Here is a 110918-nt window from a genome sequence, read left to right as displayed (position 1 = left end):
GTGCGGCAGTGGTTGAACGCGGTGGTCGACGCCGTGGCCGGCAAGCTCGAAGGTGGCGGGCAGCCGCAGGAGCCGGCCGAGGATCCGCGTTTCGCGGCGGCCGAGGCGGCGCTCGAGCAGGGTGACCTGGCCGGCGCCGAGGCGGCCTACCAAGCGATCCTCGACGCCGAGCCCGCGAACGAGGAGGCCAAGGGCGCGTTGCGCCAGCTCCGCTTCCTCGCTCGGGCCCAGGACCTGCCGGAGTCGGCCGTCGCGGATGCCGACGCCGACCCGTCGAATGTCGACGCCGCGATCCGCGCCGCCGATCTGGAGCTGTTCCAGCAGCGTCCGGAGGCGGCCTTCGATCGGCTGATCGGCGTGGTCAAGCGCACGTCCGGCGACGACCGCACCAAGGCGCGGACCCGTCTGCTGGAGCTGTTCGAGCTGTTCGACCAGGCGGAGCCGTTCGTCGTGGCGGCGCGCCGCAAACTGGCCGCAGCACTGTACTGAGTCCGGGGCCGCGGGCGGCGTGCGGCTCGCTAAGTGTGGCGCAGCCAGACCGCCGCGTGCGGCGCCAGGGCCACGGCGGCCGACGCGGGACGGTCGTGCCACGGCTCGTCGGTCGCCAGCACCTCGCCGAGATTGCCGAGGCCGGAGCCGCCGTAGTCCACGGCGTCGGTGTTGAGGACTTCGAGCCAGCGTCCCCCGTGTGGCAGGCCGACCCGGTAGGCGTCATGGGTCGAGCCGGAGAAGTTGTAGACGCAGGCCACCACGGAGCCGTCGGAGCCGTAGCGCAGGAACGCCAGCACATTGTTCGCGCGGTCGTCGGCCTCGATCCAGGCGTAGCCGCCCGGGGTGGTGTCCTGGCTCCACAGGGCGGGGTGGGCGCGGTAGACCGCGTTCATGTCCCGCACCAGCGTCGTGATGCCCCGGTGCAGGGGGTTGTCCCGCTCCTGCCAGTCCAGGCCGCGATCGTGCGACCACTCCCGGAACTGGCCGAAATCCTGGCCCATGAACAGCAGTTGTTTGCCCGGGTGGGCCCACATGTAGGCCAGCAGTGCCCGCACGCCCGCGGCTTTGGCGAAGTCGTCGCCCGGCATCCTGGTCCACAGCGTGCCTTTGCCGTGCACGACCTCGTCATGACTGATCGGCAGCACGTAGTTCTCGCTCCAGGCGTACACCAGCGAGAAGGTGATCTCGTTGTGGTGCCAGGAGCGGTGCACCGGATCGCGGCCGAGGAACCCGAGGGTGTCGTGCATCCAGCCCATGTTCCATTTCATGGTGAAGCCGAGACCGCCGACATCGGTGCCGCGGGTGACGCCGGGCCAAGTGGTGGATTCCTCGGCGACCGTCACGACGCCGGGGTGCTGCCGGTGCAGGGTCTCGTTGAGTTCCTGCAGGAAGTCGACGGCCTCCAGATTCTCCCGTCCGCCGTGCACGTTGGGCTCCCACTGGCCTTCGCCGCGGGAGTAGTCGAGGTACAGCATGGAGGCGACCGCGTCGACGCGCAGGCCGTCGATGTGGAATTCCTCGATCCAGTAGCGGGCGTTGGCGATCAGGAAGTTGCGCACCTCGTGCCTGCCGAAATCGAACACGTAGGTGCCCCAGTCGAGCTGCTCGCCCCGGCGCGGGTCGGCGTGCTCGTAGAGCGGGGTGCCGTCGAACCGGGCCAGCGCCCACTCGTCGCGCGGGAAGTGGGCGGGCACCCAGTCCAGCAGTACGCCGATGCCCGCCGCGTGCATGCGGTCGACGAATGCGCGGAAGTCGTCGGGGGAGCCGAAGCGCGCCGTCGGCGCGTAGTAGGAGGTGACCTGGTAACCCCACGAGCCGCCGAACGGGTGTTCGGCGATCGGGAGCAACTCGATGTGGGTGTATCCGGTTGCCTCCACGTACTCGGCGAGCTGGTCGGCCAGCTCCCGGTAGCCGAGTCCGGGCCGCCACGACCCGAGATGCACCTCGTAGACGCTCATCGGCGCGCGGGTGGGATCGGTGGCGGCGCGCTGCTCGAGCCAGGCGTGGTCGTGCCACGCGTAATGGCTCTCGGCGACCACCGAGGCGGTCGCCGGAGGCTGTTCGGTGGCGAAGGCCAGCGGGTCGGCGTGGTCGACGGTCCGTCCGTCGGCGCCGTGCACGCGGTATTTGTACTTGGTCCCCGGCCCGACACCCGGGACGAAGACTTCCCAGATCCCGGAGGATCCCAAGGTGCGCATCGGCGCGGTGGTGCCGCTCCAGCCGTCGAAATCACCGATCACGGTGACGCCGCGTGCGTTCGGCGCCCACACCGCGAACGACGTGCCCGTCACCTCGCCGTCGAGGGTGGTGTAGCGGCGCGGGTGGGCGCCGAGCACCTCCCACAGGCGTTCGTGGCGGCCTTCGCCGATCAGGTGCAGATCGAGTTCGCCGAGTGTGGGCAGGAAGCGGTAGCCGTCGGCGCTGACGATCGTCTGGCCGCCGGGATAGGTCGTGACGACGCGGTAGTCCATGACCTCCGGGTACGGCAGCACCGCCGCGAACACGCCGTGGCCCAGGGACTTCAGCGCATGGTCGACGCCGCCGACGCGCGCCGACACGGTTTCGGCGTGCGGGCGCATCACCCGCACGGCTGTGCCGTCGGGATGAGGATGCGCCCCGAGCACGGTGTGCGGGTCGGTGTGGGTGCCCGCCGCGAGCAGCATGAGGTCGCGACGTTTCATCGCAGCGTCCTGCGGTAGGCCAGCTCGGTGCGCGCCTGCTGCGACACGGGAGGCAGCGCGATGATGTGCGCGACGGCGCGGGCGGGGTCCAAGCGCACGTAATTGGTCTGGGCCCAATGGTATTCCTCGCCGCTGACCTCGTCGTACACCACCGGATGGTCGTGCCACTCGCGGCCGATCGCGGGCAGGTCGAGCGAGAGCATCCCCCACTCGGCGCCGTAGGGGTTGAGGTTCACGATGACCAGTACCGCGTCGCCGCTGCCCGGGTCGATCTTGGAGTAGGCGAGCAGCGCGTCGTTGTCCACGTGGTGGAAATGCAGGCAGCGCAGCTGTTGCAGGGCGGGGTGCGCCCGGCGGATCTCGTTGAGCCGGGTCAGCCACGGCTCCAGCGATTCGCCGCGCGCGAGCGACTCGGCGAACGGGCGCGGGCGCAGCTCGTACTTCTCCGAGTCGAGGTATTCCTCGCTGTCGGGGCGCACCGCCTGATGCTCGAACAGCTCGAAGCCGGAGTAGACGCCCCAGGTCGGCGCGAGGGTGGCGGCCAGCAGGGCGCGGATGGCGAACATCCCCGGCCCGCCGTGCTGCAGACTTTCGTGCAGGATGTCCGGGGTGTTCACGAACAGGTTCGGGCGGGCTTCGTCGGCCTTCGCGGCCAGTTCGTTGCCGAACTCGGTCAGCTCCCATTTGGCCACGCGCCAGGTGAAATACGTATAGGACTGGCTGAATCCGCGCCGGGCGAGCCCGTAGAGCCGGGCGGGCCGGGTGAACGCCTCGGACAGGAAGATGACCTCCGGGTCGGTGCGCCACACGTTCGCGATCAGCCATTCCCAGAAGTCGGCGGGCTTGGTGTGCGGGTTGTCGACGCGGAAGATGGTGACGCCCATTCCGATCCAGTGCCGGACCACCCGCAGGACTTCGGCGTACAGGCCGTCGGGATCGTTGTCGAAGTTGACCGGATAGATGTCCTGATACTTCTTCGGCGGGTTCTCCGCGAAGGCGATGGTGCCGTCGGGCAGGGTGGTGAACCACTCGGGATGCGCCTGCACCCACGGGTGATCGGGCGCGCACTGCAAGGCGAGGTCGAGTGCCACCTCCAGGCCGAGTTCCCGTGCCGCCCGGACGAATTCGCCGAAATCGGCTTCGGTGCCCAGGTCCGGATGCACGGCGTCGTGACCGCCGTGCCTCGAGCCGATGGCCCACGGCGAACCGACGTCGCCCGGCTCGGCGGTGAGCGCGTTGTTGCGGCCCTTGCGGTTGATCTCGCCGATCGGGTGGATCGGCGGCAGATAGACCACGTCGAAGCCCATGGCCGCGATGCGCGGGAGTTCCTTGGCCGCCGTGGCGAAGGTGCCGTGGACGGGCTTGCCCGCGGCGTCGCGTCCGCCGGTCGAGCGCGGGAAGAACTCGTACCAGGAGCCGTAGAGCGCACGGTGCCGCTCGACCTGGACGGTGTGCTGCGGACCGCGCGTGACCAGGTCGCGCAGCGGTGTGGCGCGCAGGATCTCGGCCACTTCCTCGGTGAAGGCCGGGGCAACCCGCGCGGGCAGTTGTTCGTCGCTGCGCAGCGCCGCCGCGACCGCGCGCAGACGCTGGAACTGCTTCTTCGGGACCGCTTGCGCCGCCCGCTCGAACAGGCGGGCACCCAGCTCCAGGTCGTTGGCCAGATCGGCGGCGCTCTGCCCGACGGCCAGCTTCGCTTCGACAGCCGAGCGCCAGGTCGCGACGGGGTCGCTCCAGCCTTCGATCCGGTAGGTCCACGCGCCCGGAGTGTTCGGGGTGAAGGTCGCGTTGAAGACGTCGGGTTCGTAGTCCGGCGTCATGCGGATGCGGGTGACCCGCGAGGCGCCGGGAGCGCGCAGGACGAGCGTGGCGGCGACGGCGTCGTGCCCCTCACGCCACACGACGGTGCGCACCGGGAATACCTCGCCGACCACCGCCTTGGCGGGCCGGCCGCCTGGGATGGACGGGGCAGTGTCATCGATAGCGATGCGGCCGGTCACGGGACCAACCTACCGGTAACCGGCCTTTCGGACCCGATCTGCGGGTTTTTCGGGCCCGCTTCCGGCCTCCCGTAGTAGCGGCTGAGCTGGGCAGTTCGGTCAGCGCGCGTCCGCGGCGAGGCCGAGGCCGAGTGCGACAAGGACGGCGCCGAGGGCGCGCTCCACCCGCTGCCGGACGCCGGTGCGGCGCAGCCAGGCGCCCGCGCGGTCGGCGGCCAGGACGACGCCGACGCACCACGCGGTGTCGATCACCAACTGGATGAGTGCCAGGATCACGACGGTCGCCGCTACCGGACCGTCGGACGGCAGGAATTGGGGAAGGATCGTCAGCCCGAAGACCGCCGCCTTGGGATTGGCCGCGATGGAGATCAGTGAGGCGCGGAATGCGGCGGCGGGCGTGCGGCCCGCCGGGAGCATCTTCGTCATCGCCGTGCCGAACTCGCCGTCGTCGCGAGCCCCGCGCCACGCCTGCACACCGAGCCAGATGAGCACCAGCGCGCCGACGACGTGCACGGCCGTGTGCATGGCCCGGTTCGCGACCAGCAGGACGGACAGCCCCGCCCCGCCTGCCAAAGTCCAGCCGAGCACGCCGATCTCGTTCCCGGCTACGGCCGCCAGCCCCGCGGCACGGCCGTCCCGCACGGCGCGCTGCAAGAACAGCGCGGTCGCCGGACCCGGCAGCGCGGCGAGGAACAGGCAGGCCAACAGGAATTGCGGTAGGACGTGGACCCAGTGCGGCATCAGCCGATGCTGTCATCTCGTGCCTGCTCAGGCCACCGATTTCCGAGCAGGTGGGCCGGGGTGCCCGGACGGCAACGCCGTATCAGACGGTGCGCTCGTGGCCGCCCGGGCGTCGACCCGAACTGCCGCTTACGGCATGACCACGCACGCGAAGCCGAGGTTCATCCCGTTGCCCACCGTCATCACCGGTGAGGTCCAGGCGGGACCGGTGCCTTGCGTCGCGGAGATGGTGTGCTGCCCGGTCGCGTCCGGGATCCAGACGGTGGTGGCCTGGTTGCCGACGACCGTCGCGGGATTCGGCGAGAAGCTGCCTCCCGCGCTATCGGCGAACTGAACGGGATCGGACGAAGGATTGTTGTCCACCGTCGCCGTCACCCGGTACTGGCAATTGGTGCCGTAGTTCCCGAAACCGAAACTCATGCCTTGAGCCGGGCTCGCGGTCGCCGTGGTTACCGCCGCGCCGGCGGTGGGGGCGACGAGAACGAATGCCGCCGCGAAAGCTCCGAACCCCGTGATCGCTGCTCCAGCGCGCGACCAGCGCCGATCGCGGGCGCGATTTGGGTGTGCTGTCATCCACATCTCGATCACTCCCGTACTGATTCGGTTGGTGCGGCCGGTTGGTCCGCACAGCTTGTGGGTTTGCCCGGCGTCCCGGAGTTCACAAGCGAGCGCGGGTCTCGATCGGGTCGCGGGAACGCCGGCGCGGGGTGCCTCACGTAGCCGATCCGTGACGGTAGAGAGCGTTACGCACGGTCGGGTGAGCTGCTTCCGCGGACGCGCCCGGTGCGAAAACATGCTGGTCGGAGAGTTGTTCGGGGCATGGTCGCGCAGGGCGCGAGGGCCGGGCGCCGTGTAGGTTCTACCCAATGAAGGCATTGCGTCGTTTCACCGTCCGTGCCCATCTGCCCGAGCGCCTGGCGGCCCTGGGTGAGCTCGCCACGAATCTGCGCTGGTCGTGGCATCCGCCGACGCAGGACCTGTTCGCCGCGCTCGATCCGCGGCGGTGGCAGGAGATGGGGCACGACCCGGTCCGGATCCTGGGCGAGGTGCCCGCGGCGCGGCTGGACGAGCTGGCCGCCGACGCCGGCTACGTCGCGCGGGTCGATGCCGCGGCGGCGGATCTGCGCGAGTACCTGGCGGCGCCGGGCTGGTTCCAGCGCCGGGCGGGGGAGGAGGGCGTGCGGGGGATCGCCTATTTCTCGATGGAGTTCGGGGTCACCGAAGTGCTGCCGAACTACTCGGGCGGTCTGGGCATCCTGGCCGGTGACCATCTGAAGGCAGCCTCCGATCTGGGCCTGCCGCTGATCGGCGTGGGATTGCTGTACCGCTCGGGGTATTTCCGGCAGTCCCTGACGACGGACGGCTGGCAAGCCGAGCACTATCCGGCGCTGGATCCGCAGGGTCTGCCGTTGCGGGCGCTCACCTCCGGCGGTTCGCCGGTGCTGATCCACGTGGCGATGCCCGACCGCAGGGTGCTGCGTGCGCGGGTGTGGATCGCGCAGGTCGGCCGGGTTCCGCTGTTGCTGCTCGACTCGGACATCGCCGAGAACGACCCGGAACTGCGCGCGGTCACCGATCGGCTCTACGGCGGTGACCAGGAACATCGCATCCGTCAGGAGATTCTGGCCGGCATCGGCGGTGTGCGGGCGGTGCGCGCGTTCACCGCGTCCGCGGGGCTGCCCGATCCCGACGTGTTCCACATGAACGAAGGTCACGCGGGTTTCCTCGGCGTCGAGCGCATTCGCGAGTTCGTCGCCGGCGGACAGGATTTCGATTCCGCACTGGCCGCCGTGCGGGCGGGCACGGTGTTCACCACGCATACCCCGGTCCCGGCGGGCATCGACCGGTTCCCCATGCCGATGGTGCGGCGCTACTTCGGCGGTGCGCACGGCGAATCCGAATCCGCTCTGCTGCCCGGTCTTTCCGTGGACCGGATCGTGGCGCTCGGCCGCGAAGCCGATCCGTCGGTCTTCAATATGGCGCACATGGGGCTGCGGCTCGCGCAGCGCGCCAACGGCGTCTCGCGGTTGCACGGCGCGGTGAGCCGGTCGATGTTCGCTTCGCTGTGGCCGGGTTTCGACCCGGCGGAGGTGCCGATCGGCTCGGTCACCAACGGCGTGCACGCCACGACCTGGGCGGCGCGGGAGTGGGTGGACAAGGCGCGTGAGCACATCGGCGCGGAACTGGTGGAGGAGGGGCGTGGCTGGGAACGGCTGCGCGACGTCGATCTCACCGAACTGTGGTCGACCCGCAATACGCTGCGCGGCATCCTCGTCGACGAGGTGCGCCGCAGACTGCGCGCGTCCTGGCTGGAGCGCGGCGCCGCGGAGGCCGAACTCGGCTGGGTGAACGGTGTCTTCGATCCGAACGTGCTGACCGTCGGATTCGCGCGCCGGGTGCCGACCTACAAGCGCCTCACCCTCATGCTGCGCGACCCGCAGCGGCTGCGTGCCCTGCTGCTGGACCCGCGGCGGCCGATGCAGCTGGTCGTCGCGGGCAAGAGCCACCCGGCCGACGACGGCGGCAAGGCGCTCATCCAGCAGGTGGTGCGCTTCGCCGACGACCCCGAGGTGCGGCATCGGATCGTCTTCCTGCCCGACTACGACATGTCGATGGCCAGGTACCTGTACTGGGGCTGCGACGTCTGGCTGAACAACCCGCTGCGGCCGCTGGAGGCATGCGGCACCTCCGGCATGAAGTCCGCGCTGAACGGCGGACTCAACCTGTCCATCCGGGACGGCTGGTGGGACGAGATGTACGACGGCGAGAACGGGTGGTCCATTCCGACCGCCGAAGGCGTGCGGGACGAACACCGCCGCGACGACCTGGAGGCCGCCGCGCTCTACGACCTGTTCGAGCGCGCCGTGGCGCCGCGCTTCTACGAGCGCGACGCGTCCGGGATGCCGGTGCGCTGGGTCGAGATGGTTCGCCACACGCTGCAAACCCTCGGACCGAAGGTGCTGGCTTCCCGGATGGTCCGGGACTACGCGGTGGAGTACTACGCTCCCGCCGCGGCGGCCTATCAGCGGGCGATGGCCGGCGATTTCGCCGTCGCGCGGGCCATCGCCGAATACCGCCACCGGGTCGAGTCGGCATGGCCCTCGGTCAAGGTGATCCAGGTGGACAGCGCGGGGCTGCCGGATACGCCGGTGATCGGTGCGCGGCTGTCGCTGACCGCGCGGGTCGAGCTGGGCGGATTGAGCGTGCCGGACGTGGTGGTGCAGGCGGTGCTCGGCCGGGTGTCGGCGACCGACGATCTGTCCGACACCACGACGGTCCCGATGACGCACAGCGGGTCCGATGCCGGCGCCGAGATGTTCACCGTCGACACCGCGCTGCCGCTGTCCGGCGCGGTCGGCTACACCGTGCGTGTGCTGCCGCACAACGATCTGCTGGCCTCCGACGCCGAGTTCGGGTTGGTCTCCGCGCCGAGCGCGTAGCCCGGGTGGCGCCGGTCACGGTGGCGCCACCGCGGGTTGTCCCTGGCAGTGAACCGTCGGTTACCGTGCCCTTGGCCCGCCCCGCATCGTTCTCGACTGGAGTCACCCATGGTCACCGACGTTCTGCACCGGACCCGAGGACGCCTCGACGGGCACTTCGGGGTTCGCTCGACCGGCTCGACCGTCAAGCGGGAAGTCATGGCGGGAACTGTCACGTTCCTGGCCATGTCGTACGTCCTGGCGGTGAACCCCGCGGTGCTCGGCGACCAGGGAGCGCTGGGTGACAGGGGCATTCCGATGCAGGCGGTGTTCACCGCTACCGCCGTCGCCGCGGTGTTCGGCACGCTGGTCATGGGGCTGTGGGCGCGGTATCCGATCGCGCTCGCGCCGGGCATGGGTCTCAACGCGTTCTTCGCCTACACCGTGGTGCTCGGCATGGGGATTCCCTGGCAGGTAGCACTGTCGGGCACGTTCCTGTCCGGCCTCATCTTCTTCGTCCTCGCTGTGACGCGGATTCGTGAACGCATCCTCAACGCGATCCCGATGCAGTTGAAACTCGCCGTGGGCGCGGGCATCGGGCTGTTCGTGGCTTTTCTCGGGCTGAAGAATGCCGGGATCGTGGTGAACAGCGAGGCGACGCTGGTCACCCTCGGGGACTTCACCGAAGGTACGACGCTGCTCGCGCTGTTCGGGTTGCTGGTGACCGTGGTGTTCCTGGTGCGGGGCTGGCACGGGGCGGTGCTCTACGGCATCGTGCTGACCACGATCGTCGGCATCGTCAGCGGCTTGGTCGATCTGCCCAAGGGCGTGTTCGCCGCCCCGAAGGGGCTCGAGCACACCTTCGGCCAGGCGATCATCCATCTGCCCGACGCGTTCACCGGCCAGATGGCCGTGGTGGTGCTGACCATGCTGTTCGTCGATTTCTTCGACGCTTCCGGCACCCTCATCGGCGTCGCGAACCAGGCCGGGCTGCTGGACGAGAACGGCAAGTTGCCGCGCGCCGCGAGCGCGCTGGCGGCGGACTCGGTGGGCACCATGGCGGGCGCGGTCATCGGTACCTCGACCACCACCGCCTATGTGGAATCCACCGCGGGCGTCTCGGCGGGTGGACGAACCGGGCTTACCGCCGTCACCACGGCGGGCTGGTTCCTGCTCGCGATGTTCTGCTATCCGATCTTCGCGGTGGTGGCCGGTTCGAGTGAGGTGACCGCGCCCGCGCTGATCGTGGTCGGCATCCTGATGGCCCGCGCGCTGGGCCAGATCGATTGGAACCGTCTGGAGTATTCGGTTCCCGCGTTCGTCACCATCGTGATGATGCCGCTGACGTATTCCATCGCCAACGGCCTCGCCATGGGCATGCTGCTGTACCCGGTGGTGATGGCGGCCAAGGGCCGGGTCAGGGAGGTGCACCCGGCGATGTGGGCGCTGATGCTGGTGTTCCTCGGCTATTTCTTCTTCCTCGCGGAGTAGCTCCGCGCGTTCTCGCGCTGAACCATCTCCGCTCTCGGCCCGTGGAATAGACCGAGAGGGCAGGCAGTTGCCCCTCGTGAATACGGACCGCAGTCCGTTTATTCGTCGAAGTAACGATCGTGCCCGCAACGACAGCGCAGGGATGAGGACCAGCATGACCATCAAATCCGTACTCGACAGAACCGGCACCGACACGGAACTGGACGGCGTCGCCACCGACATCGGCCTGCTGATCGTGCGCGTGGTCTTCGGCGGCCTGCTCGCGGCACACGGCGCGCAGAAACTCTTCGGCTGGTGGGGCGGACCGGGTCTGCAGGCCAACGCCGACGGCTTCGAGCAGATGGGTTACAACCCGGGCAAGGTGTTCGGGACGCTGGCGGGCCTGACCGAATTGGGTGGCGGTCTGCTCCTGCTGCTCGGCCTGCTGACGCCGCTGGCCGGGGCGATCGTGCTGGGCACGATGATCAACGCAGTGAACGTCACCTGGGCCATGGGCTTGTTCGGCGGGTACGAGACGGGGCTGCTGTTCGCGGTGGTCGGCGCGGCGCTGCCCTTCACCGGGCCCGGCAAGTTCTCGTTGGACGCCCAGCGTCCGTGGGGCCGTCACGGATTCGTGTGGGGTGTGGGTGCATTGATCCTCGCTGTTGTAACGGGCGTGCTCACGCTGATCCTCAAGTGGGTGCTTTGACCCTCCGCTGCGATCGGCTTCGCGGCGCGGTGACCTCGGTCGCCGCGCCGCGGTCGTACGCGGGCCCGCCATGTCACACCGCAGGCGGCGGGATCGTCGTCGTGATGCAACTTTCGAACAAACGAGGAGCAGTGATGGCCGTCGACATCAGCAATCCCGAGGGTTTGCACGATCCGACCGGGTTCGGCTAGAGCCACGTGGCGGTGGCGCGCGGCGAACTGGTGTTCATCGCCGGGCAGTACGACTCGGACGCCGAAGGACACACCACCAGTACGGATTTCGCGGTTCAGGTGGACAACGCGTTCGCCAACCTCGGCAGGGCCTTGCGTTCGGCGGGAGTGGGCTTCACCGATGTGGCGCAGTTGCGAACGCACATCGTCGACCACGACCTGGACAAGCTCGCGGTGCTCGGGAAGAAGATCGCCGAGCTCTGGGGTGACCGACCGCCCGCGCAGACGCTGACCGGTGTGGCGGCGCTCGCGCTGCCCGGCATGCTGTTCGAGGTCGACGCGGTGGCCGTGCGCGGCTGAGATCCGGTCTCACACCTTCGCCGCGGCGGCCAGGCGGCGCAAAGCTTTCACCACGACCTCCGGATCGGCCGTTTCCCAATACGGCGGCAGCGACGCGCGCAGGTATCCGCCGTAGCGGGCGGTGGCGAGGCGGGAATCGAGGATGGCGACCACACCGCGATCATCGACGCTGCGCAGCAGCCGCCCGGTGCCCTGCGCGAGCAACAGAGCTGCGTGACTGGCGGCCACGGTCATGAATCCGTTCCCGCCGCGCATCTCCACGGCGCGCTGACGCGCCGCCAGCAGCGGATCGTCCGGGCGGGGGAAGGGGATGCGGTCGAGAATCACCAGGCTCAGCGATGGTCCGGGCACGTCGACGCCCTGCCACAGCGACAGCGTGCCGAACAGGGATGTCTCCGGGTCGTCGGCGAACTTGCGGACCAGCGCGCCCGTCGCGTCCTCGCCCTGGCACAACACCGGGGTCGGTAGCCGGTCGCGCAGCGCGTCGGTGGCCGCGCGCGCCGCGCGCATCGAGGAGAACAAGCCGAGGGTGCGCCCGCCCGCGGCCGTGATCAGCCGCTCGATCTCGTCCAGGTAGACCGGCGCGAGCCCGTCGCGGCCCGGGGCGGGCAGGTGTTTGGCGACGTAGAGGATTCCGGATTTGGCGTGGTCGAACGGCGAGCCGACGTCGAGCGAACTCCACCGCACGGTCTCGGCGTCCGACGGCGCCTGCGCGCCGTTCGCGGTGGCCGGGTCGGTCCGATTGCCCGCCTGGGACGGCAGACCCCAGGTGACCGCGAGCCCGTCGAACGAGCCGCCGATCTGCAATGTGGCGGAGGTCAGTACGACGGTCGCGGTGCCGAAGAGCCTGCTGCGCAGCAGCCCGCCCACCGAGAGCGGCGCCATGCGCAGCGAGCGGCGCTGCACCCCGCGGATCTCGTCGGCCGCCAGCCAGACGACGTCCCGGCGCGCGGCTGGATCGGGCTCGTCGAACGCCGTGAGCGCGCGGACCGCGCTGTCGTGCACCTCGTCGAGCGCGGCCAGTGCCATGGTGCGGGCCGCGGAACTCTCCGGATCGCCCTGCGCGGTGGTGCTGCCCGGCGGCGCGAGCGCGGTGCGCGCGTTCCACGCGGCGTCGCGGATCAAAGCCAGCACCGGGGCGACGCCGTCGGGCAAGGTGTCCCATCGGGCGGCGGGCAGCTCGTCCAGCACGGTGTGCCATGCCTCGGCGGCGCCCTCGAGCCGGTCCACCTCCTGCTCGTCGATGAGCTTGGCGCAGCGGCGGGCCGCCGCGCTGATCGCGGAAGCCGCCAGTTCGGCGGTGGCCACGCCGGTGACCCGGTCGACCAGCTCGTGTGCTTCGTCGATGACCACCACGTCGTGTTCGGGCAGCACCTGGATGCCGCTGATCGCATCGATGGCAAGCAGGGCGTGGTTGGTCACCACCACGTCGGCCTGCGCCGACTCGGTCCTGGCGCGCTCGGCGAAGCAATCCTGGCCGAAGGAGCAGCGGGATTTGCCGAGGCACTCCCGCGACGACACGCTGACCTGCCGCCAGGCGCGATCGCTGACCCCGGGGGCGAGCTCGTCGCGGTCGCCGGTCTCGGTGTCGGAGGCCCACTCGTTGAGCCGTTGCACTTCGCGGCCGAGGCGGGAGATCGCGAACGCGTCGAACAGCTCCGCCTCGGCGGGCTCGTCCGGAACAGCGCTGTTGATCTTGTTCAAGCACAGATAGTTGTTGCGTCCCTTCAGGATCGCGAACTGGGGCGTGCGTCCCAGCGGGGCGCTCAACGCCTCGGCCAGACGGGGGAGATCACGGTCGACCAGCTGCCGCTGCAGCGCGATCGTCGCCGTGGAGACCACCACCGTGCGACCGGTGCGCACGGCGTGGCGCAGGCTCGGCACCAGATACGCCAGCGACTTACCGGTGCCCGTGCCCGCCTGCACCGCGAGATGCTCCTTGGTGTCGATCGCGTGGTCCACCGCCGCGGCCATCGTCACCTGCCCGGCGCGCTCCTTGCCGCCGAGCGCCTGCACGGCGGTGGCCAAAAGGGTGGAAGCGGGCGGGAGTTCGGGCACGCGAGCAGCCTACTCGGCGTCTCCGACACAACCGGCCGCTCGCCGAGACGGGACGGTCTACCGGCTGATGCCGCCCTCGATGTCTACGCCCGCTCCACGCATGCGATCCAGCGCCGCCGTGACCGTCTCCGGGGCGACGCCGGCGGTGAGGTCGAGCAGGACGCGGGTATCGAAACCCTCGATCCGCGCGTCCAGGGCGGTCGCGCGCACGCAGTGGTCGGTCGCGATGCCGACCACGTCGACGGCGTCGACGCCGCGGTGGCGCAACCAATCGGCCAGCCCGGTGCCGTCCTCGGTCGTGCCTTCGAACCCGGAGTAGGCCGCCGAATACAAACCCTTGGAGAAGATCGCCTGGACCGGGCCGATGTCCAGGGACGGGTGGAAATCGGCTCCCGGCGTGCCGACCCGGCAGTGCGGCGGCCAGCTATCGATGTAATCGGGATCGTCGGAGAAGTGCGCGCCGGGATCGATGTGGTGGTCCCTGGTCGCCACGACCGCCCCGTAAGCCGTCGCCGCGAGGTGCTCGCTGATCCGGGCCGCCACGGCGGCGCCACCGGTGACCGCGAGCGCGCCGCCTTCGCAGAAATCGTTCTGGACGTCGACGATGATCAGTGCCCGAGTCATGGCGACCTCCCGCGGTCCGGCTGGATGACTGTTTCGATTCTGCCGCTCGGCCGGACGCTCGGGATGTAAACGCGGCCAGCGCCCACGGTGATTACCGGATGCCCCTTTCACCGGCGGCCGGTTCGCCGCCCTCTCCCATGGAGATCGTCATGAGCCCTGCGAAACTGTTCCGCAGCGTAACCATCGGCACCACCGTCTTCCTGGCGGTCTTCTACTTGCTGGGCTCCCGCCCCGCCGAGCCGTCGGCCTGGGTGTGGTTCGGCGTCACCGGCGTGGTGTTCGCGCTGCTGTTCACCGCCGGACTGCTGCTGGTGTCCCGCGTCGACCGGCGCAGGCCCTGACCTCACACGAACGTGGTCACCACGGCGGGCTCGCCCGCCGACAGTTTGAGGCCCTCCCACGGCAGGCTGATCAACCCGCGGGCGACCAGGTCGCGGCTCTCGGCGAGGGTGGGCAGGTCATCGACCTGCTTGCCCTCGCGGATCAGCGGAACAAGCAGCTCACGGGCTTGGAAGCCGTTGTTCGGCGGCATCGGCCCCGATGCCGGGTAGACGATCTCCTCGACGATCGTGCCGGTGTCGCGGGCCAATCGGACGGCCTTCTTCGTCCCACCCCGGGACTGCTTGTGACTGCTGCGTTTGGCCACCGGCACCCCCTCGACCTCGACCAGCTTGTACACCATTCCGGCGGTCGGCGCGCCGGAGCCGGTGACCAGCGCGGTGCCGACGCCGTAGACGTCGACCGGCTCGGCGCGCAGCGCGGCGATGGCGTACTCGTCGAGATCGCCGGAGACCACGATGCGGGTCTTGGTCGCGCCGAGGGCGTCGAGCTGGTCGCGCACTTGCCTGGCCAGGACGCCGAGATCGCCGGAGTCGATCCGCACGCCGCCCAGCTCCGTGCCCGCCACCTCGATGGCCGTCGCGACGCCCCGGGTGATGTCGAAGGTGTCCACCAGCAGTGTCGTCCCCCGCCCGAGCGTCTGCACCTGACTGCGGAACGCTTCGGCCTCGTGCGCCCCGTCGGGGCCGCTGTGCAGCAGGACGAAGGCGTGCGCGCTGGTGCCCGCGCCGGGAATGCCGTAGCGACGCACCGCTTCCAGGTTGGAGGTGGCGTCGAAACCGGCCAGATACGCGGCGCGCGCGCAGTCCGCGGCGGCCAGCTCATGAGCGCGCCGCGAACCCATCTCGATCATCCGGCGGCCGCCCGCGGCGCTGACCATCCGGGCGCCCGCGGCCGCGATCGCGCTGTCGTGATTGAGGATCGACAGGATCAGCGTCTCCAGCACGACGCATTCGGCGAAACTGCCCCGCACCGAGAGGACCGGGGAGCCGGGGAAGTACAGCTCGCCTTCGGCATAGCCGTCGATGTCGCCGGTGAACCGGTACTCGCGCAGCCAGTCGAGGGTTCGCCGATCCGAGAACGGGGCGGCGACGGCCAGCTCCGCCTCGCCGAACCGGAACTGCCGCAGCGCGTCGAGCACCCGGCCGGTACCCCCGACGACGCCGTAGCGACGACCGTTTGGCAAACGTCTGGCAAACACCTCGAACGTGCACTGCCGATGCGCCGAGCCATCGGCCAGCGCCGCGGCGAGCATGGTCAGTTCGTACTGGTCGGTCAGCAACGCCGTGCTGGCGACGCCGTCTCGCGGGTCCACGCTGTCACTGTAGACAGAACGGTCGGCTCATGGTGTCCGGCATCGGCTCGGTGAACCGGCGAAACGGCGAATCGGGGCAGCGTGGGTGTTGTTTATCCGGAGCCGAGTCGTACCCTTGACCCTATGGCCTTGTGCAACACAGTCCGGGGTGACGTCGTTGTGGACGCCGCGAACGCGACACTGTCGGCGGCACAGGCGACGCCCGAAGCGGTCGAATACACCGAGATCCTGGAGGCGGAAGACCGCCCATGGGTCACCGTGGTCTGGGACGACCCGGTCAATCTGATGCACTACGTCACCTACATCTTCCAGAAGCTGTTCGGCTACAGCAAAGCGAAGGCGACCGAGCTGATGCTGAAAGTGCACAACGAGGGCAAGGCGGTGGTCTCGTCGGGTTCCCGGGACAAGATGGAACACGACGTGCAGCGGCTGCACGCCGCGGGCCTCTGGGCCACCATGCAACGAGACGACTAGACCGCGACGACTACCCTGACGCCGTGCGCAAGTGGAGCAGGAAGAACTCGCTGAGCGGTCTCAAACTGCGATCCGAGATGGACGCACGAGAGGCCAACGTGCTTCGGTCCCTGGTCGGAGCGGTCTCCGGGCTGCTCACCGAACGCGCCGGGTCGGCCCCTGAGGACGACCTCGCCGCCCTCACCGGACTGCGATCGGGCAACACCGCCCCGCCGGAGGACCCGAGGCTGCGCAGACTCCTCCCGGACTTCCACCGCAGCGAGCCCGGCTCGCCCGACGCGGAACGCGCCGACCTCAACAGCGCGCTGCGCGGCCTGCACGAGCCGGACATCATCGACGCCAAACTGGCGGCGGGGTCGGTCGTACTGGACACCGTGCCCAGCGCGGGCGGCAAGATCACCCTCACCCCCGAGCAAGCCGACGCGTGGTTGACCGCGCTCACCGACGTGCGGCTCGCGCTCGGCACGGTGCTGAACATCGATGCCGACACGCCCGAGCAACTCGATCCCGACGATCCGCGTGCTCCGCACCTGGACGTGTACCACTGGCTGACCTGGATGCAGGACTCGCTGCTGCAGGCGCTGGCTCCCTGACCGCCGCGATGATCGGCGCGACCGGCCCGCGGTTTCCGCGCCCCGAGGAGTAGACATGGTCGATGCCGTACCCGGTGAGCGCAATTCGATCACCGATGTGCCCGGTGTACTGGTCGGGCACCACCATGTCCTCGATCCGGATGCCACGCTCGGCTCCAGGGCGGCGACGGGATGCACAGTGGTGCGCGTGCCCGGCGGCGCGGTGGCGTCGGTCGACGTGCGCGGCGGCGGGCCGGGGACCCGCGAGACGGATCTGCTCGATCCGATGAACACCGTCCGCCAGATCGACGCGATTCTGCTCACCGGCGGCAGCGCGTTCGGCCTCGCCGCGGCCGACGGGGTGATGCGCTGGCTGGAGGAGAACGGCGCAGGCATCGTGATGGACCCCGCCGACCCGAGCCGGGTGGTGCCCATCGTCCCCGGTGCGGTGATCTTCGATCTCCCGGTCGGCGCGTGGGACATCCGTCCGACCGCCGAGTTCGGCTACCGGGCCGCCGCGGCGGCGGGCGTCGACTTCGCCCGCGGATCGGTCGGCGCGGGCGTCGGCGCACGTGCCGGATCGCTCAAAGGCGGGGTGGGCACCGCGAGTATCGCGCTGGGGGAAGGCGCCGCCGCCGGCATCACCGTCGCGGCGCTGATCGTGGCCAATCCCGTCGGCTCGGTGTTCGATCCCCGCACCGGGTTGCCGTGGGGATGTGGCACCGACGGGCCCGGCTTCTTCGATCTGCGGCCGCCGACCGCGCAGCAACTGGCGGCGGCGAACGCGCTGCCGGTGAAGGGCACCGTGCTCAACACCACGATCGGCGTCGTCGCCACGGATGCCCCACTCGATCCGGCGGGTTGCAGGCGGGTCGCGGTCACCGCGCACGACGGGCTGGCCCGGGCGATTCGCCCCGCGCACTCGCCGCTGGACGGGGATACCCTCTTCGCGCTCGCCACCGGGACCGCGGAAGAGGGCACGGACCTGCCGCTGCCGCCCGCCTTCCCCGCCGATCTGCTTGTCCTGGACGAGATCTGCACGGCCGCCGCGGTCTGCGTCGAGCGCGCCGTGGTCGACGCGATCCGCTCGGCCCACACTGTGGCGGGCATCCCGGCCTACCACGACTTGTTCGGTGTTTGATTTCCAGCGCCTGCGGAGCTGGGTGTTCGCGGCCCCTTTGTGGCTCGGTCTCGCTCCGCTCGGAACCGGGAGCTGAGGTGGGCTGGGCGCGTTGTGATTGCAGGTGTGGGCTGAGGGTGCGGTTGTAGTGGCTGGTTGCTTCTTCGTCGCTTATGTGGTGGTCGGGTGCTTGTGAGGCGGGCCGGGAGGCGTGGATGTTCGTTTTCGCTTCGCTCGAAAGCGGGAGTCGGGCCGGTGGGATCGCGGTGCTTGTGACCGGTGTCGAAGTGCGCCGTTGTCGTGTGCCGTGGGTATCGGTCGGGTGCCCGGGCCAGGGAAGCGGGGACCGGGCGACGTCGTCGGGGGAATAGCCGAATATCCTGGCTCGTTGTCGACTGCGATGGGTCGGCGATTGCAGGAAAGGTGTGCGACTCGTGCTGGTGATCAGGGCCGACCTCGTCGAGGCGATGGTGGCGCACGCGCGCGCCGATCACCCCGACGAGGCCTGCGGTGTCATCGCGGGGCCGGAGGGCTCGGATCGTCCGGAGCGCTTCATCGCCATGGTCAACGCCGAGCGTTCGCCCACGTTCTACCGCTTCGACTCCGGCGAGCAGTTGAAAGTGTGGCGCGCGATGGACGACGCCGACGAGACGCCGGTGGTCATCTATCACTCGCACACCGCCACCGAGGCCTATCCGAGCCGGACCGACGTGTCGTACGCCTCCGAGCCGTTCGCGCACTACGTGCTGATCTCCACCCGGGATCCCGAGCGCCACGAGCTGCGCAGCTACCGGATCGTCGACGGCGAGGTCACCGAGGAGCCGGTGCGGGTCGTCGACGCGTACGAGAACTAGACCGATGCCTGTTCGCGAAACCGAGGAGTACCCATGCCGGTAACCGTGTCCATCCCCACCATCATGCGCGGCCTCACCGGAGGTGAGAAGCGCGTGCAGGCCGAAGGCACCACCCTGTCGGCGCTGATCGACGACCTCGAAGCCAACCACCCCGGGCTCGCCGAGCGCCTGCTGAAGGACGGCAAGCTGAACCGCTACGTCAACATCTACGTCGACGACGAGGACGTGCGTTTCGCGGGCGGGCTCGCCGCCGAGGTGCCCCAGGACGCCAGCGTCACGATCCTCCCCGCCGTGGCCGGAGGCTGACCGGTCCCGTGGCGCGTTACGAATCGCTGATCGCGACCCTCGGCAACACCCCGCTGGTCGGCCTGCGCACGCTGTCCCCGCGGTGGGACGGCGACGACCACGTGCGGCTGTGGGCGAAGCTGGAGGATCGCAACCCCACCGGCTCGATCAAGGATCGGCCCGCCCTGCGGATGATCGAGCAGGCCGAGGCCGACGGGCTGCTGCGGCCCGGTTGCACGATTCTGGAACCCACCAGCGGCAACACCGGCATCTCGCTGGCCATGGCCGCGAAGCTGAAGGGCTATCAGCTGATCTGTGTGATGCCGGAGAACACCTCCGTGGAGCGGCGGCAGTTGCTCACCATGTTCGGGGCGCAGATCATCGATTCCCCGGCGGCGGGCGGCTCCAACCAGGCTGTCGCCCTGGCCAAGCAGATCGCGGCGGAGCACCCGGACTGGGTGATGCTCTACCAGTACGGGAATCCGGCGAACGCGTCGGCGCACTACGAGACCACCGGCCCGGAGATCCTGGCCGACCTGCCCGAGATCACCCATTTCGTCGCGGGTCTCGGCACCACGGGCACGCTGATGGGGACCGGCCGTTTCCTGCGCGAGAAGGTGCCGGGCATCGAGATCGTGGCCGCTGAGCCGCGGTACGGCGAGCTGGTCTACGGCCTGCGCAACATCGACGAGGGATTCATCCCCGAGTTGTACGACGAGACCGTGCTGACCACGCGCTTCTCGGTCGGCCCCTATGACGCGGTCAAGCGCACCCGCGAACTGGTGCTCGAGGAAGGCATCTTCGCCGGGATCTCCACCGGCGCGATTCTGCACGCCGCGCTGGGCGTCGCCCGCAAGGCGGCGAAGGCCGGCACGCGCGCCGACATCGCGTTCGTGGTCGCCGACGGCGGGTGGAAGTACCTGTCGACCGGGGCCTATGACGGCACCCTCGAAGAGGCGGAGGAACGGCTCGACGGTCAGCTCTGGGCCTGACCTCCTGGCCGCGCCGGTACCCTCGGTGAGGCGGGGCCACGACCCCGCCGCGGCGAGGAGGTGGCCATGGCAGGCGCAGGGATCGGGCCGTCGTTCGACCCGGACCGGATCGCGGCGATTCGTGCGCAGCTGGGCAAGCCCGTCGGTGCGCCGCGACCGTCCCCGGCCGGGGGCGTCTCCGCGATCAAGCAGCTGTGGCTGCGCGCCGGTGTACTGATCGCCGGATTCGTCGGGGTGCTCTACGGCGTCGAAGGGGTCGACACCGCCGTTCACGGAGATCTGGAGAGCGCGGGTATCGAGCCTCGCCGGGCCGACGGACTGTCCGGCGTCCTGTTCGCACCGTTGCTGCACGGCAACTGGGGCCATCTGATCGGCAACACGCTTCCGGTGCTGGTGCTCGGTTTCCTGGTCTTGGTGACCGGTATCGGACGCGGTCTTGCCGCGACCGCGATCATCTGGCTGCTGGCCGGGGTCGGAGTCTGGCTCACCGGGGCGACTGGCAGCGTCCACATCGGTGCGTCGTCGCTGGTGTTCGGCTGGTTGACCTTCCTCATCTGCCGGGGGTGGTTCGCCAGGAATGCCGGGCAGATCCTGCTCGGCCTCGCGGTGCTGGCCGTCTACGGGTCGCTGCTGTGGGGCGTCTTGCCCGGACAGCCCGGAATCTCTTGGCAGGGACATCTATTCGGCGCGTTGAGTGGATTGCTGGCCGGGTGGGTACTCTCTGGAGATGCACGACGAAACCGCCGCGGGGACCGAGCCGGAACCGGCGCGTCGCCGCGGTGAGCGGACGGCCCGCCGGAAATGTGGGGGATCCTTTCTTGAGTGAGAATTCCGCGTGGCAGCATGGGGGAATGCGCCTTACCGTCCTCGGGTGCTCGGGCAGTGTGTCCGGCCCGGACTCTCCCGCGTCGGGGTACCTGTTGACCGGCCCGGACATGCGGCCGACGGTCATCGATTTCGGTCCCGGAGTGCTCGGCGCGTTGCAGCGGCACGCCGATCCCGGTGAGGTCGACATCTTCCTGACCCATCTGCACGCCGACCACTGCCTGGACCTGCCCGGTCTGCTGGTGTGGCGCCGCTACCACCCGACGCCGCCGGAGGGGAAGGCGATCGTGCGCGGCCCGTCGGACACCTCGGTGCGCATCGGCAACGCCTCCGCCGAGGTCGGCGGCGAATGCGACGACTGGTCCGACGTGATCGACATGCGGCCCTGGACCGAGGGCGAGGCCGTCTCCTTCGGCCCGGGCCACACCGTCACCGCGCGCCGGATGTACCACCCCCCGGAGTCCTATGGTCTGCGGATCGTCACCGCGGCCGGACGCACCTTCGTCTACACCGGCGATACCGCACTGTGCCCTCAGGTCCACGAACTCGCCCAGGGCGCCGACGTCCTCATGGCGGAGGCCTCTTGGACCCACGACCCGGCCAATCGACCGCCGGGGATTCACCTTTCGGGCACCGAGGCAGGCCAGATCGCCGCCGAGGCCGGCGTGAAGGAACTCCTGCTCACCCACATCCCCCCGTGGACTTCCCGCGAAGACGTGATCGCCGAAGCGAAAGCCCAGTTCACCGGCCCCGTACACGCGGTCGCCCCAGGCGAAACCTTCGATATCTGACCGAACCCGGGCCGAAGTGTGCATTTCTGACGTGCTCAGTGTGCGCGGCCACCGCGCAGGCACCGAACGGGCAAGCGGCAGTCCATCACAGCGGAGCCCTTCCACAACGGCGCGCGTAGGGCCGCAGGCGTGGCTTCTGACGTGCCCAGCGCACCGCAACCACGTCTTCGAGCGAAGCGAGACCGAGCCTCCGCTGTTCGCGGCCCGGCTCGCGTTTGCGCGGCCGCCGCGTACGCGACGAAGGAGCAAGCGGCGGTCGCGCAAACGCGAGCCACAAAGGGGCCGCGAACACGCCGCGACGAAGTCGCGGCAAATTAGACCCAGTAGGCTGTGGCCGTGTCGAGACGAGCCGATGGCAGGGCGGACGATGAGCTCCGCGAGGTCCGGATCACCCGTGGTTTCACCACGCATCCAGCTGGTTCGGTGCTGGTGGAGTTCGGGCAGACGCGGGTGATGTGCACCGCGAGCGTCACCGAGGGGGTGCCCGCGTGGCGGCGTGACTCCGGATCGGGCTGGCTCACCGCCGAATACGCGATGCTGCCCGCCGCGACGCACACCCGCAGCGGGCGTGAATCGGTGAAGGGCCGCATCGGCGGACGGACCCAGGAGATCAGCCGCCTGGTCGGCCGCTCGCTGCGCGCCTGCATCGACCTGGCCGCGATCGGCGAGAACACCATCGCGATCGACTGTGATGTGTTGCAGGCCGACGGCGGTACCCGGACGGCGGCCATCACCGGCGCCTATGTGGCGTTGGCGGATGCCGTGACCTATCTCGGCGCGGCGGGGGCGCTGGCGGACCCGCAGCCGATCTCGTGCGCGATCGCCGCGGTGAGTGTCGGCGTGGTCGACGGCCGGGTGCGTTTGGATCTGCCGTACGAGGAGGATTCGCGCGCCGAGGTCGACATGAACGTGGTCGCCACCGATACCGGGACGCTGGTGGAGATCCAGGGCACCGGCGAGGGCGCGACTTTCCCGCGCTCCACGCTGGACAAGTTGCTCGATGCCGCGCTCGCGGGCTGCGAGCAGTTGTTCGTCGTGCAGAAAGAAGCGCTGGCGCTGCCGTATCCCGGCGTGCTTCCGGAACAGGCCGACGCGAAGAAGAAGTGATGACCCGTCGTTTGCTTGTGGCCAGCCGCAATGCCAAGAAACTGAACGAACTGCGCCGCATCCTCGACGAGGCGGGGATCGCCGGGATCGAGATAGTCGGGTTGGACGACGTTCCCCCGTACGACGAGGCGCCCGAGACCGGCGCGACGTTCGAGGAGAACGCGCTGGCCAAGGCGCGCGACGGCGCCGCGGCCACCGGGTTGCCGTGTGTCGCCGACGATTCCGGCATCGAAGTGGACGCGTTGAACGGGATGCCCGGTGTGCTGTCGGCGCGCTGGGCGGGCAGGCACGGCGATGACGCGGCCAACAACGCGCTGTTGCTGGCGCAGCTGTCGGACGTGCCGGACGAGCGCCGCGGCGGGAGGTTCGTCTCGACCTGCGCGCTGGTGGTGCCCGGCGGCACGGAGACGGTGGTGCGCGGGGAATGGCCCGGTTCGATCGGCCGGGAGCCGGTGGGCGACGGTGGTTTCGGCTACGACCCGCTGTTCGTCCCGACGGGGGGCGAGGTCACCGCGGCCCAGTTGACACCCGCCCAGAAGGACGCGGTGTCGCACCGCGGGCGGGCGCTGGCTCGGTTGACGCCCGCGCTGGCGGCGCTCGCCGCAGGCTGACGCGGGCGGCGAGCGGCCGGATCAGACGCCGAAGGTCTGCTTGACCTGCTTGGCGTTGACGTGCTCGACGAAGAACGACAACAGCGGGATGGTGCCCGCGAGCAGGGTGCCCACGGTGCGCAGGACCGGCCAGCGGACCTTGACCGCGAGATCGGCGGTGACCAGCAGGTAGACGAAGTACACCCAGCCGTGCACCACGGCGATCCAGCTGGGGGTGTGCACGTCGAAGCCGTACTTGGCGATCATCTCACCGGTGAGCAGCAGCAGCCAGAGGCCGGTGATCCAGGCCAGCGCCCGGTAGCGCAGCAGCGCCGGACCGATCTTGGCGGCGTTTCCGGCCGGGGCCGGGGCGGCGGTGGTCTCGGTGGAATTCTCGCTGGTGGTCAACCGGCGCTCCTCTCGCGGGTGTGCAGGCCTGCCGCGCGGACCTGCTCGTCGATGTCGTTGGCGTGCAGCGCGGCGAGGTACCGGTTGTACTCGGCGAGTACCGGGTCGTCACCGCGGACGGCCTTGGGTCGCTCGGGCAACAGGCCGGCCGGAAGTTCGGTGGGTGCGACCGGACCGGAGGCGCGCCGAGTTGCGCGAGCGCGTCCAGGTGCCGCGGCGGACGCGTCCTTCTCGTCGGTTTCGCCTGCCTCACGCTCGAGCCGGACGTATCGGAAGTAGGCGAAGACGGCGAACCCCGCGAACAGGGGCCACTGCAACGCGTAGCCGAGGTTCTGGCCGGTGCCGCTGGCGGACTCGTAGCGCTCCCACTGCCACCAGGCCAGCCCGAGGCAGCCCAGCGCGGCGACGATCACCAGCGCGATGAGGGCCGGGCGGTTGTGTGCCGAGCGGCGGGGTGGTGCGGACACGGCTTCTACGGTACCCGTTCTACTACGCGGCCCGTAGAGCCAGGTACGCCGTCCGGCACGCGCTGTGACCACGATCATCGCGGTAACCAGCGGCGCCGGACGGTCCCGGGCTTCGGGGGTGACGACATCGGCGGAGACCCGATCTCGCCGTCACCGACGCACGCGTCGGCATCCGCCCGAGTGCCGGGCGAAGCGCGGTCGCTGATGCGCCGTGCGCGACCCGGCCGCGCTGCGGCGGCTGCCCCGTCCCGTGTACCGCGCGGACGTTCGTCCGGCTCAGAACGAGTAGATGACGCCGGTCTTGCGCTCGGACTCGGTCCACAGTCGCTGCCACAGGTCGCGGTTCTGCGACAGACGGGTGGACGACGACGGTTTTACCGGTCCCTGACTGCCGAAGAGCCGGGTCGGGCCCCAGTAGGTCTCGGGATCGGCGTCGGGCATGGTCGCGGCGAACAGCGTCGAGTGCGCGGCTTTGGCCGGCGAGTGCCCGATCAGACGGATGAACGGCTTGGCGACGTAATCGAGCGGCGTCTCGGTGTGGGCGAAGAGGTCGGTGGCCGAGACACCGGGGTGCACGCCGTAGGAGCGCTTGGCCGAGCCGGATTCGCGGAGCCTGCGCTGCAGTTCCCTGGCGAACATCAGATTGCACAGCTTGGCCTGCGCGTAGGCGAGATTGCGCTGGTAACGACGCTTTTCGTAGTCGAGGTCGTCGATCCAGAGCTTCGGGGTCTGCTTGTGGGCGATGCTGGAGAGGGTGACCACCCGATCGCCGATCCGGTCCAGCAGCAGGCCGGTGAGCGCGAAGTGTCCGAGGTGATTGACGCCCCACTGGGTCTCGAAACCGTCCTTGGTGCGTGAGAACGGGATGTTCATCAGGCCCGCGTTGTTGACCAGGACGTCGATTTCGCCGCTGTCGTCGGCGAACTTGCGGACCGAGGCCAGGTCCGCGAGGTCCAGCTCGGCCACGCGGACGTCGCCGTCGATGCCGCTCGCGACCTCTTTCGCCTTGACCGCGTTGCGGCAGGCCATGATGACGGTCGCGCCCTTGGACGCCAGGACTTTCGTGGCGACGGCGCCGAGGCCGCCGTTCGCGCCAGTGATGACAAAGGTGCGTCCCGTCTGGTCCGGGATCTCAGCTGGTTTCCACGCCATAGGCCAACCTTACTCTGGAGTAAGTTTCGGGGGAAGCTCTTCGCCCCCGATCGTCTCAGACGCGAGAGCTCGTGTCGCGGAACGCGACCGCGACACGAGCTCGGAACATGTCTCAGCGGCCGCTTCCGATGGGTTGCTGGAAGGCTGCGGCGAGTACGGCGCCCACCGTGTCGCCCCACACCTGCCAGGTCGCGGGGTCCAGCGTCATCGAGCCGACATCGGTGATGGTGACGCCCTCGGCCACCGGCGCACCCGCGAACCGGTCCTTCAGCCACAGCAGTGCGCGTGGCGCCGCGATCGGGTCGAGGGTGAGGTGCTCGCTGAAATGATCCCGGATGTACTCGACCCGCGCGCCGGGATCATTGGCGTAGGTGCCGACGAGCTCGTTGACCGGTCCGACCGGGATCAACCAGTCGGCATTGGCCTGGTACATCAGCATCGGCATGTCGGGCACGGCTTGGCCCAGCTTCGTCTTGTTCAGCACGTCGACGACGACGGGATCGGTGAACGGGTTCTTCGCCAGCATTCCCAGGTTGTCCGCGAACGGGAACAGCGCGGCCTGGTAGCTCGCGCAGAGCTGCTCCTTGCCCGCGATCATGAGCCTGCCCAGGCCGTTCGCGTTGTCGTCGAGGAATCTGCGCAGTTCGGGATACTCGCGCGAGACGCCGAGCGCGCCCGCGAAGATCAGCCCGGCCGAGAGATTGCCGTTGGCCATCCGCAGCGCGGCCGACAGATCGGCGGGGATGCCGCCCTCGGCGGCGCCGACCACGTTCAGTTCGGGCGCGTAGCCGCGCTTCAGTTCGGCGGCCCAGCCGGTGGCGATCGCGCCGCCGGAGTACCCCATCAGCCCGACCCGGGTCCGGGGCCCGGACAGTTGCATCGGCGCGAAATTCTCCGCGGCGCGAATGCCGTCCAGGGTGATCCGGCCCGCCAGAGGTCCTGCGGCGTAGGCCGAGTCGGGACCCTGGTGATCGGGGATCACCGCGGCCCAGCCCTGGGCCAGTGCCGCTTGCACCTCGAGGAACTGGGCGGCCACCAGGGTCGAGCCGGTCAAGGTCGCCGGGATGGAACCCATTTGCAGTTGATACGACGGCATGCAGTAGTTGCCGGTCGAGTCCTCGGCGATCTGATACGAGAACAGCGGCCGGTCGGCGACGTAGTCGCGCGGCTTGATCACCGTGGCCACAGCGGGGATGGCCTCGCCACGGGAGTTGGTGGAGCGGTAGGACAGTTGCCAGGCGTCGACATTCACCGGGATCAGCGACAGGTTGGCCAGGTTGACCTGACGTGCGGCGATGATCTGACCGGGGGCGAGATCGGCGTAGGTCTCCACGGCGGGGCGATAGAACGCGGGATCGAAACCCGGCGGCAGCGGCGGAACGGGGAACGGCAGCGCGGGCTGGACCGCCGGATCGTCCGGCGCCGGCTCCGCGGCCGCGGCTCCGGCGGCGAGCAAGGGCAGCACCACGGCTACCGCGGCGAGCGCCGCGAGCAACTTCGGTGCGTGCTTACGGGAGATGACCACGCGAGAACCTCTTCGTTCTGTGAGCCACATATGTGAGCCCCATCGGTTTCAGACTGGCCACGAGTATGCGGTGTCGCGACGCGGATCACAAGAACGAACGTCTTCCGATCCCTCCCCGGCGGGGAGGTTCCCGGTCGCCGCGATTTCGCTACGGTGAGAGATGTGACGGCGACAGTGGGCAGGCAATACGGCGGGCGTGCCGTCGTGGAGCGGAAAGCCGAGCGGCGTCAGCGGTTCCTCGACGCGGCCACCCGGATCTTCGCCGAGCGCGGTTACGCGAATTGCTCGCTGGCCGACGTGTGCGCAGCCGCGGGCTTGTCCAAGCGGCAGTTCTACGAGGAGTTCCAGGCCAGGGAGGACGTGCTGGTCGCGGCCTACGACCGGATCCAGGACGAGGCCGCCGCCGCCGTGCTGGCGCGTTTGGGGGACCTCGACCCCCGATTCGACCTGCCCGCAGCGATGACCGCCGTGGTGACGGCGTATCTCGCGTCGATCGGCGGCGATCCCTACCGCGCGAAGGTCGCGTTCATCGAAGTGGTCGGGGTGAGCGACCGGATGGAGCGGCATCGTCGCGAACGACGGCACGCGTGGGCGTCCGTGCTGGAATCGCACGTGGTGCCGGTGGTGGCCCCCGGCGCCCGGGTGCGCGGCGCGCCCGGCTGGGGCGCGAGCGCCTTGATCGGCGCGATCAACGGTCTCGCACACGAGTGGGTGCTCGCCGACCCGCGCCCCACGGTGGCCGAACTCGTCGATCTGCTCGTGCCGGTCGCGATGTCGCTCATCGAGCGGCCCGCAGAGAGCTAGTCGCACGCACCTCTCGGCGGAGTCGCTGCCGTGTCGCTGGATATCCATCGAAGCGGCGAAGTCCCATACTGGGCTGATGGCCGGTTCGGTTGCTGTCGCCGCGGACCCTGCTGCCCCGATGGGCAGGGCCAAGACGAATATCGTATTCGGCACCATCGTGCTCGGCATGCTGATGGCGGCGCTGGACCAGACCATCGTGTCCACCGCGCTGCCCACCATCGTCGCCGACCTCGGCGGGGCGGGGCACATGGCGTGGGTGGTCACCTCGTACCTGCTCGCGGAGGCGGTGGCCACGGCGCTGGCGGGCAAGCTCGGCGACCTGTTCGGCCGCAAGCTGGTGTTCCAGGTCAGTGCGGTGATCTTCATCGTCGGCTCGATTGCCGCGGGCCTGGCGAACGGCATGCTGTTGCTGGTCCTCGCCCGGGGTATTCAGGGTTTCGGCGCGGGCGGGCTGATGGTCACCTCGATGGCGTTGATCGCCGACATCATTCCGCTGCGGCAGCGCGGGAAGTATCAGGGCGCGCTGGGCGCGGTGTTCGGCGTGACCACGGTGATCGGTCCGACGCTGGGCGGGCTGTTCACCGACCACGCCAGCTGGCGCTGGTGCTTCTATGTCAACGTTCCGGTCGCCGTTGTGATGATCGCGCTGGCGGCGCGGACGATTCCACGGGTGCGGGCCGCGGCGAGACCGATCATCGACTACGCCGGAATCGGGTTGGTGGCGCTGGGCGTCTCTTGCCTCATCCTGGGCCTGGAGTGGGGTGGCCAGCAATACGCGTGGGGATCGCCGACGATCGTCGGCCTGTTCGCCGGGGCGGTGTTCCTGCTCGCCACATTTGTTGCCGTGGAATTGCGGGCCCCCGAACCGATGCTGCCGATGGGATTGTTCCGCAGTCGGGTGTTCACGGTGTGCTCGATCCTCAGTTTCATCGTCGGCTTCGCGATGCTCGGCTCGCTGACCTACCTGCCCGCGTATCTGCAATACGTCGACGGTGTCTCGGCCACCATGTCGGGCCTGCGCACGCTGCCGCTGGTGGCCGGTCTGTTCGCCACCTCGATCCTGTCCGGGCAGGTGGTCGGCAAGACCGGGCGCTACCGGTACTTCCCCATCGCGGGCACGCTGGTCATGGCGCTCGGCCTGTACCTCATGTCGACGATGGGCCGGACTACCGGCACCTGGCTGGAGTCGCTGTACATGCTGATCCTGGGCCTCGGCATCGGCCTGGCCATGCAGGTACTCACCATCGTTGTGCAGAACACCGTGCCCTACGCCCAACTGGGTACCGCGACCTCGGGTGTCACCTTCTTCCGCACGCTCGGCAGCGCCTTCGGCACGGCGATCTTCGGCACTCTCTACAGCAACGAGATCGGTCCTGATCTAGCCGCCGCCCTGGCCGGCGCGCGGGTGCCGCCCGCGGTCGCGGCGGATCCGCAGTCGTTGCGCGCGCTGCCCGCCGAGCAGTCGGCTCCCATCATCGACGCCTACGCGGACTCGATCGATCACGTGTTCTTCTGGGTGGTGCCGGTCGCGCTGGCCGGATTCGTGATCGCGTGGTTCCTGCCCGAGGTGCCGTTGCGCGACAGCGCGCGGGCGGGTGCGGGCGATGTCGGCGAAGGGTTCTCGGTGCCGGACTCGCCCGATCGGCTGGTGCAGCTGGAAAGGGCGATCGCAGGCACCATGCGCAGAGCCGGGGCGGAGGATCCGATCGGTCCGCGCATCCTCGCGGACGCGGACAGCGATCTCACCCACGGTGAGGCGTGGGCGCTCGGGCAGGTGTATCTGCGCGACCGGGTGCGGGGGCACGCCACGCTGGCGGAGATAGCCAGGGAACACCGGCTGCCCGAGGAGGTCATCGAGCCGATCTACGACCAGGTCGGCGCGGAGGGGTATCTGATGCGCGAGGGACAGCGGTTGCGGCTGAGCGACTCCGGGGCCGCCGAGATGGATCGCATCAAGGCGGCTTGGCGGCGATGGCTCGACAGCAGGCTCGACGACTGGAGCGAGGCCGATCCCGCCGATCGCGCACTGCTGGACCAGGCGCTGACGAACATCGCCACGAAATTGCTGGAAGACCAGGCGCGGGAGCAGGAGACGGTGCCCGCCTGACATGCTTGCGGCACTGATACTCGTAGACGTATATTCGTAGACGAGTAAGGAGGTGCCGCGATGAAGAAGCGCAAGGTGGACAACCTGCTGGCGCTCGCGGTGCTGTCCGTGATCGTGGAACGCCCGATGCACCGGTACGAGATCGCCCAGACCCTGCGTGAGCGGGGCAAAGACCACGACATGGCGATCAAGTGGGGTTCGCTCTACACGGTCGTACAGAACATGGCCAAGGTCGGCTTCCTCGAGGTGGTCGGCAGTGAACGCGCGGGCGCGCGGCCGGAGCGGGTGATCTACCGGATCACCGACGCGGGCCGCGCCGAGATGGCCGATTGGACCAGGGAGCTGCTGTCGACTCCGGAACCGGAACATCACCGGTTCGTCGCGGGCCTGTCCATTCTCGCGGTGCTTCCGCCCGCCGAGGTGATCGAACTGCTCGGCGCCCGCATCGAAGCGCTGGAGCGGACCATCGGGACGGTGCGCCGCGAACTCGGCGAACTCGCGGGCGCGCTGCCGCGGCTGTTCATCATCGAGTCCGAGTTCGGGCTGGCGATGCTGGAAGCCGAAGCGGCATGGACGCACTCGCTGCGCGACGAGCTGACCGAGGGCACCTTCCCCGGGCTGGCGCAATGGCGTGCTTGGCACGAGCGCGGCGCGCTGCCGTCCGAGGCCGCCGACCTGGTGGAGAGGGGGATGGCCGAGAACTAGCCGATAACCGGTCCCGGCGAGGTGCGGCAACACCGCCGCCGGGCCCGATCGAACAGTCTCGCACCGCGCCCGCGAACGCGCACCCGGCTACAAGGCTGGCAACCACAGGATAACCGGGTGGGTGGCGTGTGCGTCGGTTCGGGAACCGAGACCCGTATCGCACGAATTCTGGAGACACCCATGTCCACAACACGAACCGCCCTGGTGATCGGTGGCGGCATCGCCGGCCCCGTCGTCGCGACGGCCCTGCGCAAAGCGGGCATCGAAGCCCGCGTCTACGAGGCCTATCCCGGGCCTTCCTACGGTATCGGCAGCGGACTCGCGCTGGCGCCCAACGGCATCGCCGCTCTCGACATCATCGGGGCAGGTGACCCGGTCCGCGCGATCGCGCTGCCGGTGACGAAGATGCGGATGGCCGTCGGGGACAAGGTGCTGAGCCTGCCCGGCCTCGCCGATGTGCCGCCGCTGCAACTGGTCGATCGCAGTGAACTGCACCAGGCGCTGCACCGGCACGCGATCGCCGCGGACGTTCCGTTCGAGTACGACAAGCGCCTGGTCGACGTGCACGAGGACGAGTCGGGCGTCACCGCTCGGTTCGCCGACGGCAGCACGGCCACCGCCGACGTGCTGATCGGCGCGGACGGCATCCGCTCGCGGGTGCGCACGCTGATCGACCCGGACGCGCCCGGCCCCGACTACACCGGCATGCTCGGCTTCGGCGCGACCACCGAGTGCGACGCGGAGATCCCGCCCGACACCATGACCTTCGCGTTCGGCAAGCGGGCGTACTACTTGTACTGGCCGCTCGGTGACGGGCGGGTGGCGTGGGGAGCGAACCTGCCGCACAAGGAGTATCTGTCGCTGACCGCGGCGCGGGCGGTGCCGAGCGCGCACTGGTTGCAGATCTTGCGCGAGACCTACCGCGACGACAGCCCAGGCGGCGAACTCGCTCGCCGCACCACCGAGGACCAGTTGGAGGTGGTCGGTGCGCTGCACATCATGCCGCCGATACCGCACTGGCATCGCGGACGGATGGTGCTGGTGGGCGACGCGGTGCACGCTCCGTCCAACAGTTCCGGCCAGGGTGCGTCGCTGGCGATCGAGAGCGCCGTGCAGCTGGCCCGCTGTCTTCGTGATCTGCCGGCCCCGGAGGCGTTCGCCGTGTACGAGCGCTTGCGGCGCGGGCGTGTGGAAGGCGTCGCGGCGCGCGCGGCGAAGATCAACCACAGCAAGACGCCGGGGCCGGTGGGACGCAAAGTCATGCAGCTGCTCATGCCGCTGATGGCCAAGACCGTGATGAAGCCGGAGAAGACCATGGGACCCGAGCAGCGCTACCGGATCGATTGGGATGCCCCGGCCGAACGCGAACGCGCGTCGGTGTGAGTCGGCGAGGTCCCGCAGGGCCGACCTGCGGGACCTCATCCTCGATCAGCGCCGTGCCGCGCGGTCGCGCAGAATTCGCGCGGTCTGCTCGTCGCCGGGCAGGAACGCCTCGAGCTGCAATTCGGCGAGCGTGACGTCCACCGCGGTGGCGAACGAGGTGAGCGTGGTGATCAAACGCAGCTCTCCTTCGGCGCAGCGCAGGCGCAGCGGCACCGCGAAACCCAGATGGTCCGGCCCCGGCTCGGCGGACGGCAGGTAGGTCTCCAGTTCCTCGATCAGCTCGTCCAGGACCGGATCGGGACTGCGGGCCATCCGGTTGCGCAGCGCCTCGGTGACGTGCCTTCCCCATTCCGGCAGGTTGATCACGCGGGCGGCCAAGCCGTCCGGGTGCAGCGCCAGCCGCAGCACGTTGACCGGCGGTTCCAGCAACCATGGCGCGGCGCCCTCGGCGAGCACGTCGAAGGCGGCGTTCGCGGCGAGCAGGATGCCGTAGGGCCGCACGACCAGCGCCGGGTAGGGCAGATGGCCGTCCAGGATGGCCCGCAACGCCGTCAGCACCGGAGCCAATTCCGTGGTGTCGAGCGCCGATTCGGGGAAGATCGGCGCGTAACCCGCGGCCAGCAGCAATCCGTTGCGCTCGCGCAGCGACAGGTCCAGTGACTCGGCCAGCCGCACCACCATGGTGCGTCCGGGGCGCGAGCGGCCCTGCTCCAGGAAGCTCAGATGACGCTGCGTGGTGTCGGCGCGGATCGCGAGGTCGAGCTGGCTGACCCGGCGCAGCGTGCGCCAGTGCTTGAGCTGCCGGGCGAACCCGGTGGAGTGGGCCGCCGTCGTCATAGCAGCAGTATCGGGCTCTGGCGGCGGGCTGGCCATACCTTGCGGGGAATCGCACAGGCGCAGGCCGACGGCAAGACTTCACCGCATGAGCAACGAACTCGATGAGCAGGAACTTTCGCGATTCGCCGAACGGTATGTCGCGCTGTGGAACGAATCCGACGCCGAAGCCAGGCGCAAGCGGATCCGGCGGCTGTGGGCCGACGACGGGGCGCAGGTGCTGGTGGATCCTCCGCAGGCGATGCGGGAGGCGCTGGCGCGGTTGTCCTTCCCGATCCCGACCGTGGAGATCCGCGGCTATGAAGCGCTGGACCGGCGCGTCGACCGCGCGTACGACGAGTTCGTCGCCCCCGGCGAGCACCTGTTCGTCTCCGGAGGACCGGCGGTGCGCCTTTCGGTGAACTTGATCGGCCTGACCTGGCACATGGTGACGAAGGCCGACGGGGCCGTGGTGGGCGGCGGATACAGCGTCATCGCGCTCGACGACGAGGGCCGGATCCGGTGGGATCACCAGTACATCGGCGTCGCATGAAGCAGGGCGTCGCCTACCACCTGGATCCCGCGCGCAGGGCGGACGGGCTGACCGCCGCGCCGCAGCGGATGCCCGAGCCCGGCCCACGGCAAGTGGTGATCCGGGTGCGGGCGGCGTCGCTGAATCGTCGCGATCTGATGCTGCTGGACGGGACGTACCCGTTGCCCGCCGTGCCCGGCGTCGTCCCGCTCAGTGACGGCGTCGGCGAGGTGATCGCCGTGGGTGACGCCGTGACGCGCGCCGCCGTGGGAGACCGGGTGACCGCCACCTACTTCGTCCGGTGGGTCGACGGCCCGCAGCGCCAGGCGCACGTCGTCGAGCAGTACGGGGCGACCTACCCCGGGATGCTCGCGACTTACGCGGTGCTGGAGGAGGATTCGGTGATGCACGTGCCCGGCCACCTCTCGGACGCCGAAGCCGCGACGTTGACCTGCGCCGGAGTGGTGGCATGGGCGGCGCTGAGCACGCCGCTGCCGGTGCGGCCGGGCGAGACCGTGTTGACCGTCGGCAGCGGATCGGTGGCGCTGTTCGGGGTGCAGTACGCGAAGATGTCCGGCGCCCAGGTCATCTCGATCACCTCGAACGCTCGCAAAGCCGAGCGGCTGCGCGCGCTCGGGGCCGACGAGGTGATCGATCGGAGCCGGACCCCGGACTGGGAACTCGCCGTGCTCGCCCGTACCGGCGGCGACGGTGTCGACCACGTCCTGGACGCGGTGGGCATGCCGACCCTGGCGAAATCCGTGCGGTCGGGCGCGTACAACGCGCGGATCACGATGATCGGCGCGATGCCCGCCGCCGACTCGCCCGCCGGCAACCCGTTCGGGGCGTCGTATCTGTCCATTCGCCGGATCGCGGTGGGCAGCCGAACGGATTTCGAGGCGATGAATCGAGCGATCGCCGCCCATCGGATGCGTCCGGTCCTCGACCGGGTGTTCCCGTTCGAGGAAGCCGAAGCGGCCTACCGGTATTTCCGCACCGGGGATCCTTTCGGGAAGGTGGTGATCGAAATTCCCTGACGCTCAGGGGCAGGCGCTGAGGATCCGCGCCATGGCGTCCTTCTCGGCCGGGGTGACCCAGAGCTGGTAGGCCGTCTTCACCTGGATCTGCCTGGTCAGGTAGGCGCAGTGATAGCCCTTGCTCGGCGGCAGCCATTCGGCCGCGTCGGAATCGCTCTTGGACTGGTTGGTCGGACCGTCCACGGCCTGCAGGTTGAGCGGGTCGTTGGCCAGATCGCGGCGGCGTTCGGCGGAAAGCCGCTGCGCGCCTTTCTGCCAGGCGTCCGAGAGCGCGACGACGTGATCGATCTGCACGTCGTCGGAGGACTTCGTGCCCCGCTTGAAGTTGATGGTCTTGCCGGTGTAGGGGTCGGCGAGTGTGCCGGTCGCGACGATGCACTTGCCGGACTTGAAGGTCACGTCGGTCATGTCGCGCTGGAGGATGTCGTTGCGGGTGTCGCAGCCGTTGCCGCCGCCGGGCACCGAGACGTTGTCCGACCAGGGCGGCCCGAATTCGTCTCGGCTGTAGCCGGTTTTGGGCGCGCGCTCCGCCACGCGCAGCGAGTTCAACAGGGCGAGGGCGTCGCGAGCGGGAATCGGAGCGGGCGCGTCGGCGCAGACCCGGCCGCCCGTGCCGCAGCCCGCCGCGGTCGACTCGCTGGGGCGTACGGTGGAACAGGAGATCAGTCCGACGGAAGTCGCGACCATGATGCCGAGCAGAGCCAGCCGCTGCGCTGTGGACTTCATCAACTTCCTAACGCCGAACCCACGTGAAACTGTAACCGGCGTCAAGGTATCCAGTGGCGGGGTTCGCACAACCGAATGGCGCGTATGACATTCGGCACAGCCGGCCGATAACCGGTCGTGCGCCGGGCGCGACCAGACCGAAGAGTGGGCCCGCCCCCGAATCGCCGTGCCGGCGCCGATTCGGGGGCGGTCGATCACGAGGAGACATCGGGGAGCCGCGCGGTTGTGCGGATTGGTTGTCCACTCCGAAGACCGCACTGGGACGACACCACGGGGCTGATGAGGGGGAGGTCCCGAGGTGTCGAGCCGCGCTTGCTCCGGACTCACTCGTGATGTTCGGGGGTGATCGGGCTCCGGCGGGCGCCGGAGCGCGGGGAAGTCACTATCCGGTTGGTGTCAGCACGCTTCCGCCCCGTCTCGATCACGCTTTCTTCTACGTATCAAGACAGTAGATAAATGTCGTGGGGATTGGCAAGTTCGTTCTGAGAGTGCGGAAAATTTCTCAGCCGATCTTCAGTTTCGACCATACATCTACGGCATGAGTACGGATTTCCCACCGCTGACGACCATGCCCCCGCTCGATCCCAGGGTTGTGACGATGCTCACTCTTGGTGCGGTCACAGGCGGGCGGATTCGTGTGTCCAACCGGGTGCAGGCGAAAAACCGGACCTGAAAGGACCACATCATGCCCACCGTCGACGTCCTCGATTCTTTCATCAACTACCGCGACACCGGCACCGGGGAGACCCCCGTGGTGTTCCTGCACGGCAACCCGACCTCATCGCATTTGTGGCGGAACGTGATTCCGCACGTCGCCGACCGGACCAGAGCGCTCGCGCCGGACCTGATCGGGATGGGGGAGTCGGGCAAGCCGGACATCGGCTACCGCCTCACCGATCACGCCACCTACCTGGACGCCTGGTTCGACGCGCTCGGACTGGACCAGGTGGTGCTGGTCGGGCACGACTGGGGCGGCGCACTTGGCCTGGACTGGGCCGCCCGGCATCCCGGCCGCGTGCGCGGGATCGCGCTGATCGAAACGTTCCTGCGGCCCCTGCGCTGGGACGAGTTGCCGCCGCTCGGCGCCGAGCTGTTCCGGAAGTTCCGCTCCGCGGAAGGGGAGCGGATGATCCTGGAGGAGAACACTTTCATCGAGTTCAACCTGCCGAAGGGCGTCGCCGACCTGGCGCCCGAGGATCACGACGTGTACCGGGCGCCGTATCCCACACCGGCCTCGCGCAAGCCGCTGCTGGCGTGGCCGCGCGAGTTCCCCCTGGACGGCGAGCCCGCCGACGTGGTCGCCCTGGTGCGCGGCTACGGCGAGTGGGCGGCCGCGACACCCGAGGTGCCCAAGCTGCTGATGGCGCTGGAGAACGGCGTCGGGCTCGGGTCGGCCGAGGTGATCGAATGGGCCGCGAACACCTTCGCGAGCGCCGAGGTCGCGCCGATCGGGCCTGCGGGCCACCACGCGCCCGAGGACCGGCCGGAGGAGATCGGACGGGCGGTGGCCCAGTGGCTCGACCGGCACGCGCTGGCCGGGGCCCCCGCTCGCTCGTGATCCCGGCCACGGTGTGACTCGCCAGTGCTTGCGCCGGCCGTGGCGCAGGCCGAATGATGGCCGGATGAGCACGGAGCAGGATGGGGTCTCGGCGCAGGAGCGGGCCATGGTCGCCCGCGCGGTCGCGGGCGACCGGGATGCCGTCGCCCAAGTCGTGCGCGTACTGCAGGACCCGCTGTATCGGCTCGCGCTGCGCATGGTCTGGCGGCCCGCGGAGGCCGAGGACGCGACCCAGGAGATCATGCTGCGCGTCCTCGACCATCTGCACACCTGGCGGGCCGAGGCGAGGCTGCTCACCTGGGCCTACCGCATCGGCGTCAATCACCTGCTGAATCTGCGGCGCCAGACCCCGCAGGAGGCGGCGCAGCTGAGCCTGGACGCCTTCCGGGAAGGGCTGGCCGACGGACTGGCGGAGGCGGACTTCCGCGGGCCCGAAGCCGTGCTGCTGACCTCCGAGGTGCGGCTCACCTGCAGTCAGGGCATGTTGCAATGCCTGGCCCGTGACGAACGGATCGCCTTCGTGCTCGGTGATGTGTTCGAGCTGAATTCCACCGAGGCCGCGTGGATCCTCGACATCACCCCCGCCGCCTACCGAAAGCGCCTGGAACGCGCCAGGAAGCGGCTCGGGAACTTCCTGAACGCGACCTGCGGCCTGGTCGATCCCTCGGCGTTCTGCCGCTGTTCGCGCCGGGTGGACAAGGCGCTCGCGCTGGGGCGGATCGACCGGAGTCGGCCGGGGTACGCCCGCCACCCGGTCAGCGCGGGCGGGCGCACCGCGGCCGAGGCCGAACGGCAGATGATCCGGTTGCACGACGCGGCCTCGGTGCTGCGCGCACATCCGGACTACGCGGCGCCTCGAGCGAAGATGGACGCGATCGCCGGGCTGCTCGGTTCGGGTCGTTTCCCCATGCTGGAGGAGACCTGACCCGCCCGGTGTGCTCGCGTGGCGTCGTCTACGGTGTTCACCGTCTCGATGACGAGCCGGCGTTCAGCCGGGCGCTCCGGGGCCGGATGCACCGGTGACCGGGTCGCCATGCGGCGGAGTTGCTCGGAGTTCCGCTGCGAGCCGGGCGATCTGCGCGGGGCCGACCCGGCAGCATCCGCCGATGATCCGCGCACCGCGTGCGAACCACTCCTGCGCCTGCCGTGGCGCGAACTGCGCGGGGCCGGTCCAGCGCCGGCGCTCCGCATCCCAGCCCTCGCCGCTGTTCGGGTAGGCGATCACGGGTTTGCCGATGCGGGAGGCCGATTCGACCGCGGCCGCGACATCGGCGGGCGCGCAGCAGTTCACGCCGATCGCGACGATCGAGTCGGAGCCGGCGGCCACCGCGAACGCGTCGGCGAGCGGTTGCCCCGCGCGGGTGTGGGCGCCGTCGATGGTGTAGCTGAGCCACGCGGGGATCCCGAGGTCGTGCACCAAGTCCACCAGCGCCTCTGCCTCATCGATGTCGGGCACGGTCTCCAGGGCCAGCAGGTCGGCGCCCGCCTCCGCGAGCACCTCCATGCGCGGCCGATGCCAGGCTCGCAGTTCGGCGACGGTGCGCCCGTAGCGGCCACGGTATTCCGACCCGTCGGCACGCGCGGCGCCGTAGGGGCCGACCGAGGCGGCGACCCACCTGCGCTGCCCGTCGGCGCAGCCGTCGCGCGCGGCACGGGCCAGCGCCACGCTCCTGCGCCACAGTCGTGCGGACTGCGCCCTGGTCAGGCCACGCGCGGCGAAACCCTCGAATGAAGCTTGATAGGTCGCGGTGGTGGCGATGTCGGCGCCCGCGCGGAAGTAGGCGGCGTGCACGGTCTGGATCGCGGCGGGTTCGTCCAGAAGCAGGCGTGCCGACCACAGCGCGCCGGACAGATCGTGGCCGCGCGCCTCCAGCTCGGTGGCCAATCCACCGTCCGAGATCAGCGCCCCCGCCGCGAGGTCGAACAGCACGATTCCACTGTAGGACGCGACCTACTCGTCGTCGGTGGGCTGGGCGGTCGGGGGAACCCCGGTGTCGAGGAACCGGATGAGCCGCTCGATCCGAGTCGTGTGGTCGACACAGCGCTCGAGATGGTGCCCCAGCAGGGCGATATCGATCGCCACGTCGGTGGACGGCCGGGTCGCTGAGTCGCGCAGCGCGGAATGCAGCTGCCGGTGCAGCGTCTCCATCGGACGCCCGGCGGGCGTCTCCTCCTCGGGCAGCGGTTGGTGACCCGCGACCGCCCGCCCCGCCAGTGCCGTGCGCTCGGCCGCCAGTTCACCCATCGCGGCCAGGATGTCCAGGAGGGGTCGCTCCGCCGCGTGCCCGGGATGACTCTGGTACACCTTGTCGGCGACCCGGCTGGCCAGCCAGCCGATGCGCGACAGTTCCCCGGCGATCTGGATCGCGGTCACCACGTGCCGCAGGTCGCGGGCCACCGGCGCCTGCAATGCCAGCAGCACCACGGTGCGCGCCTCGCACGCGCCGTACATCTTCTGCAGCTGCTCGTCGAGCGCGAAGACTTCGTAGGTCGCGGTGAGGTCGGCGCCGACGAGCGCGTCGGTGACACGTTCGACGGCGTCGTGGGCGAGCGTGCACATCAGCGTCAGATCATTCGTCAACGCGATGAGCTCGGCAGTGAACTGGGTGCGCACCGCCAAATTCTCACCCATCGATCGGGGCGTGGTCGATTCCTCGCCGGATGTTCATCGGCAACGGCATCGCCTCGCCCGGCCTGCAGGCAGCCGCCGCACAGGGGAATCGCGCTCGCCGCGTGCGGTGATCGAGTGGAAGACGCAGGTGCTGGCGCATTTTCGCACTCCGCAAGCACTGTCGGAGTCCGGCGACGGCGATCGGCAGCGCTCGGGCGAATCCTGCTGGGAGCCCGAGCGACGGAAAGATATTGGCGCACTGAAGATTTGTGGTGCACATCACAGAAAGGGTCTGGTCTGCAGGATTGCTCGTCCGATTGCTCGCCGCGTGCCCTCTGCGGTCCGGTGCGGCGAGCGGAAGTGTCGGTGCTGCGCGGTGCGCCGGGTGGCTGTTTGCGCCCCGGTGCCTGCCGACGTCTCGGGTGCGCCGCCCGCGCGCCCGCGCCCTGCTCAGCGTCCGAATCGTGGCCGCGGCGAAGCCTGCCGACGGCCGCGACCGGTGTTACCGTCGCCGCATGCCGAACTTGCGCGACATCCAGCATCGGGTGGTGACGGCGTTTCAGCGCCGGGTAGGCAATCCGATTCTCAGCACGCTGCCCGGACAGACTCTCCTGGAGACCACCGGCCGGGTCAGCGGACAGCCCCGGATCACCCCGATCGGCGGACGGCGGATCGGCCAGGAATTCTGGCTGGTCTCCGAGTTCGGTGAGCGTTCGCAATATGTCCGGAACATCAAGGCGGACAATCGGGTCCGGCTGCGGCTGCATGGGCGCTGGCATGCGGGCACCGCGCATCTGCTGCCCGAGGACGACGCGCGCGCCCGTTTGTCCGCGCTGCCGCGCGCGAACAGTGCGGCTGTCCGGCTCGTCGGCACCGACCTGCTCACTTTGCGTATCGATCTGGACGATTGACTCCCCGCCCGGCGCGGGGGACTTTGATCACCTGACCGGGATGCGAATAATTTGCTGGGACCATGGTGGGCATGCTCCGTGTGTTGATCGCCCGCTGGACCGTGCTCGTACCACTGCTCGCCGTGCTCGCCCTCGCGGCCACCTGGGGCCGAAGCCTGCCCGGTGTCGCGGTGACGATCGTGGTGCTGGCATTGGTCGGGGCGGTGCTCGCCGCGGTCCATCACGCGGAGGTGGTCGCGCGGCGCGTCGGCGAGCCGTTCGGCTCGCTGCTGCTCGCCGTCGCGGTGACGGTGATCGAGGTCGCGCTCATCCTCACGCTGATGACCCAGGGCGGCGACAAGACCGCGACCCTGGCCCGGGACACGGTCTTCGCCGCCGCGATGATCACCTGCAACGGCATCTTCGGTCTATGTCTGCTGGTAGGGGCCCTGCGCAGGCGCGTGGCGGTGTTCAACGCCGAAGGTACCGGCGCGGCGCTGGCCACCGTCACGACGCTGGCCACGCTCAGTCTCGTGCTGCCGACCTTCACCACGAGCAAGCCCGGGCCGGAGTTCTCGCCCGCGCAGCTGGCTTTCGCCGCGGTGGCCTCGCTCGCGCTGTACGGGTTGTTCGTGATGGTGCAGACGGTGCGTCACCCGGACGACTTCCTGCCGGTCGAGGCGGGCGGCGTCGTCGCCGACGAGGAGCACGCCGAGGCGCCGAGCGGGCGCGCCGCGCTGGCCGCCCTCGCCCTGCTGCTGGTCGCGCTGATCTGCGTGGTGGGGCTGGCGAAGGTGGTCTCGCCCGCCGTCGAGTCGGCGGTCCAATCTGCGGGTCTGCCGCAATCGGCGGTCGGTGTGGTGATCGCTCTGCTGGTGCTGCTGCCCGAGACGATCGCCGCCGTACGGGCCGCGCGGCGCGACCAAGTGCAGATCGGGCTCAATCTGGCGCTCGGTTCGGCCATGGCGAGCATCGGCTTGACCATTCCGGCGATCGCGGTGGCGAGCATCTGGCTGGACGGGCCTCTGGTGCTCGGTCTCGGGGCGACCCAGATGGTTCTGCTGGCCCTCACCGTCGTCGTGGGTGGCCTGACGATCGTTCCTGGACGGGCGACACTGCTGCAAGGCGGTGTCCACCTGGCCGTCTTCGCGGCCTTCGTCGGCCTCGCCGCCAGCCCTTGACAACGCGACCGCCTCGCCCCGGGAGGCAACGATCGAAGTCGGTCGGCGGAGTGCACCGCGCCGCTCAGTGCGGGTGCTGCGCGGCGTATCTGGCGCGTTCCCGCGCTCGGCGCTCGGCTCGGCGCGGATTCTCCAGATCCGCGGGCAACCCGTGCTTCGCGAGCCGGTGCGCCCGGTTCATCGGCATGTACGCGACCGTGTAGAACAGGGCCAGCAGCAGCGCCAGCAGGATCATCGCGCCGCGCAGCCACAGCTCGCCGGGGAACAGCAGGAACGCCGTGAACAGCGGGGTGAACGGCACCATGCCGCGCAGGACGTGCCGGGTGGCGGCGAACCTGCCGGTCAGGTCGTCGCGCACCCACTCGCGCATGGAATCGGGCAGGCGACGTCCGAAGGCGTATCCGATCCATTGGAGGGGGCCGGGCCGCCGTCGCTCTCGGGTCATGCTCGGGCTCCTCGGCTGGAGGCCGGGGCGTCGGACTCGGCGAGTGCCGACCGGCGGGCCGCCTCGTTCACGCGGGTGAGGACGTCACGCAACTGCTCGAGGTCGGCGAGGGTCACGCCCAGACGTTGCACGACGGCGGGCGGAATCCGCTCGGCCTGCGCGCGCAGCGCGGCCCCGGCCTCGGTCAGCTTCACCACGAGGTTGCGCTCGTCCCGGCTGTCGCGCCCGCGGCTGATCAGCCCGGCGGCTTCCAGGCGTTTGAGCAGCGGGGACAGCGTGGGGGAGTCGAGCTGGATCGCCTCGGCGATCGCCTTGACCGACATCGGCGCCTCGCCCCACAGCGCGAGCATCACCAGATACTGCGGGTGGGTGAGCCCGAGCGGCTCGAGCAGCGGACGGTAGACGGCCAGCACCGCACGATTGGCCACGGCCAGCGCGAAGCACACCTGCCGGTCCAAGCGCAGCGGATCGTCGGTCTCGGTCTCCATCGGGCCTCCTTGTCCTCGACACCAAGTTAGCGCACGAATAGTTAGTGCGTTAAGTAATGTGTGTGACATCTCGCCGCGGGTCCCCGTCCCGGGAGCCGCTGCTGGTTACCGTGAAACGCATGCACTACGACGCGCGTCCACCCCGCATCCAGGAACTGGACGCGGTCCGTGGTTTCGCGCTGTGCGGGATTCTGGTGGTGGACATCTGGCGGATCACCGACATGCCTGCCACGGACGGATCGGGTTCGGTGATTCCGCTCCGGCATGTGCTGTCGGTGCTCTTCGAGGGGCGGTTCTTCCCGATCTTCTCCTTTCTGTTCGGGATCGGCTTCGCGTTGCTGCTCGACCGCGCCGCGCAGCGGGGCGAGCGCCCGCGGCTGGTGCTGGTCCGCCGCTTGCTGGCGCTCGGGTTGATCGGCTTGGTGCACCAGCAGTTCCAGCCGGGTGAGGCGTTGCTGCCGTACGCGCTGGCCGGAGCCGTGATCCTGGTGCCGGCCTCGGCGCTGCCCGACTGGGCCGTGCTGCTCGCGGGGTTGGCAGGCACCTTCGGCGTGGCGCTGGCCCTCGGTGGCGGTCTGGCTTTGGCGCCGGGTCTGTTCCTGCTCGGCTTGGTCACCGCACGTGCCGGAATCGTGGACACACTCGAGGAGCGAGGGCGGCAGATCGGTGCGGTCTTCGCCCTCGCCCTGCCCGCCGCGATCGTGGCGGGCAGGTGGGAGTACCGCACGCCGTATCTGGAGCTGTGGTCCACTCCCGCCATGGCCGTTGCGGGCCTGCTGGGCGCGCTGGCCTACGTCACCGGGTTGCTGCTGTTGCTGCGCATCGAGCCGGGGCAGGTGCTGGCGGAAGTATTACGGCCGCTGGGCCGTATGGCTTTGACCAACTATGTCGGCGCCACCGCCGTGATCCTGTTGGCCGCACCGCGTCTGGGCCTGCCCGGCTCCGGCGACTATGCGCCGGTTCTGGGGTTGGCTGTCGCGATCATCCTGGTACAGGCGATGCTCAGCGCCTTGTGGTTGCGGCTGTTCGAGTACGGCCCGCTGGAATGGTGGTGGCGCTGCGTCACCTGGTGGACGGTGGTGCCGATCCGGCGCGTGCGAATGCCGAGCCGCAGGTACTGAGTCGGCGCCCCGCCGCGTGATGGCCCGGGGGACTCCAGCGCGGCCGGCGTCGCCGGGACCAGTGGCGAGGTGTCGAGCTGGATCGCGACCTCGACCAACCACGCCAGTTCGGCGGCCGGCGTGGGCTGGTCCGGCTCGGTGAAGGATCGGTCGTCACCGGGCGGCGGCAGGCCGAGCCGGTGGGCCCGCAGCGCGGCGGCGATGCGCGCGGCCTCGATCGTGGCGACCCGGTAGCGCGAGCATGCGCCACGCCGTGCCGGTGCAGGGTTCCTCCGCCGCCACCATGACCTCGGCCCAGACGACCTGGGCCGGCACCGCGCCCGCGATGGCGCCGTACACCACCAGCGAAGCGGCATTGGGCACGCCGACGAGATCATAGATCGAGGTGTAGGTCCGCGGCACCGCCGCTTCGAAACCGACGTCCGCCGCGAGAACGGCGAACGCGACGGCCCAGCGTGCTGGGTTGCCCGGGTTGCGCAGGGCCAGAACCACACGCCACAGAAAGGCCCCGAAGGCGAAGACGCCCACGCCGCCGTAGACCAGCGCGAACCACATCCGCTAGCCCTGCCCCGGCCCCAGCGCGTCCAGCAACCGGCGGGCGCTGACCGGCGCGGAATCGGGGAGGACCCATTCCTCTGGTGCGGTCCACCGCGTGATGTGCTGAGCCGTCGGCATATTCGCGAGGTGTTCGGCCTCGTGCTCCTGCGGCTGGGCGTAGCGGATCCGCATGGCTCACTCGCGTTGCTCGTTCTCGATGCGACGCAGGACATCCAGCATCGCCAGCACCGACTCGGCGCGGACCGTACCCTGTCGCAGCCCGTCGCGCAGCACGAGCTCCAGCACCTCGTGTTCGGCATTCCCCTTGAGCGCGTCGATCAATGCCAGCTCGCTGCCGCGCGCCGAGGCCAGCTGCGGGTCGGTGAACGGGTCCAGGCTGTCGAGCCCGAAGTAACCGCGGAACAGTTCCAGCGTCTCGTAGGACGGGTTCACGGCCTGGCCGGTGCGCAGTTTCCAGAGGTAGTTGGCGGACAGGCGCGCCCCGGTGGTGCGGTGGATGTCCTCGGCCAGCGCTCGGTGTGTGATCTCCTGCGGCCGACCGTTTTTGCCCGCAGGCGGATGCATGCCGTTGATGAGCGTGTTGAGCGCTCGGGTGAACGGGTGTAAGTCCTCCCCCATGTCAGCGTGTCTCCTGTGGTTGACAGGGCATGTGGCGTAGATCATACTCGTCCGTGCTCCGCCAGTGTATGCCGGTGTGGTCGCCCCGAAGGGGTGGGTGACCGCGAGAGGCCCGGCGCCCGACAGCGGCAGCAGGTGGGGCGATCATCGTCGCTCGCCCCATCTCATCGGAGTTCCACCGGCAGCGTGAGCGGTACCCGATGGCGGAAGCCGGAGCGCCACACGATCTCTCGCTCGTCCACCGCGAGCGCCGAATCCGGCCACCGGGTGAGGACGTGATCGACGGCGGCCGCGGTGACGGTGCGTACCAGCGCGTTGCCCAGACACGCGTGCATGCCGTGGCCGAGCGCGAGCTGAGCGCCGGGGTCGCGCGTGAGGTCGAGTTCGCCGGGCCGGTGGAAGATTTCGGGATCATGATTGGCCGAGGCCAGGCACAGCAGCACCGTCTGCCCCGCGGGAATCGTCGAGTCGCCGAGCGTGAGGTCGGTGGTCGCGAAGCGCGGCCCGGCCAGCACCTGCGGCGACAGATATCGCAGCAACTCGTCCACGGCGGTCCGCTTGTCGGTCCGCGCGTGCCACCCTCGCCGCTGGTCCGGACGGCCGAGCAAGGTGAGCAGCGCGCCCGCGATCAGGTCGGCGAGCACTTCGTACCAGACGAACAGCAGGTAGAACAGCAGCCCAGCCAGCTCATCGGCGGTCGGCGACCCGGAGTCCGCGTGCGCCTCGGCCCAGCGTGCGAGCGCCGTGCCGGGCCGCTGGGCGTGCGTGGTGGCGTCGGTGATGATCGCGAGCATGGTGGCCAGGGTGTCGCGGGCGCGCGGTGGCGACGCCGACGGCAGCAGAGTCGAATCCGCCCACCTGCGAAGGTCTTCCGCGGCGGCTCCGTCCAGGCCGAGTAGTTCGCTCAGCACGGAGGCGGGAAGAGGCACCGCCAGTCGCTCGACCAGATCGACCGTTTCGCCGGGGCCGTGCTCGCGCAGCAGCGAATTCACCAGTCCGGGAGCGAGTTCCGTCCACTCGGCCAGCCGGCGCGGAGACAACTCGGAGGTCACCATGCCGCGCAGCCGCGCATGGTCGGCCGCAGCGGCCTCGAGCATCGCGTCCAGTGGCGGCGGCACCGGGAAACCCCGGTAGTCGTCGCCTTTCGCGTGCCGGGCCCGGGTGGACAACCGCTGGTCCAGTAGACCGGCTCGCACGTCGTGGTATCGCGTCACCAGCCAGGCCGGCGGGCCGTCCGGTGTCCGGACGCGGTGGACGCCGTCCCCCGCGGTACGCAGCCGCTGGAGTGTTGGCCACGGATCTCGGGCGAAGCGGGCGTCGAACACATCCGTCACCCGGTCATCATCGCGCACGGCGCCGCTCGGTGGCGGATGGCTGGTCGGCCGTCGGCGACGGGCTCCCGTGCGGTTCTCCGGCCTTCGCGCATTGTGCGCGAGGGCCGTGTGCCGGGCCGATCAGGAGGCGGCGGCTCCGGTTTGCCGGATCGCGTCGAGGACCTCGCCGTAGGTCAGCGTCGTCGAGTTCACGACCGCGCGTTCGGAGGCCACGTCGATGTCGACGGAGTCGATGCCGTTCACGCCGCGCAGCGCCGATTCGACGGCCGACGCGGACTCCCGGGTCACGTTGTGCAAGGTAACTGTGTACGTCATGCGAATCGCATTGACGGATTCGGTCCACTCAAACTTTCCTTTTTGTCCCGTTTGATCGCCGGGACGCCGGGAATAGCGGAGTTGTCAAACGACTCGACGCAACAGGGATTGCCATGATCATCATCATCGGGCTCGTCGCCTTGATCGCGGCCGTGATTATCGGAGTTGCCGCCGTAGTGGGCAACACCGGCCCCGCTCAGCAACTGACGAGCGATTTCTCGGTATTCGACTATCACTTCCACGGTTCCACCGGAGCGCTGTTCGGTTACGGCGTCGTACTCGGTGCGATCGGGACGTTCGGACTAGCCCTTGTGCTGTCCGGCGCTTGGCGGGTCACCCGCCGCGGCATGGTAGCGCGTCGTGAACTCGCGCAGTCCCGTCGCGAGATGGCGGCGGTACGGCGTGATCTGGCGGCAGACACCTCCGCACCGGCGGCGCGGGCTCCCCAGGAGCCGGCCTGGCGGCGGTGGCTGCGCGCACCCGGTTCGGGTACTGCTCGGACCGATCGCGGCGCGACAGTGTCGACTTCGAAACCCGTGACCGCGAAATAGTTGAGAAGAAAAGGAATACGACAATGATCATTCTCGGCCTCATCCTCTTGGTCCTGGGCTGGCTGCTCTCGATTCCGCTGCTCACCACTGCGGGCATCATCGTGCTGATCATCGGGCTCGTGCTGCTGGTGGCCGGTTCGGTGGGCCGTCCGGTGGGTGGCCGCCGCTGGTATTACTAGGGATTGCTCATGAAGTTCGAAGATCGCCTCACGCACCAAGTGCAAGCGACCAGGGGCAGCATGAAGAAATTCCTCGGCAAAGCGACGGGCAACTCCCGGCTGGAGGCCGAGGGGCGGCGTGACCAGACCCTCGGCAACGTCAAGCGCGCCGCGGACAAACTGCGGGACGCGTTCAAGCGCTGACCGCGCACCGAACGACCGGTGCCGGGCGAAGGCCGATGGCCTCCGCCCGGCATCGTCGTGTTCCGAGACGGACCCGCCGCCCGCGGGTCAGATTCCGGCCACGTCGGTGAGCTGGCCGATGCCGTAGGTGACGGCCATGGCCAGCGCGCCGCCGAGCACCACCCGTACCACCGCCCGGCCCCGAGGGCTGCCGCCCAACCGGGCGCTGACCGACCCGGTGAGCGCGAGGGCCGCCAGCACGGCGGCGAACGTCACCGGGATGCGCGCGGTGACCGGCGGGAGCAGGATGGCCAGCAACGGCAGCAGCGCGCCTAGCGTGAAGGCCACCGCCGAGGACAACGCCGCCTGCCAGGGATTGGTCAGCTCCGCGGGATTCAGGCCCAGTTCGGCCTCCGCGTGCGCGGTGAACGCGTCGTGCGCGGTGAGTTCTTCGGCCACCTTGCGCGCCGTATCCGGCGTCAACCCCTTGGCCTGGTAGATCGCCGTGAGTTCGGCCAGCTCGTAGTCCGGCTCGTCGCGCAGTTCCGTGCGTTCCTTCGCCAAGAGGGCCCGCTCCGAATCGCGCTGAGTGCTGACCGAGACGTATTCGCCCACCGCCATCGAGATCGCCCCGGCGGAAAGACCCGCGATGCCCGCGGTGAACAACGCCTGTGTGTCGGTGGTCGCCGCCGCCACGCCGACGACCAGCCCCGCCGTTGACACGATGCCGTCGTTCGCCCCGAGCACCCCGGCGCGCAGCCAGTTGAGCTTGGACGCGAAGCCGTTGCCGTGGGGTTCGTGCGGATGTGCGCCGGAGGCGTCGGTCGTGCGAGCCATAGAACGCACCCTAACCACCCCACGGTCCGGGGGCTGGATCCGCGAGGGCCGGCTCGCCTAGGAATGGGGTGGCCGGGGAACGGCCGGCGGATGCGGAAGCATCGTGCGGTGGATGACCTGCAGGACCAGCAGGAACAGCACCGAAAGCCCGGCGGTGGTGAAATCCCCGACCAGCACCGCCAGCACGGCGAACGCGCCGAACACCGGAACCTCCAGCGCCGCGCACCAGCGCAGAATCCGCAGCCGCCTGGCGTTGGCGGACAGTCGTTGCACACCGTCGTCGATGATGGTCAGCGCCGTCTCGTAGCGCACCATGCCGTCGCCGACCTGGACGAACATGTGCACCGCTTGGTCGCGGCTGAGTTCGCCGAGCCAGGCCCGGTCGATCAGCCGCTTGCCCTCCTCGGCGACCTCCTTGATAACCGCGTCCATGCGGCCCCCTTCCCAGTCGATCGGAGAGTCTAGCGGCCGAATCGCGCCTTCCCAGTGACGATTCAAGCGGGCGGGAAGACGTACACGCGCTCCGGCGCGATCCGCGCGATCTGCCGCCGCGCTTCCGGTCCGGCGGGGGTGACGGAACGGTTCACCGCGAATTCCGTCGGCTCGCCTGTTCCGCTGCCCGAGCCCGGGAGCGCGCCGGCCTCGGCCGCAGGTCCGCTAGGAGCGCCGCTGGATGTCAGGGCGGTCGTCGCGGACGCCGATTCACGCGTAGTCCCGCGCCCTCGTGATCGCGACGAGTTTCTGCCGGTCGGCGAGTTCGGCTCGCTCCCGGTCAGCGCCGGTGCGTGATCGGGGGCCGGCGGACCAGGTCGGATGGAAGACAGCCGCGAAATCGAGTCCCTTGGCGCGGTGCACCGTGCCGACCTTGACCGCCGCGTGCGGCGTGCCGTCGTAGTCCTCCAAGGGCAGCGTCGCGATGCGGACGGCGTCGAGCGCTCCGGCGAGCCGGCTCGCCTCCTGCCGGGTCCGGGTGAGTACGGCGATGTCGGACAACGGCTTCCCGCATTCGCGGATGCCCTCGACCAGCGCCGCTTCCAGGTAGTGGTCCGGTCCGCGCCAGATCCGCACCACGCCGTCGGGCAGGGTGACGTCGGCATCGCGCAACAGCACGCCCGGCGCGTCGTCGAAATCGCCGAGTTCGTTCACCGCATCGATCCCGGCGGCGTTCTCCCAGACGCGGCGGCGGTTGCGGTAGTTGACCCGCAGGACCTCGCCGCGGCCACGCAGATCGATGCCCGCGTCGGCCATGCGCCAGCCCCCGGCGTACACCTGCTGCTGGCCGTCACCGAGCAGCAGCAGCGGACTCGATCCGTTGCCGCCCGCGATGGCATGGGCCAGCCGCAGCCCCGCCAGCGTGATGTCCTGCACCTCGTCGACGATCACCGCGTCATAGGGCTCGGGGAGCGGTTCGTTGCGGATCTCGGCCAGCGCGATGGCGATGACGTCGCTGTAATCGGAGATGCCCCGCTCGCGCATCGCGCGCACGTACGGAACGTACAGCTTGTGCCACACATCGGCGCGCCGGTCGTCGTCGAGGCGAACGCCGTTGCGCCCGTGTCGTTCCGTGCGCTGATAGACGTCGAGATCATCGATCTCCCGGCCCTTGATGACCCGGTCGATCTCCTCCCGCCAGTAACTTCCGTGCGGCTCGATGTCCTCGAAGTCGGCTCGCGCGCGGGCCCAGACCCGTTCGAACACGCGGTCGGCGCCCCGCGGGTCGAGTTTCGGGGCCGCGATCCGCTGGGCCAGGAAATCCAGTGCCCAGGAATGCAGGCCGGCGAACTGGACGCGTCCCTCGGTTCCCGGCGCCAGCTGCCGGAAATAGGTCTCCTGGCAGTTCGCGAGCGTCTTGACGAATGTCGTGTACAGCTGACGACCGGTGGATCGTTTGGCCTGTCCGGCCATCCGGTGCAGCGCCACGACGGTCTTCCCGGTGCCCGCCGGGCCTGCCAGCCGGGCGGGGCCGGTGTACGCGCGGGAGACCAGGAGTTCCTGTTCGGGATCCAGGAAGGTCATCCAGTGCTGGAACGGCCTCGCCAGCGCCGCGTCGCGCTGCGGCGTCAGGACTTCCGACCGATCGAGCAGGGCGAGATCCGCTGCGTCCTGCGTCGTTTCCTCGATCTCCAGCAGCTCGTACTCCCGGGCCGACTGGTGCGCGACGGTGTTCGCGATGGCCTGGGCCCGGGTGGGCTTCAGCTGCCGGTGCCGCGCGCGGATCACCCGATCGAGCTCGCCGGGCCCGGCGACGGCGAACCGGCCGTCGCCGCGCAGTCCGATCTCGCCGGGAACGAGCAGGACGATCTGCGCGTCGTGGGCGACGACCTTCTCCCGGCCGAACTGCAATCTGCCGAACCGCGCCTCGACATGGCGGCGGATGCCGTCGAGTTCGGCGGGCACGTGCTCGGCGAAGCGCAACGCGAAAAGCCCGGTGCCGCAGACCAGCAGCGCGTGAGCGTGGTCGGCGGGCACCGGATCCCGGTGAATGAGCAGGTAGCGTCCCGGCTCGGTCAGCGCCTCGGCGAAAAACGCGCGCTGATCCGACGAACAGCCGGGGATGCGGGTCAGCGTGTCCGTGACACGCGAAAGCCAGGTGTTCATGGAGTCCCCCTTCCGGTGCGCACCTACCCCGTCTTCGACGGTAAAGACGCGGCGTCGAGGAGGGAATGGGTCGAAAGCTCTCGGGGACAACCGTTATCGAATCGGACTCATCGGACGCCGGACCGTTGTCGACCCGTCACCCGAAAGTGTTGGGCGGCTGTGCCATTCCCTGCGACTCGGCGCGGCGCAGGCCGGTCGGCGTTGTGCCCCACCATCTTCGGGCGCATCGGGTGAACGTCGCCTGCTCGGACAACCCGATCAGCGAGGCGACCTGGCTCATCGGCATGTCCGTCGTGGTCAGATAGCGCCGCGCCGCGTCACGGCGCACCTCGTCCAGGATCGCGGCGAACGAGGTGCGCTCGGCGGCGAGCCGACGTTGCAGGGTGCGCGGGTGCACGGTCAGCAGCCGTGCCACCGCGTGTATCTCGGGCGCGGAGGTGCCGAGAAGCTGCTGGACGGCGGCGCGCACCTGCGGGGCGATCGCCGCCGCCGCGTCGCCGGACTGCTCGGCGAGGAACGCCATGGCCAGCCGGTGCAGGTTCTCGTCGCCCCCGGTGAGCGGTTTGCCCGCCAAGTTGCTCGGCACGCGCAGGGCCGCGAACGGCCGCTCGACCCGCACCGGTGCGCCGAAGAACTCCTCGTACCGGGCGACCGCCGCTTCCGGCCGGTAGGGCAGCTCGACCGAGCGCAACCCGTAGCGGCCACCCACCAGGCGCTGAATGGTGCGATGCACGAATGCCAGCCCGAGGTCGGTGCCCTGGACGGGCGTCGGGAGTCCCGGCCGCACGCCATAGCGCAGCGCGATCACGCCGCGATCGCCGTAGGGGTCGGGCTCGAGCGTCAAACTGAGCGACCGCGCGTGCAGGAACAGATACCGCGCCGAGCACTCGAGCACGTCGGCCAGCGACGGCGAGTTGCGGATGGCCAGTGCGAGCGGGCCGAGCATGTCCAGGTCCTGCCGTTGGGAGATCCGCAAGCCCAGGTCGGGGCAGCGCAGCTGGTGCGCGGCCAGTTCCAGCACGGCCGCGACGCGCTCGTCGGGCACGAGCAGGTCGTCGGCGTCCAAGGCGGCCACCGGCAGGCCGCAGGCCGTGGCCAGCCCCTCGGCGTCTCCGCCCAGTTCGGCCACGGTCGCGCGAAAACCGCGCAACCCGGCCGAGCGAATCACCGACATGTCGTAGAGAATCAAATAGTTGTCGCGCAAAGTCAAGAAAGCCGGGCTGCTCGGCTCGCACACTGGAGGCATGACGGAGACCGCCGCAGCACCGGAACACCTCGATGTCGTGATCGTCGGCGCCGGACTGTCCGGTATCGGCGCGGCCTACCGGCTACAGACCGAGTGCCGGGGCAAGACCTACGCCGTCCTGGAGGCCCGCGACGCGCTCGGCGGCACCTGGGACCTGTTCAGATATCCGGGTATCCGCTCCGACTCCGACATGTTCACCCTGGGCTACCCGTTCAAGCCGTGGCGCGACGCCAAGTCGATCGCGGATGGTCCGTCGATCCTGCGCTACATCACCGAGACCGCCACGGAGTACGGCATCGACCGGCACATCCGCTATCGCACCAAGGTGGTCGCCGCCGACTGGGACAGCGCGGCCGCGCGCTGGACGTTGACGCTCGCGCAGCGCGACGCATCGGGCGCCACCGAGAGCCGCACACTGACCTGCGGCTTCCTCTACGCCTGCGCCGGATACTACGACTACGACCAGCCCTACGCGCCGGAGTTCCCCGGCATCTCCTCGTTCGCCGGGCAGGTGGTGCACCCGCAGTTCTGGCCCGAGGACTTCGACTATCGCGGCAAGCGCGTCGTCGTGATCGGCAGCGGCGCGACCGCGGTCACGCTGGTCCCGGCCATGGCGGAACAGGCACAGCTGGTAACCATGCTGCAACGTTCGCCGACCTGGATCAGCGCGGTTCCGGGCCGGGACAAAGTGGCCGACAAGATCCGCGAACTGCTGCCGCCGCGGCTGGCGCATCGCGTGATCCGCACCAAGAACATCCTCTTCGGCATCGGTTTCTACCAGTACTGCCGACGGCGGCCGGAAGCGGCGCGCAAACTGCTCACCGGTCTCACCACGCGGATCCTGAAGGACGAGCAGGCCGTCGCCGAGCACTTCACGCCCAGCTACAACCCCTGGGACCAGCGGCTGTGCGCGGTCCCGGACGCGGACTTCTTCAAGGCGATGAGGAAGGGCGAAGCCGAGGTCGTCACCGATCACATCGACACCTTCGTGCCCGAGGGAATCCGGCTGAAGTCCGGCCGGGTGCTGGAGGCGGACGTCGTGATCACCGCGACAGGGCTGCAGCTGCTCGCCTTCGGCGGGATCGCGCCCAGCGTCGACGGCGTACCGGTCGGATTGTCCGAGCAGTTCGTCTGGCAGGGGACCATGCTCACCGGCGTCCCCAACTTCGCCGTGTGCATCGGCTACACCAACGCGTCCTGGACGTTGCGCGCCGACCTCACCTCCCGATTGGTCTGCAGGGTGCTCGAGCACATGGATCGCCGAGGCTACGCCGCCGTGGTGCCCGAGCCACAGGGCGAGCTCGCGGAACACCCGCTGTTGGATCTGGCCTCGGGCTACATCCAGCGCTCCATCGGCGCGTTCCCCCGCCAGGGCGACCGTCATCCGTGGAAGGTGCGGCAGAACTACCTGCTCGACTCGGCCATGACCTTGCGCACGGACCTGGACAAGACGCTCACCGGGACGCCGAAATCGGCCCTCCGGCAGCCGGTGGCCGTCTCCTGACCCTCGACCCTGATCACCGCGCGCGGAGAACGACGATGCCCGGGGTGGACCGCACGTAGTCGGCGAAGGGCGAGTCCACCACTTTGTCGTTGCCCGCCAGCGAGGACGCATTGCGGAAGACCGGACCCGCGTCGGTCATGACGAAGATGCCGACGTGCGTGACGTCCAGCCCCGGTTGGTCGGCGTAGGCGCCGATGTAGTCGCCTGTGCGCAACCTGCCGACGACCCCCTGGTCGACGGCGGCGGCGGGAATGTAGGTGACGGCGCGATCGACCACGGGAAGACCCGGAAGATAGGTGCCGCCATCGGCTTTCGCGTTGAGGTGTTTGCCGACGGTCACCGCCGCGGTGCTCATCGCGGCCGTGACGTCGGTGGCCGCGACGCCGGTCGTGTGCGCCCAGTCGGTGAAGAAGTGTTTGCGCTGCCGGAAATCGACTCGGCCGTCGGCGTAGCGGGTTGCGATCAGGTTCGCCGTGAACTGGTCGCGGTCGGTGGATCTGGTCAGCGCCTCGACATAGTCGAGATAGGTGAAGCAATCCACCCGGCGGAAGTCGATGACCAGCTGTTCGGGCTGGGTCGCCGACCCGACGAGCATGTTCGCGCCATAGGGCGTGCCGAGGAACGGACGCGACAGCAGCTCGATCAGGTCCGCCTTGCCCGCCGACGCGGGCGCCTGAGCGCGCGCCGCCAGCAATTCGTCGAGCTTCCTCGCGGTGGCGTCGTCGAGGCGCACGGCTTCCGGCGCGGCGAGCGCCGCGTGCGGTGCGCACACCACTGCGGTGAGGAGAGCCGCGACGACGAGCAGGACACGAGCGATGGTGCGCAAGACGCCTCCACAGAGGTGATCGGCCGGGTACACAACAGCGACACCCACGGTAGCGGGGCGGCGGGCGGCGAGGTGCCACATCACCTAGCGCTGTCCAAACACCCCGCCTGATGGACTCGGCTCCGGGTCGCATCGTGGTGACCCGAACGTCCAACCGAAAGGGTTTCCGACATGACGAGAATCGTTCGAGCCGCTCTCGCTCTCGGCGGTCTGCTCGCCGCGGGCGCGCTGCTGGTTCCGGCGACCGCATCCGCGCAGCCGCGTCCGGGCGGACTGCTCGAGACGACCTGCAGCTTCGCGCAGATCGACGCCGCCGTCCATGCTCAGTTCCCCGAGTTCGCCGCCCGGCTCGACGCGCACCCCGACCGGAAGGCGAAACTTCAGGACTTCCTCGATCTCCCGGTCGAGCAGCGCAAGCAGCGCGCCGAGGAGTTCGCGGACAAGCACCCGGAGGTCGAGCGCAGGTTCGAGGAGCGCCGGGACTCGCCGCGGGCTCAGGAGCACCGCGACAAACTGCGCGTTATCGCCGACACCTGTCACAACTACTGAGCCCGGTGCGGGCGAGGCATCGGCCTCGCCCGCACCGCAGCCGTCCCGGCTATCCCCGGGCGCGTGGAAGGTCGACGGTGACCGCGAGACCGCCGTCCGGTCGCGCCACCGCATGGACCGTGCCGCCATGGGCCTGCGCGACGGAGCGCACGATCGACAAGCCGAGCCCGGCGCCGCGTGCGTCGGAATCGGCTACGCGTTCGGCGGTGGAAAGTCGGCGGAACGGTTCGAAGAGACCGTCGACTTCGAAAACGGGCACCGGGGGACCGGTGTTCTCCACCGTGAGCACGGCGCGGTCGCCGGCCGTCCGGGACCGGAGGGCCACCCAGCCGTGCTCGGGGAGGTTGTAACGCAGGGCGTTGTCGAGCAGGTTGTGGACGAGGCGTTCCAGCAGCAGCGGATCTCCGAGCACGGGTGTGGCGACGAGGTCGGTGGTGATCTCGGCCTCGGAACGCCCGGTGCGTGCTCCGACCGCGTCGGCGGCGATGTCGGCCAGGTCGGCGCGCCGGTGCTCGGTCAGTCGCTGCTCGCTGGTGGCCAGCACCAGCAGGCCGTCGATGAGCCGTTCGTGCCTGCGGTTCACCGCCAGGAGCGTGGCGCCGAGCCTGCGGGTCGATTCGGCGACGTCGGGGTCTTCCAACGCCACCTCGAGCAGGGTCCGGTTGATGGTCAGCGGGGTGCGCAACTCATGGGAGGCGTTCGCCACGAACCGGCGCTGTCCGTCGAACGCCCGGTCCAGGCGCTCCAGCATCGCGTCGAACGTGTCGGCCAGATCCTTGATCTCATCCTGTGGACCGTCGAGGGCGATGCGCTCGTGCAAGCTGGTGTCGGCGACTCGCCGCGCTGTCGCGGTGATCCGCTGCAGCGGATGCAGGGCGCGTCCGGCCAGCAGCCAGCCGAACCCGCCCGCGGCGATACCGACCACGCCGAGGGAGACCAGCGACCACACCAGCATGGCGCGCAACGTGTCCCGCCGGTTCCGCTGGGCCTGCTCGGTGAGCGCCTTGAACAGCTCCGACGAGACCGGAGCCCGGTTGCGCTCGGCCCGCTCGAGCAGGTACTCCCGCACCACTTGCTGGGCGCCGCCGCCGGGCCGGCGCTCCAGCGAATGGCTGAGGTAGAAGTACATCAATGCGATGAGGACCGCACCGGCCACGAAGAACGCCGTCGCGTACAGCAGCGTGAGCCGCAGCCGGATGGTGCGCCCCTTCATCGGATCCGGTACCCGACGCCCGGTTCGGTCTCGATCAGCCGCGGGTCCCCCAGTTTCCGCCGCACGTTCATGATCGTGTACCGCACCACGCCGGTGAACGGGTCGATGTGCTCGTCCCACGCCTTCTCCAGCAATTGCTCGGCCGAGACCACACCGCCGTCCGCGCGCAGCAGTTCCGCCAGCACCGCGAACTCCTTGCGCGACAGTGTGACCGGCTCGCCGTTCCTGGTGACGGCGAACCGGTGCGGATCGAGCCGGATGCCGGAGCGTTCCAGCACCGGGGGAGCGGCGCTGCGCGCCCGCCGCCCGAGCGCTTGGATCCGGGCGACCAGCTCGGCGAACGCGAACGGCTTCGTCAGATAGTCGTCCGCGCCGAGGCCGAGACCGGCCACGCGCTCGGCCACGGCGCTCGCGGCCGTCAGCATCAGGATCCGGGCCGCGCCGCCCGACTCGATGAGCGTGCCGCACACCGCGTCGCCGGAAACGCGAGGCAGATCCCGATCGAGGACCACCACGTCGTAGTCGTTCACGCCGGTGCGCTCCAGCGCCGCCGCGCCGTCGTACACCACGTCGACCGCCATGGCGTGCCGGCGTAGCCCGTCGGCGATCGCGTCGGCCAGCAACGTCTCGTCCTCGACAACAAGCACCCGCACCACGCCATCGTGCACCCTCACGCTGTTGGGCCGACGTTAGTTCGGCGTGGGCCGACAGGTCTGGGTAGGCTCGCGCACGACCCGGCGCACCCGACTCCCAGGAGAGACCAGCCATGGCAGGCGACTGGAACACCCAGATCATCGAAGAATTCCGCGCCAACCAAGGCAAGGTCGGCGGGCCCTTCGCGGGCCGTGAATTGCTGCTGCTCACCAGCATCGGCGCCAAGTCGGGGCGCCCGCGCACCAATCCGCTCGCGTTCATCCGCGACGGCGAAGACATCGTGGTCGTCGCCTCCAAAGCGGGCGCTCCCACCAATCCCGACTGGTTCCACAACGTGCGGGCCCACCCGTCGGTCACGCTCGAAATCGGCACCGAGACTCTGGAGGCGACCGCGACGCCGATCATCGAAGGGCCCGAACGCGATCGCCTCTACGCCGCGATGGTCGAAGTGATGCCCGGTTTCGCCGAGTACCAGGAGAAGACCGACCGGGTGATCCCGGTGGTCAAGCTGACGCCGCGCTGAGCGGAGCCGGTGCGCCCACCGCACCGCAGGGTTCGCTGATGCGGTTCGGGTTCGGTCCCGCGGAGAGCTCAGCCCGCCGTGATTCCGGTGATCAACGTTTGATCCGTACCGGTGCGGGTGGTGATGAACTGGGTGAAGGTGTTCGACTCTTCGCCGGGAAACTGTTGCGTCAACCGGACTTCCCACCGTGCCTGACCGTCGGGCCCGTCTCCGGCCCGGGAGATCTGCACACAGTAGCGGGTCCCGGCCGGCACCTGATTGATGCCGCGCTGAATCTGGTCGGCGGGCGACACCGCCGCGTCCGGGGCCACCACCGCGCGGGCGCGGTACCCGGACCGTTCGGCGTAGTAGGCGTACTCGAAGGCGAAGATGGCGTCCGGGCCGTTCCCCGTGCCGCCCGGATCGGTGCCGGAAACTACGTCGGCGGTGCGCTTCTGCTCGCATCCCGGTGTGGCGATGGCCCATGGGGGCTTGACCCGCGAGGTGGATGTGGAGGTGGCCGGTGCGGGGCCGGCCGCGCGCGGCGGCGAGGTCGCCGCGGTTTTGCGCGAATTCGCCTCGGAACCGTAGATCATGGCCAGGCTGATCGATACGGTGGCGACGACGATGCCCAGCACGATCAAGACGGTCAGGGAGCGATTGCCGCGCTGTTGATCGGCGCGCCGCGGATGGCGCACCGGAGTGCCGGGATGGCGGCCGGATCGGTTGACGATGGCGGGCGCGGTGCCGCGGGTCTCCTCGGCCTTGGCCGGGGCGGGCTCGACGGGTGCGCTGCGCTGCGGCGCGGCCACCGGTTGCGGCGCTCGCGCCGCCGGGGCCGCGGGTTCGAGCCATTGCTCCCACTCGCCGAGCTGCGGCCGGACACCGGGCCGTTCCGGCGGGGGCGGTGGTTGCGCGGCTTCGTATTCGGGCGCGCGACGACGAATCTGCTTGCGACGGCCGGGCGACCGACGACGCTTCGACGGCTTGGCCGCGGGAATGCGCAGCATCGGCAGACCCGTGTCGAACGGATTGCTCTGGCCTGCGCCCTGACTGGGATGCTCCCGGTCAGGGGGCGTCATCGTCGAATTCGCCCAGCACCGGTACGACCGCGGTCACCGCGGACGGGATGGTGACGCCGAGCTGTCCGTCGCGCGGCTTGTGCTCCTGGTCCGCACCGCCCGGCGGCGGGGCGGGCGGCACCACCATGCCCCCGGTGGGGCCGGGATGCGCGGGGTGGTCGGGGCTGCCCGCGGGCGCGGGCGGCGCGGCGTCGACGGCGGGCGGCGCGACCGCGGGCGCGGGCCTGCTCTCCGGCTTCGGTACATCCGCGCGCGCGGCCGGTGCCGAGTTGCCGGGCGGGATCACCGAACCGGGCCCGGTGGCCGACGGCTTGTGCTCGGGCGATCCCCCGAAGTCGAACAGCTTCGAGGAATTCTTCGAGTCGTCGCCGTTCGTGCCGGAGTTGGTGGTGGAGCCCGGGTTGATCAGTTCCGGGATCGCCTTGTCCGCGGCGGCCGCGACGGTGTCGATGCCGTGGATGCCGACTTCAGCGATCTTGTCGATGATGTGCGTGCCGATGTCGACGCCCGCGTTGATGGCCGTGGTGCCGAGATCGACGCCCGCGGAGATGAGCGCCTGCTGCAACTGGAGCTGCGCGGCCAGCGCCGGGTCCATGGGCTGGGTGGTCGCGGGCGTGGTGGTGCCGGGCACGGTGGTGCCGGGCACGGTGGTGCCGGGCACGACCTGTCCGGTGCCACCCTGACCGGCGGCCTGGCCTTGGCTGACGCCGGACGGCGCGGTGACCGTGAGCGGCCCCATCTCGTCGAGTCGCCTGGTGTGGTCGTCCATTTCGGTGCGCGCGGCCGTCACTGTGGTGAGCGCGTCACGCAGCGCCAGGGTGGCGCGCGCGATGACGGCGTCGGTCTCCGGCGCCGAACTCGCGTTGTCCAGGATCTCCCGCGCGTCGCGCCGGAAGTCGGCGATGATCTGGTCGACGCGCCGCGCCGCGCGTCCGGAGGTGGCGTGCGCGTCGGCGAGGACGGACAGATACGCGGGCCCCCGATCGGAGATGTCGCCGATCTGGGTCTGCGTCGTGCGCAGTGCGGGCACCGCGCTGTCGGCGGCCTGGGAGGTCCAGCTCGACTCCAGCGCGTGCAGGCCTTCGCGGTGCGGGCCTTCGGTGTCGGCCGCCTGGGTGGAGGCGGCCGAGAGTGCCCCGGTCGCGGCGGCGCTCGGCACGCCGACGCCGGTGCCGAGTGAGGAACGCAGTGCCAGCATCGGTTTGACCAGCGCGGCGACGATCGGCGGGTCGGCGCCCGGCGCAGTGCTCTGCGGCCGGGTGGCCTCCGTGGCGGCGGGCTGGGGGGTGTGCGCCCGTTTCCGCAGTCCCATCAGGCTTCTCATGCCAGTGCCTCCCCGGACCGGGTGATCGCGGCCGCCGTCGCGGCGTCGACGCCCTGCGCGTTCTCGCGGTAATCGCGCAGAACCCGGCCGTAGGCGCCGACCAGCTGCCCGGCGGTCGACAACGCTTCCGCGTGTTCGGCGACTGCCGCGGAGAAGCGGGCCGCGAACTGCGCGCCGACGAGCCCGAGATCGGCGGCCAGCCGTTCGGGATCCACCGCGCCGGAGGCGACCGTGGCCGCCGACGCCAATTGTTTGGACACCGCGTCCGCGATCGCGGTGTAGGCGGCCACCGCCGCCGGGTCGAGCCTGAGCGTGTCCACTGTTCCCCTCCCGGATCCCAGTCTGTCGCTACCGCGCCATGATTCACCGCCAAGGGTACTGTGCCGGAGGGCCGTCATGCGCCCGATCGTGGGTGGTCCGTTCTGTGCGAAGGCTGCCCTTCGGCGTTTCCGATCCGCGCCACCGTGCGGAGTGCGCACCGCCGCCTCCGCGGGCCTTGTGCCGGGCGCCGGCCGATGCCCCTGTTCACGAGCCCTCCGAGTCTTTGCCCGTCCGGCCGTGAGCGGGGTGCACCTGAGCGAACGTGGGCGTGTCGAGATTGTTATTCGGAACAACAAATCAGCTGTTGTGCCCTGCGTCACAGTCCCATATGTTGCTCTGAACAACATTCGTTCCACTCCGGCCGGTCGGGGCATCGCCCCGGCCGGTGATGAAAGGCCCACTCATGCGTAAGGGCATGTTCAGCGCTGCCGCGCTGTCGTTCGCGCTCCTGGCCGCCACGCTCACCGCGTGCGGCGACGATTCCGCGGACTCCGGCGGCAGAACCCAGATCGGCGTGATCCTCCCGGACAGCAAGACATCCGCCCGTTGGGAGACGGCGGATCGCAAATACTTGCAGCAGGCGTTCCAGGACGCGGGCGTCAAGGCCGATATCCAGAACGCCCAGGGCGACAAGAACGCCTTCCAGACCATCGCCGACCAGATGATCACCAACGGCGCCACGGTGCTGGTGATGACCAACCTGGACAGCGGCACCGGCAAGGCGGTGATCCAGAAGGCGAAGTCGCAGGGCGTCACCGTGATCGACTACGACCGGCTCACCCTCGGCGGTGGCGCCCAGTACTACGTCTCCTTCGACAATGTGAAGGTCGGCAGCCTGCTCGGCGCGGGAGTCGCGCAGTGCCTGACCGATCGCAACGCGGTACGGCCGGTGGTCGCGTACCTGAACGGGGGGCCGACCGACAACAACGCGACTCTGCTGAAGACCGGCTATGACGGGGTGCTGAAGCCCCGGTTCGACGAAGGCCGATACGTCAAGGGGCCCGATCAGGCGGTCCCGGAGTGGGACAACACCAAGGCGGGCACCATCTTCGAGCAGATGCTCACCGGCAGGCCGGACATCGGGGGCGTCGTCGCGGCCAACGACGGCTTGGCCAACGCCGCCATCGCGGTGCTGAAGAAGCAGAAGCTCAACGGTCAGGTGCCGGTCAGCGGACAGGACGCCACCGTCCAGGGCCTGCAGAACGTGCTGGCCGGCGACCAGTGCATGACCGTCTACAAGGCCATTCAGAAGGAAGCCGAGGCGACCGCGAAACTCGCGGTGGCGCTGGTGAAGGGTGAGCAGGGCGCCACCAACGGCGCGGTGCGCGATCCGGAGTCGAACGCCGACGTGCCGTCGGTGCTGCTGGAGCCCGAGCCGATCTATCCGCGCGACGTCAAGGACGTGGTGGCCGACGGCTACGTCACCAAAGCCGAGTTGTGCACCGCCGAGTTCGCGAAACTCTGCGCGGACAACGGGATCTGATATCGCCCGCCCCTTCCGCGGTTCGATGAGGGGATTGCGGAAGGGGCTCCATCCCTTCGGAGGAGCTAACCCATGTCCGAACTGCCGGTCATCGAATTACGCGGAGTAGAGAAAAGTTTCGGCCCTGTCCACGTCCTGCACGAGGTCGCCTTCAGCGCCTTTCCCGGCGAGGTGACCGCCCTCGTCGGCGACAACGGCGCGGGCAAATCCACGCTGGTCAAGTGCATCGGCGGCACCCACCCCATCGACGCGGGCGAGTTCCGCTTCGAGGGCAGGCCGGTGCAGGTGCACAGCCCGCGCGACGCGGCCGCGCTCGGCATCGAGATCGTCTACCAGGATCTCGCGCTCTGCGACAACCTCGACATCGTCCAGAACATGTTCCTCGGCCGGGAACGCAGGCGCGGTCTCGTGCTCGACGAATACGCGATGGAGGAACTCGCCGGAAAGACGTTGGCGAGCCTGTCGGTGCGCACCGTCAAATCGGTGCGGCAGCAGGTCTCCAGCCTCTCCGGCGGGCAGCGCCAGACGGTGGCCATCGCGAAAGCCGTGCTGTGGAACAGCAAGGTGGTGATCCTCGACGAGCCGACGGCCGCGCTGGGCGTCGCGCAGACCCAGCAGGTGCTCGAGCTGGTCCGCAGGCTCGCCGACCAGGGTCTCGCGGTGGTGCTGATCTCGCACAACATGAACGACGTCTTCGCGGTGTCCGACCGGATCGCCGCGCTCTACCTCGGCCGGATGGCCGCGCAGGTACGGACTTCCGACGTGACGCACTCGCAGATCGTCGAATTGATCACGGCAGGCCGCAGCGGCGCGCTCGGCCTCGAGGCGAGCGGAGCGACCCGATGAACGCGGTGACCACCGAGCGGCGACCGGCGTCGGCGCCGGTGACCGACCTGATGAGCGGCTACGTCGGCCGGGTGCGCGGCGGCGACATGGGGGCGCTGCCCTCGGTGATCGCACTCGTGGTCCTCTCGGCCGTCTTCTGGGCGGCGCGCCCGGTCTTCATGTCCGAGGCCAACTTCGCCAATCTGTTCACACAGGGCGCGGCCATCGCGGTGATCGCGATGGGGCTGATCTTCGTGCTGCTGCTCGGGGAGATCGATCTGTCCGCCGGATTCACCAGCGGCGTCTGCGCCGCCGTGCTCGCCGTGCTGCTCACCGACGAAGGGTGGCCGTGGTACGCGGCGGTGCTGGTCTCGCTGCTCACCGGGGTGGTGATCGGATTCGTGATCGGCACGGTCGTGGTGAAGATCGGGATCCCGTCGTTTGTGGTGACACTGGCTGCGTTCCTCGCGCTGCAAGGCGTGGCGTTGAAGATCATGGACAACGGCCGCAACATTTCCATCCACGACGAGACGATCGTCGCGATCGCGAACAAGAACGTGGCGCCGCCGATCGGCTGGGCGCTGTACGCGCTGCTGATCGCCGGTTTCGCGCTCGTCCAGTACCGGAAATGGCGGGCGCGCACGAAACTCGGGCTCACCGGCACGACGGCGAGGGCGGTCGTGCTGCGGGTCGTGCTGCTGGCCCTCGTGGCGGGGGCGGCGGTGCTGGTGCTCAACGGCGAGCGCAGCCGCAACCCCGCGGTGCACTCGCTGGCGGGGATGCCCATCGTCGTGCCGTTGATCGTGGCGTTGTTGCTGCTGTGGACGTTCGTGCTGGACCGCACCGCGTTCGGCAGGCACATCTACGCCGTCGGCGGCAACGCCGAGGCCGCCCGGCGCGCGGGCATCGCGGTCGACCGGGTGAAGATCACCGCCTTCATGCTGTGCTCCACGATGGCGGCGGTCGGCGGCCTCATCGCGGCCTCGCGTGCGAACTCCGTCGATCCCAACACCGGCGGCAGCGACGTGCTGCTCACGGCGGTCGGCGCGGCGGTGATCGGCGGCACCAGCCTGTTCGGCGGACGCGGGCGGATGCTGGACGCGGTGCTCGGCGCGGCGGTGGTCGCGGTGATCAACAACGGGATGGGACTGATGGGCTACAGCGCGGGCACGAAATTCGTTGTGACAGGATTCGTGCTGCTCTTGGCCGCCGGAGTGGACGCCCTGTCCCGTAAGCGCGCGCTCCCGCAGCGATGAACCCCAGCCCCGTGATGAAAGCCCGGTGAATGCGAGCAGCACCTTCGCCCGAGGAGATCCGCACGCGCAACCTCGCCGCTCTCCTGCGGCACGTGCACCGTGACGGGGCGGTGTCGCGTGCCGCGCTCGCCGAGCGAATGGAGCTGAACCGCAGCACGATTCTCGCGCTCACCACCGACCTGGCGGCGGCGGGCCTGGTGAGCGAGGAATTGCCCGGCCAGACCGGGCGGGCGGGCAGGCCGTCACTGGTGGTGCGTCCGCAGGCCGACCGGGTCTACGTCGTCGCGCTGGACGTCGGCGCTGATCGACTCGCCGCCGCGCGGGTCGGGCTGGGCGGCGCGGTGCTCGATCGCACCGAGACCGCCCGTCCCGGCGGCGCGTTCGATCCGGACGACGTGATCGCCGCGCTGGCCGGGATGGCCAGGGCGATGATCGCCGCGGCCGCGCCGGACGCTCGGTGCGTGGGCGTGGGGGTCGCGTTCTGCGGCATGGTCCGGGAGGAGGACGGCGTGGTGCGCTACGGACCGAACCTCGGCTGGGTGGACGTCGCGTTCGGAGCCGAGCTGACCAGGGAACTCGATCTCGGCCTGCGCGTCGCGGTCGGCAACAACGCCAACCTCGGCGCGCTGGCCGAACGCGAACGCGGTGCGGGCGTGGGCCTGGCGAACCTGATCTACCTGCACGGCGACGTCGGCATCGGCGGCGGCATCATCATGAACGGCGAGTTGCTGGCCGGGGAGGGCGGTTACGGCGGGGAAGTCGGGCACATGATCGTCCATCCCGGTGGGCGGCCCTGCGCCTGCGGGTCGCGGGGCTGCCTCGAGGCCGAGGCGGGCGAGCTCGGATTGATCGCGGCGGCCGGGCGGACCGATCCGGCGGGACAGGCGGCGGTCGACGCGATCGTCGAGTCCGCCGCCCGCGGCGACGCCGTGGCCCGCGACGCGCTGCATCAGGTCGGTGAATGGCTCGGCTACGGCGTCGCCAATCTGGTGAACATCTTCAATCCGTCGATGGTGGTGTTCGGCGGCGTGCTGCGGGAGATCTATCTGGCGTCCGCCGCGCAGGTGCGCAGCCGCGTGGCGGTGAACGGCCTGCAAGCCGTGCGCGAACGGGTCAGGTTGCGCACCAGCGCACTCGGCGGCGACGCGACCTTGATCGGTGCCGCGGAACTGGCTTTCACCGATGTGCTCACCGACCCGTTGCAGACGCTGACACGCACGTCGGCGGCGCGAGCGTGACGGTTCCGGTCGGGGGCTTCGGCGAGGTTCTCCGCGTCGTCGTCGGCGTGCTGCCCTCCGTTGTCCGGCAGGCGGCGCATACGGCCCCGGGTCAGGCAGTGCCCGCCGCGCTGAACTCCGACAGATGAGCGGTGAGCAGCCGCACGCGCATGCGCTGCTCCTCGGTGGTTTCCTCGGGATGGTGGATCTCGATGCTCAACCGGTCGTCGAAGGTGCTGATGATGATGGTGCCGCTCGGTTGCTGGAGCCGGTACCCGGTTTTGTCCGGCTTGCCGAGCATGATCGAGCGGAAATCGGTGATGCGCAGTTCGTCCGGCACGCGGGGTCGGCGCACGCGTCCCCAGTTGGTGGCCAGCACGATGCCGGGCGCGCGCGGCGGAGGGCCCGCGGTGATCTCGGGGATCTGTAGCGGCGTCTGCTGCACAAGGCCGGTGTCGAGTTCGGCCCGCAGCGTGTCGCTGACGCCGCGGGCCAGTTCGACGAGCGTCGCGCCGGTCCGCGGGCCCGGAGCGAAGTTCGCGAAGCCCAGGACGTTGGTGCCCTCGGTCATCCCGATCGGCGGCGTCACCCGGGTGCGCAGATCGACCGAGTAGGTGTAGAGCAGGTCGGTGAGCGGCAGCCCGCGCAGCTCCGCCTCGGTGAGCAGGATCGCGGCGGAGGCGAGGCCGTTGATCGTGGTGTTCTCCCGGTGGCCGAGCTCGACGAGCGCGGCGGTCTGCGCCCGGGTGAGCCTGCAGCGCGCGGTGCGGGGCACGAGGTATTCGGGATCCTCCGGGCCGGAGTAGGGCCGCGCGACGGCGACGGGCTGCGTAACGGCCGCTGTGCCGATCTTGCGGACGCCACGCTCGTGCAGCAGCTCTTCCACCGAGCGCGGGAAACCCTGCGGCGGCAGTTCGACCGGCCGGGATCGGACGAGGTCGGTGTAGCACGACCACAGCTCGGCGAACACGGCCAGCGAATGATAGGCATCCGCGACGCTGTGGTGGGTCACCAAGGTGACACCCGCCGCGGCGCCGTCGCGGACCACGCAGAGCGAGGCGAGGGCGGTGCGCTGGTCCAGCCGGGCGCCGGTGAGCAACTGCTCCGGATCGCCGTCCGCGACCGTCATCTCGGGTGTGCCGCCGGGGGATTCGAGCAGGAGATGTCCGCCGTGCCCGTCCGGCTCCAAGTGGGCGCCGAGGATCGGGCGGGAGCCCGCCACGGCTTCGAACGCCGCCGACAGCGCGGCGAGATCCAACCGGCCCGCGACCCGAAGCGAATAGCCGACGAGCACTTCGCTGTTGGCGAACATCCCCTCGCTCGGCGCCAGCGGGCGGATGACGGTTGCTGCGGTCATGTCGCTTCCTTCACCTGAGCCTGTTCCCGAGGCTAGTCCGAAGCCCGGACGCGCCAGGCTTTTTCGGCAGCATCGTGTGCTTCCCGTATCGGGCGATCCGGGTCCGCCGTTTCGTGTCGTTGCCACATCGACACCTTGTCCGCGACGGGCGCCGGATTCGGCGGCCCGGTGTTAGCTGCCGAGCCATTGGAGTGGTACTCTAGAGCCTTGCTCTAGAGGAGGCTGTGATGACCGAACTCGTCACCTATCGGCTCGACGGCGGGATCGCCACGATCACGCTGGACGACGGCAAGGCCAATGTCATGTCCGAGAACATGATCGGCGCCATCGCGGGCGCCCTGGACCGGGCCGAAGCCGACCGGGCGGTCGTCCTGTTGACCGGGCGTTCGCGCATGTTCTCCGCCGGCTACGACCTGGCGACGTTCTCCCGTTCCGTCGATGACATCCGCCGCACACTGCGGGCGGGCGGCAATCTGGTCCACCGGCTGCTCGGCTTTCCCTACCCGGTCGTGGCGGCCTGCCCGGGGCACGCCATCGCGCAGGGCGCGTTCACGCTGCTGGCCGCGGACGTCCGCTTCGGCGTCACGGGGGATTTCAAACTGGGCCTCAACGAGGTCGCGATCGGGCTGACCATTCCGCACTACGGCGTGGAGGTGGCGCGCCACCGCCTCACCGCGCCCGGGTTCGACCGGGCCGCGAACACCGGAATCCTGGTCGGACCCGAGGAAGCCAGGGAACTGGGCTTCCTCGACGTGATCGCCGCCGACGCGGACGACTTGCACGCGCGCGCGACGGCTGAAGCGCACCGGTTGACCGCCATCGACTTCGCCGCGCACACCGGGACGAAACTGCGGGTGCGCGCGGCGGCGCTCGCCGCGGTCCGTTCCGGCATCGACGCCGAGTTCGGCGCGTAGCCGATCGTGCGCACCCGCGAGCGGATCCTGGCCGAAGCGACGCGACAGCTACTGGCCAAGGGTTATCCGTCGTTCACGATGGCAGGTGTGCGCGATCGGCTCGGCCTCTCCAGCGGCAGCATGTTCCACGCGTTCGGCTCGAAAGCCGAATTGGCGGCCGCGGTCTACGTTTCCGGGATGCTCGGCTATCAGCGGACGGTGCTGGAGCGCCTCGACGCGCCCGGCGCCACTGCCGAGCAGGCGATCCGCGCGATGCTGGCGGCTCATCTCGGCTGGGTGGAAGATCATCGCGACCTGGCCCGATTCCTGTTCGCCACGCTGCCGGACGAGGTGGCCCTGGCCGCGCAGCCGCAACTGGCACAACACAATCGGGACTTCTTCGGTGCGCTCGCGCGCCGGTACCGAGAGCTGCTCGGCGCCGCGGACCCCGGCGGCGAGGGCTATCCGCTGGCCCACGCGATCTGTGTCGGACCGGCACAGGAGTACTGCAGGCAATGGGTGCGTGGACGTGTCGCGGCGCCGCCGCGTTCGGTGACCACGATCCTGCAGGAGGCCGCCGTCGCCGCCCTCGCCACGCTGCCGCGCTAGCCGCCGGGTGCGCTGGCGCGCGCCGGATCTCCCCGTCGGTTGCGGATCGGCCACGGGTGATCAACAGTGGTTGTCGAGTTACGGTGCGGCGACGGGAGGCCACCATGGACCGTACGGACGTCGTGGTCGTCGGTGCGGGATATGCCGGGCTGAGCGCGGCGCGGACGCTGCGAGCGGCGGGCCGGGAGGTCGTCGTTCTGGAGGCGAGCGATCGGGTGGGCGGTCGCACCCAGACCGCGCGGGTCGGCGACGGCTGGGCCGTCGACCTCGGTGGACAGTGGATCTCGGGCGCGCACACGCGTTTCGCCGCGCTGGCCGAGCAGTACCGCGCCGCGACCTTCGCACCGCCCGAGGGGGCCGACCTGCTGGTCGAGGGAGTGGTCCGGCGGCCGTTCAGCGGCGCTCGCCCGCCGCTGCCGACGTTCGTCCTGCTCGTGCTCGTCCAGGCGATGTGGCGGCTGGAACGGATGGCCGCCCGCATCGACCTCGCGCGCCCGTGGACGACGCCGGGCGCGGACCGGCTGGACGCGATGACCGCGGCGACCTGGTTGCGCCGCAACGTGCCCGAACGGCGCGCGCGGAACCTCGCGGAGGTGATGATCGGCGAGGAGCTGTGCGTCGACGTCGGCAGTATCTCGATGCTCGGTCTGCTGACCACGATCCGCTCGGCGGGCGGGGTCGAGGCCGGGATCACCGCCGAGACCGTGACCCGCCTGTTCGTCGACGGCGCCGACGGGCCCGCGCTGGCCGTCGCCGCCGAGTTGGGGGGCGCGGTGCGCCTCGGTGCGCCGGTCACGGAAATCCGGCAGGGCGCGGACGGTGTGCGGGTGAGCGGGGACGCCGGCGCCGTGCACGCCGGACACGTGATCGTGGCCGTGCCGCCACCCTCGCCGGACGCATCGCCTACGACCCGCCGCTGCCGGCCGCGCGCGACCAGTTGACCCAGCGCATGCCGATGGGCTCGGTGCTGAAGGCGTTCGCGGTCTACGAGCGGCCGTTCTGGCGCGACGACCTGCTCACCGGCCAGTCGCTGAACCTGCACGATCCGGTGCCGGTCACCTTCGACGCCACCCGTCCCGGCGGTCCTGGTGTGCTCGGCGCGCTGGTGCCGGGCCGGGCGGCGCAACGCCTGGCCGCGCTTCCTCCCGCCGAGCGCCGCGCCATGATCGTCGGTTCGCTCGTGCGCGCCTTCGGGCACGTCGCCAAGGAGCCGGTCGAGTGGCACGAAAAGGTCTGGGCCGATGATCCATACGCCCGCGGCGGCTACAACTCGTTCTTCCCGCCGGGCGTCTTGACCACCCTCGGGTCGGCTCTGCGTCACCCGGTCGGCGCGATCCACTGGGCCGGAAGCGAAACCGCCACCGAGTGGTCCGGCTACATCGAAGGGGCGATCCGCTCGGGCGAGCGTGCGGCGGCCGAAGTGCTCGCGGTGGATCATGCTGCGGCGCCTGCCTGATTGCCGCAGGGTTGCCAGAGCACTGGCTCCGGCCCATTCGAGGGCTCACAATGGAGAGGTGTTCCAGCGGATCGTGGTGGGCTACGACGACTCGGCCGGCGCGCGGGCCGCGTTGACGATGGCGCTCGACTTGGCGACGGTGCACCACGCCACGCTCACGGTCGTCGCGGTCGAAGAGTATCTGCCGCACTACGGTCCGGTGGTCGGCGAGATCGAGGACGAACGCTCGATCGGGGAACAGGCCTGCCGCCGCTGGCTCACCACCGCCGCCGAGACCGCCGAACAGCGCGGCATCGCGGTGCGGGCCGAGCTCCGCGCGGGTCAGGCGGCGCGCGAACTGGCCACTGCCGCCGCCGATCACCAGGCCGACCTGCTGGTGCTCGGGCGCAGCGGGCATTCCGGCATCTGGGGCCGATTCATCGGCAGCACCGCGGAGAAGGCCGCACGGCACGTCGGCTGCTCGGTTCTCGTCGCGCACGACGGCGACGGCGAGGCCGGGGACCGGTGAGCGCGGCGGCGCGGTGACCCGCCGCGGGCCGGCGCGGACGGTTCGGGTAAGAGATCTGCCGTGGCCGGTGAACTGACCGAGGAGCCGATAGACACCGCCGAACGCGCGCGTGGCCGCGCTCGACGGCGGGATTTCTGGCGTGTTCACGGCTCGGCCGCGGCGGTCGTCGCCCTCGGCGGCGCCCTCGGCGCACTCGCGCGCTACGGACTCGCCCAGGGATTGCCCGCCCGCCCCGGGCACTTCCCGCTCGCCACTTTCCTCACCAATGTCGCGGGCTGCTTCGCGATCGGCGTGCTCATGGTCGCGGTGACCGAGATCTGGGCTGCTCATCGGTTGCTGCGGCCCTTCCTCGGGGTCGGCGTCCTGGGTGGGTTCACGACCTTCTCCACCTACGCCAACGAGGTTCGCCAGCTGCTGGCGCCGGGCACGATCGTCGTCGCGGCCGTCTATCTGGCGGGCACCCTGATCTGCGCTCTCTCGGCCGCACTCGCCGCCATGTGGCTCACCAGGGCGGGCTACGAGCGCCTGCGACGCGCGCGGAAGGAATCGCGATGATCCTGCTGCTGGTCCTCGTCGGCGGGGCGATCGGCGCGCCGCTGCGGTATCTGATCGATCGGGCGGTGCAGAATCGCCGCGACAGCTTGTTCCCCTGGGGCACGTTCCTGGTCAACCTGATCGGCTGTCTGGTGCTCGGTGCACTCAGTGGCGCCGGGTCGGCGCTGTCCTCGCCGCTGTTCGTGCTGCTCGGCACCGGATTCTGCGGAGCTCTGACCACCTACAGCACCTTCGCGTACGAAACCGTGCGGCTGGCCGAGCGTGGCGCCTATTTCTTCGCGGCGATGAACGTGGTCGTCAGTGTCGTCGCAGGGCTGGTCGCCACCGTGGCGACCTATGCGGCGGTACATGCCCTGGTCGGCTGACCTGGACCGCCGGACCGGGGTGTACGTGATCCAGCTCACTGTGCTGCTCTGTCGCCCGCCGCGCCGGGTGGGTTAAGCTGACGGAACAGATGCAGATATGCGCATACATTTGATAGCTGGAAAGGGCCGGTCGATGGGACACGAACACGGGCATGCGCACGGGCACGGGCACGGGTTGTCCGGTGGCGCCGACCGCCGCTGGCTGACCATCGCGCTGGCGCTCATCGTCGGCTTCATGTCGATCGAGGTCGTGATCGGCGTGCTGGCCAACTCGCTGGCGCTGCTGTCGGACGCGGCGCACATGCTCACCGACGCCGCGTCCATTGTGCTGGCGCTCATCGCGATCCGGCTCGCTGCCCGGCCCGCGAACGGCAAGTACACCTACGGTTACAAGCGCGCCGAGATCCTCTCGGCGCAGGCCAACGGCGTCACGCTGCTCGTGCTGGCGGGCTGGCTCGCCTACGAGGCCGTGCGCCGCCTGCTGGAGCCGCCGGAGGTGACCGGCGGGCTCGTGCTGGCCACCGCGCTGGCCGGTGTGGCGGTCAACATCGCCGCCACCTGGGCGATCAGCAAGGCCAACCGCTCCAGCCTCAATGTCGAGGGCGCGTTCCAGCACGTGCTCAACGACCTGTACGGCTTCATCGCCACCGCCGTGGCCGGGCTCGTCGTGCTGACCACCGGCTTCGCCAGGGCGGACGCGATCGCCACGCTGATCGTCGTCGCGCTGATGGTCAAGGCGGGGCTCGGGCTGGTGCGCGAATCGGGGCGGATCTTCCTGGAGGCGGCGCCCGCCGGGGTCGACCCGGACGCGCTCGGGCGCGGGCTGGTCGACATCGAGGGCGTCGACGAGGTGCACGACCTGCACGTCTGGCAGATCACCTCCGGTGACATCGCTTTGTCGGCGCATGTGCTGGTCCGCGCGGGCGCCGACTGCCACGGCCTGCGTCAGCGGATCGAGCATCTGCTCGATCACGACTACGGCATCACCCACACCACCTTGCAGGTCGACCACACCCACGCCGTCGCCTCCTCGGCTGCGGCGGACGCCCAACGCCTGCTGCCGGTGCTGGAGGACCACTGCGACGACGCCCACGGCCCGGTGCACCGCGACCGCCCGTCGTCCGCGGGGTCAATGATCGACGCGGGGGAAGGGCCGTTCGGACTCGACCAGATAGGCCAGCTCCAGTAGTGGGCGCTCGTTGCCGCGGGTGGCGGCGAACTGGACACCGATGGGCAGCCCGGTGTCGGTCAGGCCCGCCGGAACTGTGATGGCGGGCGTCCCGGTGATGTTGTTGATCGGCGTGAAGCAGACGTAGGCGCGCAACCGGTCGAGCAGTTCGTCGAACGGCACGGTGGGGCTGAGATGGCCCAGCCGCGGCGTGGTGTGACCGAGCGTGGGCAGCAGCACCGCGTCGAAAGGTCCCAGCGCCTGTTCATACGTGGCCGCCGCCGCGCGCAGCCGGTGGAGCGTGAGCGGGGCGTGCAAGGCGCGCCGCAAGAAGAAGGCGCGAAGACCCACGGTGAGATCGTCCACGCGGCGCGCGTCGAACCGGCGGTCGAGGAACCGTCCGGTCGTGGTGATCGCGGCCGCGAGCAGGCCCCAGTAGTGTAGGAATGCGCGCTCGATCGTGGCGTCGAACGGCAACGGCACCGGCTCGACCGCGTGGCCGCAGGCCTCGAGCGTGCGGGCGACGCTCTCGACGGCCTCCCGGGTCGGACCGGCGGGCACCGGCCCCGCGAGGTTGTCGAGCACCAGGGCGATCCGCATCCGCCTGTTCGGCGGACCGTCGACGCGGCCGATCGGCGGCAGCGCGGGATTGCGCCAATAGCGTTCGGCCGCCGCGGTGTACGCCGCCGTGTCGCGCACCGTCCTGGTCAGCACGCCCTCGCTGACGATGTCGACCGGCAGCGTGCGCGCCAGCCCGGACACCACGTGTCGTCCACGCGTCGGCTTCAGGCCGACCAGCCCGGCGCACGCCGCTGGAATCCGGATCGATCCGCCGCCGTCGTTGCCGTGCGCGATCGGGACGACACCCGAAGCCACCAGCGCGGCGGCTCCGCCCGACGAACCGCCCACGGAATAGCCGGTGTGCCATGGATTGCGGGTGGGCGCGAGGTGCGGCGTCTCGCTGCTGGCATTGAAGCCGAATTCGGGCATGGCGCTCTTGCCGAGGACGGTGAGGCCGGTGCTGAGGAACTGCCGGGTGTAGCCGCTGTGCGCGCGGGCGGGCCGCGCGTGGAAGGCGGCCGTGCCCTGATTGGTCGGCATGCCCGCCACGTCCGTGTTGTCCTTCACGAAACTGGGCACGCCGTAGAAGGCGCCGGTCCGTTCGGTGGGCAGCAGCGGTTCGGCGTAGCTCGGGTAGGCGACGGCCGCCAGTTCCTCGACCCGATCGGCGCGCGCCACCGCGGCGGCGGCGAGTTCCTGTGGCGCGACCACACCCTCGCGCACCAGCGCGGCCAGGGCGACGGCGTCGTGGTCACCGAGCGCGTCGTCGCCGAAGGCGTGGACGCGCGTGGGTAGCGGAATATGAGCGTCGGCGGTCATGTCCCGAATCTAATGTGTGCACCAGGCAGTTCGTCCAGACCAGAAAGGACAGCAGGTGGCGGCGACATACCCGGATCCGGTGCCACCGAAGGGCCGGGTGGGCTCGCTGTTGTTCGCCCTGACACCCGCCGGACGACGGTGGAGCGTGGCGTTGCGCGCCGCGCTGGCGTTCGCCGTCCCGGCCGCGATCATCACCGGCCTCGGCCATCCGGACGCGGCCGTATTCGTCATGTTCGGCGCCTTCGCCGTGCTCTACGGCGAGGGCCGGCCGTACCGGGTCCGCGGCAGAGTCGTCCTCGCGGCCGGATCGGCCCTGCTGGCCGCCTGCGGTGCCGGCGCGCTGATCGGCGGCCTGCTGGACGCGGGCTTCGGGTCGTCGCTGCTCATGGTCGTCGTGGTCTCGGCTATCGCGGTCGTGGCCGTGTTCGTCATCGACGCGCTGCGGCTCGGTCCGCCGGGCGCGCTGTTCTTCGCGCTGGTCTGCGCGGGCGCGATGAAGGCGGCCGAGGCGGGGACGGCGGTGCTCACGCTGGTGTTCTGTACGGCCTGCGGTGTCGGCGCGGCGCTCGTCGTGTCGATGGCCGGAGTGCTACGTGATCGCCGCAAACCGGAGCGGACGGCGGTCGAGGCGGCGGTCCGCGCGGTCGACGCCTACGTCGCGGCCCGGGAGGCGGGGACGCCCGCCATCGACCTGCGCCACCGGGCAGGCGCCGCGATGGCGGACGCGTGGGCCGCGGTCTACGACGCGGGTCTGCCCTCCGACCCGCGAGAAGCCGAGTTGCTGGCTACCTTGCAGGCCGCGCGCCGCAGGCTCGCCGGCCATGCTCCCGACGACGACACCGACGATCTGCTGGTCGATCCTCTGGTCTCGTTCGCCCGTCCGGGTGTCGGCTTCCGGCTGCTGCGTTCGCTGTCGTTCTCCTCGCACGCGGCGATCAGCGCGCTGCGGGTCGCCGCGGGCTGTCTGGGCGCGGGCGCGCTGAGTGCGCTGCTCGGCCTCGACCGTCCGCACTGGGCGGTGCTCAGTGCCCTGATCGTGCTGCAAACCGGTCCCGATCGCGTGCGTGGGCAGGTGCGGGCCATCCACCGGTTCGTCGGCACCATCGCGGGACTCGGCCTGTTCGCGCTCATCTACCAGGTCGGCCCGACCGGCTACGCGCTTATCGCGCTGGTTGCCGCGTTGCAGTTCTGCATCGAGCTGTTCGTGCCGCGCAACTACGCGCTGGCCGTCGTCTTCATCACGCCGGTGGCGCTGATCGCGGGTGGGGTCACCACCACGGGCGGGCCGGTCGGACCCGTGCTCCGTGATCGGTTGTGGGAGACCGTGCTCGGTGTCGCCGTCGCCGTGCTCGCGCTCTACGGCGTCGCGCCCCGCGGGCACCGTCGCACCTTCCACTGGATGGAGCACCGGGTGCGTGCGGGCGCGCGCGTCCTGCTCGACCGCCTGCGGCGCAAGCCGATGGACGCCGTGGCGTGGATGCTCGTCCAGCATCTGCAATTCGAGCTGGTCGGCGTGGTCCGCAGCGGTATCGACTCGGCGGCCGACGACCCGGAGTGGACCCGCCGGTACTGGCCCGAGCACGCGGCGCTCGCGCATTTCGGCCACGACCTGCTCGCCGCGTGCTGGGTGCTGCCACCCGGCGGGTGGCTGCCGGACGTGGACGGCTGGGTGGCGCGCCTGGCGGCCGCCCGATCCGGCCCGGAAGCGACGGCAGGCCCGCCTGCTAGCGTTCGGCGCATGCATGACAGCGTGACGGTCCGGATGGCCGCGCCCGCCGACGAGATCTGGGCGCTGGTCAGTGACATCGAGAACACCGGGCGGTTCAGTCCGGAGACGTTCGCCGCGGAGTGGCTCGGCGGCGCAACGGGCCCGGCGGTCGGCGTGAAGTTCCGTGGTCACGTCAACCGCAACGGCTGGGGGCTGAAGTACGCGACGGTGTGCCGCATCGTCGCCTGCGAGCCCGGCCGCGAATTCGCGTTCACCGTGCTCGGTCCGCGTGGCATGCCGATCAACACGTGGCGCTATGTCTTCGAACCGGTGGACGGCGGCACCGACGTCACCGAGTCGTTCCAGCTGCACAGCAACCCGGTATTGCGGCTGTACTGGTCGCTGGCCGGGTGGACGCGCGGCAAGACCAACGTCGAGGGAATGCGCGAGACGCTGAACCGGATCAAGGCCGTGGTCGAATGATCGCGATGCGCGGCCGGGCAGGGGCTCGGCCATCATGACCGCACCCGTGCTTCTCGTGCTCGGCGCCGGTCCCGGGGTCGGGTTGTCGGTGGCCCGCCTGTTCGCCGCCGACGGATTCACCGCGGTGCTGGCCTGCCGGTCGGCCGCGGAGGCCGAGCCGTTGACGGAGGAACTGCGTGAGCAGGGCGTCCACGCGGAAGGCGTGGGAGTGGATCTGCGCGATCCCGCCGATGTGACCCGGGTGGTCGCCGGGGTGGGTGAGCGCCACGGCCGGATCGACGTTTTGCACTTCAACCCCAGCGTCTTCCGGGAAGCCGATCCGTTGCGGCTCTCGGTTCCGGAGTTGATCGAGGACTTCACCGTCGGCGCGGCCGCGTTGCTGCCCGCCGTCCAAGCGGCGCGCCCCTTCCTGTCCGAGGGCGCCCGCGTGCTGGTCACCGGCAGTGCGGCCGCGGACAAGCCGTGGCACCGGGCCGCTTCGCTCGGCGTCCAGAAGGCGGCGGTGCGCAACTTGGTCACCAGCTTGGACGCCACCCTCGCGCCCGACGGTATCCGGGCCGTCGCGGTGCAGATCAACGGTGTGCTCGGCGACGGCGCGTTCACGCGCGACCGTGTGGCGGCGGCGCTGCATGCCGCGGCCACGCGCCCCGCCGAAGGATGGACGCCGCACATCGCGTACGACGGCTGACCCGCCTCGCTAGCGGAGCCGGATCACTGCGCCACGGAGTGCTCTGCGAGGACGCCACACGCGACTGTGGCGCCCGCCGGACTGCACGCTGCTACGACGGCTGACCCGTCGCTAGCGGGGCAGTATCGCCGCGAACTCGATGGGCAGGTGCGCGGGCCCGCGCAGATTGACGTGCTCCCGGTACGGCGGAGGGTCCACCGGCAGGGCAGGCGATCGCACCCGTTGCGCGAACCGGGTCAGCGCCACTCGCGCCTCCAGGCGGGCCAGGGGAGCGCCGACGCAGAAGTGTGCCCCCAGGCCGAAGGCCAGGTGGCGGTTGTCCCGCGCCGGATCGAAGCGGTCGGGGTCGGCGAACGCCGTGGGATCGCGGTGCGCGGCGGCGATCAGCAGCACCACCAGGTCGCCGCGCTGGATGTCCGTGTCGCCGACAGTCATGTCGTCGGCGGCGATGCGCGGGATCAGCTGGACCGGAGGGTCGAAGCGCAGCGTCTCCTCGACGACGCCCGCCGCCCGGTCCGGATCCGCGCGCAGTGCGGCGAGTTCGTCCGGCCTGCGCAGCAGGGCGAGGATCGCGTTGGCGATCAGGTTGACGGTGGTCTCGTGCCCGGCGACCAGCAGCAGCGCGCAGGTCGAGATCAGTTCCGCGTGGGTGAGCGCGTCCCCGGCGTCTTCGGCGGCGATGAGTTCGGACAGCAGATCCGGTCCCGGCGCGCGGCGGCGGCGATCGGTGAGTTCTTCGAAGTAGGCGTGCAGTTCGATCCCGGCGCGCTGGATCTCCGCCGGGTCGGCGCGGAACTCGGCGGCCGCGCGGGAGGTCGGATCGAGGGTGCGCGACAGCAGCGCGGACCAAGTGCTCAGCCGCGCTTCGTCCGCGAGCGGGACGCCGAGCAGTTCGCAGATGACGGTCACCGGCAGCGGATAGGCGAAGTGGTCGACGGCGTCGAATGTCCCCTCTCGGGCGCGCTGGTCGAGCAGGTCGTCGACGATCCCGGTGATCCGAGGCTCCAAGCGCCGCACGACGCGCGGGGTGAATGCCTTGGACACCAGACGGCGCAGGCGTGTGTGGTCGGGCGGGTCCAGGAACAGGAACGAGGGTTTCGCCCGGGCCGCACCGTCCTCACGCGTCCCGTCGTAGATCGGCATCGAGCCGAGCTGCAACCGGGCCAGTGATCGGTCGACGCTCGCCCGGGGATCGCGCAGCACGGCGGCGCAGTCGGCGTAGCGGGTCAGCACGACCACCGGAGCCGTGCCGATCCGGAACGCGCCGGACTCGCGCAGACGGGCGAAGAGGGGATACGGATCGGGCCGGACCGCGGGGTCGAGCAGGCGCACGTAGTCGTCGGTCGGTTGGTTCGTGGTCGTCATCGACACTCCCAGCTGTCGGCCCGGAGGGCTGGTCTGTCGGTATTATTGCGATACTGGCGGTAGGAAAGCAATACCGTGCCGAGATGCGAAAATGGACGCCATGACACTGCGGCGCCCGGTCGACGATTCGGTCACCCGCGTCGTCGAACTGCTCGGCGACCGGTGGACCATCCTGCTCATCGCCGAGGCGTTCTTCGGGGTGCACCGCTTCAGCGATTTCGCGCGCAACATCGGCATCACCAACCGCAACCTGCTCACCAGCCGCCTGCGCATGCTGATCGACGCGGGCATCTTCACCCGCACCGATCACGGCGGCGGGCGCGTCGACTATCACCTGACCGCCGCGGGCCGCGAGCTGTATCCGATCGTCACGGCGATGATGGTCTGGGGCGACCACCACCTGATCGGGCCGGAGGGCCGCCCGATCGTCCTGGAACACCGCAGCTGCGGGCAGGAGACCTCGCCCATGCTGGTCTGCGATCACTGCCGCGAGCCGATCGACCCGCGCGATGTCGAACCCAAGGCCGGTCCCGGTTTTCATCAGCCACCGGGGGCCGAGCAAGCCGGTTGACCGGCACGGGCGTGCGGCATTCGTCAGGGCGCTGCCGGAGACTCAGTTCGGATCCGGTGCGGCGATGATCCGCGACCGGCCGTGGGCCGTTCCACGGTTGTAGTCGACGATTCGGCGCGGCGGCCGGTCCTGGACGGCTCCAGGCCGGGCAGTCGGCCGAGAGCCGGAAGCGTTTGCCCCCCGGTGACGGATTTTCATCGTGAGCTGGGCGGATAGCCGCTCAGTCCAGTAAGCGAAAGAACGACTCGGCCATGTACAGCGGTAGCAGTAGGTAGTACAACAGCATCGCCATCCAGCCGGCTCCGATCCTCAACGCGGGGCCCACGCGGTGCCGCCGTGGGGACGTCGCGCGGGAATGGAGACCGAGTGGTCTCGCGAGAGCAGGAATGTAGTGCAGCTTCCCACCCTGGGCAAGGCCGGTCAGCGTGTCGGCCGCTACCGGAGTGCGCTGCCCTGCACCCACTGATCCCACGGCAGGCCCCAGTCACCGTTCTGCCAGACCTCGAGCGGCGCGCCGCCGGTGTTGCGGATCTCCACCACGTCACCGGGGACGGCGAAATTGAAGAACCACTGGGCGTTCTCCCCGCTGAGGTTGAGGCAGCCGTGGGACACGTCGGTGTTGCCCTGCGCCCAGACGGTCGAGTCGAGCTGATGCAGGTAGATGCCGTCGGTGCTGATCCGGGTCGCCCAGCCGATGGCCTCCTTGTAGCCGAGACGCGAGTTGATCGGCAGGCCGTAGGTGGAGGAGTCCATGATCACCGGATTGGCCTTGTCCATCACCGTGTAGATCCCGGGCTGGGTCCAGAAGGTGATCGTCTTGCCCGCGACGACCTCGCTGCCGCCCATGCCCATCGAGGTCGGCATGGTGCGGATCAGCCTGCCGTTCTCGAAGACCTGGACCTGCTTGGTGTTGTCGTCGGCGATCGAGACGTGCGACGCGCCGATGGTGAACGTGGTCTCGGTGTCCTCCTGGCCGTAGAGCCCTCGGCCGAGTTCCTGACCGTAGATGTTCGCCGCCACGCTCACCTTGGTGCCGGGCGCGTAGTACTCCTTCGGGCGCCAGTGCACGTTGCGGTCGTCCAGCCAGTACCACGAGCCCTCGACGGGCGGGTCGGTGGTGACCGCCAAGTGCTTCTCGGCGGCGGCGCGGTCGGGGATGTTCTCGTCGAAGTGCGCCACCACCACGGTGCCCACCCCGAAGGTGCCGCCGTCGGACAGCGGTGTGCCGCCCGTGGTGGTGAGCGAGACCTTCGTCTGGTTGTTGGGGGTGAGCGTGGAGAAGGTCGAGGTGGTCGGGCCGGTTCTGCCGGTGACGGTCAGCCCTTCCGCGGTCACCGTGTAGGTGCGGCCGTAGCCGAGCGGCTCGGTGGGCTTCCAGGCCGTCTTGTCGGGAGTCATGATCCCGTCGACCGTCTTGCCCTGTTCGTTGGTCATGGTGACCGCGGTCAGCTGGCCGTCCGCGGTGCTCACCTGGACCGGCGCGAGCGGATCTACGTTGCCGGCGCCGGACGCGGGCGTGATGGCAATGGGCGAGGATGCCGGACCGGCCGCCCCGGGTGCTGCTCCCGGTTCGGACGAGGACGAGCACGCCGCCAAGAGCGCCGCCATGACCAGGGCGAACCCCGCGACGACGCCGGATCGGACGCGACTGGTCGCCAATGCATTTCTCCTGTGTTCGCCCAGCGCAACGAATGGCGCACTCGCGCCTGCTGTCCCCCTCGGATTTTACCGACCCGTTCCGGGCGCGATCTCGCGTGAAAGGAGACCCACGGCGTATTCCCAGCCACCACACAGGTAGGTCTCGGTGCCGGCACCACCCGGCGACGGTGGGGCTGTGGCGACTGCGCGGCCACGGGTGACGGCCGAAAGTACCGATCGGGACGGTCGGGGTGCGTGCCATGCTGAGGGCCGGAGTCGACCGAGGGGAACGTATGCAGAATCGCCCATCGGCAGTGGAGTTGCTGGACTCGCTCGCCGAGTTGCTCGAGGAGACGCTGCTGCCCGCCCTGCCCGCGGGTTTGCAGCACAAGGCGCGGGTGGGAGCCAACCTCGCCAGGATCGTGCGCAGGGAGATCGAATCCGGTCCGGCCGCGGCCGAGCGCGAGCGGGAGCTGCTCGCCGCGGTGGCCGAGGGGGGTGACGAGCAACTCTGGGCGGCGCTGGTTTCCGTCGTGCGGGCCGATCTCGCGATCGCCAAACCGGGCTACGACACGTGGGCGGGCGAGTGAGCGCCGATCTGGCGCGCGGATTGGCCGAGTTCCTCGGGTCGGGCACCCGCGCGGTGACAGTGTCGAATGTCGAATACCTCTCCGCGGGCGCCCGCCGCCGCAACGTGGCCTTCGAAGCCGATCTCGGCGGCGGGACGCGTCGCCTGGTCGCGACCATCGTCCCGAGCGCGATCGAGCTGGTGCCGGTGGACGTGGAGGCCGCGGTGCGCGAGCTGGCGCGCACGCACGGCGTCCCCGTGCCACCCGTGGTGGCGATCTGCACCGACAGCTCCTTCGCGGGCGGCCCGTTCGTGGTCTCCGAGCGCGTCGACGGCGAGACCGTGCCGCGCAAGGTGTTACGGCTGGTCGAGGCCTCCGGCCTGGGCGAACGAGTCGCCGAGCAGCTGGGTGAGGCCATGGGACGCCTGCATGCCATCGACCCGGCGACCGCGCCCACCCGGCTCCCGGAGGCGGCCGCCGATCCCGGACGCCAGCTGACCGAGGCGGCGGAGCACGTGCGCGCGCTGTTGCCGGACCGTCCGGTGTTCGCTCTCGCCCTGCGCTGGCTGGAACGCCGCTGCCCGCCCGCGCCGCCCCGCACCGCGCTGCTGCACACCGACATGCGCAACGGCAACATCGTCGTCGGTCCTGAGGGCCTGCGGGCGGTGCTCGACTGGGAAGGCGCGCAGCGACACGGCGATCCGATGCGCGACGCGGCCTGGCCCGCGCTGCGCATGTGGCGTTTCCGCGCGGACGACCGGGAGTTCGGCGGCCTCGCCGGCCGCGCCGCGTTCGTGCGCGGCTACCAGCGCGGTGGCGGCGGTTTCGACGAAGACCGGTTCCGCTGGTGGAAGGTGATGTGCACGCTCGCCTGGGGCATCGGGCTGGCCGGGCAGGCCGCGGCCCATCTGGACGGCAGCGTGCGCGACATCGTGATGGCGGCCAGCGGGCGCCGCGTCTCGGAAATCGAATGGGACCTGCTGATGCAGATCCGACCCACTGCGAAAGGCTAGCTGCGCCGATGGATTTCGAACTCCCCGCGGAACTGGTCGAATACCTGGCCGAACTCGATGCGTTCATCGAGCGGGAGATCACGCCGCTCGAGCAGGCCGACGACAATATCCGCTTCTTCGATCACCGCCGCGAGGACGCCCGTACCGACTGGGATCGCGGCGGCCTGCCGAACGCGCGATGGGAAGAGTTGCTGGCCGAGGTGCGCGGGCGCGCCGACGCCGCCGGGCACCTGCGGTACGCGTTCCCCGCGCAGTACGGCGGCCGGGACGGCACCAATCTCGGCATGGCCGTGATCCGCGAGCACCTGGCCCGGCGCGGTCTCGGACTGCACTGCGACCTGCAGAACGAGCACGCCATCGTCGCCAACAACGTCGGCCTGCTGCTCATGCTCGAGTACGGCACACCCGCCCAGCAGGCGGAGTGGGTGGACGGGCTGGCCTCGGGAACGAAATTCTTCGCCTTCGGCATCACCGAGCCCGAGCACGGCTCCGACGCGACCCACATGGAGACCACGGCGGTCCGCGACGGGGACGGCTGGGTGATCACCGGCCGAAAGACCTGGAACACCGGCGTGCACATCGCCGACGCCGACCTGATCTTCGCGCGCACCTCGGGCGGCCCCGGCGACGCCGCGGGCATCACCGCGTTCCTGGTACCCATCGACGCGCCCGGGTTCGTCGTGGAGGAGTACCTCTGGACGTTCAACATGCCCACCGACCACGCCCGCGTCGCGCTGGACGGCGTCCGGGTCCCGGACACCGCCGTCTTCGGCGGCGAGGGACGCGGCTTGGCGGTGGTGCAGCACTTCTTCAACGAGAACCGGATCCGCCAGGCCGCGTCCAGCCTGGGCGCGGCGCAGTACTGTATCGACGAGTCGGTGGCCTACGCCAAACAGCGCAAGCCCTTCGGCAAGCCGCTGGCCACCAACCAGGCGATCCAGTTCCCCCTGGTGGAACTGCACACCCAGTGCGAGATGCTGCGCGCGCTGATCCACAAGACCGCCTGGTCGATGGACACCTACGGCACGTTCGCCGTGTCCGAGCAGGTCTCCATGTGCAACTACTGGGCCAATCGGTTGTGCTGCGAGGCCGCCGACCGCGCCATGCAGGTGCACGGCGGCCTCGGCTACTCCCGGCACAAGCCGTTCGAGCACATCTACCGACACCACCGGCGCTACCGGATCACCGAGGGCGCCGAGGAGATCCAGATGCGGCGGGTCGCGGGTTACCTGTTCGGATTCATGGGCAGCACAGCGCCCAAAGGGGTGTGAGCCGGACGGTTCACAGGCGGCGGATCCGGGCCAGCCACGCGGCGGCGTCGACCCGGCCCGACTCGGAGACCTCCAGGTCCGTCGCTTCCTGGGCCACCAGGTCGGTGACCCGTCCCCGGTAGCGGGTGGGTCGCAGATCCTCCACCGTCCAGCCGTCGCGGAACGACTCCCGGATCAAGGTGTCGCTGATCCGTGGGCCGAATCCCGGCTCGACGTCGGAGAGCGCGAGAACGTAGACCGTGCCGCCCGGCTTGCAGACCGCGTGCAGGCTGCGGACGTACGCGGCGCGCGCCTCGTCCTCGGTGCCGAAGACGTGGAACAGCGCGCTGTCGACCACGGTGTCGAACGCGGGCGTGGAGCCGGGCGGGTCACCGGCGAAGTCGGGCCGGTCGCCGAGCGCGAGCGCGTCGGCGATCTCGAACACGGCGGATGGCACGCCTTGCTCGGCCGCGTTGGCGCGCGCGTAGGCCACCGCGCTCGGCGCCATGTCGATGCCGCGGACGTCGTATCCGAGCCTGGTCAGCAGGATGGTGTGCTCGCCTGCGCCGCAGCCGGGGTCGAGCACGCGCCCGGTGATGCCGCCGTCGCGCTCGAGCGCGACGATGGCCGGTTGCGGCTCGCCGATCACCCAGGGTGCGGTGTCGTTGTCATAGACGGTGTTCCAGAAATCAGCTGGACGAGTCATGCGACCCATGCTCCATCCTCAACCGCCGTTGAGGTCAACCCGACACGGCCGAAAGCCGGACGAGGCCGGGAACACGGGGGCTGCGTGGAGCGGCGTGGAGCGGCGTGGAGCGGGTCGGCACGGGTACACGCGAGGTATGAGCACACCGAATATCGATCCCGAAACGGCGGAGTCGATGCAGCAGGACGCGGATTTCGCCGACGAGCACACCAAACCGACGCACGCCGACGAGCACCCGGCCGGTGAGCAGCTGGAGACCGACGAGTCCACCCCGCGCGGCCACGGCGGCATGGATCGGTGAGCACGGCGTGGCACGGTTGCGCGCGGGGCCGTGCCACGCCTCCGGCTCAGGCGACGGCGACCATCCGGGCAGCGTTGGCGGACTGGTCGTCGGCCGCCTGGTTGGCGGCCAGTTCGGCGTGCACCCGTTCGCGGTAGCGGGTGATCTCTCGCTCGGTTGCGGCGGCGTCCCAGCCGAGGTGCGCGCCGATCAGCCACGCCACCTCGGGCGCGACGGTCAGGCCGCGGTCGGCGGTCTCGATGGAGACGCGGGTGCGGCGGGTGAGCACGTCGTCCAGGTGCAGCGCGCCCTCGTGCGTCACCGCGTACACCGCCTCCGCCCCCAGGTACTCCGGCGCGCCGGTGAGCGGCCGGCCCAGTTCGGGCTCGTGGGCGATCAGGTCGAACAGGTCGGTGACCGCCGACCCGTAACGGCCGAGCAGACGCTCGACCGTCGCTCGCGGCAGACTCGCGCGTTGCGCCAGGCTGTCGAGGTCGGCCGCGAGTTCCTGGTAACCCACCGCGCCGAGGATCGGCAGGTGTTCGGTCACCGACGGGGCGACCGCGCGCCCGAGCCCCACCACCGCCGCGTCCACGACGTCGGCGGCCATCACCCGGTAGGTGGTGTACTTGCCGCCCGCGATCACGAACAGGCCGGGAGCCGGTTCGGCGACCGCGTGCTCCCGCGAGAGCGTCGCGGTGTCGGCCGACGCCCCCGACAGCAGCGGGCGCAGGCCCGCATAGGTCCCCACGATGTCGTCGCGGGTGAGCGGCTCGCGCAGCACCCGGTTGACGTGGTCGAGCAGGTACCGCACGTCGGCGTCGCTGGCCGCCGGGTGATCCTTGTCCAGCGACCAGTCGGTGTCGGTGGTGCCGATGATCCAGTGCGCGTGCCACGGGATGACGAACAGCACGCTCTTCTCGGTGCGCATGATCAGCCCGGTGTCCAGATGCAGGCGATGGCGGGGCACCAGGATGTGCACGCCCTTGGACATCCGGACGTGGAACGGGAAATCGACGCCGGTCATCCGGTTCATCTCGTCGGTCCACACGCCGGTGGCGCTGATCACCCGGCGGGCGCGAACCGTGTGCACCCGGCCGGTTTCCAGGTCGGTGACCTCCGCGCCGACGACGCGCTCGCCGTCGCGCAGCAGGGCCGTCACCTTGGTGCGGGTGAGCACGGTCGCGCCGTGCTGGGCGGCGGTGCGCGCGATCATCATGGTGTGCCGGGCATCGTCGACCTGCGCGTCGAAGTATCGGATCGCTCCGGTCAGCGCGTCGTCGCGCAGCGCGGGCGCCAGCTCCAGCGCGCGGGTGCGCGACAGGTGCCGGTGCATCGGCAGCGCGCGGGCGCCGCCGATGGTGTCGTACAGGGCGACGCCCGCGCCGATGTAGGCGCGTTCCCAGACCCGATGCCGCAAGGGCAGCAGGAACGACACGGGTCGCACCAGGTGCGGAGCCAGCCGGTGCAGCAGCAGGCTGCGTTCCTTCAGCGCTTCTCGCACCAGCCAGAAGTCCAACTGCTCCAGGTAGCGCAGCCCGCCGTGGATGAGCTTGCTGGAGCGGCTGGAGGTGCCCGCCGCGAAGTCCCTGGCCTCCACCAGGGTCACGGTCAGGCCGCGGGAGGCGGCGTCGAGCGCGGCGCCCGCGCCGACGACGCCGCCGCCGATGACGAGTACGTCGATCTCGGTGTCGCCGAGTGAGTTCACCGCGCGGGCGCGGTACTGGGCGTCCAATCGTGCGGACACAGCGGTATCTCTCCTTGTTTCGGTGTTATTCGGGTAGGACGGCGTCGCCCCTCATTCGTCGACGTCGATCCAGTCGAGGGTGCGGGCAACGGCCTTCTTCCAGCGCGCGTAGCCACGCTCGCGCTGCTCCGCGGACCAGGTGGGATGCCAGCGCTTGGCTTCGTTCCAGTTCTGTTCCAGTTCCTCGGTGTCGCTCCAGAAGCCGACCGCGAGCCCCGCCGCGTAGGCGGCACCGAGCGCGGTGGTCTCGGCGACCACCGGACGCGACACCGGCACGCCGAGGAAGTCGGCCTGCAGCTGCATGCACAGCTCGTTGGCCGTGACGCCGCCGTCCACCCGCAGCACGTCCAGCCGCACGCCGGAGTCGGCCTGCATCGCCTCGACCACGTCGCGGGTCTGATAGCAGATCGATTCCAGCGTCGCCCGCGCGAGATGGGCGTTGGTGCTGTAGCGGGACAGGCCGACGATCGCGCCGCGCGCGTCCGAGCGCCAGTACGGCGCGAACAGGCCGGAGAACGCGGGCACGAAATACACGCCGCCGTTGTCCTCGGCCTGCCGGGCGAGCGATTCGCTCTGTGCCGCACCGGAGATGATGCCCAGCTGGTCGCGCAGCCACTGCACCGCCGAGCCGGTCACCGCGATGGAGCCCTCCAGCGCGTATACCGGCTTCTCCCCGCCCAGCTGGTAGGCCACCGTGGTCAGCAGGCCGTGCTGCGAGCGCACGATCTCGGTTCCGGTGTTGAGCAACAGGAAGTTACCGGTGCCGTAGGTGTTCTTCGCCTCGCCGGGACGGAAGCAGACCTGTCCCACGGTGGCCGCCTGCTGGTCGCCGAGCACACCCGCCAGCGGGACCGCGCCGCCGAACGGTCCGTCGGCGCGGGTGGTGCCGAACAGGTCCGGGTTCGCCGAGGGCGCGATCGCGGGCAGCATCGCGCGGGGCACCCCGAACACCGACAGCAGTTCGTCGTCCCAGTCCAGGGTCTCCAGGTTCATCAGCATGGTGCGGCTGGCGTTGGTCGGGTCGGTGACGTGCACCCCGCCGTCGACTCCGCCGGTCAGCTGCCACAGCAGCCAGGTGTCGGTGGTGCCGAACAGCGCGTCGCCGCGTTCGGCGTCCTCGGCCACCCCGGGGACGTTGTCGAGGATCCAGCGCAGTTTGCCGCCGGAGAAGTAGGTGGCGGGCGGCAGGCCGGCCTTGCGCCGGATGGTGTCGCCGTGCCCGGCCCGTTCCAGTTCGGCGGCGATGCGATCGGTGCGGGTGTCCTGCCAGACGATCGCGTTGCAGTACGGCCGCCCGGTCTTGCGGTTCCACACCACCGTGGTCTCGCGCTGGTTGGTGACGCCAACCGCGGCCAGATCGCCCGCGACGAGATCGGCCTTGGTCAGGGTGGTCTGGATGACCGCGCGGGTGCGCTCCCAGATCTCGGTCGGATTGTGCTCCACCCAGCCCGGGCGCGGCAGGATCTGCTCGTGCTCGAGCTGGTGGCGGGCGACTTCGTTGCCACCGTGGTCGAACACCATGAAACGGGTGCTCGTGGTGCCCTGGTCGATGGCGCCGACGTACTGGCTCATCGCGGTCCTTTCGGGAAACTGCTGTGGGAGAGAAGGATCAGAACAGGAACTGCGCGGCGAGTCCGGCCAGTGCGCCGCCCAGCAGCGGGCCGAGCACCGGCACCCAGGCATAACCCCAGTCGGAGTCCTTGCCGCGCGGGGTGCCGTCGGGCGACCCGGCCGGTGCGGGCGCGGCCGCGCCCACCGGGACCAGGACCGCGTCGGCGGGGGCGGGCTTACGCACCGGCAGCAGCGCGTGCGCGATGCGCGGACCGAGATCGCGCGCGGGATTGATGGCGTATCCGGTCGGTCCGCCCAGCGAGGCGCCGATGCCGACGACCAGGAGCGCGGCGGCGGCCGGGCCGAGCCCGCTCGGTGTGTGTCCGAAGGTGAGGATCACCAGGACGAGGGTGAACGTGCCGATCACTTCGGTGACGAAGTTCCAGCGCAGGGCGCGGATCGCGGGTCCGGTGGCGAACACGGCGAGTTTCTTCTCCTCGTCGGTCTCCGCGTCGAAGTGGCGTTTGTAGGCCAAGTAGGCGACGGTCGCGCCGACGAACGCGCCGGCGAATTGGCCGCTCAGGTACGCGAGCGTCGCCGAGCCGGAGATCGCGATGCCGGGGGCGAACTCGTCGGCGCCGCTGAACAGGATGCCGACGGTGACCGCGGGATTCAGATGGCCGCCGGTCTTGTAGGCGACATACACGCCTGCCAGAACCGCGAACCCCCATCCCACGTTGATCAGCAGCCAGCCGCCGTCCAATCCTTTGGACTTGGCCAGCAATACGTTCGCGACCACACCGACCCCGAGCAGCACCAGCACGCCTGTGCCGAGTGCTTCGCTGAGGAAGATCGAGCCGAAGTTCATCGTTGAGCCTCCGTTCGCCCCCGCAGGTCGCGGACGCGACCGTGCGTGTAACGGAAACTACGGCGGGAGGCGCGACCCGGATACAGCTGCCGTTCGACAATGTCGAACGCCTCGACTGGTTGCCGGAGGTCGGCGACGCTACCGTCCGACGCGCGAGGAGGATGTATGGCGCAGCTCACACTGGGTTTCAATGATGTTGCTCAGGTATCACCAGCCGTTCGACATTGTCGAATCACGACACGGGTAGGTTTCCCGGCATGCCAGGTGCGATCCAATCGATCGAGCGGGCGGCGGCCGTCCTGCGACTGCTGGCCCGCGGTTCCGGGCGGCTCGGCGTCGGCGACATCGCAGGCGCGCTCGACCTGCCCAAGCCGACCGCGCACGGCATCCTGCGCACGCTGCAAGGCGTCGGCTTCGTCGAGCAGGACCCGGTCACCGGCAAGTACCAACTCGGCGCGGCGCTGCTGCACCTGGGCACCAGCTACCTCGACGCGAACGAGCTGCGCTCCCGCGCGATCAACTGGGCCGACGCGCTGGCGGCGCGCACGGGCGAGTCGGTGCGGATCGGCGCGCCGATGGACGGCGCGGTGGTCGTGGTGCATCACGTGTTCCGTCCGGACAACACCCAACAGGCGCTCGAACTGGGCGAACTGCTGCCACCCCACGCCACCGCGCTGGGCAAGGTCCTGCTCGCCTACGACGCCGAGCTGGCCGCCACGACCCGCCGCGCCGAGCTCGCCCCGCTCACCCACCGCACCCTGGTCGACCGCACCGCGCTCGCCAAGGCGCTGGGCGGCGTCCGGCAGGCCGGATGGGCAGGCGACACCGAGGAATTCCGAACAGGCGAGGCGGGTATCGCGGCGCCGATCCGGGCCCCCGGCGGGCTCGTGGTCGGCGCCATCGGCATCACCGGCGCGGTGGATCGGCTCTGTGACGCCCAGTTGCGGCACCGGCCCGCGCTGGTCGGTCAGGTGCTCGACGCCGCGCGTGCGGTGTCGCGTGATCTCGGCGCGGGTCACTGACTTCCGTCCCGTCGCTGATCAGCAGATGTCGAGCAGGAGCAGCCGAGCATGAAGCAGCGTTACGTGCTGGCCATCGACCAGGGGACCACCTCCACGCGGTGCATCCTGTTCGACCAGCGGGCCCGGCTCGTCGGCGTCGCGCAGCGCCCGCACCGGCAGCACTATCCGCGGCCGGGGTGGGCCGAGCAGGACGCGCTGGAGATCTGGCGCAATGTCGAGCGGATCGTGCCGCAGGCCCTGCGGGATTCCGGCGTGGCCGCCGACCGGATCGCGGCCCTCGGCATCGCCAACCAGCGCGAGACCACCGTGGTATGGGACCGGCGCACCGGCACGCCGATCGGGCGCGCGATCGTCTGGCAGGACGTGCGGACCGAGGAACTGGTTCGCGAACTGGAGGGCAAGCCCGGCGCGGACCGCATCCGCGAACTGTGTGGCCTGCCGCTGGCCAGCTATTTCGCCGCGCCGCGGCTGCGCTGGATGCTCGACGCGGTACCGGGCCTGCGCGAGCGTGCCGAGCGCGGCGAGGTGCTGTTCGGCACCATGGAGACCTGGCTGATCTGGAACCTCACCGGAGGTCCGGACGGTGGGCTGCACTGCACCGACGTCACCAACGCCAGCCGCACCCTCCTGATGAACTTGCGCACCCTCGCCTGGGACGCCGAACTGCTGGAGTTCTTCGGCATCCCCGCCCGCATGCTGCCGCGCATCCAGCCCTCGATCGCGTCCTACGGCAGCACGCGCCGGGTGGTGCCGGGCATCCCGATCGCCGCCGCGCTCGGCGACCAGCACGCCGCCTTGTTCGGCCAAACCTGTTTCGCGCGCGGGGAGACCAAGTGCACCTACGGCACCGGCGGTTTCCTCATGATGAACACCGGCCGCGAGCTGGTGCGCTCCGAGCACGGCCTGCTCACCACGATCGGCTACCAGATCGGCCCCGAGCCGGTCTACGCGCTCGAGGGCCCGATCGCGGTCACCGGCTCGCTCGTGCAGTGGGTGCGCGACAACATCGGGCTGGTCACCAGCGCGCCGGAGATCGAAACCCTCGCGCGCACCGTCGAAGACAACGGCGGCTGCTACGTGGTGCCCGCGTTCTCCGGTCTGTACGCGCCGCATTGGCGCAGCGACGCCCGCGGGCTCATCGCCGGGCTCACCTCCTACGTCACCAAGGGCCACATCGCCCGAGCCGTGCTGGAGGCAACCGCCTGGCAGACCCGCGACGTGGTGGAGGCGATGAACGCCGACTCCGGCCTGCAGGCCGAGACACTTCGCGTGGACGGCGGGATGACCTCGAACAACCTGCTCATGCAGATCGTGGCCGACGTCCTGGATGTTCCGGTGCTGCGTCCGTTCGTCGCCGAGACGGTCTCACTCGGCGCGGCGTACGCCGCGGGTCTGGCCGTTGGCTATTGGCCCGATCTCGAAGGGCTGCGCAACAATTGGCGCCTTGCCGCCCAGTGGGTGCCGCGCATGGAGGCGCAGCTGCGGGAAGACGAGTACGAGAACTGGAAACGCGCGGTCGAGCTGACGTTCGGCTGGGTGCGGTCGAAGAAGCGGGCGCGGCAGTGAGTCCGGAGCCGGACGTGGCGGAGACCGCCGCCCGTGTCGGGAGGGTGGGTTAGCGTCGAGAGCATGCGGCTTCACGTGGGATGTGCGATGTGGACGCACGCGGCCTGGCAGGAACGGCAGCTCGCTCCGGGAGAGCGGTTGCGGTGGTACGCCACATGGTGCAACGCGGTCGAAGGCAACACCACGTTCTATGCGACGCCGTCGCGGCGAACCGTCGAATCATGGGCCGCGCAATGTGATCCCGCGTTCCGGTTCGTGCTCAAGCTGCCCAAGCCCATCACGCACGAACGCAGGCTGACCGGGGCCGAGGAGCAGCTGCGGTCCTTTCTCGCCGCGATGGAGCCGCTCGGGGAACGCGTCCACGCCCTGTGGGTGCAACTGCCCGGCTCGTTCGGTCCCACGGATCTCGGTGCGCTGGCCGGTTTCCTGCGCCAGGTGCCGCGCGCCCACCGGGTCGCCGTCGAGGTCCGCCATCCCGCGTTCTTCGCCGACGAGCAGGCCGCGCACAGCCTGGAATACGTCCTGTCCCGGGTCGGTGCCGAATGGGTTCCCTTCGACACCACCGTGCTGTTCGACGGCCCGCCCACCAGCACCGCGGAACAGGAGGCGGCGTCGAAGAAGCCCCGGGTACGGCGCAGGATGCGCGCACTGACCGAGTACCCCATCGTGCGGTACCACGGCCGCGACGACGTCGGGCGAACTGTCGAGGGCTGGCAGCCGTGGGTCGGCACGGTGGCCGGATGGCTGCGGGAGGGCCGGTCGCCGACGGTGTTCCTGCACACCCCGGACAACGCGGGCTCGCTGGAGTTGGCCCGTCGCTTCCACGACGAGGTCCGTGCCCGGCTGCCGGAGCTCGACCCGCTGCCCGAGCCCGCCCCGGCCGAACCGATGACCCTCTTCTGAGCGGCATGCCCGGTCCCGCAGGAACATCGGCTCCCCCGGGACCGGATCGCTCAGGGCCGCAGGCCGACCTCGACCTCCAGGGTGAGGGTGATCTTGTCGCCGATCACCGCGCCACCGTCGGGCAGCGGCATGTCGATGGTGATGCCGAAGTCGCGGCGGTTGATCACGGTCTTGGCCTCGAAGCCCGCGACTGGTCCCTGGCCCATGCCGGGGTTGACGCCGAGGAATTCCACGTCCAGCGAGACCGGCTTGGTGACGCCGCGAATGGTGAACTCGCCGTCCACCAAGAAGTCGTCGCCGTTCACCCGGAAACCGGTGGACTTGAACGTGGCCACCGGGAACTGCTCGGCCTGGAAGAAGTCCGCGGTGCGCAGGTGCGCGTCGCGCTGTTCGTTGTCGGTGGTGACCGAGTCGACCCGGATCTCGGCCTCGGCCGAGGCGCTGCCGTCCTCGCCGATGACCAGCTTGCCGGAGAAGTCGGTGAAGCGGCCGTGCACCTTGCTGACCATCAGGTGGCGGACCGAGAAGCCGAGGGTGGAGTGGGCGGGGTCGATGGCCCAGGTGCCCGCGGTCAGAGCGTTGGCGGTTTCGGTCGACATGAGGATCTCCTAGATAGTTGAGGATTGAACTATTTGGTCGGGGGTGGAGCTTCGGTCGGTATGGGAAAGATCAGTGGGTGCCGAGTAGCTGTGCGAACGGTACCGGGTCGTCGTACGGATCGGCGGCACGCGGACGCGGTGTGTTGGTCAGCATGGCGGCGAATTCCGTTGCGGCGCGGTCGATCCTGGCGCTCAGCCCGTCTGTCGCCGCGGACGCCCAGTCTTCGGACGCCGCGTAGACGGCAGTGGGAGCGACCACCGCGCGCAGGTAACTGAACATCGGGCGCAGAGCATGCTCCAAGGCGAGGGAATGCCGCGCGGAGCCGCCGGTCGCGCCGAGTAGCACCGGCATCCCGGCCAGCGCATCCGGTTCCAGCACGTCGAAGAACGTCTTGAACAGGCCGCTGTAGGAGGCGTTGAAGATCGGCGTGACGGCGATCAAACCGTCGGCGCCGGTCACGCTGTCGATCGTGGCGCGCAGCCCGGCCGGAGCGAATCCGGTCAGCAGGTTGTCGGCCAGATCGCGGGCGTGCTCGCGTACTTCCACCGCGGCGAAGGTCACGTCCCCACCGGACGCGGGCATGGCCGCGCCGGTGGCGGTGGCGAGCCGGTCTGCCAGCAACCGGGTCGACGAGGGCTGCGACAGGCCCGTGGAGACGACGGCGATACGGGTCATCGGGCGGCCTCCACGGCGGTGTTGCGAGCGGCGACCAGGCTCGCGTGCGTCGGCGCGTCCGGCACGTGCGCCGGGCGCTCGGCCGCGAACTCCTTGCGCAGCACCGGGACCACTTCTTCGCCCAGCAGGTCCAGTTGCTCCAGCACAATCTTCAGGGGAAGACCCGCGTGATCCATGAGGAACAGCTGGCGCTGGTAGTCGCCGAACGACTCGCGGAAGGTGAGCGTCTTGTCGATGACCTCCTGCGGACTGCCCACGGTGAGCGGGGTCTGCTCGGTGAACTCCTCCAGCGACGGGCCGTGCCCGTACACCGGCGCGTTGTCGAAGTAGGGCCGGAATTCACGCACCGCGTCCTGGGAGTTCTTGCGGATGAAGGCCTGTCCGCCCAGACCGACGATCGCCTGGTCGGCCGAGCCGTGACCGTAGTGCTCGTAGCGCTGCCGGTACAGTCCGATCAGCCGCTGGAAGTGCTCTTTCGGCCAGAAGATGTTGTTGGCGAAGAATCCGTCGCCGTAGTAGGCGGCCTGCTCGGCGATCTCGGGGCTGCGGATCGAGCCGTGCCAGACGAACGGCGGTACGTCGTCCAGCGGGCGCGGCGTCGAGGTGAACGACTGCAGCGGCGTGCGGAACTTGCCCTCCCAGTCGACCACGTCTTCGCGCCAGAGCCGATTCAGCAGGTGGTAGTTCTCGATCGCCAGCGGGATGCCGTCGCGGATGTCCTTGCCGAACCAGGGGTAGACCGGCCCGGTGTTGCCCCGACCGAGCATCAGATCCACCCGCCCGTCGGCCAGATGCTGCAGCATGGCGAAGTCCTCGGCGATCTTCACCGGGTCGTTCGTGGTGATCAGCGTCGTCGCGGTGGACAGCTGCAGCCGCTCGGTCTGCGCCGCGATGTAGCCGAGCATCGTCGTCGGCGAGGACGGCACGAACGGCCGGTTGTGGTGCTCACCCGTGGCGAACACGTCCAGCCCGACCTCTTCGGCCTTGCGCGCGATCGTCACCATCGCCTTGATGCGCTCGTGCTCACTCGGCGTCCGGCCGGTCGTGGGGTCGGCCGTCACATCGCCGACCGTGAAGATTCCGAACTGCACGACGCCTCCTTCGTTCTCAGTCTGACTCAATTTGGTGGATATGGCAACCAAAGGAACGGGGCGGGCGCCGCGAGTATTCCCGGCGCGGCGATGTGGCGTCGGTTACGGCAGGTCTTCGGGGCCGCCCGACTCCGGCGGCGGCGCGTCCGGACGCAATCGGGTAGCCGACTACGCGCGACTTCCGGCGGCGCGTCCGCAGAATCGGTCGCCACAGGGCTTCGGCCACCAGATTTCGAAGGGATGTGCATGAGTGGTTATCGGGATTGGTTGGCGCCCGCTCCGAATCCGGAGCCGCCTCTGGACAGTCACAGGCGCGCCGAGGTGGCGCGGGATCCGGCACCCGCTCGGGCCCTGCCGTGCCGCACGCGGACGCACGCGGTCTCCGGCCGGTCGAGTGCCGGGATACGCGCCGCCACGCGCCGCAGCCATGCGTTCGCCGCACCCGCTGGGGACGAAACGCGCTCGGTGGCCCACCGGTTCGCGGAGTCGGCGGTGCGGATCGTCCTCGAGGTGCTCGACCGCAGGAGGCCCGTGCCGCAGCTGGCCGTGGTCGCCGACGCCACCGTCGTCGCCGCGGTGCGCACGTTGATCGGCGGAGATCTCGTGCCGGGGCGAGCCATCGGCGTCGCGGTGCCGATCCGGGTGCGCGTGGTCCTGGTCGACGACAAGACCGCCGAGGTCTTCGCCACCTACGGCCGGGGCGTGCGTCGTTTCGCCTTGGCGGCGCGCATCGCGCGGGCCCGCTCGGCGGGCTGGCGGGTGACTGCGCTGCGCATCCGATGACGCGAATTCCGCCGGGCGCGGGCGGGTACGCCGCCGCGCGCGACGCGTCCGCCGCCCACTCCCGGGGACGGCGGCGCGGCGGTCAGCCGAGCTGGACGGACCGGCGCGCCATGCCGAACCAGTAGCCGTCGATGACGGTGCGCAGCGCGCCGAGGTCCTCTTCGCCCGCGCCCAGGGCCACGAACAAGGGTGCGAAGTGATCGGCGCGGGGATGGGCCAGGCGAGCCGCGGGCGCTTTGTGCTCGAAATCGAGCAGGGCGTCGAGGTCGTGGGCGGCCAGCGTCTCGCGGCCCCACGCGTCGAAGTCGGCGGTGAAGGAGTGCACGTGCTCGTCGTCGGTTGTCATGGCACGCAGGTTGTGGGTGAAGAAGCCGCTGCCGACGATCAGCACGCCCTCGTCGCGCAGCGGCGCCAGCTTGCGGCCGATGCCGAACAGGGCCTGCGGGTCCAGCGTCGGCATGGACAGCTGCAACACCGGGACGTCGGCGTCCGGATACATCTCCTTCAGCGGCACGTAGGCGCCGTGATCCAGCCCGCGGTCCGGGACGTCGGTCACGGTGACGCCGGGCCCGCGCAACAGGTTTCGCACCCTCACGGCCAGCTCCGGTGCACCGGGCGCGGCGTAACGCACCTGGTAGTAGTGCTCGGGGAAGCCCCAGAAGTCGTAGATCAGCGGCACCGTCTCGGTGGCGCCGAGCGCGATCGGCGCGGCCTCCCAGTGCGCGGAGACGATCAGCACGGCGCGCGGCCGCGGCAACGCGCGCGACCACGCCGCCAGTTCGGCGGGCCAGCTGCGGTGATCGGCCAGCGGCGGAGCGCCGTGTGAGAGATACAGCACCGGCATTCGTTCGGTGATCACACTGACTTCCTCTCGGCCCGATAGTTCGAATTCGAATCAAATCTACGCTGTTGTTCGAATTTGAACAATAGGGCTAGGGTGGTGCCGTGGAGACCGAGTGGCTCGACGCCCGAGAGATGGCGATGTGGCAGAGCTTCCTGGCGGCCGGCGCGTTGGTCGGGCGCGAGGTGGAGCGGCAGCTCAAGCGGGAAGGGCTTTCCCACACCCAGTACGAGGTGCTCGTGCGGCTCGCGGACGCGCCGGAGGGCCGGCTGCGGATGACCGAGCTCGCCGACGCGCTCTACACCTCCAAGAGCGGTCTCACTTACCAGGTGACGCAGCTGGAGAAGGCCGGTCTGCTGATGCGCGAGGCCTGCCCGACCGACGTGCGCGGGGTGATCGCGGTGCTCACCGCCGCGGGCCGGGAGCGGCTGGCCGAAGTCGCGCCCGGCCATGTCGCGGCCGTCCGCCGCGTCCTCGTCGACGTACTCACCGCCGCCCAGCGGGACGCCGTAGCGGAGGGATTGGGCGAGGTGGCGCGGCGGCTCGCGCCCTGACTCAGGCCAGTGACGCGAGCCAGTCGTGCATCCACGACAGCGCGGTCGCTCCGCCGCCGACGGGATAGCTGCCGTAAGCGGTGTGCGCTTCGGAGCGGTAGAACTCGTCCAGCAGCCGAGCCCGTTCCTGATTGGCCGACTCCGACAGCTGGCTCTGTAGCAGGGGGATCCCGCCGTTGGACATCAGATCGCCGACGATGGCGCCCATTTCGAGCTGGTAGCGCCAGAGGTTGGCCGGGTCGGGATGGGAGGTCTGGGCCAGGAAACCGGCGAAGCGGGTGATGAAATCGTCCGAGGCCGTGGAGCAGTACAGATCGCCGATCGCGCAGATGGTGCGGGTCTGCGGGCTGACCAAGCCGAACCCGCCGATGCGGGGACCGCCCGCGCCCGCGCCGCCCACCAGCGGGCCGACGAGCGCGTCGGTGGGGGAGCGGCGCGGATCGGAGATGAGCCCGACCGCGGCGATCCGGTGTGGTGGCACGACGCCGATCCCGGTGCCGATCTCGGCCGCGAGATCGCCGGCGGCGTCCGCGCCCTGGCTGTAGCCGAGCAGCGCGATCTTGGTCGCGCCGCACTCCCTGGCCATCGCCCCGATCATGCCGCGCGCGTTGTCCACGGCCTCGCGCTTCGAGGCGCCGTAAACCTCGCTCTCCCAGGGGAAAGCGGTCGCCGCGTAGCTGACGTAGTCCACCCGGACCGAGGACGGCAGGCCGCGGGTGACTCCGGCCAGCATCCCGGGGCCGGGACGCTCGTCCGGCCGGTCGGTGGTCTCCCACGTTCCCGGGATCGCCACGACATACAGGCTCGGGCAATCCGGTGCGGCGACGGCGGGCCCACTGCCCGGTCCCACGCACGACAGTGCCATCGCCGTGAAACCGATGGCCGCAGAGATCCACTTCGATCGCATGGCGTTTGCTCCTGGTGATACAGGCGCCGCAGGCGCTCCCCGGCAGGATCGGCCTTCGCCGGCGCCGTGCGGTGGTCGAACCCGGCCCCGTCGAAGGCTGCATTGAGACTCGATGGTCTCAAAGTGCAGCCAGGATAACGACAGTGTGGGAGACCGCACAATCGACGGCGGAAGTGACACGTATCACAACTGATTGGGCTCCGCCCAAGCCCGCCGATTGCTAGGAGTCCTCCGCGAGAAGAGCTGTCATGGCCTCCGCCCATAGGCCGATGGTTGCCGTGGCGGCGCGCTCGGAGCCGCGCAGCGGGCGCGACATCGCGGTGCCGCGCAGTATCGCGACGGTGAGGTCGCGGACGGCCGGATAGCGCGGATGGGCGACGATGTCCGGACCGAACAGCGCGTCCACCACACGCCGCAGGTCTCGCCCGGCTTGTCGTTCTGCCGTCCGCAACGCCTCGGCAAGCGCCGGATCGGTCCGCGCCGCCGCCCACAGCTCGAACTCGGCTTGCGCCGCCGGTCGGGCCATCGACTCGTACAGGGCGGTCAGGGCGCGCAGGACGGGATCGCTCCCGTGGTCGAGCCCGGCAGCGGCCTCGTGGACGGCCGCCTCGTTGCGCGCGACCAGATGTCCGACCAGTGCGCCGATCAACGCGCCGAGGGTCGGGAAGTGATGCAACAGCGCGCCGCGGCTGACGCCCGCGGCGCGCTGCACGGCCAGCGTCGACAGCGCCCGATAACCCTGCTCGGCCAGCAGATCGGCGGCGGCGTCGAGGATGCGGACGCGGGTCGCTCGCTTGCGCTCCTCGCGTAGTCCGGCCATTCCGGCTCCTCCCGTCGGCGCGACATTTTCACAGTCAGTATTGACTGTCAAATGGCCGTGCGCCAGACTGCCGAGACAGGGTTCCGGACCAGCGTCGAAGGGAAAGCGATGACCGACAGTGACATCCAGGCCGGTGGCGGCGCTGGCGCGTGGTATCGCGGATGGACCGAGACGCCGGACTCGCCGTGGGCCGGACGCCCCGCTCCGGACGACGCGCGCGAGTACCGGACCCTCACCTACGAGCGGGACGGCCGCATCGCGCGCATCACCTTCGACCGGCCGGAGAAGGGCAACGCGATCACCCCCGACACCCCGCTCGATCTGGCGCATGCGGTCGAACGCGCGGACCTCGATCCGCGCGTGCACGTGATCCTGTTGTCCGGACGCGGCAAGGGCTTCTGCGGTGGATACGACTTGAGCATGTTCGCCGAGCAGAGCTTCGTGGTGGCCGACGGCTCCGGCGACGTGGCGGGAACGGTCGTCGATCCGGTGGTGCAGGGCCGCAATCACGATCCGGCGCGTACCTGGGACCCGATGATCGACTACGCGATGATGAGCCGGTTCAACCGGGGCTTCGCCAGTTTGATGCAGGCGAACAAGCCCACAGTGGCCAAGTTGCACGGCTTCGCCGTGGCGGGCGGCAGCGACATCGCCCTGTTCGCCGACCAGATCATCTGCGCCGACGACACCAAGATCGGCTACCCGCCCACCCGGGTCTGGGGTGTCCCGGCGGCGGGCATGTGGGCGCACCGCCTCGGTGACCAGCGCGCCAAGCGCCTGCTGTTCACCGGCGACTGTCTCACCGGAAAGCAGGCGGTGGAATGGGGGCTGGCGATCGAATCGTGGCCCGCCGGCGAACTCGACGAGCGCACCGAGGAATTCGTCGCCCGGATCGCGCGCATGCCGGTAAACCAGCTGATGATGGCCAAACTGGCGCTCAACTCGGCGCTGTACGCCCAGGGCGTGGCCAATTCCGGCATGATCAGCACGGTGTTCGACGGCATCGCCCGGCACACCCGGGAGGGTTACGACTTCCAGGCGCGCGCCGCCACCGCGGGCTTCCGCGAGGCCGTGCGGGAGCGCGACGAACCCTTCGGCGACCACAAGCGGCCTCGGACGGCGGAGTGAACCACTGGTGATCCGCGCGAGGAATTCGTCCACGAACTCGTGAGCCATGCCGATGTGTCGATCCGCGCGGCAGCCAAGGACTTCCGGGGTGCGGAGCGCCCGCGCATTCCGTTGGGGGCCATTCGGCGATGCGAGCAAGGCCGCCGACCGGGCGGACGCCCCCTTCGGATTCGCGCGGAGTGGGTTACCGCCGCTGCGCTCCGCGACGCCCATTCGTTGATCAGCAGGGCCGGGGAACGCAAAGGGGCGATGGCCCGAACACCACCGCCCCTTGCGAGCGTTCCGCGGGTCCGTCAGCGGGCGGGCGGGATGTTCTCGGTCGCCTCGTCCTCGAGTTCGTAGCTCAGCCGCACGTCGTGGGCGACCTCGCCGCCGCTCACCGTGACCCGGCTGGTCACCGCCGGGTAGCCGCGCGCCACCACCGTGTAGTCGCCTTCGGCGAGATCAGCGACGATGTAACGGCCGTTCTCGTCGGTGCGCGCGGTGGCCGTCAGAGCGCCCGCCGCGTCGAGCACGCTGATCTGCACGTCCGCGATCGCGCGGCCGCCGTCCGACCACGCCGACCCGGCCAGCACCGCCATCGGCGTGAGAACGATGTCGTGCCGCAGCAGCCCGCTGTCCGGCACGGTCAGCGCGGCCGCGCTGGGACGCATGTGCTCGGCGACCGCCACGACCGTGTACGTGCCGGGCACCACGCCGTGGCACACATAGGCGCCGTCGGCCGCCGCGTTCGCTGATCCGACGACCTCGCCGTCCAGATCGGTCAGCGTGATCGTCGCGCCGGGCAGCGGCTCGCCGAGAGCGCTCGACCGGACCACGCCGGACACCTCGCCGGAGCCGAGCAGGGTGACGTCGACTTTCTGCGACCGGTCCCCGACGGTCACATTGACCGCGGCGGGCTGATGGCCTGCGGCCGACACGATCAGCACGTAGCTGCCCGCGTCGGGCGCGGTGACGAGGTAGCTGCCGTCCGCGCCGCCGCTCGTTCGCGCGGCTTGCCGCCCGTGCTGATCGATGAGCGTCAGCGCGGCGGCGGGCACCGGCCTGCCGTCCTCGCGGTGGACGTAGCCGCCGAGGGAACGGCCGTCGTACTCGGCGCCGTCGAAGCTCGCCCGCGGTTCGCGCCGGTAGGCGCCGTTGCCCGCGGGATCGCCCGGGCCGTAACCGCCCGCGGCCGCCGCGAGCACCGGTTCCGGCTCCGACAGCGCCTGCGCGGCGCCCTCCCACACCTGATCCGCCTCCCAGTTCGACTCGGCGGCCGAGGTCTGCTCCACCGGCGTCTGCGCGGTGGGCGCCGGAACGTCCTGCAGCGGGATCTCCTTCATGAACATCAGCACCACGCAGGCCAGCAGCGCGACCCCGGCCGCCGCGTAGAACACGCCGTGCATGGAGTCGGTGAAGCCGGTGAGGATGGGCACTTTCAGCGCGTCCGGGAGCGCGGCGATGCCGCTGGTGTTGGATTGCATGCCACTGAGCTGGTCGGCGTCGAACCCCGGCGGCAGCGTGCCGCCGAAGGCGTCGATGATCCGGTGCGGCAGCAGGTTGAACAGGATGGTCAAGAACACCGCGACACCGAGCGTGCCGCCCATCTGCCGGAAGAACGTCGCCGACGCGGTGGAGACGCCCATGTCCGAGCGCGGTCCGGCGTTCTGCGCGGCGATGATCAGCGTCTGCATGCAGCAGCCGAGCCCGAGGCCGATCACCGCGCCGATGGCCAGCGGCTGCCACAGCGGGCTGTCGTATTGCACTTGCGCGTACAGTGCCGCGCCGACCGCGACGATGAATGTGCCCGCCACCGGGAGGATCTTGTAGCGGCCCGTCCGCTTGGTGATCCGGCCTGCCGCCTGCGAGCCGACCGTGATGCCGAGCACCAGCGGCAACATCAGCAGACCCGCCTTCGTGGGCGAGTAGCCGCGCACGACCTGGAAGTACTGCGGAACCATGGTGATCGCGCCGAACATCGCCACACCGACGATGAAGCCGCCCGCGATGGTGACGCTGAAGGTCGAGTTCTTGAACAGTCGCAGGGGAATCAGCGCCGAGTCCTTCATCAGGAATTCGACCAGGACGAACAGCACCAGGCCCGCCGCCACGATGCCGTAGCACAGCAGCGACTTGTCCGCCGACCAGCCCCAGTGGCGTCCCTGTTCGGCGACGATCAGCAGCGGCACCACGCAGATCGTCAGCGTCAGCGCGCCCAACCAGTCGATGCGGTGGTCTTGGCGCTGGTGCGGCACGTTGAGCACCTTGGCCACGACGAGCAGGGCCAGCAGGCCGACCGGAACGTTCACCAGGAACACCCACCGCCAGCCTTCGATGCCGCCGAGTTCTTCGTAGTCGGAGAAGAATCCGCCCAGCACCGGGCCGAGCACCGTCGCGGTGCCGAAGACCATCATGAAATAGCCCTGGTAGCGCACCCGTTCCCGGACCGGGACGATGTCGCCGATGATGGTGAACGCCAGGGACATCAGGCCGCCCGCGCCCAGGCCCTGGAACGCGCGGAACGCGGCGAGCTGATACATCGACCCGGCGAAGGTGCACGCCACCGAACCGATGACGAACAGGCCGATCGCGGTGAGGTAGAACGGCTTACGGCCGTAGATGTCGGCCAGTTTGCCGTAGAGCGGCGTGGTGATCGTCGCGGTGATCAGGTAGGCGGTGGTCGCCCACGCCTGCTCGTCGAAACCGTGCAGGCTGTTGGCGATCTTGACGATCGCGACGCTGACGATGTTCTGGTCGAGCGCGGCCAGCAACATGCCGAGCAGCAACCCGGACAGGATGGTCAGGATCTGCCGGTGCGACAGTGACGTGTCCGCGCCTGCGTCCGGGTTCCGCGGAGCCCGGGTGGTGGAATTCGTCATGGATGAGCCCTATTTCGGATCGGCTGGGTGTCGGGGAGTGGTCTCTATTCCTGCGGTGAGCCGGTCGAGCAGTGCGGTCAAGGTGTCGCGGTCCGGTGCGGGCCAGTCGGCCAGGATGTCGGCCAGCCACCGGTTACGCAGCGCGCGGTTCTCCTCGAAGACGCGCACGCCTTCCGCTGTGGCCGCCAGCACGCACGCGCGGCCGTCGACCGGGTCGGCCCGGCGCTCCACCAGGCCGTGCGCCACGAGCGATCTGCTCTGCCTGCTGATGGTCGATGCCTCGGCGTGCAGCAATTCGGCGAGCCTGCCCGCGCGCTGCGGCCCTTCGTGCACCAGGCAGAACAGCACGGCGTAGGCGAGTCGCTCCAGTCCGTCCGGACCGGGCCGGGCCGGCAGCCACTTCGCCCGGTTGACCGCGCGCATGAACCGCACCAGCCGCTGACCGAGTTCGTCGGCGGCCGCGAGTTCGGCCGCCGTGATCCGGCGCTCGCGAGCGGTTGCGGACATGACACTCACCTCGACGTTCCCCACCAGCAGATTTGATTAGCAGCCACAACTAGTTGCTTTAAGCAACTATACATCTGAGTTGCCGGAGGTCTGCGCGGTGGGTCGCGGGCGGGTTGCGTTGCTACCGTCGATGGCGTGTCCGAGTCGCTTGTCCGCTTCCGCGCCACCCTGCCGTCCGATCGCCGATGGGAACCGGTCGGCAGCGGGGAGTCCGGCGCCGAGGTGTTCCGGTCCGCCGACGGCTCCCGCTACGCCAAGTGCGCCGACCCCGGACGGGCCGCCGACCTCGCGCTGGAACGGGACAAGGTCCTCTGGCTCGACGCCCACGATATCCCCGGTCCCCAAGTGCTGGACTGGCGCACCGACGCCGACGGCGGCGCCTGCTTGATCACCAGCGCCGTCCACGGTGTGCCCGCCGACGCTGTTGCCGTGCAGACGCTTTCCAGCGCGTGGGCCAGCATCGCCGACACGGTGCGGCGCCTGCACGAGCTGCCCGCCGAAGACTGCCCGTTCGACCGCGGCCTCGCGCGGATGTTCGCGATCGCCCAGGACGTGGTGGTGCGGGGTGCGGTCCACACCGAATTCCTGCCGGAGGAACAGCAGGCCACTCCGCCCACCGTCCTGCTCACCCGGCTGGCCACCGAATTGGGACCGAGGATGACCCAGGAGTCCGCCGAAGCCGTGGTGTGCCACGGCGATCTGTGCCTGCCCAACATCATTCTCGATCCGGACACCCACAGCGTCGCCGGATTCGTGGACCTCGGACGCCTCGGCCTCGCCGACCCGTACGCCGATATCGCGCTGCTGCTGGCCAATGCCAGGGAGTCATGGCGGGACGAGCGGCGCGCCGAGGAGGCCGACCGCGCCTTCGCCGATCGCTACGGCATCGAACTCGATGCCGCGCGCCAGCGGTTCTTCCTTTATCTGGATCCGCTGACCTGGGACTAGCTCGGCTGGGTCACCGGCTCGAGCAGCACCGCGGTGCGGTAGGCCGCCACCTCGCTCATGGTGTCCACGGTCCGGAACCGCACCGACCACCCGGTCCGGACACGCCGGTATCCCATGCTCCTCGCGGCGCCGCGCCGGAGTTCGGCCTTGCCTGTTGGGCATTCGACCGACAGAATCCGGAGAGATATGCAATGTTGTTATTGCGCAACGGCATTGAGAGGGAACCCACGGTGGCCGAGTAGGCACCGGTAAAAGGGGGTGCGGCGAGAGCATGTCGTCGAACACGTCCGAGCCCGGCGGCCGACGCGCCCGCCCAGGCCAGGTCCGGGACGGACGCGTGCCCACCTGGCCGGGGATGATCTCCGGTCACGAGCCGCCGCCTCGCACCGGCCGGGACCGGCACCGGGCGGCCCGTAAACGGCGCCGCGCTCGTCGCGGACCACGCCGCGCATGGCTGGTCGGCGGGGTCGGGCTGGCCGCCTCGCTCGCCGCCGCCGCGCTGGTCCTGGTCTATACCGACGCCGCTTCCGCGCCACGGCAATCGGCCACGGTGGCGGACCCCGTGCTGGGTGGCGGCCCCGGCTGCGAGCCGACGCGCGGTGCCCAACTGGTGCGTGGCAACGGAACCGGCTCGACCGCCTCCGGGCCGGACGTGATCCTGGCCTTCCAGCACGCCTACTACGTGACCCGGTCGGGAGCGGTCGCGCGATCGCTGACGGTGCCGGACGCCGCGGTGCCACCGGTCGCCGTGATCGACGCGGGCATCGCCTCCGTCCCCACGGGGACCCAGCACTGCGTCATGATCACCCCCATGCTCGACGGGCGATACGACGTGGTCATCACCGAGTTGCGCCCCGATTCCGCCAACCGCACCTACCGCCAGTTCGTCACCGTGGCCACCACCGACGGTGAAGCCACCATCATCAAGATCGCCGCGCCGAACTGAGTCGCGCCGAACTCACCGCCCGGAGGCGGAGACTTGGCTACGATGCCACTGCCGGAGCGGTCGATCGGCGCGAAACGCACTGCACAAGCGGTCGATTCCAGGGGAGGTCGTCGGTGGTGTTCGCACGGTGCTGTGTGGTTGTCGCGACGGTGTTCTCGGTGTTGCTGACGACGCCCGGCGGGTTGTCGGCGGCGGAGCCGGAGATTCCGGTGACGGCGGAGCCGATGCCGCCGGAGCAGGACCCGTTCTATCGGCCGCCCGCCGAGCTGGTCGCCTCGAAGCGGCCGGGTGAGATTCTCGCCGCGCGGCCGGTCACCATCGCGAACCAGCCCGCGGGGCCGGCGGCCGAGGCCTGGCAGATCTCCTATCGGTCCGCCGACAGCGCCGATCAGCCCATCGCCGCCGTCGCGACGCTGCTGAAACCCGCTGCGCCGACCGGGAAATTGGTGTCCCTGCACGCCGCCGAGGATTCCACCGGGCTGTTCTGCGCGCCGTCCTACACGGTGCGCCGATCGATGGAGGCCGGGCTGCTCGACGGGCAGATCGATCCGCTGCGCAGCGCCCCGGCCTTGCTCGCGCAGGGCTGGACGGTCGTGGTGCCGGACCATCAAGGCCCGAACGCCGCGTTCGCCCATGGCCCGCTGGCCGCACGGATCGCGCTGGACGGCATCCGTGCCGCGGAACGTTTCGATCCACTGGGACTGCCGGGAGCGGACACCGAGGTGGCGATGTGGGGATACTCGGGCGGCTCGATACCCACGCTGCACGGAGCGGAATTGCGCAGCGCCTACGCGCCGGAGGTGAACCTCGTCGGCGTCGTCTCCGGCGGTACCGACGTAGACCTCGAGGTCCTGTCGCATGCGGCGAACAGGGGTCCCGGCGCGGGGCTGGTCGCGGCCGCCATCATCGGCCTCGCGCGCGAGGAACCCGAACTGGACGCCTACCTGCGAGCGAACGCGACACCGCGCGGCCGCCAGGTGCTGGCCGCGAAGGAACGCAGCTGCGTGCTGCATCAGGCCGCGACGGAACCCTTCCTCGACATCGACAGCTTGGTGCACGGCGGCATACTGCACACCTCGGTGCTGCGCGCGGTCTTCGACCGCACCAGGATGGGCAAGTCGGTTCCCGACGCCCCGGTCTTCCTCTACCACGCGACCGCCGACTGGCTCGTTCCCATCGGCCCCGCCGACGCGCTCGCCTCCGCCTACTGCCGGGACCCCGCCGCCCGAGTCACCTATATCCGCGACCATTCGAGCGAGCACCTGACCCTCAATACCCTCGCCGAGAACAGCGTGATCGCCTGGCTGCGCGACCGCTTCGCCGGGATCCCGGCCGGCAACGGCTGCGCTGTCACCGATGTCGGATCCATCGCGCTAGGGCGATGACGCGGGAGCCCGCACCCCGATGACGGTGTTCGAGGGGCGCTAGTCGATCCCCGCGACTTTCCGGCAGCGCCATTCCAGGTAGTTGATCAGCATCCAGAAATCCTTGAACGCCGGGTTCGTGGTCTGCCCGTGGTGGTACCGGTAATAGATCTGCTGGGCGATGACGGCGAGGCGGAACAATCCGAAGACCTCGTAGAACGGCCAGTTCTCCGCCGAGCGTCCGGTGCGCGCGCAATAGTGTTCGACGATCTGCGCGCGGGTCAGCATGCCGGGCAGGTGACTCGGCTGCCGGCGGGAGGCCCGCATGACCTCGTCGTCGTCCGCCTGCACCCAGTAGGCCAGCGCCCCACCGAGATCCATCAGCGGATCACCCAGGGTCGCCATCTCCCAATCGAGCACGCCGACGATCGCGCCCGAGCCGGACGGGTCCAGCACCAGATTGTCCAGGCGGAAGTCGTTGTGGATGACGGTGGTGGCGACGTCCGCGGGCTGGTTGGCGGCGAGCCAACTCATCACCGCCGCGAAATCGCCCACGTTGTCGGTGCGGGCGTCCACGAAGCGCCGCGACCAGCCCGCGACCTGGCGGCCCACGTATCCCGCGCCCTTGCCGATTTCGGTGAGCCCGGCGGCGACGGGATCGACCTGGTGCAATTCGATCAGGCAGTCGAAGGCCGAGGTGGACAAGCGCCGCGCCCGGTCGGGGGACAGGGTCGTGCCCTCCGGTAGATCACCTCGCAGAATCGTGCCCGCCACGCGCTCCATCACGTAGAACTCGCTGCCGATCACCTCCGGATCGGCGCACCGGGCCACCATCCGCGGCACGTAACGGTAGTGCGGATGCAACCGCTGCTGCACCAGGAACTCGCGGCCCATGTCGTGCGCGGAAGCCGCTTTGGTGCCCCTCGGCGGGCGGCGCAGTATCAGGTCGCGCTCCGGGTAGCGCAGCAGATACGTCAGATTGGACGCGCCACCGGAGAACTGGCGCACCTCGGGCGGCTCGCCCAGGCCGGGGACCCGCTCGGCGAGCCACGCGTGCACGGCGGCGACGTCGAAGGCGTCCTCCGCGCGAACGGCGGTGGCCCCCGGAACACTCACCGGTCGGTTCCGTACTTGCGCAGCTCTTGCCGGGCGATCACGCCCAGGTGCACCTCGTCGGGGCCGTCGGCGAACCGCAGCGAGCGAATGCCCGCGAAGGCGCGCGCCAGCGGGAAATCGTCGGAAAGACCAGCGCCGCCGTGCAATTGGATGGCCATGTCGAGCACTTCTTGGGTCATCCTCGGCACGACCGCCTTGATCTGCGAGACCTCGCTGCGCGCTCCGGCCAGGCCCTTGGTGTCCAGTAGCCAGGCGGTGTGCAGGACGAGCAGCCGCGCCTGGTCGATCGCCACGCGCGCGTTCGCGATGCGCTCACGGTTCCCGCCGAGGTTGGCCAGCGGCTTGCCGAACGCCGTGCGGGACAGGGCGCGGCGGCAGGCCAGTTCCAGCGCGCGCTCGGCCAGGCCGATGGCGCGCATGCAGTGGTGGATGCGGCCGGGGCCGAGGCGGCCCTGGGCGATCTCGAAGCCGCGGCCCGGCCCGGCGATCACGGCGTCCAGCGGCAGACGCACGTCGGTGAAGGTGACCTCGCCGTGGCCGAACGGTTCGTCCAGGTAGCCGAAGGTGGTGAGCATCCGCTCGATCCGCACGCCGGGGGTGTCCAGCGGGACCAGCACCATGGAGTGCCGCTGATACGGGTGCGCCTCCGGGGCGGTCAAGCCCATGAAGATGACGAACTTGCAGTTCGGATGGCCGATGCCGGTGCTCCACCACTTGCGGCCGTTGAGCACGATCTCCTCGCCGTCCACGACGGCTGTGGCCGCCATGTTGGTCGCGTCCGAGGAGGCGACCTCGGGTTCGGTCATGCAGAACGCCGAGCGGATCGTGCCGTCCAGCAGCGGCCGCAGCCACTGCTGCCGCTGCTCGGTGCTGCCGTAGTGCAGCAGGACTTCGGCGTTGCCGGTGTCGGGCGCGTTGCAGTTGAACACTTCCGGCGCCCAGCCGGAACTACCCATCGCCTCCGCCATCGGGGCGTAATCGACGTTGCTCAGCCCCGCGCCGAGTTCCGGATCGGGCAGGAAGAGGTTCCACAGACCCGCGTCTCGCGCCTTCTTCTTGAGCTCCTCGACCACCGGAGGGACCGCCCATGGCGATTCCCGCAGGGCGGCGGCGTGCTCCTCGTCGCGCGGCTCGATCTCGTCGCGCACGAACTGCCGCACCTGGTCGGTGAGGCGGACGGCTCGGTCGGAATGCGTGAAGTCCATACCCATCCTCGAGGTTTGCTGAGCATTGCTCAACTTCCGGTCAGGTCATTGGTAGCATATTGTTGAGCATTGCTCAATAGAGGAGGGTGGATGACCGACGTCGCCGTGGAGCCGAGCGGCCGCCGCTCGGCGGACGACCGGCGCAGGCAACTGATCGGGATCGGTCTGGGCATGCTGATCGATCGCCCGTGGCACCAGATCACCGTCGACGCGGTAGCGCAGCAGGCGGGCATCTCGCGCGGGCTGCTGTTCCACTACTTCCCGACCAAGCAGGACTATTACGCGCAGCTGGTCCGCGCCGCGTCGCAGCGATTCCTGCGCGCCACCGGTCCCGACCCCGACGCCGCGGACCCGCTCGCCTCGATGATCGCCAACTTCGTGGGTTACATGCGCAAACGCAGCGGGCCGCTGGTCGGCCTGCTCCGTGCCGCAGGTCAGGATCCGGTGCTCGAGGCGATCATGGAGCGGATGCACGACGAACTGACCGATCGGGTGTTCGCCGCTCTCGGCCGGCCCGCACGCTCGACCGCCGAACGTCTGGTGGTGCGCTCGTGGTGGGCGATGGCCGAGGACCTCACGGTGCAGTGGCTGTCCCGCGACGACGTCGACCAGGACCGGCTGGACCTGCTGCTGTTCGACACGTTGTCCCGGGTGCTCGACTCGGTGGACATCGGACGGGTGGCCGATCCCGAGTGAGCGGTTCGCATTCGCACGTCTGGGATCGCCCTGCGGATCACGCGAATGGGGAGGCTGTGCGTTTCGCGGTCGGCTGCTGAGTCATGCTGCCGCATAGCGATATCCGAGATCCATATGGCGTGCGCCGGAATGGCCGGGGGTATCGGTGAAACACCCGGTGCGCGGGAGTGGCCGGCCCGGTGCCGCCGAGGGGCGAATCTCGACAGCACCGGCGTATCCGAACGCGCTGCGGGAGCGCACGCGCCGCCGCGAAGGGAAAGCGCGCCCGTTCAGCATAGAGCGGTCAATGGTCTGTCGCGAGGTGGAAGGAACTGCCCGCGGCGCCGGGAAATCCTGCCCCGGCGCGTGTGTCGTCCGCGGCGCGCCGGATAGTTTCGTGAGATGGCAAATGAACAGTTTCGCCAGTAGCGGTGGATCGACTATGAATGAAACGTGCCGTTGCCATACGTGATCACTTGTCTGCCATCGACTCTCCCGTGCGGGGAGCGCTGATGGTCATCGAACATCCCATCGAGGACGAGGTTACACAGCTGGCGAGGCGGGTCGAGAAGGCCCGTGGACGGCTCGCGTACCAGTTCGATCCCGCGCTCACCGAGGCGCTGTCGGAGGACGAACTGTATGCCGAACGTGAGCTCGCCGAACGGATCCGCACCCAGGAGCGCGGACAACGCTGGAAAGAGGCGCAGGCGGCCGCCGCGGCATCCGACCGCGCCAGGCAGACCACCGAAGCGATCGAGAAGGCCGACATGCGAGACCTTTTGCTCGCCCGCAAGGCGATTGCCGCGCAACGACGTGAATCCAGTCCGCACGCGAAGTTGGCCTCGCTCTACCGGCATCGGTCCTGGTCGCTGCGGGCACTGGCGGGCGTAGTCGCGGCGGGCATGTTGTGGTCGGCGGTCAACGTACAGCACAACATCGCTCCCGGTGGCGCGACCGATCCGCTGTACTGGTTCAGCTACCTGCTCGAAGGCATGATCAGCGTCTGCCTGATCATCATCATGATCGGCACCAACAAGGTCGCCGAATGGGGCGTGGTGGACAACCGCCGCCAGGTCGCGACCGCCGAAATGGCTTTGCTGGCCTTGACCGTCAGTCTCAACACCTACCCCTATCTGCGCGCGGGCGCCTGGTACGACGCGGCCGTGCACGCCATCGCGCCGGTGATGATCGGCGTCGCGCTGCTCATCCACGACGCCGCGAGCGCACGCTACGGCCTCGCCATCGCGAGGGCCACCGAGCAGGTTCGCGACCTGCCCGACCCGGCCGAGCAGATCCGGCTCACACTGCCCAGGTACCGGATGCCCGCCGCGCCCGAGGCGCCGGCCGTCCCGCACGTGCACCCCGAACCGCAACTTGCCGCGGTGGCGCCCCCGGTGGAGGTCGTCGAGCAGGAGGCGGTCGAGGTCGTCGAAACCGAGGCCGCCCCGGAGGTTGCCGAGGAACAGCCCGTAGCCGTGGTGGAACCCGAAATCCAGTGGCCGCCCGTCGAGACACCGCGGAAGCCGTTGCTGCCCGAGTCCATCGAGGACCTCGACGCGATGGAAGCCTTCCACGCGCCGGTGCAGGTCGAGAACGACGTCGCGGCCATCGCCAACGGCAGTGCGCCGTCGGCCAACGGGAAGAAGCTCGCCGCGAGTGAGCCCGCAGCGGTCGCGCCGGGCAGGTCCGAGGGCCGTCCGGCCGCCCGGGTGCCCGCCGACGAGCCCGCAGCGCCGAAGGTGGTCGTCCGGCAGACGCCGCCGGCCACGCCGCGCACCACGGTCACCGAGACCGAGGTCCCGACGGCGGAGATCCCGGCCACCCGCCGCCCGCTGGCGGAAGCCAAGAGCGACAGCCCGGCGCCGGAGCCCAAGAACGGCAAGGACGCTCCCAAGCCCGAGGGCGCGCAGCCGCCGACGGCCCGCACGCCGGACATCTACGACACCGGTTCCTTCCGCGTCGCCGACATCCTCGAGCAGGAACTCGCCGAGCTGCAGGCCGAACGCCGCCGCGCCCGCACCAGCAGGCAGCGGTCCGCCTCGACCGCGGGCCGCGAGTCCTAGCAGCCGGTTCTCGGCGACGACGCCCGTCCGCGCACCACGCGCCGACGGGCATCGTCGTCTTCGGGGCCGGATCGTCGGCACGCTTCAGGTCTTCGGCTCGGACAGCGGTGCCGTTGCGGACCATTCCGCCCAGTCGGCGAGGCGTCGGATGGCCGCACCGCGGCTTCGACCGTGACGCGCATCGAACGGGTTCGGGGGACAGTCGCCGAAGTCGCCGTCGTCTTCGGTGTTCGCGAAGCCCCGGAAGAGTTCGGCCTTCTCGCGGTAGAACCGTGCTTTCCGGGTGAGACTTCGAGTTCGTCCGCGCTCAGCGACCAGAAGACCAGTGACCGCAGGACGGGGCCGTCGCTCCGCTGCTGAGAGCGGATCTGCCGAGGGCAGCGAGGGAGCGGTGGGGCGCCGCGCGTGCGGCACCGTGGAGCCATGGCTCACGATGACAGAATCCCGATGTTCAGCTGGCGGGCGCGCGAGCAGCTGCTCAGCCGCCGCATCGTCGTGCTCGACGGCGCGCTCGACGACGACAACGGCACGCTGCTGATGACTCAACTGCTCACGCTCGCCGCCGAGGACTCCGAGGCGGGTATCTCGCTGTGGATCCATTCGCCCGGCGGATCGGTTCCGTCGATGCTCGCCATCCGCGACGTGATGCGGCTGGTGCCCTGCGAAGTATCCACGCTCGCACTCGGATTGGCGTGCAGCGCGGGGCAATTCCTCTTGTCGTCGGGGAGCAAGGGCAAGCGTTTCGCGTTGCCGCACGCGCGGGTGCTGATGCACCAGGGATCGGCGGGCATCGGCGGCACCGCCGTTGACGTCGAGGTCCAGGCCGACGATCTGCGCTACACCGTCGACACGGTGCTCGGGATCATCGCCGAGGACACCGGCCAGCCGTTCGACCGGATCTACGAGGATTCCCTGCACGACCGCTGGTTCACCGCGGCGCAGGCCAAGGAGTACGGCTTCGTCGACCACATCGTCGACTCGTTCGGGCAGATCGTCCCGCAACGCCAGCGAATCGGGATCT

111 protein-coding genes and 2 pseudogenes (1 of these 113 running past the window's edge) are annotated in these 110918 nt (G+C 69.9%); 63 read left to right on the top strand and 50 right to left on the bottom strand.

Features of this window, described 5'->3' with window-relative positions:
- Positions 1 to 489: the 3' portion of a tetratricopeptide repeat protein gene (locus tag NNI01S_RS20915; protein WP_063021808.1), read on the top strand. Its footprint begins 360 nt before the window's first position; only the last 489 of its 849 coding nucleotides appear in the window; its start codon lies off the left edge, out of view; the stop codon is at positions 487 to 489.
- 29 nt (positions 490 to 518) lie between these two features.
- Here the strand turns inward: NNI01S_RS20915 and glgB are convergent, their stop codons facing one another.
- From glgB to NNI01S_RS34655, 4 genes are all read right to left on the bottom strand, one after another.
- Positions 519 to 2672, bottom strand: coding sequence for a 1,4-alpha-glucan branching protein GlgB (glgB, locus tag NNI01S_RS20910; protein WP_063021807.1), 2154 nt, complete (start codon positions 2670 to 2672; stop codon positions 519 to 521).
- A complete protein-coding gene (locus tag NNI01S_RS20905) occupies positions 2669 to 4672 on the bottom strand; it encodes an alpha-1,4-glucan--maltose-1-phosphate maltosyltransferase (RefSeq protein ID WP_063021806.1) in 2004 nt (667 codons plus the stop codon). The genes glgB and NNI01S_RS20905 overlap by 4 nt, the downstream gene beginning before the upstream one ends.
- A 99-nt stretch (positions 4673 to 4771) precedes the next feature.
- The gene (locus tag NNI01S_RS20900) at positions 4772 to 5413 is read right to left on the bottom strand and encodes a LysE family translocator (protein WP_063021805.1); all 642 of its coding nucleotides are present in this window, start codon (positions 5411 to 5413) and stop codon (positions 4772 to 4774) included.
- 129 nt (positions 5414 to 5542) lie between these two features.
- Complete coding sequence (locus tag NNI01S_RS34655; RefSeq protein ID WP_157114888.1) at positions 5543 to 5833, bottom strand: hypothetical protein; 291 nt, start codon at positions 5831 to 5833, stop codon at positions 5543 to 5545.
- 446 nt (positions 5834 to 6279) lie between these two features.
- On the opposite strand from NNI01S_RS34655, the gene glgP reads away from it, so the two are divergent.
- The 4 genes from glgP to NNI01S_RS20875 all read left to right on the top strand — a co-directional run bounded on the left by glgP (position 6280) and on the right by NNI01S_RS20875 (position 11541).
- Positions 6280 to 8853 (top strand): alpha-glucan family phosphorylase, encoded by a 2574-nt coding sequence (gene glgP / locus NNI01S_RS20890; RefSeq protein ID WP_063021803.1) that lies wholly within the window; start codon positions 6280 to 6282, stop codon positions 8851 to 8853.
- Positions 8854 to 8961: 108 nt separating this feature from the next.
- A complete protein-coding gene (locus NNI01S_RS20885) occupies positions 8962 to 10323 on the top strand; it encodes an NCS2 family permease (protein WP_063021802.1) in 1362 nt (453 codons plus the stop codon).
- 154 nt (positions 10324 to 10477) lie between these two features.
- Complete coding sequence (locus tag NNI01S_RS20880) at positions 10478 to 11011, top strand: DoxX family protein (protein WP_063021832.1); 534 nt, start codon at positions 10478 to 10480, stop codon at positions 11009 to 11011.
- Positions 11012 to 11208: 197 nt separating this feature from the next.
- Positions 11209 to 11541, top strand: coding sequence for a RidA family protein (locus NNI01S_RS20875; RefSeq protein WP_245676300.1), 333 nt, complete (start codon positions 11209 to 11211; stop codon positions 11539 to 11541).
- A 9-nt stretch (positions 11542 to 11550) separates the two neighbouring features.
- On the opposite strand, the gene NNI01S_RS20870 is transcribed toward NNI01S_RS20875, so the two are convergent.
- Together NNI01S_RS20870 and NNI01S_RS20865 are read right to left on the bottom strand one after the other, a co-directional pair.
- Positions 11551 to 13599 (bottom strand): ATP-dependent DNA helicase, encoded by a 2049-nt coding sequence (locus tag NNI01S_RS20870; RefSeq protein WP_063021801.1) that lies wholly within the window; start codon positions 13597 to 13599, stop codon positions 11551 to 11553.
- A 57-nt stretch (positions 13600 to 13656) separates the two neighbouring features.
- Entirely contained in the window at positions 13657 to 14223 is a 567-nt protein-coding gene (locus tag NNI01S_RS20865) for an isochorismatase family protein (protein ID WP_063021800.1), read from the bottom strand.
- 149 nt (positions 14224 to 14372) lie between these two features.
- On the opposite strand from NNI01S_RS20865, the gene NNI01S_RS20860 reads away from it, so the two are divergent.
- Positions 14373 to 14564: a hypothetical protein gene (locus NNI01S_RS20860; RefSeq protein WP_157114887.1), complete on the top strand. Its 192-nt coding sequence runs from the start codon at positions 14373 to 14375 to the stop codon at positions 14562 to 14564.
- 2 nt (positions 14565 to 14566) lie between these two features.
- Here the strand turns inward: NNI01S_RS20860 and NNI01S_RS20855 are convergent, their stop codons facing one another.
- A complete protein-coding gene (locus NNI01S_RS20855; RefSeq protein WP_063021798.1) occupies positions 14567 to 15877 on the bottom strand; it encodes a nicotinate phosphoribosyltransferase in 1311 nt (436 codons plus the stop codon).
- A gap of 123 nt (positions 15878 to 16000) precedes the next feature.
- On the opposite strand from NNI01S_RS20855, the gene clpS reads away from it, so the two are divergent.
- The 10 genes from clpS to rdgB all read left to right on the top strand — a co-directional run bounded on the left by clpS (position 16001) and on the right by rdgB (position 23508).
- Complete coding sequence (gene clpS, locus NNI01S_RS20850) at positions 16001 to 16351, top strand: ATP-dependent Clp protease adapter ClpS (RefSeq protein WP_039796380.1); 351 nt, start codon at positions 16001 to 16003, stop codon at positions 16349 to 16351.
- 23 nt (positions 16352 to 16374) lie between these two features.
- Positions 16375 to 16944, top strand: coding sequence for an oxidative stress transcriptional regulator AosR (aosR, locus tag NNI01S_RS20845; RefSeq protein WP_063021797.1), 570 nt, complete (start codon positions 16375 to 16377; stop codon positions 16942 to 16944).
- A gap of 55 nt (positions 16945 to 16999) precedes the next feature.
- Complete coding sequence (locus NNI01S_RS20840; RefSeq protein WP_063021796.1) at positions 17000 to 18064, top strand: P1 family peptidase; 1065 nt, start codon at positions 17000 to 17002, stop codon at positions 18062 to 18064.
- A gap of 413 nt (positions 18065 to 18477) precedes the next feature.
- Positions 18478 to 18897 (top strand): M67 family metallopeptidase, encoded by a 420-nt coding sequence (locus NNI01S_RS20835; RefSeq protein WP_063021831.1) that lies wholly within the window; start codon positions 18478 to 18480, stop codon positions 18895 to 18897.
- A gap of 33 nt (positions 18898 to 18930) precedes the next feature.
- Entirely contained in the window at positions 18931 to 19203 is a 273-nt protein-coding gene (locus tag NNI01S_RS20830; RefSeq protein WP_063021795.1) for a MoaD/ThiS family protein, read from the top strand.
- 8 nt (positions 19204 to 19211) lie between these two features.
- Positions 19212 to 20174 (top strand): cysteine synthase, encoded by a 963-nt coding sequence (locus tag NNI01S_RS20825; RefSeq protein ID WP_063021794.1) that lies wholly within the window; start codon positions 19212 to 19214, stop codon positions 20172 to 20174.
- Positions 20175 to 20240: 66 nt separating this feature from the next.
- Positions 20241 to 20957 carry a rhomboid family intramembrane serine protease gene (locus NNI01S_RS20820; RefSeq protein ID WP_084489087.1) on the top strand — a complete coding sequence of 239 codons (717 nt, stop codon included), beginning with the start codon at positions 20241 to 20243 and terminating at the stop codon, positions 20955 to 20957.
- 68 nt (positions 20958 to 21025) lie between these two features.
- The gene (locus tag NNI01S_RS20815; protein WP_063021793.1) at positions 21026 to 21790 is read left to right on the top strand and encodes a cyclic nucleotide-degrading phosphodiesterase; all 765 of its coding nucleotides are present in this window, start codon (positions 21026 to 21028) and stop codon (positions 21788 to 21790) included.
- A 336-nt stretch (positions 21791 to 22126) separates the two neighbouring features.
- Positions 22127 to 22897 (top strand): ribonuclease PH, encoded by a 771-nt coding sequence (gene rph / locus NNI01S_RS20810; RefSeq protein ID WP_063021829.1) that lies wholly within the window; start codon positions 22127 to 22129, stop codon positions 22895 to 22897.
- A complete protein-coding gene (gene rdgB, locus NNI01S_RS20805; RefSeq protein WP_063021792.1) occupies positions 22897 to 23508 on the top strand; it encodes an RdgB/HAM1 family non-canonical purine NTP pyrophosphatase in 612 nt (203 codons plus the stop codon). The genes rph and rdgB overlap by 1 nt, the downstream gene beginning before the upstream one ends.
- 21 nt (positions 23509 to 23529) lie before the next feature.
- On the opposite strand, the gene NNI01S_RS20800 is transcribed toward rdgB, so the two are convergent.
- From NNI01S_RS20800 to NNI01S_RS20785, 4 genes are all read right to left on the bottom strand, one after another.
- Positions 23530 to 23895, bottom strand: a complete 366-nt coding sequence (locus NNI01S_RS20800; RefSeq protein WP_063021791.1) for a DUF3817 domain-containing protein — start codon at positions 23893 to 23895, stop codon at positions 23530 to 23532.
- Positions 23892 to 24362, bottom strand: coding sequence for a hypothetical protein (locus NNI01S_RS20795; RefSeq protein WP_063021790.1), 471 nt, complete (start codon positions 24360 to 24362; stop codon positions 23892 to 23894). Before NNI01S_RS20795 ends, NNI01S_RS20800 begins: the two co-directional genes overlap by 4 nt.
- Positions 24363 to 24638: 276 nt before the next feature.
- Positions 24639 to 25514, bottom strand: coding sequence for an oxidoreductase (locus NNI01S_RS20790; protein WP_063021789.1), 876 nt, complete (start codon positions 25512 to 25514; stop codon positions 24639 to 24641).
- 112 nt (positions 25515 to 25626) lie between these two features.
- A complete protein-coding gene (locus NNI01S_RS20785) occupies positions 25627 to 27069 on the bottom strand; it encodes a lipase family protein (RefSeq protein ID WP_063021788.1) in 1443 nt (480 codons plus the stop codon).
- A gap of 132 nt (positions 27070 to 27201) precedes the next feature.
- On the opposite strand from NNI01S_RS20785, the gene NNI01S_RS20780 reads away from it, so the two are divergent.
- The 4 genes from NNI01S_RS20780 to NNI01S_RS20765 all read left to right on the top strand — a co-directional run bounded on the left by NNI01S_RS20780 (position 27202) and on the right by NNI01S_RS20765 (position 32038).
- Positions 27202 to 27843, top strand: coding sequence for a TetR/AcrR family transcriptional regulator (locus NNI01S_RS20780; protein ID WP_063021787.1), 642 nt, complete (start codon positions 27202 to 27204; stop codon positions 27841 to 27843).
- A gap of 76 nt (positions 27844 to 27919) precedes the next feature.
- A complete protein-coding gene (locus NNI01S_RS20775; protein ID WP_084489080.1) occupies positions 27920 to 29950 on the top strand; it encodes an MDR family MFS transporter in 2031 nt (676 codons plus the stop codon).
- 60 nt (positions 29951 to 30010) lie between these two features.
- Entirely contained in the window at positions 30011 to 30655 is a 645-nt protein-coding gene (locus NNI01S_RS20770; protein WP_063021785.1) for a PadR family transcriptional regulator, read from the top strand.
- Between the two features lie 180 nt (positions 30656 to 30835).
- Entirely contained in the window at positions 30836 to 32038 is a 1203-nt protein-coding gene (locus NNI01S_RS20765; protein ID WP_063021784.1) for an FAD-dependent oxidoreductase, read from the top strand.
- A gap of 45 nt (positions 32039 to 32083) precedes the next feature.
- Here NNI01S_RS20765 and NNI01S_RS20760 read toward each other — a convergent pair whose 3' ends face one another.
- Positions 32084 to 32875 carry a helix-turn-helix domain-containing protein gene (locus NNI01S_RS20760; RefSeq protein ID WP_063021783.1) on the bottom strand — a complete coding sequence of 264 codons (792 nt, stop codon included), beginning with the start codon at positions 32873 to 32875 and terminating at the stop codon, positions 32084 to 32086.
- Between the two features lie 85 nt (positions 32876 to 32960).
- Between NNI01S_RS20760 and NNI01S_RS20755 the strand changes: the two genes are divergently transcribed.
- Both NNI01S_RS20755 and NNI01S_RS20750 read left to right on the top strand, forming a co-directional pair.
- Positions 32961 to 33404, top strand: coding sequence for a hypothetical protein (locus NNI01S_RS20755; protein ID WP_063021782.1), 444 nt, complete (start codon positions 32961 to 32963; stop codon positions 33402 to 33404).
- Positions 33401 to 34420 carry a zinc-dependent alcohol dehydrogenase family protein gene (locus NNI01S_RS20750; protein ID WP_063917593.1) on the top strand — a complete coding sequence of 340 codons (1020 nt, stop codon included), beginning with the start codon at positions 33401 to 33403 and terminating at the stop codon, positions 34418 to 34420. Before NNI01S_RS20755 ends, NNI01S_RS20750 begins: the two co-directional genes overlap by 4 nt.
- A gap of 3 nt (positions 34421 to 34423) precedes the next feature.
- Here NNI01S_RS20750 and NNI01S_RS20745 read toward each other — a convergent pair whose 3' ends face one another.
- Positions 34424 to 35146 carry an HNH endonuclease family protein gene (locus NNI01S_RS20745; RefSeq protein ID WP_063021781.1) on the bottom strand — a complete coding sequence of 241 codons (723 nt, stop codon included), beginning with the start codon at positions 35144 to 35146 and terminating at the stop codon, positions 34424 to 34426.
- A gap of 685 nt (positions 35147 to 35831) precedes the next feature.
- Between NNI01S_RS20745 and NNI01S_RS20740 the strand changes: the two genes are divergently transcribed.
- Both NNI01S_RS20740 and NNI01S_RS20735 read left to right on the top strand, forming a co-directional pair.
- Positions 35832 to 36704: a haloalkane dehalogenase gene (locus tag NNI01S_RS20740; RefSeq protein WP_063021780.1), complete on the top strand. Its 873-nt coding sequence runs from the start codon at positions 35832 to 35834 to the stop codon at positions 36702 to 36704.
- A 64-nt stretch (positions 36705 to 36768) separates the two neighbouring features.
- Positions 36769 to 37629: an RNA polymerase sigma factor gene (locus tag NNI01S_RS20735; protein WP_063021779.1), complete on the top strand. Its 861-nt coding sequence runs from the start codon at positions 36769 to 36771 to the stop codon at positions 37627 to 37629.
- 63 nt (positions 37630 to 37692) lie between these two features.
- On the opposite strand, the gene mmuM is transcribed toward NNI01S_RS20735, so the two are convergent.
- Both mmuM and NNI01S_RS20725 read right to left on the bottom strand, forming a co-directional pair.
- On the bottom strand, positions 37693 to 38607 hold the full coding sequence (gene mmuM / locus NNI01S_RS20730) for a homocysteine S-methyltransferase (RefSeq protein WP_084489084.1): 915 nt from the start codon (positions 38605 to 38607) through the stop codon (positions 37693 to 37695).
- Positions 38608 to 38655: 48 nt separating this feature from the next.
- Positions 38656 to 39336, bottom strand: coding sequence for a phosphate signaling complex PhoU family protein (locus NNI01S_RS20725; RefSeq protein ID WP_063021777.1), 681 nt, complete (start codon positions 39334 to 39336; stop codon positions 38656 to 38658).
- 494 nt (positions 39337 to 39830) lie between these two features.
- Here NNI01S_RS20725 and NNI01S_RS20720 point away from each other — a divergent pair, with 494 nt between their 5' ends.
- Positions 39831 to 40226 (top strand): nitroreductase/quinone reductase family protein, encoded by a 396-nt coding sequence (locus NNI01S_RS20720; RefSeq protein WP_063021827.1) that lies wholly within the window; start codon positions 39831 to 39833, stop codon positions 40224 to 40226.
- A 71-nt stretch (positions 40227 to 40297) separates the two neighbouring features.
- Entirely contained in the window at positions 40298 to 41386 is a 1089-nt protein-coding gene (locus NNI01S_RS20715) for a calcium:cation antiporter (protein WP_218019228.1), read from the top strand.
- Between the two features lie 64 nt (positions 41387 to 41450).
- Here NNI01S_RS20715 and NNI01S_RS20710 read toward each other — a convergent pair whose 3' ends face one another.
- Positions 41451 to 41831, bottom strand: a complete 381-nt coding sequence (locus NNI01S_RS20710) for a DUF5313 family protein (protein ID WP_063021775.1) — start codon at positions 41829 to 41831, stop codon at positions 41451 to 41453.
- Positions 41828 to 42319: a MarR family winged helix-turn-helix transcriptional regulator gene (locus NNI01S_RS20705; RefSeq protein ID WP_063021774.1), complete on the bottom strand. Its 492-nt coding sequence runs from the start codon at positions 42317 to 42319 to the stop codon at positions 41828 to 41830. Before NNI01S_RS20705 ends, NNI01S_RS20710 begins: the two co-directional genes overlap by 4 nt.
- A 119-nt stretch (positions 42320 to 42438) precedes the next feature.
- Between NNI01S_RS20705 and NNI01S_RS20700 the strand changes: the two genes are divergently transcribed.
- Positions 42439 to 43440 (top strand): DUF418 domain-containing protein, encoded by a 1002-nt coding sequence (locus NNI01S_RS20700; RefSeq protein WP_063021773.1) that lies wholly within the window; start codon positions 42439 to 42441, stop codon positions 43438 to 43440.
- Positions 43441 to 43577: 137 nt separating this feature from the next.
- On the opposite strand, the pseudogene NNI01S_RS36560 reads toward NNI01S_RS20700, so the two are convergent.
- The 5 genes and pseudogenes from NNI01S_RS36560 to NNI01S_RS20680 form a co-directional block, all read right to left on the bottom strand.
- Positions 43578 to 43796: pseudogene (locus tag NNI01S_RS36560) on the bottom strand (hypothetical protein); the annotation flags it as partial.
- A 202-nt stretch (positions 43797 to 43998) separates the two neighbouring features.
- Entirely contained in the window at positions 43999 to 44169 is a 171-nt protein-coding gene (locus tag NNI01S_RS34650) for a hypothetical protein (RefSeq protein ID WP_157114886.1), read from the bottom strand.
- A 3-nt stretch (positions 44170 to 44172) separates the two neighbouring features.
- Positions 44173 to 44616: a hypothetical protein gene (locus NNI01S_RS20690; protein ID WP_063021771.1), complete on the bottom strand. Its 444-nt coding sequence runs from the start codon at positions 44614 to 44616 to the stop codon at positions 44173 to 44175.
- Positions 44617 to 44780: 164 nt separating this feature from the next.
- The gene (locus NNI01S_RS20685) at positions 44781 to 45950 is read right to left on the bottom strand and encodes a cytochrome P450 (protein WP_063917595.1); all 1170 of its coding nucleotides are present in this window, start codon (positions 45948 to 45950) and stop codon (positions 44781 to 44783) included.
- Between the two features lie 120 nt (positions 45951 to 46070).
- Positions 46071 to 46265, bottom strand: coding sequence for a cation transporter (locus tag NNI01S_RS20680; RefSeq protein WP_063021769.1), 195 nt, complete (start codon positions 46263 to 46265; stop codon positions 46071 to 46073).
- Between the two features lie 113 nt (positions 46266 to 46378).
- On the opposite strand from NNI01S_RS20680, the gene NNI01S_RS20675 reads away from it, so the two are divergent.
- Genes NNI01S_RS20675 through NNI01S_RS33705 form a run of 3 tightly spaced genes read left to right on the top strand, consistent with a single transcriptional unit; the run spans position 46379 to position 47178 of the window.
- Positions 46379 to 46816, top strand: a complete 438-nt coding sequence (locus NNI01S_RS20675; protein WP_063021768.1) for a hypothetical protein — start codon at positions 46379 to 46381, stop codon at positions 46814 to 46816.
- 23 nt (positions 46817 to 46839) lie between these two features.
- Positions 46840 to 46995: a DUF6131 family protein gene (locus NNI01S_RS35440; protein WP_169813002.1), complete on the top strand. Its 156-nt coding sequence runs from the start codon at positions 46840 to 46842 to the stop codon at positions 46993 to 46995.
- A 9-nt stretch (positions 46996 to 47004) separates the two neighbouring features.
- Positions 47005 to 47178, top strand: a complete 174-nt coding sequence (locus NNI01S_RS33705) for a CsbD family protein (protein ID WP_084489078.1) — start codon at positions 47005 to 47007, stop codon at positions 47176 to 47178.
- Positions 47179 to 47265: 87 nt separating this feature from the next.
- Here the strand turns inward: NNI01S_RS33705 and NNI01S_RS20670 are convergent, their stop codons facing one another.
- From NNI01S_RS20670 to NNI01S_RS20655, 4 genes are all read right to left on the bottom strand, one after another.
- Positions 47266 to 47994 carry a VIT1/CCC1 transporter family protein gene (locus NNI01S_RS20670; protein WP_063021767.1) on the bottom strand — a complete coding sequence of 243 codons (729 nt, stop codon included), beginning with the start codon at positions 47992 to 47994 and terminating at the stop codon, positions 47266 to 47268.
- A 57-nt stretch (positions 47995 to 48051) separates the two neighbouring features.
- Positions 48052 to 48426: a hypothetical protein gene (locus NNI01S_RS20665; RefSeq protein WP_063021766.1), complete on the bottom strand. Its 375-nt coding sequence runs from the start codon at positions 48424 to 48426 to the stop codon at positions 48052 to 48054.
- A 270-nt stretch (positions 48427 to 48696) separates the two neighbouring features.
- The gene (locus NNI01S_RS20660; RefSeq protein WP_063021765.1) at positions 48697 to 50592 is read right to left on the bottom strand and encodes a UvrD-helicase domain-containing protein; all 1896 of its coding nucleotides are present in this window, start codon (positions 50590 to 50592) and stop codon (positions 48697 to 48699) included.
- Positions 50593 to 50728: 136 nt separating this feature from the next.
- On the bottom strand, positions 50729 to 51802 hold the full coding sequence (locus NNI01S_RS20655) for an AraC family transcriptional regulator (RefSeq protein WP_245676298.1): 1074 nt from the start codon (positions 51800 to 51802) through the stop codon (positions 50729 to 50731).
- A 34-nt stretch (positions 51803 to 51836) separates the two neighbouring features.
- On the opposite strand from NNI01S_RS20655, the gene NNI01S_RS20650 reads away from it, so the two are divergent.
- Complete coding sequence (locus tag NNI01S_RS20650) at positions 51837 to 53342, top strand: flavin-containing monooxygenase (protein WP_063021825.1); 1506 nt, start codon at positions 51837 to 51839, stop codon at positions 53340 to 53342.
- A 13-nt stretch (positions 53343 to 53355) separates the two neighbouring features.
- On the opposite strand, the gene NNI01S_RS20645 is transcribed toward NNI01S_RS20650, so the two are convergent.
- Complete coding sequence (locus NNI01S_RS20645) at positions 53356 to 54168, bottom strand: DUF1460 domain-containing protein (protein WP_063021764.1); 813 nt, start codon at positions 54166 to 54168, stop codon at positions 53356 to 53358.
- Between the two features lie 171 nt (positions 54169 to 54339).
- Here NNI01S_RS20645 and NNI01S_RS20640 point away from each other — a divergent pair, with 171 nt between their 5' ends.
- The gene (locus NNI01S_RS20640) at positions 54340 to 54717 is read left to right on the top strand and encodes a hemophore-related protein (protein ID WP_063021763.1); all 378 of its coding nucleotides are present in this window, start codon (positions 54340 to 54342) and stop codon (positions 54715 to 54717) included.
- Between the two features lie 49 nt (positions 54718 to 54766).
- Here the strand turns inward: NNI01S_RS20640 and NNI01S_RS20635 are convergent, their stop codons facing one another.
- Both NNI01S_RS20635 and NNI01S_RS20630 read right to left on the bottom strand, forming a co-directional pair.
- Positions 54767 to 55930, bottom strand: coding sequence for a sensor histidine kinase (locus NNI01S_RS20635; RefSeq protein WP_063021761.1), 1164 nt, complete (start codon positions 55928 to 55930; stop codon positions 54767 to 54769).
- Positions 55927 to 56583: a response regulator transcription factor gene (locus NNI01S_RS20630; RefSeq protein WP_174554450.1), complete on the bottom strand. Its 657-nt coding sequence runs from the start codon at positions 56581 to 56583 to the stop codon at positions 55927 to 55929. The genes NNI01S_RS20635 and NNI01S_RS20630 overlap by 4 nt, the downstream gene beginning before the upstream one ends.
- Before the next feature lie 113 nt (positions 56584 to 56696).
- On the opposite strand from NNI01S_RS20630, the gene NNI01S_RS20625 reads away from it, so the two are divergent.
- Positions 56697 to 57107, top strand: coding sequence for a nitroreductase family deazaflavin-dependent oxidoreductase (locus tag NNI01S_RS20625; protein WP_063021759.1), 411 nt, complete (start codon positions 56697 to 56699; stop codon positions 57105 to 57107).
- Positions 57108 to 57175: 68 nt separating this feature from the next.
- Here the strand turns inward: NNI01S_RS20625 and NNI01S_RS20620 are convergent, their stop codons facing one another.
- Genes NNI01S_RS20620 through NNI01S_RS20610 form a run of 3 tightly spaced genes read right to left on the bottom strand, consistent with a single transcriptional unit; the run spans position 57176 to position 59812 of the window.
- Positions 57176 to 58168 (bottom strand): DUF8176 domain-containing protein, encoded by a 993-nt coding sequence (locus NNI01S_RS20620; protein ID WP_063021757.1) that lies wholly within the window; start codon positions 58166 to 58168, stop codon positions 57176 to 57178.
- Complete coding sequence (locus NNI01S_RS20615) at positions 58155 to 59492, bottom strand: hypothetical protein (RefSeq protein ID WP_063021755.1); 1338 nt, start codon at positions 59490 to 59492, stop codon at positions 58155 to 58157. The genes NNI01S_RS20620 and NNI01S_RS20615 overlap by 14 nt, the downstream gene beginning before the upstream one ends.
- A complete protein-coding gene (locus NNI01S_RS20610) occupies positions 59489 to 59812 on the bottom strand; it encodes a hypothetical protein (protein WP_063021753.1) in 324 nt (107 codons plus the stop codon). Before NNI01S_RS20610 ends, NNI01S_RS20615 begins: the two co-directional genes overlap by 4 nt.
- Before the next feature lie 404 nt (positions 59813 to 60216).
- On the opposite strand from NNI01S_RS20610, the gene NNI01S_RS20605 reads away from it, so the two are divergent.
- The 4 genes from NNI01S_RS20605 (at position 60217) to NNI01S_RS20590 (ending at position 64615) form a co-directional block, all read left to right on the top strand.
- Positions 60217 to 61296, top strand: coding sequence for a sugar ABC transporter substrate-binding protein (locus NNI01S_RS20605; RefSeq protein ID WP_063021752.1), 1080 nt, complete (start codon positions 60217 to 60219; stop codon positions 61294 to 61296).
- A gap of 72 nt (positions 61297 to 61368) precedes the next feature.
- Complete coding sequence (locus NNI01S_RS20600; protein WP_063021750.1) at positions 61369 to 62142, top strand: ATP-binding cassette domain-containing protein; 774 nt, start codon at positions 61369 to 61371, stop codon at positions 62140 to 62142.
- Complete coding sequence (locus NNI01S_RS20595; protein WP_063021748.1) at positions 62139 to 63377, top strand: sugar ABC transporter permease; 1239 nt, start codon at positions 62139 to 62141, stop codon at positions 63375 to 63377. The genes NNI01S_RS20600 and NNI01S_RS20595 overlap by 4 nt, the downstream gene beginning before the upstream one ends.
- 29 nt (positions 63378 to 63406) lie before the next feature.
- On the top strand, positions 63407 to 64615 hold the full coding sequence (locus NNI01S_RS20590; RefSeq protein ID WP_063021747.1) for an ROK family protein: 1209 nt from the start codon (positions 63407 to 63409) through the stop codon (positions 64613 to 64615).
- 91 nt (positions 64616 to 64706) lie between these two features.
- Here NNI01S_RS20590 and NNI01S_RS20585 read toward each other — a convergent pair whose 3' ends face one another.
- Positions 64707 to 65951, bottom strand: coding sequence for a phthiocerol/phthiodiolone dimycocerosyl transferase family protein (locus NNI01S_RS20585; protein WP_063021745.1), 1245 nt, complete (start codon positions 65949 to 65951; stop codon positions 64707 to 64709).
- Between the two features lie 227 nt (positions 65952 to 66178).
- On the opposite strand from NNI01S_RS20585, the gene NNI01S_RS20580 reads away from it, so the two are divergent.
- The 7 genes and pseudogenes from NNI01S_RS20580 (at position 66179) to NNI01S_RS20545 (ending at position 71526) form a co-directional block, all read left to right on the top strand.
- Positions 66179 to 66865: a crotonase/enoyl-CoA hydratase family protein gene (locus tag NNI01S_RS20580; RefSeq protein WP_063021823.1), complete on the top strand. Its 687-nt coding sequence runs from the start codon at positions 66179 to 66181 to the stop codon at positions 66863 to 66865.
- A 6-nt stretch (positions 66866 to 66871) separates the two neighbouring features.
- On the top strand, positions 66872 to 67453 hold the full coding sequence (locus NNI01S_RS20575) for a TetR/AcrR family transcriptional regulator (protein WP_063021743.1): 582 nt from the start codon (positions 66872 to 66874) through the stop codon (positions 67451 to 67453).
- Positions 67360 to 68909, top strand: a pseudogene (locus NNI01S_RS36105) (flavin monoamine oxidase family protein). The gene NNI01S_RS20575 and the pseudogene NNI01S_RS36105 overlap by 94 nt, the downstream one beginning before the upstream one ends.
- A 58-nt stretch (positions 68910 to 68967) precedes the next feature.
- Entirely contained in the window at positions 68968 to 69417 is a 450-nt protein-coding gene (locus tag NNI01S_RS20560) for a universal stress protein (protein ID WP_063021738.1), read from the top strand.
- A 60-nt stretch (positions 69418 to 69477) separates the two neighbouring features.
- The gene (crcB, locus tag NNI01S_RS20555; RefSeq protein ID WP_245676297.1) at positions 69478 to 69972 is read left to right on the top strand and encodes a fluoride efflux transporter CrcB; all 495 of its coding nucleotides are present in this window, start codon (positions 69478 to 69480) and stop codon (positions 69970 to 69972) included.
- Positions 69969 to 70337, top strand: coding sequence for a fluoride efflux transporter CrcB (gene crcB, locus NNI01S_RS20550; RefSeq protein WP_063021736.1), 369 nt, complete (start codon positions 69969 to 69971; stop codon positions 70335 to 70337). The genes crcB (NNI01S_RS20555) and crcB (NNI01S_RS20550) overlap by 4 nt, the downstream gene beginning before the upstream one ends.
- A gap of 133 nt (positions 70338 to 70470) precedes the next feature.
- Positions 70471 to 71526: a cation diffusion facilitator family transporter gene (locus NNI01S_RS20545; RefSeq protein ID WP_218019227.1), complete on the top strand. Its 1056-nt coding sequence runs from the start codon at positions 70471 to 70473 to the stop codon at positions 71524 to 71526.
- Here the strand turns inward: NNI01S_RS20545 and NNI01S_RS20540 are convergent.
- Positions 71467 to 72885: an amidase gene (locus NNI01S_RS20540; protein ID WP_063021735.1), complete on the bottom strand. Its 1419-nt coding sequence runs from the start codon at positions 72883 to 72885 to the stop codon at positions 71467 to 71469. The genes NNI01S_RS20545 and NNI01S_RS20540 overlap by 60 nt on opposite strands.
- A 55-nt stretch (positions 72886 to 72940) precedes the next feature.
- Between NNI01S_RS20540 and NNI01S_RS20535 the strand changes: the two genes are divergently transcribed.
- Both NNI01S_RS20535 and NNI01S_RS20530 read left to right on the top strand, forming a co-directional pair.
- The gene (locus NNI01S_RS20535; protein ID WP_063917591.1) at positions 72941 to 75076 is read left to right on the top strand and encodes an FUSC family protein; all 2136 of its coding nucleotides are present in this window, start codon (positions 72941 to 72943) and stop codon (positions 75074 to 75076) included.
- 34 nt (positions 75077 to 75110) lie between these two features.
- Positions 75111 to 75764 (top strand): SDR family NAD(P)-dependent oxidoreductase, encoded by a 654-nt coding sequence (locus tag NNI01S_RS20530; protein WP_063021734.1) that lies wholly within the window; start codon positions 75111 to 75113, stop codon positions 75762 to 75764.
- 111 nt (positions 75765 to 75875) lie between these two features.
- Here NNI01S_RS20530 and NNI01S_RS20525 read toward each other — a convergent pair whose 3' ends face one another.
- Complete coding sequence (locus tag NNI01S_RS20525) at positions 75876 to 77129, bottom strand: cytochrome P450 (protein ID WP_063021821.1); 1254 nt, start codon at positions 77127 to 77129, stop codon at positions 75876 to 75878.
- A 100-nt stretch (positions 77130 to 77229) separates the two neighbouring features.
- Between NNI01S_RS20525 and NNI01S_RS20520 the strand changes: the two genes are divergently transcribed.
- Complete coding sequence (locus NNI01S_RS20520) at positions 77230 to 77700, top strand: winged helix-turn-helix transcriptional regulator (RefSeq protein WP_063021820.1); 471 nt, start codon at positions 77230 to 77232, stop codon at positions 77698 to 77700.
- Between the two features lie 435 nt (positions 77701 to 78135).
- Here the strand turns inward: NNI01S_RS20520 and NNI01S_RS20515 are convergent, their stop codons facing one another.
- The gene (locus NNI01S_RS20515) at positions 78136 to 79308 is read right to left on the bottom strand and encodes a L,D-transpeptidase (RefSeq protein ID WP_063021819.1); all 1173 of its coding nucleotides are present in this window, start codon (positions 79306 to 79308) and stop codon (positions 78136 to 78138) included.
- 323 nt (positions 79309 to 79631) lie between these two features.
- Between NNI01S_RS20515 and NNI01S_RS20510 the strand changes: the two genes are divergently transcribed.
- Genes NNI01S_RS20510 through NNI01S_RS20500 form a run of 3 tightly spaced genes read left to right on the top strand, consistent with a single transcriptional unit; the run spans position 79632 to position 82191 of the window.
- Positions 79632 to 79928, top strand: coding sequence for a DUF6285 domain-containing protein (locus NNI01S_RS20510; protein WP_063917585.1), 297 nt, complete (start codon positions 79632 to 79634; stop codon positions 79926 to 79928).
- Positions 79925 to 80920 (top strand): phosphotransferase family protein, encoded by a 996-nt coding sequence (locus NNI01S_RS20505; protein ID WP_063021732.1) that lies wholly within the window; start codon positions 79925 to 79927, stop codon positions 80918 to 80920. The genes NNI01S_RS20510 and NNI01S_RS20505 overlap by 4 nt, the downstream gene beginning before the upstream one ends.
- 8 nt (positions 80921 to 80928) lie before the next feature.
- Entirely contained in the window at positions 80929 to 82191 is a 1263-nt protein-coding gene (locus NNI01S_RS20500) for an acyl-CoA dehydrogenase family protein (RefSeq protein ID WP_063021731.1), read from the top strand.
- A gap of 10 nt (positions 82192 to 82201) precedes the next feature.
- Here NNI01S_RS20500 and NNI01S_RS20495 read toward each other — a convergent pair whose 3' ends face one another.
- Positions 82202 to 82876 (bottom strand): class I SAM-dependent methyltransferase, encoded by a 675-nt coding sequence (locus NNI01S_RS20495; protein ID WP_063021730.1) that lies wholly within the window; start codon positions 82874 to 82876, stop codon positions 82202 to 82204.
- Between the two features lie 136 nt (positions 82877 to 83012).
- Here NNI01S_RS20495 and NNI01S_RS35430 point away from each other — a divergent pair, with 136 nt between their 5' ends.
- Positions 83013 to 83177: a hypothetical protein gene (locus NNI01S_RS35430; RefSeq protein ID WP_169810691.1), complete on the top strand. Its 165-nt coding sequence runs from the start codon at positions 83013 to 83015 to the stop codon at positions 83175 to 83177.
- A gap of 46 nt (positions 83178 to 83223) precedes the next feature.
- Here the strand turns inward: NNI01S_RS35430 and glpD are convergent, their stop codons facing one another.
- From glpD to NNI01S_RS20480, 3 genes are read right to left on the bottom strand one after another with little or no spacing between them, the layout of a single operon-like run.
- Complete coding sequence (gene glpD / locus NNI01S_RS20490; protein ID WP_063021729.1) at positions 83224 to 84903, bottom strand: glycerol-3-phosphate dehydrogenase; 1680 nt, start codon at positions 84901 to 84903, stop codon at positions 83224 to 83226.
- A gap of 51 nt (positions 84904 to 84954) precedes the next feature.
- Positions 84955 to 86475 carry a glycerol kinase GlpK gene (gene glpK / locus NNI01S_RS20485; RefSeq protein WP_063021728.1) on the bottom strand — a complete coding sequence of 507 codons (1521 nt, stop codon included), beginning with the start codon at positions 86473 to 86475 and terminating at the stop codon, positions 84955 to 84957.
- A 37-nt stretch (positions 86476 to 86512) separates the two neighbouring features.
- On the bottom strand, positions 86513 to 87322 hold the full coding sequence (locus NNI01S_RS20480; protein ID WP_063021727.1) for an MIP/aquaporin family protein: 810 nt from the start codon (positions 87320 to 87322) through the stop codon (positions 86513 to 86515).
- Between the two features lie 257 nt (positions 87323 to 87579).
- Here NNI01S_RS20480 and NNI01S_RS20475 point away from each other — a divergent pair, with 257 nt between their 5' ends.
- From NNI01S_RS20475 to NNI01S_RS20465, 3 genes are all read left to right on the top strand, one after another.
- A complete protein-coding gene (locus NNI01S_RS20475; protein ID WP_063021726.1) occupies positions 87580 to 88344 on the top strand; it encodes an IclR family transcriptional regulator in 765 nt (254 codons plus the stop codon).
- Between the two features lie 48 nt (positions 88345 to 88392).
- Positions 88393 to 89910, top strand: coding sequence for a glycerol kinase GlpK (glpK, locus tag NNI01S_RS20470; protein WP_063021725.1), 1518 nt, complete (start codon positions 88393 to 88395; stop codon positions 89908 to 89910).
- A 63-nt stretch (positions 89911 to 89973) separates the two neighbouring features.
- Complete coding sequence (locus NNI01S_RS20465; RefSeq protein WP_245676296.1) at positions 89974 to 90813, top strand: DUF72 domain-containing protein; 840 nt, start codon at positions 89974 to 89976, stop codon at positions 90811 to 90813.
- Between the two features lie 50 nt (positions 90814 to 90863).
- On the opposite strand, the gene NNI01S_RS20460 is transcribed toward NNI01S_RS20465, so the two are convergent.
- From NNI01S_RS20460 to NNI01S_RS20450, 3 genes are all read right to left on the bottom strand, one after another.
- Positions 90864 to 91412, bottom strand: a complete 549-nt coding sequence (locus NNI01S_RS20460; RefSeq protein WP_063021723.1) for a YceI family protein — start codon at positions 91410 to 91412, stop codon at positions 90864 to 90866.
- Positions 91413 to 91482: 70 nt separating this feature from the next.
- Positions 91483 to 92088 carry an FMN reductase gene (locus NNI01S_RS20455; RefSeq protein WP_063021722.1) on the bottom strand — a complete coding sequence of 202 codons (606 nt, stop codon included), beginning with the start codon at positions 92086 to 92088 and terminating at the stop codon, positions 91483 to 91485.
- The gene (locus NNI01S_RS20450; protein WP_063021721.1) at positions 92085 to 93179 is read right to left on the bottom strand and encodes an LLM class flavin-dependent oxidoreductase; all 1095 of its coding nucleotides are present in this window, start codon (positions 93177 to 93179) and stop codon (positions 92085 to 92087) included. The genes NNI01S_RS20455 and NNI01S_RS20450 overlap by 4 nt, the downstream gene beginning before the upstream one ends.
- Positions 93180 to 93269: 90 nt before the next feature.
- Between NNI01S_RS20450 and NNI01S_RS36370 the strand changes: the two genes are divergently transcribed.
- On the top strand, positions 93270 to 93962 hold the full coding sequence (locus NNI01S_RS36370) for an Rv3235 family protein (RefSeq protein WP_369689674.1): 693 nt from the start codon (positions 93270 to 93272) through the stop codon (positions 93960 to 93962).
- Positions 93963 to 94044: 82 nt separating this feature from the next.
- Here the strand turns inward: NNI01S_RS36370 and NNI01S_RS20440 are convergent, their stop codons facing one another.
- The gene (locus NNI01S_RS20440) at positions 94045 to 94818 is read right to left on the bottom strand and encodes a dioxygenase family protein (RefSeq protein ID WP_435825059.1); all 774 of its coding nucleotides are present in this window, start codon (positions 94816 to 94818) and stop codon (positions 94045 to 94047) included.
- A gap of 89 nt (positions 94819 to 94907) precedes the next feature.
- On the opposite strand from NNI01S_RS20440, the gene NNI01S_RS20435 reads away from it, so the two are divergent.
- On the top strand, positions 94908 to 95357 hold the full coding sequence (locus tag NNI01S_RS20435; protein ID WP_245676295.1) for a MarR family winged helix-turn-helix transcriptional regulator: 450 nt from the start codon (positions 94908 to 94910) through the stop codon (positions 95355 to 95357).
- A gap of 1 nt (position 95358) precedes the next feature.
- Here the strand turns inward: NNI01S_RS20435 and NNI01S_RS20430 are convergent, their stop codons facing one another.
- Together NNI01S_RS20430 and NNI01S_RS20425 are read right to left on the bottom strand one after the other, a co-directional pair.
- The gene (locus NNI01S_RS20430) at positions 95359 to 96264 is read right to left on the bottom strand and encodes a cutinase family protein (RefSeq protein ID WP_084489066.1); all 906 of its coding nucleotides are present in this window, start codon (positions 96262 to 96264) and stop codon (positions 95359 to 95361) included.
- 220 nt (positions 96265 to 96484) lie between these two features.
- A complete protein-coding gene (locus tag NNI01S_RS20425) occupies positions 96485 to 97084 on the bottom strand; it encodes a TetR/AcrR family transcriptional regulator (protein WP_063021718.1) in 600 nt (199 codons plus the stop codon).
- A 108-nt stretch (positions 97085 to 97192) separates the two neighbouring features.
- On the opposite strand from NNI01S_RS20425, the gene NNI01S_RS20420 reads away from it, so the two are divergent.
- The gene (locus NNI01S_RS20420) at positions 97193 to 98212 is read left to right on the top strand and encodes a crotonase/enoyl-CoA hydratase family protein (protein ID WP_063021717.1); all 1020 of its coding nucleotides are present in this window, start codon (positions 97193 to 97195) and stop codon (positions 98210 to 98212) included.
- 293 nt (positions 98213 to 98505) lie between these two features.
- Here the strand turns inward: NNI01S_RS20420 and NNI01S_RS20415 are convergent, their stop codons facing one another.
- Both NNI01S_RS20415 and NNI01S_RS20410 read right to left on the bottom strand, forming a co-directional pair.
- On the bottom strand, positions 98506 to 101073 hold the full coding sequence (locus NNI01S_RS20415; RefSeq protein WP_063021716.1) for an MFS transporter: 2568 nt from the start codon (positions 101071 to 101073) through the stop codon (positions 98506 to 98508).
- 9 nt (positions 101074 to 101082) lie between these two features.
- Positions 101083 to 101580: a MarR family winged helix-turn-helix transcriptional regulator gene (locus NNI01S_RS20410; RefSeq protein WP_063021715.1), complete on the bottom strand. Its 498-nt coding sequence runs from the start codon at positions 101578 to 101580 to the stop codon at positions 101083 to 101085.
- Positions 101581 to 101715: 135 nt separating this feature from the next.
- Between NNI01S_RS20410 and NNI01S_RS20405 the strand changes: the two genes are divergently transcribed.
- The 3 genes from NNI01S_RS20405 to NNI01S_RS20395 all read left to right on the top strand — a co-directional run bounded on the left by NNI01S_RS20405 (position 101716) and on the right by NNI01S_RS20395 (position 104859).
- Positions 101716 to 102528 (top strand): APH(3'') family aminoglycoside O-phosphotransferase, encoded by an 813-nt coding sequence (locus NNI01S_RS20405; RefSeq protein WP_084489064.1) that lies wholly within the window; start codon positions 101716 to 101718, stop codon positions 102526 to 102528.
- Between the two features lie 271 nt (positions 102529 to 102799).
- Positions 102800 to 103474 (top strand): DUF8176 domain-containing protein, encoded by a 675-nt coding sequence (locus NNI01S_RS20400; RefSeq protein ID WP_245676294.1) that lies wholly within the window; start codon positions 102800 to 102802, stop codon positions 103472 to 103474.
- A 113-nt stretch (positions 103475 to 103587) separates the two neighbouring features.
- On the top strand, positions 103588 to 104859 hold the full coding sequence (locus tag NNI01S_RS20395) for a lipase family protein (protein ID WP_063021714.1): 1272 nt from the start codon (positions 103588 to 103590) through the stop codon (positions 104857 to 104859).
- Between the two features lie 39 nt (positions 104860 to 104898).
- On the opposite strand, the gene NNI01S_RS20390 is transcribed toward NNI01S_RS20395, so the two are convergent.
- Positions 104899 to 105954 (bottom strand): phosphotransferase family protein, encoded by a 1056-nt coding sequence (locus NNI01S_RS20390; RefSeq protein ID WP_063021713.1) that lies wholly within the window; start codon positions 105952 to 105954, stop codon positions 104899 to 104901.
- Complete coding sequence (locus NNI01S_RS20385) at positions 105951 to 107159, bottom strand: acyl-CoA dehydrogenase family protein (protein ID WP_063021814.1); 1209 nt, start codon at positions 107157 to 107159, stop codon at positions 105951 to 105953. The genes NNI01S_RS20390 and NNI01S_RS20385 overlap by 4 nt, the downstream gene beginning before the upstream one ends.
- Positions 107160 to 107249: 90 nt before the next feature.
- Between NNI01S_RS20385 and NNI01S_RS20380 the strand changes: the two genes are divergently transcribed.
- The 3 genes from NNI01S_RS20380 to NNI01S_RS20370 all read left to right on the top strand — a co-directional run.
- Positions 107250 to 107855 (top strand): TetR/AcrR family transcriptional regulator, encoded by a 606-nt coding sequence (locus tag NNI01S_RS20380; protein WP_063021712.1) that lies wholly within the window; start codon positions 107250 to 107252, stop codon positions 107853 to 107855.
- 491 nt (positions 107856 to 108346) lie between these two features.
- Positions 108347 to 109897 carry a hypothetical protein gene (locus NNI01S_RS20375; protein ID WP_063021711.1) on the top strand — a complete coding sequence of 517 codons (1551 nt, stop codon included), beginning with the start codon at positions 108347 to 108349 and terminating at the stop codon, positions 109895 to 109897.
- A gap of 423 nt (positions 109898 to 110320) precedes the next feature.
- Positions 110321 to 110918: ClpP family protease (locus NNI01S_RS20370; protein WP_063021813.1), on the top strand; the 598-nt coding region annotated here is incomplete at its 3' end.

This window comes from Nocardia niwae NBRC 108934 = DSM 45340 (genome assembly GCF_001613465.1).
GTDB lineage: Bacteria > Actinomycetota > Actinomycetes > Mycobacteriales > Mycobacteriaceae > Nocardia > Nocardia niwae.
This window is presented reverse-complemented; position numbering and strand designations above follow the sequence as displayed.

What these genes read in the sequence shown, in the direction of transcription:
- glgB (WP_063021807.1), bottom strand. Translation starts at nt 2,672, where the DNA reads ATGAAACGTCGCGACCTCATGCTGCTCGCGGCGGGCACCCACACCGAC.
- NNI01S_RS20900 (WP_063021805.1), bottom strand. Translation starts at nt 5,413, where the DNA reads ATGCCGCACTGGGTCCACGTCCTACCGCAATTCCTGTTGGCCTGCCTG.
- NNI01S_RS34655 (WP_157114888.1), bottom strand. Translation starts at nt 5,833, where the DNA reads ATGAGTTTCGGTTTCGGGAACTACGGCACCAATTGCCAGTACCGGGTG.
- glgP (WP_063021803.1), top strand. Translation starts at nt 6,280, where the DNA reads ATGAAGGCATTGCGTCGTTTCACCGTCCGTGCCCATCTGCCCGAGCGC.
- NNI01S_RS20885 (WP_063021802.1), top strand. Translation starts at nt 8,962, where the DNA reads ATGGTCACCGACGTTCTGCACCGGACCCGAGGACGCCTCGACGGGCAC.
- NNI01S_RS20880 (WP_063021832.1), top strand. Translation starts at nt 10,478, where the DNA reads ATGACCATCAAATCCGTACTCGACAGAACCGGCACCGACACGGAACTG.
- NNI01S_RS20865 (WP_063021800.1), bottom strand. Translation starts at nt 14,223, where the DNA reads ATGACTCGGGCACTGATCATCGTCGACGTCCAGAACGATTTCTGCGAA.
- NNI01S_RS20860 (WP_157114887.1), top strand. Translation starts at nt 14,373, where the DNA reads ATGAGCCCTGCGAAACTGTTCCGCAGCGTAACCATCGGCACCACCGTC.
- clpS (WP_039796380.1), top strand. Translation starts at nt 16,001, where the DNA reads ATGGCCTTGTGCAACACAGTCCGGGGTGACGTCGTTGTGGACGCCGCG.
- NNI01S_RS20840 (WP_063021796.1), top strand. Translation starts at nt 17,000, where the DNA reads ATGGTCGATGCCGTACCCGGTGAGCGCAATTCGATCACCGATGTGCCC.
- NNI01S_RS20830 (WP_063021795.1), top strand. Translation starts at nt 18,931, where the DNA reads ATGCCGGTAACCGTGTCCATCCCCACCATCATGCGCGGCCTCACCGGA.
- NNI01S_RS20820 (WP_084489087.1), top strand. Translation starts at nt 20,241, where the DNA reads ATGGCAGGCGCAGGGATCGGGCCGTCGTTCGACCCGGACCGGATCGCG.
- NNI01S_RS20815 (WP_063021793.1), top strand. Translation starts at nt 21,026, where the DNA reads ATGCGCCTTACCGTCCTCGGGTGCTCGGGCAGTGTGTCCGGCCCGGAC.
- rdgB (WP_063021792.1), top strand. Translation starts at nt 22,897, where the DNA reads ATGACCCGTCGTTTGCTTGTGGCCAGCCGCAATGCCAAGAAACTGAAC.
- NNI01S_RS20790 (WP_063021789.1), bottom strand. Translation starts at nt 25,514, where the DNA reads ATGGCGTGGAAACCAGCTGAGATCCCGGACCAGACGGGACGCACCTTT.
- NNI01S_RS20785 (WP_063021788.1), bottom strand. Translation starts at nt 27,069, where the DNA reads ATGTGGCTCACAGAACGAAGAGGTTCTCGCGTGGTCATCTCCCGTAAG.
- NNI01S_RS20775 (WP_084489080.1), top strand. Translation starts at nt 27,920, where the DNA reads ATGGCCGGTTCGGTTGCTGTCGCCGCGGACCCTGCTGCCCCGATGGGC.
- NNI01S_RS20770 (WP_063021785.1), top strand. Translation starts at nt 30,011, where the DNA reads ATGAAGAAGCGCAAGGTGGACAACCTGCTGGCGCTCGCGGTGCTGTCC.
- NNI01S_RS20765 (WP_063021784.1), top strand. Translation starts at nt 30,836, where the DNA reads ATGTCCACAACACGAACCGCCCTGGTGATCGGTGGCGGCATCGCCGGC.
- NNI01S_RS20760 (WP_063021783.1), bottom strand. Translation starts at nt 32,875, where the DNA reads ATGACGACGGCGGCCCACTCCACCGGGTTCGCCCGGCAGCTCAAGCAC.
- NNI01S_RS20755 (WP_063021782.1), top strand. Translation starts at nt 32,961, where the DNA reads ATGAGCAACGAACTCGATGAGCAGGAACTTTCGCGATTCGCCGAACGG.
- NNI01S_RS20750 (WP_063917593.1), top strand. Translation starts at nt 33,401, where the DNA reads ATGAAGCAGGGCGTCGCCTACCACCTGGATCCCGCGCGCAGGGCGGAC.
- NNI01S_RS20745 (WP_063021781.1), bottom strand. Translation starts at nt 35,146, where the DNA reads ATGAAGTCCACAGCGCAGCGGCTGGCTCTGCTCGGCATCATGGTCGCG.
- NNI01S_RS20740 (WP_063021780.1), top strand. Translation starts at nt 35,832, where the DNA reads ATGCCCACCGTCGACGTCCTCGATTCTTTCATCAACTACCGCGACACC.
- NNI01S_RS20735 (WP_063021779.1), top strand. Translation starts at nt 36,769, where the DNA reads ATGAGCACGGAGCAGGATGGGGTCTCGGCGCAGGAGCGGGCCATGGTC.
- NNI01S_RS20725 (WP_063021777.1), bottom strand. Translation starts at nt 39,336, where the DNA reads ATGGGTGAGAATTTGGCGGTGCGCACCCAGTTCACTGCCGAGCTCATC.
- NNI01S_RS20720 (WP_063021827.1), top strand. Translation starts at nt 39,831, where the DNA reads ATGCCGAACTTGCGCGACATCCAGCATCGGGTGGTGACGGCGTTTCAG.
- NNI01S_RS20715 (WP_218019228.1), top strand. Translation starts at nt 40,298, where the DNA reads ATGCTCCGTGTGTTGATCGCCCGCTGGACCGTGCTCGTACCACTGCTC.
- NNI01S_RS20710 (WP_063021775.1), bottom strand. Translation starts at nt 41,831, where the DNA reads ATGACCCGAGAGCGACGGCGGCCCGGCCCCCTCCAATGGATCGGATAC.
- NNI01S_RS20705 (WP_063021774.1), bottom strand. Translation starts at nt 42,319, where the DNA reads ATGGAGACCGAGACCGACGATCCGCTGCGCTTGGACCGGCAGGTGTGC.
- NNI01S_RS20700 (WP_063021773.1), top strand. Translation starts at nt 42,439, where the DNA reads ATGCACTACGACGCGCGTCCACCCCGCATCCAGGAACTGGACGCGGTC.
- NNI01S_RS34650 (WP_157114886.1), bottom strand. Translation starts at nt 44,169, where the DNA reads ATGCGGATCCGCTACGCCCAGCCGCAGGAGCACGAGGCCGAACACCTC.
- NNI01S_RS20690 (WP_063021771.1), bottom strand. Translation starts at nt 44,616, where the DNA reads ATGGGGGAGGACTTACACCCGTTCACCCGAGCGCTCAACACGCTCATC.
- NNI01S_RS20680 (WP_063021769.1), bottom strand. Translation starts at nt 46,265, where the DNA reads ATGACGTACACAGTTACCTTGCACAACGTGACCCGGGAGTCCGCGTCG.
- NNI01S_RS20675 (WP_063021768.1), top strand. Translation starts at nt 46,379, where the DNA reads ATGATCATCATCATCGGGCTCGTCGCCTTGATCGCGGCCGTGATTATC.
- NNI01S_RS35440 (WP_169813002.1), top strand. Translation starts at nt 46,840, where the DNA reads ATGATCATTCTCGGCCTCATCCTCTTGGTCCTGGGCTGGCTGCTCTCG.
- NNI01S_RS33705 (WP_084489078.1), top strand. Translation starts at nt 47,005, where the DNA reads ATGAAGTTCGAAGATCGCCTCACGCACCAAGTGCAAGCGACCAGGGGC.
- NNI01S_RS20670 (WP_063021767.1), bottom strand. Translation starts at nt 47,994, where the DNA reads ATGGCTCGCACGACCGACGCCTCCGGCGCACATCCGCACGAACCCCAC.
- NNI01S_RS20665 (WP_063021766.1), bottom strand. Translation starts at nt 48,426, where the DNA reads ATGGACGCGGTTATCAAGGAGGTCGCCGAGGAGGGCAAGCGGCTGATC.
- NNI01S_RS20660 (WP_063021765.1), bottom strand. Translation starts at nt 50,592, where the DNA reads ATGAACACCTGGCTTTCGCGTGTCACGGACACGCTGACCCGCATCCCC.
- NNI01S_RS20650 (WP_063021825.1), top strand. Translation starts at nt 51,837, where the DNA reads ATGACGGAGACCGCCGCAGCACCGGAACACCTCGATGTCGTGATCGTC.
- NNI01S_RS20640 (WP_063021763.1), top strand. Translation starts at nt 54,340, where the DNA reads ATGACGAGAATCGTTCGAGCCGCTCTCGCTCTCGGCGGTCTGCTCGCC.
- NNI01S_RS20635 (WP_063021761.1), bottom strand. Translation starts at nt 55,930, where the DNA reads ATGAAGGGGCGCACCATCCGGCTGCGGCTCACGCTGCTGTACGCGACG.
- NNI01S_RS20625 (WP_063021759.1), top strand. Translation starts at nt 56,697, where the DNA reads ATGGCAGGCGACTGGAACACCCAGATCATCGAAGAATTCCGCGCCAAC.
- NNI01S_RS20620 (WP_063021757.1), bottom strand. Translation starts at nt 58,168, where the DNA reads ATGACGCCCCCTGACCGGGAGCATCCCAGTCAGGGCGCAGGCCAGAGC.
- NNI01S_RS20615 (WP_063021755.1), bottom strand. Translation starts at nt 59,492, where the DNA reads ATGAGAAGCCTGATGGGACTGCGGAAACGGGCGCACACCCCCCAGCCC.
- NNI01S_RS20605 (WP_063021752.1), top strand. Translation starts at nt 60,217, where the DNA reads ATGCGTAAGGGCATGTTCAGCGCTGCCGCGCTGTCGTTCGCGCTCCTG.
- NNI01S_RS20600 (WP_063021750.1), top strand. Translation starts at nt 61,369, where the DNA reads ATGTCCGAACTGCCGGTCATCGAATTACGCGGAGTAGAGAAAAGTTTC.
- NNI01S_RS20595 (WP_063021748.1), top strand. Translation starts at nt 62,139, where the DNA reads ATGAACGCGGTGACCACCGAGCGGCGACCGGCGTCGGCGCCGGTGACC.
- NNI01S_RS20590 (WP_063021747.1), top strand. Translation starts at nt 63,407, where the DNA reads ATGCGAGCAGCACCTTCGCCCGAGGAGATCCGCACGCGCAACCTCGCC.
- NNI01S_RS20585 (WP_063021745.1), bottom strand. Translation starts at nt 65,951, where the DNA reads ATGACCGCAGCAACCGTCATCCGCCCGCTGGCGCCGAGCGAGGGGATG.
- NNI01S_RS20580 (WP_063021823.1), top strand. Translation starts at nt 66,179, where the DNA reads ATGACCGAACTCGTCACCTATCGGCTCGACGGCGGGATCGCCACGATC.
- crcB (WP_063021736.1), top strand. Translation starts at nt 69,969, where the DNA reads ATGATCCTGCTGCTGGTCCTCGTCGGCGGGGCGATCGGCGCGCCGCTG.
- NNI01S_RS20545 (WP_218019227.1), top strand. Translation starts at nt 70,471, where the DNA reads ATGGGACACGAACACGGGCATGCGCACGGGCACGGGCACGGGTTGTCC.
- NNI01S_RS20540 (WP_063021735.1), bottom strand. Translation starts at nt 72,885, where the DNA reads ATGACCGCCGACGCTCATATTCCGCTACCCACGCGCGTCCACGCCTTC.
- NNI01S_RS20530 (WP_063021734.1), top strand. Translation starts at nt 75,111, where the DNA reads ATGACCGCACCCGTGCTTCTCGTGCTCGGCGCCGGTCCCGGGGTCGGG.
- NNI01S_RS20525 (WP_063021821.1), bottom strand. Translation starts at nt 77,129, where the DNA reads ATGACGACCACGAACCAACCGACCGACGACTACGTGCGCCTGCTCGAC.
- NNI01S_RS20520 (WP_063021820.1), top strand. Translation starts at nt 77,230, where the DNA reads ATGACACTGCGGCGCCCGGTCGACGATTCGGTCACCCGCGTCGTCGAA.
- NNI01S_RS20515 (WP_063021819.1), bottom strand. Translation starts at nt 79,308, where the DNA reads ATGGCGGCGCTCTTGGCGGCGTGCTCGTCCTCGTCCGAACCGGGAGCA.
- NNI01S_RS20510 (WP_063917585.1), top strand. Translation starts at nt 79,632, where the DNA reads ATGCAGAATCGCCCATCGGCAGTGGAGTTGCTGGACTCGCTCGCCGAG.
- NNI01S_RS20500 (WP_063021731.1), top strand. Translation starts at nt 80,929, where the DNA reads ATGGATTTCGAACTCCCCGCGGAACTGGTCGAATACCTGGCCGAACTC.
- NNI01S_RS20495 (WP_063021730.1), bottom strand. Translation starts at nt 82,876, where the DNA reads ATGACTCGTCCAGCTGATTTCTGGAACACCGTCTATGACAACGACACC.
- NNI01S_RS35430 (WP_169810691.1), top strand. Translation starts at nt 83,013, where the DNA reads ATGAGCACACCGAATATCGATCCCGAAACGGCGGAGTCGATGCAGCAG.
- glpK (WP_063021728.1), bottom strand. Translation starts at nt 86,475, where the DNA reads ATGAGCCAGTACGTCGGCGCCATCGACCAGGGCACCACGAGCACCCGT.
- NNI01S_RS20480 (WP_063021727.1), bottom strand. Translation starts at nt 87,322, where the DNA reads ATGAACTTCGGCTCGATCTTCCTCAGCGAAGCACTCGGCACAGGCGTG.
- NNI01S_RS20475 (WP_063021726.1), top strand. Translation starts at nt 87,580, where the DNA reads ATGCCAGGTGCGATCCAATCGATCGAGCGGGCGGCGGCCGTCCTGCGA.
- glpK (WP_063021725.1), top strand. Translation starts at nt 88,393, where the DNA reads ATGAAGCAGCGTTACGTGCTGGCCATCGACCAGGGGACCACCTCCACG.
- NNI01S_RS20465 (WP_245676296.1), top strand. Translation starts at nt 89,974, where the DNA reads ATGCGGCTTCACGTGGGATGTGCGATGTGGACGCACGCGGCCTGGCAG.
- NNI01S_RS20460 (WP_063021723.1), bottom strand. Translation starts at nt 91,412, where the DNA reads ATGTCGACCGAAACCGCCAACGCTCTGACCGCGGGCACCTGGGCCATC.
- NNI01S_RS20455 (WP_063021722.1), bottom strand. Translation starts at nt 92,088, where the DNA reads ATGACCCGTATCGCCGTCGTCTCCACGGGCCTGTCGCAGCCCTCGTCG.
- NNI01S_RS36370 (WP_369689674.1), top strand. Translation starts at nt 93,270, where the DNA reads ATGTGGCGTCGGTTACGGCAGGTCTTCGGGGCCGCCCGACTCCGGCGG.
- NNI01S_RS20430 (WP_084489066.1), bottom strand. Translation starts at nt 96,264, where the DNA reads ATGCGATCGAAGTGGATCTCTGCGGCCATCGGTTTCACGGCGATGGCA.
- NNI01S_RS20425 (WP_063021718.1), bottom strand. Translation starts at nt 97,084, where the DNA reads ATGGCCGGACTACGCGAGGAGCGCAAGCGAGCGACCCGCGTCCGCATC.
- NNI01S_RS20420 (WP_063021717.1), top strand. Translation starts at nt 97,193, where the DNA reads ATGACCGACAGTGACATCCAGGCCGGTGGCGGCGCTGGCGCGTGGTAT.
- NNI01S_RS20415 (WP_063021716.1), bottom strand. Translation starts at nt 101,073, where the DNA reads ATGACGAATTCCACCACCCGGGCTCCGCGGAACCCGGACGCAGGCGCG.
- NNI01S_RS20410 (WP_063021715.1), bottom strand. Translation starts at nt 101,580, where the DNA reads ATGTCCGCAACCGCTCGCGAGCGCCGGATCACGGCGGCCGAACTCGCG.
- NNI01S_RS20400 (WP_245676294.1), top strand. Translation starts at nt 102,800, where the DNA reads ATGTCGTCGAACACGTCCGAGCCCGGCGGCCGACGCGCCCGCCCAGGC.
- NNI01S_RS20385 (WP_063021814.1), bottom strand. Translation starts at nt 107,159, where the DNA reads ATGGACTTCACGCATTCCGACCGAGCCGTCCGCCTCACCGACCAGGTG.
- NNI01S_RS20380 (WP_063021712.1), top strand. Translation starts at nt 107,250, where the DNA reads ATGACCGACGTCGCCGTGGAGCCGAGCGGCCGCCGCTCGGCGGACGAC.
- NNI01S_RS20375 (WP_063021711.1), top strand. Translation starts at nt 108,347, where the DNA reads ATGGTCATCGAACATCCCATCGAGGACGAGGTTACACAGCTGGCGAGG.